The sequence below is a fragment of the Enterobacter sp. 4974935 genome, assembly GCF_058661735.1.
On record NZ_JBZWGT010000003.1, the window covers coordinates 338148 to 452516 of the forward strand.

General features: G+C 56.2%; 107 protein-coding genes, 3 tRNA genes, 1 other RNA gene and 1 pseudogene (1 of these 112 cut by a window edge). 54 read left to right on the forward strand and 58 right to left on the reverse strand.

All coding sequences use genetic code 11. The features are described 5' to 3' along the window. Positions 1–31: 31 nt before the first annotated feature. The 6 genes from rlmE (at position 32) to AC4OVS_RS02825 (ending at position 5623) form a co-directional block, all read left to right on the forward strand. On the forward strand, positions 32–658 hold the full coding sequence (rlmE, locus tag AC4OVS_RS02800) for a 23S rRNA (uridine(2552)-2'-O)-methyltransferase RlmE (protein WP_003861812.1): 627 nt from the start codon (positions 32–34) through the stop codon (positions 656–658). Between the two features lie 102 nt (positions 659–760). Further along, a complete protein-coding gene (gene ftsH / locus AC4OVS_RS02805) occupies positions 761–2695 on the forward strand; it encodes an ATP-dependent zinc metalloprotease FtsH (protein ID WP_003861810.1) in 1935 nt (644 codons plus the stop codon). Between the two features lie 98 nt (positions 2696–2793). Then, positions 2794–3642 (forward strand): dihydropteroate synthase, encoded by an 849-nt coding sequence (gene folP / locus AC4OVS_RS02810; RefSeq protein WP_252066308.1) that lies wholly within the window; start codon positions 2794–2796, stop codon positions 3640–3642. Beyond that, positions 3635–4972 carry a phosphoglucosamine mutase gene (gene glmM / locus AC4OVS_RS02815; RefSeq protein WP_003861804.1) on the forward strand — a complete coding sequence of 446 codons (1338 nt, stop codon included), beginning with the start codon at positions 3635–3637 and terminating at the stop codon, positions 4970–4972. The genes folP and glmM overlap by 8 nt, the downstream gene beginning before the upstream one ends. Positions 4973–5194: 222 nt before the next feature. After that, complete coding sequence (gene secG, locus AC4OVS_RS02820; protein WP_003861803.1) at positions 5195–5527, forward strand: preprotein translocase subunit SecG; 333 nt, start codon at positions 5195–5197, stop codon at positions 5525–5527. 9 nt (positions 5528–5536) lie between these two features. After that, positions 5537–5623: transfer RNA gene (locus tag AC4OVS_RS02825), tRNA-Leu, on the forward strand. A gap of 187 nt (positions 5624–5810) precedes the next feature. On the opposite strand, the gene argG is transcribed toward AC4OVS_RS02825, so the two are convergent. Beyond that, the gene (gene argG, locus AC4OVS_RS02830; protein WP_022649518.1) at positions 5811–7157 is read right to left on the reverse strand and encodes an argininosuccinate synthase; all 1347 of its coding nucleotides are present in this window, start codon (positions 7155–7157) and stop codon (positions 5811–5813) included. 287 nt (positions 7158–7444) lie between these two features. Between argG and AC4OVS_RS02835 the strand changes: the two genes are divergently transcribed. From AC4OVS_RS02835 to mtr, 12 genes are all read left to right on the forward strand, one after another. Continuing rightward, positions 7445–7521: transfer RNA gene (locus tag AC4OVS_RS02835), tRNA-Met, on the forward strand. Between the two features lie 207 nt (positions 7522–7728). After that, complete coding sequence (gene rimP / locus AC4OVS_RS02840) at positions 7729–8181, forward strand: ribosome maturation factor RimP (protein WP_014833432.1); 453 nt, start codon at positions 7729–7731, stop codon at positions 8179–8181. 28 nt (positions 8182–8209) lie between these two features. Beyond that, complete coding sequence (gene nusA, locus AC4OVS_RS02845) at positions 8210–9712, forward strand: transcription termination factor NusA (protein ID WP_003861798.1); 1503 nt, start codon at positions 8210–8212, stop codon at positions 9710–9712. A gap of 24 nt (positions 9713–9736) precedes the next feature. Next, positions 9737–12424 carry a translation initiation factor IF-2 gene (infB, locus tag AC4OVS_RS02850; protein WP_022649517.1) on the forward strand — a complete coding sequence of 896 codons (2688 nt, stop codon included), beginning with the start codon at positions 9737–9739 and terminating at the stop codon, positions 12422–12424. A 106-nt stretch (positions 12425–12530) separates the two neighbouring features. Continuing rightward, entirely contained in the window at positions 12531–12935 is a 405-nt protein-coding gene (gene rbfA, locus AC4OVS_RS02855) for a 30S ribosome-binding factor RbfA (RefSeq protein WP_003861793.1), read from the forward strand. Continuing rightward, positions 12935–13885 (forward strand): tRNA pseudouridine(55) synthase TruB, encoded by a 951-nt coding sequence (gene truB, locus AC4OVS_RS02860; protein ID WP_023298718.1) that lies wholly within the window; start codon positions 12935–12937, stop codon positions 13883–13885. Before rbfA ends, truB begins: the two co-directional genes overlap by 1 nt. 154 nt (positions 13886–14039) lie before the next feature. Then, positions 14040–14309, forward strand: coding sequence for a 30S ribosomal protein S15 (rpsO, locus tag AC4OVS_RS02865; RefSeq protein ID WP_003861789.1), 270 nt, complete (start codon positions 14040–14042; stop codon positions 14307–14309). Positions 14310–14551: 242 nt separating this feature from the next. Beyond that, positions 14552–16690: a polyribonucleotide nucleotidyltransferase gene (gene pnp / locus AC4OVS_RS02870; protein ID WP_022649515.1), complete on the forward strand. Its 2139-nt coding sequence runs from the start codon at positions 14552–14554 to the stop codon at positions 16688–16690. Positions 16691–16800: 110 nt separating this feature from the next. Continuing rightward, positions 16801–17685, forward strand: a complete 885-nt coding sequence (gene nlpI / locus AC4OVS_RS02875; RefSeq protein ID WP_003861782.1) for a lipoprotein NlpI — start codon at positions 16801–16803, stop codon at positions 17683–17685. Positions 17686–17792: 107 nt separating this feature from the next. Next, positions 17793–17873, forward strand: a complete 81-nt coding sequence (yrbN, locus tag AC4OVS_RS02880; protein WP_097397692.1) for a protein YrbN — start codon at positions 17793–17795, stop codon at positions 17871–17873. Further along, positions 17866–19761: a DEAD/DEAH family ATP-dependent RNA helicase gene (locus AC4OVS_RS02885; protein ID WP_022649514.1), complete on the forward strand. Its 1896-nt coding sequence runs from the start codon at positions 17866–17868 to the stop codon at positions 19759–19761. The genes yrbN and AC4OVS_RS02885 overlap by 8 nt, the downstream gene beginning before the upstream one ends. 142 nt (positions 19762–19903) lie before the next feature. Further along, positions 19904–21148, forward strand: coding sequence for a tryptophan permease (mtr, locus tag AC4OVS_RS02890; RefSeq protein ID WP_491922165.1), 1245 nt, complete (start codon positions 19904–19906; stop codon positions 21146–21148). Positions 21149–21232: 84 nt separating this feature from the next. On the opposite strand, the gene AC4OVS_RS02895 is transcribed toward mtr, so the two are convergent. The 3 genes from AC4OVS_RS02895 to ubiU form a co-directional block, all read right to left on the reverse strand. Then, positions 21233–22240: a luciferase-like monooxygenase gene (locus tag AC4OVS_RS02895; RefSeq protein ID WP_022649512.1), complete on the reverse strand. Its 1008-nt coding sequence runs from the start codon at positions 22238–22240 to the stop codon at positions 21233–21235. A gap of 77 nt (positions 22241–22317) precedes the next feature. Beyond that, entirely contained in the window at positions 22318–23196 is an 879-nt protein-coding gene (locus AC4OVS_RS02900) for a U32 family peptidase (protein ID WP_155025092.1), read from the reverse strand. Between the two features lie 7 nt (positions 23197–23203). Further along, a complete protein-coding gene (ubiU, locus tag AC4OVS_RS02905) occupies positions 23204–24199 on the reverse strand; it encodes a ubiquinone anaerobic biosynthesis protein UbiU (protein ID WP_003861773.1) in 996 nt (331 codons plus the stop codon). 221 nt (positions 24200–24420) lie between these two features. On the opposite strand from ubiU, the gene ubiT reads away from it, so the two are divergent. Continuing rightward, the gene (ubiT, locus tag AC4OVS_RS02910; RefSeq protein ID WP_003861771.1) at positions 24421–24945 is read left to right on the forward strand and encodes a ubiquinone anaerobic biosynthesis accessory factor UbiT; all 525 of its coding nucleotides are present in this window, start codon (positions 24421–24423) and stop codon (positions 24943–24945) included. Beyond that, positions 24939–25442, forward strand: coding sequence for a GNAT family N-acetyltransferase (locus AC4OVS_RS02915; RefSeq protein WP_022649509.1), 504 nt, complete (start codon positions 24939–24941; stop codon positions 25440–25442). Before ubiT ends, AC4OVS_RS02915 begins: the two co-directional genes overlap by 7 nt. On the opposite strand, the gene AC4OVS_RS02920 is transcribed toward AC4OVS_RS02915, so the two are convergent. After that, positions 25429–25758 (reverse strand): GIY-YIG nuclease family protein, encoded by a 330-nt coding sequence (locus AC4OVS_RS02920; RefSeq protein WP_003861768.1) that lies wholly within the window; start codon positions 25756–25758, stop codon positions 25429–25431. The genes AC4OVS_RS02915 and AC4OVS_RS02920 overlap by 14 nt on opposite strands. A gap of 14 nt (positions 25759–25772) precedes the next feature. On the opposite strand from AC4OVS_RS02920, the gene AC4OVS_RS02925 reads away from it, so the two are divergent. Then, complete coding sequence (locus tag AC4OVS_RS02925) at positions 25773–26207, forward strand: YhbP family protein (RefSeq protein WP_022649508.1); 435 nt, start codon at positions 25773–25775, stop codon at positions 26205–26207. On the opposite strand, the gene AC4OVS_RS02930 is transcribed toward AC4OVS_RS02925, so the two are convergent. Beyond that, positions 26187–26705, reverse strand: a complete 519-nt coding sequence (locus tag AC4OVS_RS02930) for a type 1 glutamine amidotransferase domain-containing protein (protein WP_015571965.1) — start codon at positions 26703–26705, stop codon at positions 26187–26189. The two genes, AC4OVS_RS02925 and AC4OVS_RS02930, sit on opposite strands and share 21 nt — an antisense overlap. 128 nt (positions 26706–26833) lie before the next feature. Between AC4OVS_RS02930 and AC4OVS_RS02935 the strand changes: the two genes are divergently transcribed. Both AC4OVS_RS02935 and AC4OVS_RS02940 read left to right on the forward strand, forming a co-directional pair. Beyond that, positions 26834–27478, forward strand: a complete 645-nt coding sequence (locus tag AC4OVS_RS02935) for an NAD(P)H-binding protein (RefSeq protein WP_022649507.1) — start codon at positions 26834–26836, stop codon at positions 27476–27478. A gap of 40 nt (positions 27479–27518) precedes the next feature. Beyond that, a complete protein-coding gene (locus AC4OVS_RS02940) occupies positions 27519–28556 on the forward strand; it encodes a permease (protein ID WP_023307055.1) in 1038 nt (345 codons plus the stop codon). Between the two features lie 50 nt (positions 28557–28606). On the opposite strand, the gene dolP is transcribed toward AC4OVS_RS02940, so the two are convergent. Genes dolP through AC4OVS_RS02960 form a run of 4 tightly spaced genes read right to left on the reverse strand, consistent with a single transcriptional unit; the run spans position 28607 to position 32295 of the window. Continuing rightward, entirely contained in the window at positions 28607–29182 is a 576-nt protein-coding gene (gene dolP / locus AC4OVS_RS02945) for a division/outer membrane stress-associated lipid-binding lipoprotein (protein WP_022649505.1), read from the reverse strand. Between the two features lie 9 nt (positions 29183–29191). After that, positions 29192–29782, reverse strand: a complete 591-nt coding sequence (diaA, locus tag AC4OVS_RS02950) for a DnaA initiator-associating protein DiaA (RefSeq protein ID WP_003861754.1) — start codon at positions 29780–29782, stop codon at positions 29192–29194. Positions 29783–29803: 21 nt separating this feature from the next. Beyond that, a complete protein-coding gene (locus tag AC4OVS_RS02955) occupies positions 29804–30199 on the reverse strand; it encodes a YraN family protein (RefSeq protein WP_022649504.1) in 396 nt (131 codons plus the stop codon). Next, on the reverse strand, positions 30157–32295 hold the full coding sequence (locus tag AC4OVS_RS02960) for a penicillin-binding protein activator (RefSeq protein ID WP_199160222.1): 2139 nt from the start codon (positions 32293–32295) through the stop codon (positions 30157–30159). The genes AC4OVS_RS02955 and AC4OVS_RS02960 overlap by 43 nt, the downstream gene beginning before the upstream one ends. 61 nt (positions 32296–32356) lie before the next feature. Here AC4OVS_RS02960 and rsmI point away from each other — a divergent pair, with 61 nt between their 5' ends. Further along, positions 32357–33220, forward strand: coding sequence for a 16S rRNA (cytidine(1402)-2'-O)-methyltransferase (gene rsmI, locus AC4OVS_RS02965; RefSeq protein ID WP_023307053.1), 864 nt, complete (start codon positions 32357–32359; stop codon positions 33218–33220). Positions 33221–33287: 67 nt separating this feature from the next. Here the strand turns inward: rsmI and AC4OVS_RS02970 are convergent, their stop codons facing one another. The 11 genes from AC4OVS_RS02970 to kbaZ all read right to left on the reverse strand — a co-directional run bounded on the left by AC4OVS_RS02970 (position 33288) and on the right by kbaZ (position 45384). After that, complete coding sequence (locus tag AC4OVS_RS02970) at positions 33288–35177, reverse strand: alpha-galactosidase (protein WP_491922166.1); 1890 nt, start codon at positions 35175–35177, stop codon at positions 33288–33290. Positions 35178–35193: 16 nt separating this feature from the next. Beyond that, on the reverse strand, positions 35194–36366 hold the full coding sequence (locus tag AC4OVS_RS02975; protein WP_023307051.1) for a MalY/PatB family protein: 1173 nt from the start codon (positions 36364–36366) through the stop codon (positions 35194–35196). 12 nt (positions 36367–36378) lie between these two features. Then, the gene (gene malX / locus AC4OVS_RS02980; protein WP_022649499.1) at positions 36379–37950 is read right to left on the reverse strand and encodes a maltose/glucose-specific PTS transporter subunit IIBC; all 1572 of its coding nucleotides are present in this window, start codon (positions 37948–37950) and stop codon (positions 36379–36381) included. A gap of 116 nt (positions 37951–38066) precedes the next feature. Beyond that, a complete protein-coding gene (kbaY, locus tag AC4OVS_RS02985; protein ID WP_048965968.1) occupies positions 38067–38939 on the reverse strand; it encodes a tagatose-bisphosphate aldolase subunit KbaY in 873 nt (290 codons plus the stop codon). A 12-nt stretch (positions 38940–38951) separates the two neighbouring features. Continuing rightward, positions 38952–40097: an SIS domain-containing protein gene (locus AC4OVS_RS02990; RefSeq protein WP_022649497.1), complete on the reverse strand. Its 1146-nt coding sequence runs from the start codon at positions 40095–40097 to the stop codon at positions 38952–38954. 246 nt (positions 40098–40343) lie between these two features. Next, positions 40344–41477: an N-acetylglucosamine-6-phosphate deacetylase gene (nagA, locus tag AC4OVS_RS02995; protein ID WP_491922167.1), complete on the reverse strand. Its 1134-nt coding sequence runs from the start codon at positions 41475–41477 to the stop codon at positions 40344–40346. Next, the gene (agaF, locus tag AC4OVS_RS03000; protein ID WP_032626392.1) at positions 41474–41908 is read right to left on the reverse strand and encodes a PTS galactosamine/N-acetylgalactosamine transporter subunit IIA; all 435 of its coding nucleotides are present in this window, start codon (positions 41906–41908) and stop codon (positions 41474–41476) included. Before agaF ends, nagA begins: the two co-directional genes overlap by 4 nt. A 16-nt stretch (positions 41909–41924) precedes the next feature. Then, positions 41925–42803 carry a PTS N-acetylgalactosamine transporter subunit IID gene (agaE, locus tag AC4OVS_RS03005; protein WP_022649494.1) on the reverse strand — a complete coding sequence of 293 codons (879 nt, stop codon included), beginning with the start codon at positions 42801–42803 and terminating at the stop codon, positions 41925–41927. Next, on the reverse strand, positions 42793–43572 hold the full coding sequence (agaW, locus tag AC4OVS_RS03010) for a PTS N-acetylgalactosamine transporter subunit IIC (protein ID WP_003861730.1): 780 nt from the start codon (positions 43570–43572) through the stop codon (positions 42793–42795). The genes agaE and agaW overlap by 11 nt, the downstream gene beginning before the upstream one ends. A 10-nt stretch (positions 43573–43582) precedes the next feature. Next, positions 43583–44056: a PTS N-acetylgalactosamine transporter subunit IIB gene (gene agaV / locus AC4OVS_RS03015; RefSeq protein WP_003861728.1), complete on the reverse strand. Its 474-nt coding sequence runs from the start codon at positions 44054–44056 to the stop codon at positions 43583–43585. 20 nt (positions 44057–44076) lie between these two features. Continuing rightward, the gene (kbaZ, locus tag AC4OVS_RS03020; protein WP_032621928.1) at positions 44077–45384 is read right to left on the reverse strand and encodes a tagatose-bisphosphate aldolase subunit KbaZ; all 1308 of its coding nucleotides are present in this window, start codon (positions 45382–45384) and stop codon (positions 44077–44079) included. A gap of 239 nt (positions 45385–45623) precedes the next feature. Between kbaZ and AC4OVS_RS03025 the strand changes: the two genes are divergently transcribed. Beyond that, entirely contained in the window at positions 45624–46427 is an 804-nt protein-coding gene (locus tag AC4OVS_RS03025) for a DeoR family transcriptional regulator (RefSeq protein WP_015571958.1), read from the forward strand. A gap of 107 nt (positions 46428–46534) precedes the next feature. Here AC4OVS_RS03025 and garD read toward each other — a convergent pair whose 3' ends face one another. After that, positions 46535–48106, reverse strand: a complete 1572-nt coding sequence (garD, locus tag AC4OVS_RS03030; protein ID WP_023298704.1) for a galactarate dehydratase — start codon at positions 48104–48106, stop codon at positions 46535–46537. Positions 48107–48473: 367 nt separating this feature from the next. Between garD and garL the strand changes: the two genes are divergently transcribed. The 11 genes from garL (at position 48474) to AC4OVS_RS03085 (ending at position 62264) form a co-directional block, all read left to right on the forward strand. Further along, entirely contained in the window at positions 48474–49244 is a 771-nt protein-coding gene (gene garL / locus AC4OVS_RS03035) for a 2-dehydro-3-deoxyglucarate aldolase (RefSeq protein ID WP_491922168.1), read from the forward strand. A 21-nt stretch (positions 49245–49265) separates the two neighbouring features. Beyond that, on the forward strand, positions 49266–50156 hold the full coding sequence (gene garR / locus AC4OVS_RS03040) for a 2-hydroxy-3-oxopropionate reductase (RefSeq protein WP_022649490.1): 891 nt from the start codon (positions 49266–49268) through the stop codon (positions 50154–50156). A gap of 56 nt (positions 50157–50212) precedes the next feature. Beyond that, positions 50213–51358 carry a glycerate 2-kinase gene (garK, locus tag AC4OVS_RS03045; RefSeq protein ID WP_193129816.1) on the forward strand — a complete coding sequence of 382 codons (1146 nt, stop codon included), beginning with the start codon at positions 50213–50215 and terminating at the stop codon, positions 51356–51358. A 32-nt stretch (positions 51359–51390) separates the two neighbouring features. Next, positions 51391–51767, forward strand: an RNA gene (gene rnpB, locus AC4OVS_RS03050) — RNase P RNA component class A. A gap of 672 nt (positions 51768–52439) precedes the next feature. Next, positions 52440–53360 carry a transcriptional regulator TdcA gene (gene tdcA / locus AC4OVS_RS03055; RefSeq protein WP_023298702.1) on the forward strand — a complete coding sequence of 307 codons (921 nt, stop codon included), beginning with the start codon at positions 52440–52442 and terminating at the stop codon, positions 53358–53360. 96 nt (positions 53361–53456) lie between these two features. Beyond that, the gene (tdcB, locus tag AC4OVS_RS03060; protein WP_023298701.1) at positions 53457–54446 is read left to right on the forward strand and encodes a bifunctional threonine ammonia-lyase/L-serine ammonia-lyase TdcB; all 990 of its coding nucleotides are present in this window, start codon (positions 53457–53459) and stop codon (positions 54444–54446) included. A 9-nt stretch (positions 54447–54455) separates the two neighbouring features. Next, complete coding sequence (tdcC, locus tag AC4OVS_RS03065; protein WP_022649486.1) at positions 54456–55787, forward strand: threonine/serine transporter TdcC; 1332 nt, start codon at positions 54456–54458, stop codon at positions 55785–55787. Positions 55788–55817: 30 nt separating this feature from the next. Next, entirely contained in the window at positions 55818–57026 is a 1209-nt protein-coding gene (gene tdcD / locus AC4OVS_RS03070; protein ID WP_069596978.1) for a propionate kinase, read from the forward strand. Between the two features lie 15 nt (positions 57027–57041). Next, positions 57042–59336 (forward strand): formate C-acetyltransferase, encoded by a 2295-nt coding sequence (gene pflB, locus AC4OVS_RS03075; protein ID WP_058646858.1) that lies wholly within the window; start codon positions 57042–57044, stop codon positions 59334–59336. Between the two features lie 274 nt (positions 59337–59610). Further along, positions 59611–60942, forward strand: a complete 1332-nt coding sequence (locus AC4OVS_RS03080; RefSeq protein ID WP_491922169.1) for an SLC5/6 family protein — start codon at positions 59611–59613, stop codon at positions 60940–60942. 20 nt (positions 60943–60962) lie between these two features. Continuing rightward, complete coding sequence (locus tag AC4OVS_RS03085; protein ID WP_150312434.1) at positions 60963–62264, forward strand: L-cysteine desulfidase family protein; 1302 nt, start codon at positions 60963–60965, stop codon at positions 62262–62264. A gap of 95 nt (positions 62265–62359) precedes the next feature. Here the strand turns inward: AC4OVS_RS03085 and AC4OVS_RS03090 are convergent, their stop codons facing one another. Continuing rightward, on the reverse strand, positions 62360–63061 hold the full coding sequence (locus AC4OVS_RS03090) for a pirin family protein (protein WP_491922170.1): 702 nt from the start codon (positions 63059–63061) through the stop codon (positions 62360–62362). Positions 63062–63165: 104 nt separating this feature from the next. Here AC4OVS_RS03090 and yhaJ point away from each other — a divergent pair, with 104 nt between their 5' ends. After that, positions 63166–64068, forward strand: a complete 903-nt coding sequence (yhaJ, locus tag AC4OVS_RS03095) for a DNA-binding transcriptional regulator YhaJ (RefSeq protein WP_022649480.1) — start codon at positions 63166–63168, stop codon at positions 64066–64068. 47 nt (positions 64069–64115) lie between these two features. Here yhaJ and AC4OVS_RS03100 read toward each other — a convergent pair whose 3' ends face one another. The 11 genes from AC4OVS_RS03100 to AC4OVS_RS03150 form a co-directional block, all read right to left on the reverse strand. Next, a complete protein-coding gene (locus tag AC4OVS_RS03100; protein WP_022649479.1) occupies positions 64116–64481 on the reverse strand; it encodes a DUF805 domain-containing protein in 366 nt (121 codons plus the stop codon). A gap of 106 nt (positions 64482–64587) precedes the next feature. Next, positions 64588–65574, reverse strand: coding sequence for a glutathione S-transferase family protein (locus AC4OVS_RS03105; RefSeq protein ID WP_491922171.1), 987 nt, complete (start codon positions 65572–65574; stop codon positions 64588–64590). A 72-nt stretch (positions 65575–65646) separates the two neighbouring features. Further along, positions 65647–66039: a DoxX family protein gene (locus AC4OVS_RS03110; RefSeq protein ID WP_032626373.1), complete on the reverse strand. Its 393-nt coding sequence runs from the start codon at positions 66037–66039 to the stop codon at positions 65647–65649. 254 nt (positions 66040–66293) lie between these two features. Then, the gene (locus AC4OVS_RS03115; RefSeq protein ID WP_022649477.1) at positions 66294–66590 is read right to left on the reverse strand and encodes a YqjK-like family protein; all 297 of its coding nucleotides are present in this window, start codon (positions 66588–66590) and stop codon (positions 66294–66296) included. Further along, positions 66587–66985 (reverse strand): phage holin family protein, encoded by a 399-nt coding sequence (locus tag AC4OVS_RS03120; protein ID WP_003862647.1) that lies wholly within the window; start codon positions 66983–66985, stop codon positions 66587–66589. The genes AC4OVS_RS03115 and AC4OVS_RS03120 overlap by 4 nt, the downstream gene beginning before the upstream one ends. A gap of 2 nt (positions 66986–66987) precedes the next feature. Continuing rightward, positions 66988–67293: an ElaB/YgaM/YqjD family protein gene (locus AC4OVS_RS03125; RefSeq protein WP_008503141.1), complete on the reverse strand. Its 306-nt coding sequence runs from the start codon at positions 67291–67293 to the stop codon at positions 66988–66990. Between the two features lie 29 nt (positions 67294–67322). After that, complete coding sequence (locus AC4OVS_RS03130) at positions 67323–67691, reverse strand: DUF1090 domain-containing protein (RefSeq protein ID WP_017382428.1); 369 nt, start codon at positions 67689–67691, stop codon at positions 67323–67325. Positions 67692–67834: 143 nt separating this feature from the next. Continuing rightward, on the reverse strand, positions 67835–68218 hold the full coding sequence (gene mzrA, locus AC4OVS_RS03135) for an EnvZ/OmpR regulon moderator MzrA (RefSeq protein ID WP_022649476.1): 384 nt from the start codon (positions 68216–68218) through the stop codon (positions 67835–67837). 2 nt (positions 68219–68220) lie between these two features. After that, positions 68221–68883, reverse strand: coding sequence for a DedA family general envelope maintenance protein YqjA (yqjA, locus tag AC4OVS_RS03140; RefSeq protein WP_022649475.1), 663 nt, complete (start codon positions 68881–68883; stop codon positions 68221–68223). A gap of 341 nt (positions 68884–69224) precedes the next feature. After that, the gene (gene exuR / locus AC4OVS_RS03145; RefSeq protein WP_023298695.1) at positions 69225–70001 is read right to left on the reverse strand and encodes a transcriptional regulator ExuR; all 777 of its coding nucleotides are present in this window, start codon (positions 69999–70001) and stop codon (positions 69225–69227) included. Positions 70002–70197: 196 nt separating this feature from the next. Further along, on the reverse strand, positions 70198–71496 hold the full coding sequence (locus tag AC4OVS_RS03150; RefSeq protein ID WP_491922172.1) for an MFS transporter: 1299 nt from the start codon (positions 71494–71496) through the stop codon (positions 70198–70200). Positions 71497–71971: 475 nt separating this feature from the next. Here AC4OVS_RS03150 and uxaC point away from each other — a divergent pair, with 475 nt between their 5' ends. Both uxaC and AC4OVS_RS03160 read left to right on the forward strand, forming a co-directional pair. Next, on the forward strand, positions 71972–73384 hold the full coding sequence (gene uxaC / locus AC4OVS_RS03155; RefSeq protein ID WP_023307034.1) for a glucuronate isomerase: 1413 nt from the start codon (positions 71972–71974) through the stop codon (positions 73382–73384). 17 nt (positions 73385–73401) lie between these two features. Beyond that, on the forward strand, positions 73402–74889 hold the full coding sequence (locus tag AC4OVS_RS03160; RefSeq protein ID WP_126315198.1) for a UxaA family hydrolase: 1488 nt from the start codon (positions 73402–73404) through the stop codon (positions 74887–74889). A 139-nt stretch (positions 74890–75028) separates the two neighbouring features. Here AC4OVS_RS03160 and sstT read toward each other — a convergent pair whose 3' ends face one another. The 4 genes from sstT to AC4OVS_RS03180 all read right to left on the reverse strand — a co-directional run bounded on the left by sstT (position 75029) and on the right by AC4OVS_RS03180 (position 79336). Further along, a complete protein-coding gene (gene sstT, locus AC4OVS_RS03165) occupies positions 75029–76270 on the reverse strand; it encodes a serine/threonine transporter SstT (RefSeq protein WP_023298692.1) in 1242 nt (413 codons plus the stop codon). Between the two features lie 275 nt (positions 76271–76545). Beyond that, a complete protein-coding gene (locus tag AC4OVS_RS03170) occupies positions 76546–77511 on the reverse strand; it encodes a TerC family protein (RefSeq protein WP_022649470.1) in 966 nt (321 codons plus the stop codon). A 252-nt stretch (positions 77512–77763) separates the two neighbouring features. Then, positions 77764–78762, reverse strand: coding sequence for a Gfo/Idh/MocA family protein (locus tag AC4OVS_RS03175; RefSeq protein WP_022649469.1), 999 nt, complete (start codon positions 78760–78762; stop codon positions 77764–77766). A 70-nt stretch (positions 78763–78832) separates the two neighbouring features. Next, a complete protein-coding gene (locus AC4OVS_RS03180; protein WP_023298690.1) occupies positions 78833–79336 on the reverse strand; it encodes a M48 family metallopeptidase in 504 nt (167 codons plus the stop codon). An 83-nt stretch (positions 79337–79419) separates the two neighbouring features. On the opposite strand from AC4OVS_RS03180, the gene rlmG reads away from it, so the two are divergent. After that, positions 79420–80556, forward strand: a complete 1137-nt coding sequence (gene rlmG / locus AC4OVS_RS03185; protein ID WP_491922173.1) for a 23S rRNA (guanine(1835)-N(2))-methyltransferase RlmG — start codon at positions 79420–79422, stop codon at positions 80554–80556. Positions 80557–80688: 132 nt separating this feature from the next. On the opposite strand, the gene AC4OVS_RS03190 is transcribed toward rlmG, so the two are convergent. From AC4OVS_RS03190 to lsrR, 3 genes are all read right to left on the reverse strand, one after another. After that, positions 80689–82710, reverse strand: a complete 2022-nt coding sequence (locus tag AC4OVS_RS03190) for an NADPH-dependent 2,4-dienoyl-CoA reductase (RefSeq protein WP_320684036.1) — start codon at positions 82708–82710, stop codon at positions 80689–80691. A 152-nt stretch (positions 82711–82862) separates the two neighbouring features. Next, a complete protein-coding gene (lsrK, locus tag AC4OVS_RS03195; protein WP_280004858.1) occupies positions 82863–84449 on the reverse strand; it encodes an autoinducer-2 kinase in 1587 nt (528 codons plus the stop codon). Between the two features lie 33 nt (positions 84450–84482). Then, positions 84483–85454 (reverse strand): transcriptional regulator LsrR, encoded by a 972-nt coding sequence (gene lsrR, locus AC4OVS_RS03200; RefSeq protein ID WP_022649464.1) that lies wholly within the window; start codon positions 85452–85454, stop codon positions 84483–84485. 215 nt (positions 85455–85669) lie between these two features. Between lsrR and lsrA the strand changes: the two genes are divergently transcribed. Genes lsrA through lsrG form a run of 6 tightly spaced genes read left to right on the forward strand, consistent with a single transcriptional unit; the run spans position 85670 to position 91355 of the window. Continuing rightward, on the forward strand, positions 85670–87157 hold the full coding sequence (gene lsrA / locus AC4OVS_RS03205) for an autoinducer 2 ABC transporter ATP-binding protein LsrA (protein ID WP_063150234.1): 1488 nt from the start codon (positions 85670–85672) through the stop codon (positions 87155–87157). Next, complete coding sequence (lsrC, locus tag AC4OVS_RS03210) at positions 87154–88185, forward strand: autoinducer 2 ABC transporter permease LsrC (protein ID WP_155025579.1); 1032 nt, start codon at positions 87154–87156, stop codon at positions 88183–88185. The genes lsrA and lsrC overlap by 4 nt, the downstream gene beginning before the upstream one ends. Beyond that, a complete protein-coding gene (gene lsrD / locus AC4OVS_RS03215) occupies positions 88186–89163 on the forward strand; it encodes an autoinducer 2 ABC transporter permease LsrD (protein ID WP_126490519.1) in 978 nt (325 codons plus the stop codon). A 1-nt stretch (position 89164) separates the two neighbouring features. Next, positions 89165–90166 carry an autoinducer 2 ABC transporter substrate-binding protein LsrB gene (gene lsrB / locus AC4OVS_RS03220; protein ID WP_491922174.1) on the forward strand — a complete coding sequence of 334 codons (1002 nt, stop codon included), beginning with the start codon at positions 89165–89167 and terminating at the stop codon, positions 90164–90166. An 11-nt stretch (positions 90167–90177) separates the two neighbouring features. After that, positions 90178–91065: a 3-hydroxy-5-phosphonooxypentane-2,4-dione thiolase gene (gene lsrF / locus AC4OVS_RS03225; protein WP_022649459.1), complete on the forward strand. Its 888-nt coding sequence runs from the start codon at positions 90178–90180 to the stop codon at positions 91063–91065. Further along, complete coding sequence (lsrG, locus tag AC4OVS_RS03230; RefSeq protein ID WP_022649458.1) at positions 91062–91355, forward strand: (4S)-4-hydroxy-5-phosphonooxypentane-2,3-dione isomerase; 294 nt, start codon at positions 91062–91064, stop codon at positions 91353–91355. The genes lsrF and lsrG overlap by 4 nt, the downstream gene beginning before the upstream one ends. Before the next feature lie 195 nt (positions 91356–91550). On the opposite strand, the gene AC4OVS_RS03235 is transcribed toward lsrG, so the two are convergent. Continuing rightward, positions 91551–92240 carry a B3/B4 domain-containing protein gene (locus AC4OVS_RS03235; RefSeq protein ID WP_023298680.1) on the reverse strand — a complete coding sequence of 230 codons (690 nt, stop codon included), beginning with the start codon at positions 92238–92240 and terminating at the stop codon, positions 91551–91553. Between the two features lie 63 nt (positions 92241–92303). Here AC4OVS_RS03235 and AC4OVS_RS03240 point away from each other — a divergent pair, with 63 nt between their 5' ends. After that, entirely contained in the window at positions 92304–92885 is a 582-nt protein-coding gene (locus tag AC4OVS_RS03240; RefSeq protein ID WP_491922751.1) for a helix-turn-helix domain-containing protein, read from the forward strand. Between the two features lie 85 nt (positions 92886–92970). Here the strand turns inward: AC4OVS_RS03240 and ygjG are convergent, their stop codons facing one another. Further along, positions 92971–94350 carry a putrescine aminotransferase gene (gene ygjG / locus AC4OVS_RS03245; RefSeq protein ID WP_022649457.1) on the reverse strand — a complete coding sequence of 460 codons (1380 nt, stop codon included), beginning with the start codon at positions 94348–94350 and terminating at the stop codon, positions 92971–92973. Between the two features lie 422 nt (positions 94351–94772). Here ygjG and AC4OVS_RS03250 point away from each other — a divergent pair, with 422 nt between their 5' ends. Together AC4OVS_RS03250 and AC4OVS_RS03255 are read left to right on the forward strand one after the other, a co-directional pair. After that, positions 94773–96293, forward strand: coding sequence for a methyl-accepting chemotaxis protein (locus AC4OVS_RS03250; RefSeq protein WP_063149079.1), 1521 nt, complete (start codon positions 94773–94775; stop codon positions 96291–96293). A gap of 239 nt (positions 96294–96532) precedes the next feature. Beyond that, positions 96533–98092 carry a methyl-accepting chemotaxis protein gene (locus AC4OVS_RS03255; protein ID WP_032626345.1) on the forward strand — a complete coding sequence of 520 codons (1560 nt, stop codon included), beginning with the start codon at positions 96533–96535 and terminating at the stop codon, positions 98090–98092. On the opposite strand, the gene AC4OVS_RS03260 is transcribed toward AC4OVS_RS03255, so the two are convergent. Beyond that, positions 98089–98583, reverse strand: coding sequence for a PadR family transcriptional regulator (locus AC4OVS_RS03260; protein ID WP_017382401.1), 495 nt, complete (start codon positions 98581–98583; stop codon positions 98089–98091). The genes AC4OVS_RS03255 and AC4OVS_RS03260 overlap by 4 nt on opposite strands. Before the next feature lie 145 nt (positions 98584–98728). Between AC4OVS_RS03260 and AC4OVS_RS03265 the strand changes: the two genes are divergently transcribed. Then, positions 98729–99493: a siderophore-interacting protein gene (locus AC4OVS_RS03265; protein ID WP_491922175.1), complete on the forward strand. Its 765-nt coding sequence runs from the start codon at positions 98729–98731 to the stop codon at positions 99491–99493. Here the strand turns inward: AC4OVS_RS03265 and AC4OVS_RS03270 are convergent, their stop codons facing one another. Next, the gene (locus tag AC4OVS_RS03270) at positions 99494–100663 is read right to left on the reverse strand and encodes a coiled-coil domain-containing protein (RefSeq protein WP_063841070.1); all 1170 of its coding nucleotides are present in this window, start codon (positions 100661–100663) and stop codon (positions 99494–99496) included. It abuts the gene before it with no gap. Between the two features lie 452 nt (positions 100664–101115). On the opposite strand from AC4OVS_RS03270, the pseudogene AC4OVS_RS03275 reads away from it, so the two are divergent. Beyond that, a pseudogene (locus AC4OVS_RS03275) lies at positions 101116–101270 on the forward strand (outer membrane protein); the annotation flags it as partial. Between the two features lie 275 nt (positions 101271–101545). On the opposite strand, the gene AC4OVS_RS03280 reads toward AC4OVS_RS03275, so the two are convergent. Next, entirely contained in the window at positions 101546–102256 is a 711-nt protein-coding gene (locus tag AC4OVS_RS03280; RefSeq protein WP_022649452.1) for a hypothetical protein, read from the reverse strand. A gap of 71 nt (positions 102257–102327) precedes the next feature. Between AC4OVS_RS03280 and AC4OVS_RS03285 the strand changes: the two genes are divergently transcribed. Continuing rightward, entirely contained in the window at positions 102328–102582 is a 255-nt protein-coding gene (locus tag AC4OVS_RS03285; RefSeq protein ID WP_022649451.1) for a hypothetical protein, read from the forward strand. Between the two features lie 192 nt (positions 102583–102774). Here the strand turns inward: AC4OVS_RS03285 and AC4OVS_RS03290 are convergent. Next, a tRNA-Ile gene (locus tag AC4OVS_RS03290) sits at positions 102775–102850 on the reverse strand. Between the two features lie 124 nt (positions 102851–102974). Here AC4OVS_RS03290 and mug point away from each other — a divergent pair. Then, positions 102975–103481: a G/U mismatch-specific DNA glycosylase gene (mug, locus tag AC4OVS_RS03295; RefSeq protein WP_023298636.1), complete on the forward strand. Its 507-nt coding sequence runs from the start codon at positions 102975–102977 to the stop codon at positions 103479–103481. A gap of 102 nt (positions 103482–103583) precedes the next feature. Here mug and rpoD read toward each other — a convergent pair whose 3' ends face one another. The 3 genes from rpoD to rpsU form a co-directional block, all read right to left on the reverse strand. Then, positions 103584–105428, reverse strand: a complete 1845-nt coding sequence (rpoD, locus tag AC4OVS_RS03300) for an RNA polymerase sigma factor RpoD (RefSeq protein ID WP_006812010.1) — start codon at positions 105426–105428, stop codon at positions 103584–103586. A gap of 153 nt (positions 105429–105581) precedes the next feature. Beyond that, entirely contained in the window at positions 105582–107327 is a 1746-nt protein-coding gene (gene dnaG / locus AC4OVS_RS03305) for a DNA primase (protein ID WP_003862574.1), read from the reverse strand. Positions 107328–107442: 115 nt separating this feature from the next. Beyond that, entirely contained in the window at positions 107443–107658 is a 216-nt protein-coding gene (gene rpsU / locus AC4OVS_RS03310) for a 30S ribosomal protein S21 (RefSeq protein WP_001144069.1), read from the reverse strand. Between the two features lie 236 nt (positions 107659–107894). Here rpsU and tsaD point away from each other — a divergent pair, with 236 nt between their 5' ends. Further along, on the forward strand, positions 107895–108908 hold the full coding sequence (gene tsaD, locus AC4OVS_RS03315; protein ID WP_022649449.1) for a tRNA (adenosine(37)-N6)-threonylcarbamoyltransferase complex transferase subunit TsaD: 1014 nt from the start codon (positions 107895–107897) through the stop codon (positions 108906–108908). A gap of 87 nt (positions 108909–108995) precedes the next feature. Here the strand turns inward: tsaD and ureG are convergent, their stop codons facing one another. The 8 genes in view from ureG to AC4OVS_RS03355 are tightly spaced (at most 10 nt apart) and all read right to left on the reverse strand, a layout consistent with a single transcriptional unit that may run on beyond the window. Next, positions 108996–109613 carry an urease accessory protein UreG gene (ureG, locus tag AC4OVS_RS03320; protein ID WP_023298635.1) on the reverse strand — a complete coding sequence of 206 codons (618 nt, stop codon included), beginning with the start codon at positions 109611–109613 and terminating at the stop codon, positions 108996–108998. Positions 109614–109622: 9 nt separating this feature from the next. After that, positions 109623–110297: an urease accessory protein UreF gene (locus tag AC4OVS_RS03325; protein ID WP_449506382.1), complete on the reverse strand. Its 675-nt coding sequence runs from the start codon at positions 110295–110297 to the stop codon at positions 109623–109625. Next, positions 110297–110836 (reverse strand): HupE/UreJ family protein, encoded by a 540-nt coding sequence (locus tag AC4OVS_RS03330; protein WP_193131720.1) that lies wholly within the window; start codon positions 110834–110836, stop codon positions 110297–110299. Before AC4OVS_RS03330 ends, AC4OVS_RS03325 begins: the two co-directional genes overlap by 1 nt. A gap of 9 nt (positions 110837–110845) precedes the next feature. Further along, positions 110846–111310: an urease accessory protein UreE gene (ureE, locus tag AC4OVS_RS03335; RefSeq protein ID WP_038416753.1), complete on the reverse strand. Its 465-nt coding sequence runs from the start codon at positions 111308–111310 to the stop codon at positions 110846–110848. A 9-nt stretch (positions 111311–111319) separates the two neighbouring features. Next, positions 111320–113023, reverse strand: a complete 1704-nt coding sequence (gene ureC, locus AC4OVS_RS03340; protein WP_023306978.1) for an urease subunit alpha — start codon at positions 113021–113023, stop codon at positions 111320–111322. Then, a complete protein-coding gene (locus tag AC4OVS_RS03345) occupies positions 113016–113330 on the reverse strand; it encodes an urease subunit beta (protein ID WP_022649443.1) in 315 nt (104 codons plus the stop codon). The genes ureC and AC4OVS_RS03345 overlap by 8 nt, the downstream gene beginning before the upstream one ends. Positions 113331–113340: 10 nt before the next feature. Beyond that, positions 113341–113643 carry an urease subunit gamma gene (locus AC4OVS_RS03350; RefSeq protein WP_003862556.1) on the reverse strand — a complete coding sequence of 101 codons (303 nt, stop codon included), beginning with the start codon at positions 113641–113643 and terminating at the stop codon, positions 113341–113343. Positions 113644–113653: 10 nt separating this feature from the next. Continuing rightward, positions 113654–114369 carry the 3' portion of an urease accessory protein UreD gene (locus AC4OVS_RS03355; RefSeq protein WP_491922176.1) on the reverse strand. Its footprint extends 112 nt past the window's final position, so the window shows 716 of its 828 coding nt (coding positions 113–828); the start codon falls outside the window, past its right edge; its stop codon occupies positions 113654–113656.

The window sequence follows — 114369 nt, forward strand, 5'->3', positions numbered from 1 at the left end:
AAGTAACGATGAACCAGGACGGAAATGTTAAATGACAGGTAAAAAGCGTTCTGCCAGCTCCAGCCGCTGGCTTCAGGAACACTTTAGCGATAAATATGTTCAACAGGCGCAGAAAAAGGGGTTACGTTCCCGCGCCTGGTTTAAACTTGATGAAATACAGCAAAGTGACAAACTTTTTAAACCGGGAATGACGGTGGTCGACCTCGGTGCGGCACCTGGCGGATGGTCCCAGTATGCGGTTACGCAGATCGGCGGAACGGGCCGAATCATCGCATGCGATCTTTTACCAATGGATCCCATCGTCGGTGTCGACTTCCTTCAGGGCGACTTTCGTGATGAATTAGTGCTTAAAGCATTACTTGATCGTGTAGGTGACAGTAAGGTCCAGGTTGTCATGTCGGATATGGCACCAAATATGTGTGGAACACCGGCGGTGGATATCCCCCGCGCCATGTATCTGGTGGAACTAGCGTTAGAAATGTGTCGTGATGTACTAGCGCCTGGTGGTAGTTTTGTTGTGAAGGTGTTTCAGGGCGAAGGTTTCGAGGAGTATCTTAAGGAAATTCGCTCCCTGTTTGCGAAGGTCAAAGTTCGTAAGCCGGACTCTTCCCGGGCCCGTTCCCGTGAAGTGTATATTGTAGCGACCGGGCGAAAATGATAACCGGTAGATTTCAGGCGAAAGTTTGAATGAAACTGGATATAGAGTATCCTGACGCTGTTTTTAACACAGTTGTAATATGAGGTTAATCCCTTGAGTGACATGGCGAAAAACCTAATACTCTGGCTGGTCATTGCCGTTGTGCTGATGTCAGTTTTCCAGAGCTTTGGGCCCAGCGAGTCGAATGGCCGCAAGGTGGATTATTCTACCTTCCTGCAAGAGGTCAATCAGGACCAGGTTCGCGAAGCGCGTATCAACGGACGTGAGATCAACGTTACCAAGAAAGATAGTAACCGTTACACGACTTACATCCCGGTGAACGATCCTAAGCTGCTTGATAACCTTCTGACCAAAAACGTCAAAGTGGTAGGCGAGCCGCCGGAAGAACCAAGCCTGTTGGCTTCTATCTTCATTTCCTGGTTCCCGATGCTGCTTCTTATCGGTGTCTGGATCTTCTTTATGCGCCAGATGCAGGGCGGTGGTGGCAAAGGTGCCATGTCGTTCGGTAAGAGCAAGGCGCGTATGCTGACGGAAGACCAGATCAAGACCACCTTTGCTGACGTAGCAGGTTGTGACGAAGCAAAAGAAGAGGTGGGTGAACTGGTTGAATACCTGCGCGAGCCGAGCCGTTTCCAGAAACTGGGCGGTAAGATCCCGAAAGGCGTCCTGATGGTCGGCCCTCCGGGTACCGGTAAAACCCTGCTGGCAAAAGCCATCGCGGGTGAAGCGAAGGTCCCGTTCTTTACTATTTCAGGTTCTGACTTCGTTGAAATGTTCGTGGGTGTCGGTGCATCTCGTGTGCGTGACATGTTCGAGCAGGCTAAGAAGGCAGCACCGTGCATCATCTTCATCGATGAAATCGACGCCGTTGGCCGCCAGCGTGGCGCAGGCCTGGGCGGTGGTCACGATGAACGTGAGCAGACCCTGAACCAGATGCTGGTTGAAATGGACGGCTTTGAAGGTAACGAAGGTATCATCGTTATCGCGGCAACTAACCGTCCAGACGTACTCGACCCTGCGCTGCTGCGTCCAGGCCGTTTCGACCGTCAGGTTGTGGTCGGTCTGCCGGATGTTCGTGGTCGTGAACAGATCCTGAAAGTGCATATGCGTCGCGTACCGCTGGCACCAGATATCGACGCGGCAATCATCGCGCGTGGTACTCCAGGCTTCTCCGGTGCGGATCTGGCTAACCTGGTCAACGAGGCAGCACTGTTTGCCGCTCGCGGTAACAAGCGTGTAGTGTCCATGGTGGAATTTGAGAAAGCGAAAGACAAAATCATGATGGGTGCGGAACGTCGCTCCATGGTGATGACGGAAGCGCAGAAAGAGTCCACGGCATATCACGAAGCGGGCCACGCGATTATCGGTCGTCTGGTGCCGGAACACGATCCGGTACACAAGGTGACGATCATTCCACGCGGTCGTGCGTTGGGTGTGACCTTCTTCCTGCCTGAAGGCGACGCGATCAGCGCCAGCCGTCAGAAGCTGGAAAGTCAGATTTCAACCCTGTACGGCGGTCGTCTGGCAGAAGAGATCATCTACGGTGCGGAACATGTTTCCACCGGTGCGTCGAACGATATTAAAGTGGCGACAAACCTGGCACGTAACATGGTGACCCAGTGGGGCTTCTCCGACAAACTCGGTCCGCTGCTCTATGCAGAAGAAGAGGGCGAAGTATTCCTGGGCCGCTCCGTGGCAAAAGCGAAACATATGTCCGATGAAACGGCTCGTATCATCGACCAGGAAGTGAAAGCGCTGATTGAGCGTAACTACGCTCGCGCCCGTCAGATCCTGAATGACAATATGGACATCCTGCATTCGATGAAAGATGCGCTCATGAAATATGAGACCATCGATGCGCCGCAGATTGACGACTTGATGGCTCGCCGCGAAGTGCGTCCGCCAGCAGGCTGGGAAGACCCCGGCGCGTCTAACAATTCTGACAACAATGGCACCCCGCGTGCACCGCGTCCGGTCGATGAACCGCGTACGCCAAACCCGGGCAACACCATGTCAGAGCAGTTGGGCGACAAGTAAGTCACTGCTGTTGAAGCGTTTGTCTGTACATCAAACCCTGGAGCGTGCTCCGGGGTTTTTCTTTTTTATATAAACATGCAAATAACAGGGATTTAGCCATGAAACTCTTCGCCCAGGACTCGCATCTCGACCTTTCACATCCGCATGTGATGGGGATCCTGAATGTCACGCCTGATTCCTTCTCTGACGGCGGCACGCATAACTCGCTTATCGACGCGGTTAAACACGCGAATTTAATGATCAACGCGGGTGCCACCATCATTGACGTTGGAGGGGAGTCAACGCGGCCTGGCGCGGCGGAGGTTTCGGTGGAAGAAGAGCTGGCGCGCGTGGTGCCGGTGGTGGAGGCTATCGCCCGGCGCTTTGAAGTGTGGATCTCTGTTGATACCTCCAAACCCGAAGTGATCCGTGAAGTGGCGAGAGTGGGTGCTCACATTATTAATGATATCCGCTCGCTGACCGAGCCGGGCGCAATTGAAGCCGCCGCTGAAACCGGGCTACCTGTGTGTCTGATGCATATGCAGGGCCAGCCTAAGACAATGCAGGAGGCGCCGAAATATGAAGATGTGTTTGACGACGTCACCCGCTTCTTTATTGAGCATATCGAACGCTGTGAACGTGCGGGTATCGCAAAAGAGAAATTGCTGCTCGACCCGGGCTTCGGTTTCGGTAAAAATCTCTCACACAATTACGCGTTGCTTGCGCGCTTATCAGAGTTTCATCAGTTCGGCCTGCCACTGCTGGTGGGAATGTCGAGAAAATCGATGATTGGTCAGTTGTTGAATGTCGGGCCGAACGAACGTCTGAGCGGCAGTCTGGCCTGCGCGGTGATTGCCGCGATGCAAGGTGCACACATCATTCGCGTCCATGACGTAAAAGAAACAGTAGAAGCCATGCGTGTGGTGGAAGCCACACTGGCAGCGAAGGAAAACAAACGCTATGAGTAATCGTAAATATTTTGGTACCGATGGCATCCGTGGGCGCGTAGGCGATGCGCCAATTACCCCTGACTTTGTCCTGAAGCTGGGCTGGGCGGCGGGTAAGGTACTGGCGCGTCATGGCTCCCGTAAGATCATTATTGGTAAAGATACCCGTATTTCGGGTTATATGCTTGAGTCCGCGCTGGAAGCCGGGCTGGCGGCGGCGGGGCTTTCAGCTTCCTTTACGGGGCCAATGCCGACCCCTGCTGTTGCCTATCTGACTCGTACCTTCCGTGCGGAAGCGGGCATCGTCATTTCAGCTTCTCATAATCCGTTCTATGACAACGGTATCAAATTCTTCTCCATCGACGGCACTAAACTGCCGGATGACGTGGAAGAGGCGATTGAAGCGGAAATGGAGAAAGAGATCACCTGTGTCGACTCCGCTGAGTTGGGTAAAGCCAACCGTATTGTCGATGCCGCAGGCCGCTACATTGAATTCTGCAAAGGCACGTTCCCGAATGAACTGAGCCTGGCACACCTCAAAATTGTGGTGGACTGTGCAAATGGTGCGACCTATCACATTGCGCCGAATGTTTTCCGCGAGCTGGGTGCGAAAGTGATCACCATCGGCTGCGAGCCGGACGGTCTGAACATCAATGAAGAAGTCGGCGCGACAGACGTGCGTGCCTTGCAGGCGCGTGTACTGGCTGAAAAAGCCGATCTGGGTATTGCCCTGGATGGCGATGGCGATCGTGTGATCATGGTTGACCACGAAGGTAACAAGGTCGACGGGGATCAGATCCTCTACATCATTGCGCGTGAAGGCCTGCGTCAGGGGCAACTGCGCGGTGGCGCGGTGGGCACGCTGATGAGCAATATGGGTCTGGAGCTGGCGCTGAAACAGCTGGGCATCCCGTTTGTTCGCGCGAAAGTGGGTGACCGCTACGTGCTGGAAAAACTTCAGGAAAAAGGCTGGCGCATTGGCGCGGAAAACTCCGGCCACGTGATCCTGCTCGATAAAACCACCACCGGTGACGGCATTGTGGCGGCGCTTCAGGTTGTTGCCGCGATGGCGCGTAACCATATGAGCCTGCACGATCTGTGCAGCGGCATGAAAATGTTCCCGCAGATCCTGGTGAACGTGCGTTTCACCGCTGGTAAAGGCGACCCGCTGGAAAATGATAACGTGAAAGCGGTGATGGCAGAGGTGGAAGCGACGCTTGGCAGCCGTGGACGCGTCCTGCTGCGTAAGTCGGGTACCGAGCCGCTGATCCGCGTGATGGTGGAAGGTGAAGACGAAGCGCAGGTAACTGAATTTGCGCACCGCATTGCGGATGCAGTGAAAGCTGCATAATCTTTCAGAATAAGTGTTTAAAAAGGCGGCGTTTGCCGCCTTTGTTTTAAGCAATTAATGGCTTTTTGCTGTTTTTTTCCGCAGTTGATACAATGCCTCGAAAATGCCCTTGCGAAGGTGATTCGCTTTGGTTAGTATTCACACCCGCTTCAGTGGGAAACAAAATCCTGCTAATTGGTCGAAGCATTGGTATGCGGCAAATCCGCAAGGAACAGGTTGATTATGTACGAAGCTCTTTTAGTTATTTTCCTTATTGTAGCCATCGCTCTCGTAGCGCTGATTATGCTGCAGCAAGGTAAAGGCGCTGATATGGGAGCCTCCTTCGGAGCAGGCGCTTCCGGTACGCTGTTCGGTTCAAGTGGTTCTGCGAACTTCATGACCCGTACGACGGCGATCCTGGCTACGCTGTTCTTCATCATCAGTCTGGTGCTGGGCAATATCAACAGCAACAAGACCAGTAAAGGAAGCGAGTGGGAAAATCTGAGCGCGCCAGCAAAAACTGAGCAAACTCAGCCAGCTGCACCGGCTAAGCCAACCAGCGATATCCCGCAGTAAGTATTCAGTACCGAGGTGGTGGAATTGGTAGACACGCTACCTTGAGGTGGTAGTGCCCTAACGGGCTTGTGGGTTCGAGTCCCATCCTCGGTACCAATATTCCAGAAGAAAGACGTCGCAAGACGTCTTTTTTTTCGTCTGTACATTCTGTGTTTCCGATCTATTGTAGGGCGGGTAAGCGCAGCGCCGCCCGCCGTTTTGCCCGATGGCGCTGCGCTTACCGGGCCTACGAAGACCACAAAAAAGGCGCCCATTAGGCGCCTTTTGCATGTCTTGCTGTCGATTACTTCTTATCGCTGTGTTCCAGGTTCTCAACCTGCGGCAGACCATTACCGGAATTCGCGGAGAGCAGGCCATTCTCAACATAGTTGAACAGCTTCTCACGGGTATCGGTGATGTCCAGGTTACGCATGGTCAGCTGGCCAATACGATCGTCCGGAGAGAATACTGACTCACCTTTCTCCATGGTCAGACGCTCTGCTTTATAGGTCAGGTTGTCAGACACGGTATTGAGGATGGAGTAATCATTGCCGCGACGCAGTTCCAGCGTCACTTCGCCGGTGATTGCGCTCGCCACCCAACGTTGCAGGGCGTCACGCAGCATCAGCGCCTGTGGATCAAACCAGCGACCCTGATACAGCAGTTTGCCCAGCTGACGGCCATGAGCGTGATACTGCTCAATGGTGTCTTCGTTGTGAATACCGGTCAGCAGACGCTCGTAAGCGATGTGCAGCAGCGCCATCCCCGGAGCTTCGTAAATGCCACGGCTTTTCGCTTCGATGATACGGTTTTCGATCTGATCGCTCATACCCAGACCGTGACGACCGCCGATGCGGTTTGCTTCCAGCATCAGTTCAACATCGTCTGAGAAGGTTTTACCGTTCAGGGCAACCGGATGACCGCGTTCGAAACGCACGGTCACTTCTTCCGCCGGGATCTTCACGTTCTCATCCCAGAATTTTACGCCCATGATCGGGTTAACAATTTTTACGCTGGAGTTCAGGAATTCCAGGTCTTTCGCTTCGTGCGTCGCACCCAGCATGTTGGAGTCGGTTGAGTAGGCTTTCTCAACGGACATCTTATAGTCAAAGCCGCAGGCAATCATAAACTCAGACATTTCATGACGGCCACCCAGTTCGTCGATGAAGTCGGTATCCAGCCACGGTTTGTAGATCTGCAACTCGGCGTTGGTCAGCAGACCGTAACGATAGAAACGTTCAATATCGTTGCCTTTATAGGTACTGCCATCACCCCAGATGTTCACGCCATCTTCTTTCATGGCGGCGACCAGCATGGTGCCGGTGACAGCACGACCCAGCGGAGTGGTATTAAAATAGGTCAGGCCGCCGGTAGTGTTATGAAAAGCACCGCACTGGATAGCGGCAATGCCTTCAGCGACCAGTTGCTTACGGCAGTCAATCAGACGTGCGTTCTCTGCGCCATACTCCATGGCACGACGAGGGATCGCGTCATAATCTTCCTCGTCCGGCTGACCCAGGTTCGCAGTATATGCATACGGAACCGCTCCCTTCTGGCGCATCCACAGCAGTGCAGCGCTGGTATCCAGGCCGCCTGAGAAAGCGATGCCAATACGTTGTCCTACCGGAAGATGCTTGAGAATCGTCGTCATAGAATAAAACCCTGCTTGATTGACTGATTAGAGACCGCTTTCGCTCTCTTGTGCATTTTTATGCAAAATAAGTGAGTATTCATTTAATCATCTTTTGTCGAAGACCGGAAGAGACTCGTGCGTTTTTTGTAAAAAAATTGGTCTGTTCTGTCTGGCAGAAGCTGGGTTGACAGGTGGGGTCAACTATCAATATACTAAACGCCGATTTTACGTCCCGTCTTCGGTACCAAATCCCAGCATTATTTGCAAATTCTGTCCAAAACGCGTAGAATTTGCCACGTTTCAGGCGCGGGGTGGAGCAGCCTGGTAGCTCGTCGGGCTCATAACCCGAAGGTCGTCGGTTCAAATCCGGCCCCCGCAACCACTTTCCTATAAAGTTCTTTTTCAAATATACTGTGAAGACTTAGAGCCTTCGTAGCTGGATTTGAAAAAATTCTTTCGGAAAGTGCTCCAGGCCACAGTTGTGGCTATAGGGTTCAGTTATCTAAAGCCCCGATTTATCGGGGTTTTTTGTTATCTGACTACAGAATAACTGGGCTTTACGCCCTTTTTTTATGTCTTGGGGGTGGGCTTGTCCACATTAGAGCAAAAATTAACAGAGATGATTACTGCACCGGTCGAAGCACTGGGCTACGAACTGGTCGGCATCGAATTCGTTCGCGGCCGCACATCGACGCTGCGCATCTATATTGATAGTGAAGATGGCATCAATGTTGATGATTGTGCTGATGTCAGCCACCAGGTGAGTGCGGTTCTTGATGTTGAAGATCCGATTACCGTTGCGTACAACCTGGAAGTTTCCTCACCTGGCCTCGATCGTCCGATGTTCACGGCCGAGCACTATGTGCGCTTTACCGGTGAAGAAGTGGCTCTCGTTCTGCGTATGGCCGTACAGAACCGCCGTAAATGGCAGGGAATTATCAAAGCCGTTGATGGTGAAATGATCACGGTGACAGTCGAAGGCAAAGATGAAGTGTTCGCGCTGAGTAATATCCAGAAGGCGAACCTGGTTCCCCACTTTTAACAGTCTGGATTGAGGTGAAAAGCCCGCGATGAACAAAGAAATTTTGGCTGTTGTTGAAGCCGTCTCCAACGAGAAATCACTGCCGCGTGAGAAGATTTTCGAAGCGCTGGAAAGTGCACTGGCTACAGCAACCAAGAAAAAATACGAACAAGAGATCGATGTTCGCGTAGAAATCGATCGTAAAAGCGGTGACTTCGATACATTCCGTCGTTGGGTAATCGTTGAAGAAGTGACCCAACCGACCAAAGAGATCACACTGGAAGCGGCACGTTTTGAAGACGAAAGTCTGAACGTGGGTGACTACGTTGAAGATCAGATTGAATCTGTCACCTTCGACCGTATCACCACCCAGACCGCGAAGCAGGTTATCGTGCAGAAAGTTCGCGAAGCCGAGCGCGCGCTGGTTGTCGATCAGTTCCGCGATCAGGAAGGCGAAATCATCACTGGCGTGGTGAAGAAAGTGAACCGCGATAACATCTCTCTGGAGATCAAATCCGAAGGGCTGCCGGGTAACGCTGAAGCCGTTATCCTGCGTGAAGACATGCTGCCGCGTGAAAACTTCCGCCCAGGCGACCGTATTCGTGGTGTGCTGTATGCCGTACGTCCTGAAGCACGTGGTGCACAGCTGTTCGTGACGCGTTCTAAACCAGAAATGCTGGTTGAACTGTTCCGTATCGAAGTGCCGGAAATCGGCGAAGAAGTTATCGAAATCAAAGCGGCGGCCCGCGATCCGGGCTCCCGTGCGAAAATTGCGGTGAAAACCAACGACAAGCGTATCGACCCGGTCGGTGCTTGCGTCGGTATGCGTGGCGCACGTGTTCAGGCGGTTTCTACCGAACTGGGCGGCGAGCGTATTGATATCGTTCTGTGGGACGACAATCCGGCGCAGTTCGTGATCAACGCAATGGCACCGGCTGATGTGGCGTCTATCGTTGTTGACGAAGACAAACACACCATGGATATCGCTGTAGAAGCGGGCAACCTGGCGCAGGCGATTGGCCGTAACGGTCAGAACGTACGTCTGGCGTCACAGCTGAGCGGCTGGGAACTCAACGTGATGACCGTTGATGACCTTCAGGCCAAGCATCAGGCTGAAGCCCACGCGGCGATCGATACCTTCACCAAATACCTGGACATTGACGAAGACTTCGCCACTGTGCTGGTTGAAGAAGGTTTCTCTACGCTGGAAGAACTGGCCTACGTGCCAATGAAAGAGCTGCTGGAAATTGACGGTCTGGATGAACCAACCGTTGAAGCCCTGCGTGAACGCGCTAAAAACGCACTGACCACCCTGGCGCTGGCTCAGGAAGAAAGCCTTGGCGATAAGAAGCCGGCTGATGACCTGCTGAATCTGGAAGGTCTTGATCGTGCGATTGCGTTCAAGCTGGCTGCCCGTGGTGTTTGTACGCTGGAAGATCTCGCTGAGCAAGGCGTTGATGACCTGGCTGATATCGAAGGTTTAACCGACGAGAAAGCCGGCGAACTCATCATGGCCGCACGTAATATTTGCTGGTTCGGCGACGAAGCGTAATAAACTGTAGCAGGAAGGAACAGCATGACTGATGTAACTGTAAAATCGCTGGCTGCTGAGATTCAGACCTCCGTGGACCGCCTGGTACAGCAATTTGCTGATGCAGGGATCCCGAAGGCCGCTGATGACTCGGTGACCGCGCAAGAAAAACAAACCTTGTTAGCGCACCTGAACCGTGAACACGGCTCTACGCCTGACAAGTTAACGCTGCAGCGCAAAACGCGTAGCACGTTGAACATCCCTGGTACCGGTGGCAAAAGCAAATCGGTACAAATTGAAGTCCGCAAGACGCGCACCTTTGTAAAACGTGATCCGCAAGAGGCAGAACGCCTTGCTGCGGAAGAGCAGGCACAGCGTGAAGCGGAAGAACAAGCTCAGCGTGAGGCAGAAGCCACTGCTAAACGCGAAGCAGAATTAAAAGCTGAACGTGAGGCCGCAGAAAAAGCGAAACGCGACGCCGGTGAAAAAGCGAAGCGTGACGCTGCGGAAAAAGACAAAGTGAGCAATCAACAGACCGACGAAATGACCAAAACTGCCCAGGCTGAAAAAGCCCGCCGTGAAAATGAAGCTGCCGAGCTGAAGCGTAAAGCGGAAGAAGAAGCCCGCCGCAAGCTTGAAGAAGAAGCTCGCCGCGTCGCCGAAGAAGCGCGTCGCATGGCAGAAGAAAACGAGAAGAACGGTGTGAATACCGCTGAACCAACTGAAGACAACAGCGATTATCACGTCACCACCTCTCAGCATGCACGTCAGGCAGAAGACGATAACGACCGTGAAGTTGAAGGTGGTCGTGGCCGTACTCGCAGTACAAAAGCGGCGCGTCCTGCGAAAAAAGGTAACAAGCACGCTGAATCTAAAGCTGACCGTGAAGAAGCACGTGCAGCGGTTCGCGGTGGTAAAGGCGGTAAGCGTAAAGGTTCCGCTCTGCAGCAGGGCTTCCAGAAGCCAGCTCAGGCCGTTAACCGTGACGTTGTGATCGGCGAAACCATCACCGTTGGCGAACTGGCTAACAAGATGGCGGTGAAAGGCTCTCAGGTCATCAAAGCGATGATGAAGCTGGGCGCAATGGCCACCATCAACCAGGTCATCGACCAGGAAACCGCACAGCTGGTTGCCGAGGAGATGGGCCACAAAGTTATCCTGCGTCGTGAAAACGAGCTGGAAGAAGCAGTAATGAGCGACCGTGATACGGGCGCAGCGGCTGAACCGCGCGCACCGGTTGTGACCATCATGGGTCACGTTGACCACGGTAAAACCTCTCTGCTTGACTACATTCGTTCTACTAAGGTTGCCTCCGGCGAAGCGGGTGGTATTACCCAGCATATCGGTGCTTACCACGTAGAAACCGAAAACGGCATGATCACCTTCCTGGATACCCCAGGCCACGCAGCGTTTACCTCAATGCGTGCTCGTGGTGCTCAGGCAACGGATATCGTTGTTCTGGTTGTTGCTGCCGATGATGGCGTGATGCCACAGACCATTGAAGCTATCCAGCACGCGAAAGCGGCGCAGGTGCCTTTGGTTGTTGCAGTCAACAAAATCGATAAGCCAGAAGCCGATATGGATCGCGTTAAGAACGAACTGTCACAGTACGGCGTTATGCCGGAAGAGTGGGGCGGTGAAGCGCAGTTTATCCCTGTATCTGCAAAAGCAGGTACCGGTATCGACGACCTGCTGAACGCTATCCTGCTTCAGGCTGAAGTTCTGGAGCTGAAAGCGGTTCGTAAAGGTATGGCGAGCGGCGCGGTAATCGAATCCTTCCTGGATAAAGGTCGTGGTCCGGTTGCAACCGTTCTGGTTCGCGAAGGTACTCTGCACAAGGGCGACATCGTTCTGTGTGGTTTCGAATACGGTCGCGTTCGTGCGATGCGTAACGAACTGGGTCAGGAAGTGCTGGAAGCGGGTCCGTCCATCCCAGTGGAAATCCTCGGCCTGTCCGGTGTTCCGGCTGCCGGTGACGAAGTAACCGTGGTACGTGACGAGAAGAAAGCACGTGAAGTGGCGCTGTATCGTCAGGGTAAATTCCGTGAGGTGAAACTGGCTCGCCAGCAGAAATCTAAACTCGAGAACATGTTCGCCAACATGACTGAAGGCGAAGTTCACGAAGTGAACATCGTTCTGAAAGCGGACGTACAGGGTTCTGTGGAAGCGATCTCCGACTCCTTGCTGAAACTGTCTACCGACGAAGTGAAAGTGAAGATCATCGGTTCTGGCGTAGGTGGTATCACCGAAACCGACGCAACCCTGGCAGCCGCGTCCAACGCTATCCTGGTTGGCTTCAACGTTCGTGCTGACGCATCTGCGCGTAAAGTTATCGATGCTGAAAGCCTGGATCTGCGTTACTACTCCGTCATCTATAACCTGATTGACGAAGTGAAAGCAGCGATGAGCGGCATGCTGTCTCCTGAGCTGAAACAGCAGATCATCGGTCTGGCTGAAGTACGTGACGTGTTCAAATCACCGAAATTCGGTGCGATCGCGGGCTGTATGGTTACCGAAGGGACCATTAAGCGTCACAACCCAATCCGCGTACTGCGCGACAACGTGGTTATCTACGAAGGTGAGCTGGAATCCCTGCGCCGCTTCAAAGATGACGTTAACGAAGTTCGTAACGGCATGGAATGTGGTATCGGTGTTAAGAACTACAACGACGTTCGCGTTGGCGATATGATCGAAGTGTTCGAGATCATCGAAATTCAGCGTACCATCGCGTAATCGTCGTCAACTGAAGATTAATTAGCGTAGGCCGGGTAAGCGAAGCGCCACCCGGCAGTAATTTTAAAAAGGGGCTTAAGCCCCTTTTTTGTCTGGAGAATTTATTATGGCGAAAGAATTTGGTCGCCCACAGCGCGTCGCGCAGGAGATGCAGAAAGAGATCGCTCTCATTCTGCAACGTGAAATCAAAGATCCACGCGTGGGGATGATGACCACCGTGTCTGGCGTGGAAATGTCCCGCGACCTGGCGTACGCCAAAGTGTTTGTGACATTCCTGAATGACCAGGATGAAGACGCCGTGAAGAACGGCATTAAAGCGCTGCAGGAAGCCTCTGGTTTCATCCGCTCTCTGCTTGGCAAAGCGATGCGTCTGCGTATTGTGCCGGAGCTGACCTTCTTCTACGACAACTCGCTGGTTGAGGGTATGCGTATGTCCAACCTGGTGACCAGCGTGGTGAAACATGACGATGAGCGTCGTGTTAACCCGGCGGACGACAGCAAGGAGGACTGATGAGTCGTCCTCGTCGTCGCGGTCGTGACGTGCATGGCGTGCTGTTGCTGGATAAACCACAGGGCGCATCCAGCAACGACGTGCTGCAAAAAGTAAAGCGTATTTATAACGCCAATCGCGCGGGGCACACCGGCGCGCTGGATCCGCTGGCAACCGGGATGCTCCCGATCTGCCTGGGTGAAGCGACAAAGTTTTCCCAGTATCTGCTGGATTCCGATAAGCGCTACCGCGTGATTGCCAAACTGGGCCAGCGTACGGACACTTCCGATGCGGATGGTCAGGTGGTTGAAGAGCGTCCGGTAACCTTCAGCGCAGAGCAACTTGATGCGGCGCTGGAGAGCTTCCGGGGCGACACAATGCAGGTGCCGTCGATGTATTCGGCGTTGAAATATCAGGGCAAGAAGCTTTACGAATATGCGCGTCAGGGCATTGACGTTCCGCGTGAAGCCCGTCCGATTACCGTGTATGAGCTGTTGTTCATTCGCCACGAAGGTGATGAGCTGGAGCTGGAAGTGCACTGCTCGAAAGGGACCTACATCCGCACCATCATTGACGACCTCGGTGAAAAGCTGGGCTGCGGCGCGCATGTGATTTATCTGCGTCGTCTGGCGGTCAGCAAGTATCCGGTCGAACGTATGGTAACGCTTGAGCATCTGCACGCCCTGGCTGAACAGGCGCAAGCGCAGGGAATTGCGCCGGCAGATCTGCTGGATCCGCTGCTGATGCCAATGGACAGTCCGGCAGCAGATTTCCCGGTTGTTAATCTTCCTTTAACATCGTCCGTTTATTTTAAGAACGGAAACCCGGTCCGCACAACGGGGGCGCCGCTTGAGGGCCTGGTCCGTGTGACGGAAGGGGAGGAAGGCAAGTTTATCGGGATGGGCGAAATGGACGGTGAAGGGCGCGTTGCCCCGCGTCGTCTGGTCGTCGAATACCCGGTCGAAGCGTGACGGTGATAACGCCTCACCTTGCGATAAGCAGGGGAGACGAGTAGAATATCGCCGCTTAACGCCTGGTAAATTGTTTAACAATCTGCGGGGCGTACATGGGATAGCTGAATTAGAGATCGGCATCCTTACATTCTTTATACTTTGGAGTTTGAAAATGTCTCTAAGCGTTGAAGCTAAAGCTAAAATCGTTTCTGAGTTTGGTCGTGGTACTAACGACAGCGGTTCTACCGAAGTTCAGGTTGCACTGCTGACTGCACAGATTAACCACCTGCAGGGTCACTTTGCAGAGCACAAAAAAGATCACCACAGCCGTCGTGGTCTGCTGCGTATGGTTTCTCAGCGTCGTAAACTGCTCGACTACCTGAAGCGTAAAGATGTTGCACGCTACACCGCGCTGATCGAGCGTCTGGGTCTGCGTCGCTAATTCTTGCGAGTTTCAGAAAAGGGGGCCTGATGGCCCCTTTTTTCAACCAGACGGCAGCAATTCAGGGGAAACTATTGTATTGTTGCTATAAATGATCTTCATTGCAGAGGTTCGCGCGGCTAATGAGAGGCTTCACCCATGGGGGTGTCGGTTGTCATTAGTCGCGAGGATGCGAAGAAGGTCGGGTTAAATCGTCAGCACACCTGAGGTGTGCTTTCAAACATTTAAGAAAGGACAGAATTTTGCTGAATCCGATCGTTCGTAAATTCCAGTATGGTCAGCATACCGTCACGCTGGAAACCGGCATGATGGCTCGTCAGGCTACTGCTGCCGTAATGGTAAGCATGGATGACACTGCTGTATTCGTTACCGTAGTTGGCCAGAAAAAAGCTAAACCAGGTCAGGACTTCTTCCCACTGACCGTGAACTACCAGGAGCGTACCTACGCTGCCGGTAAAATCCCGGGTGGCTTCTTCCGTCGTGAAGGCCGTCCAAGCGAAGGCGAAACCCTGATCGCGCGTCTGATTGACCGCCCGGTTCGTCCGCTGTTCCCGGAAGGTTTCGTCAATGAAGTGCAGGTTATCGCAACCGTTGTTTCCGTTAACCCACAGGTTAACCCGGACATCGTAGCGATGATCGGTGCGTCTGCTGCCCTGTCACTGTCTGGTATCCCATTCAATGGCCCAATCGGTGCCGCGCGCGTCGGTTACATCAACGACCAGTACGTGCTGAACCCAACTCAGGAAGAGCTGAAAGAGAGTAAGCTGGACCTGGTTGTTGCCGGTACTGAAGCAGCAGTTCTGATGGTTGAATCTGAAGCAGAACTGCTGAGTGAAGACCAGATGCTGGGCGCAGTGGTCTTCGGCCACGACCAGCAGCAGATTGTTATCCAGAACATCAACGACCTGGTGAAAGAAGCCGGTAAACCACGTTGGGACTGGCAGCCAGAAGCGGTAAACGACGCGCTGAACGCACGCGTAGCTGCACTGGCAGAATCTCGTCTGAGCGATGCATATCGCATTACAGACAAACAGGAGCGTTATGCTCAGGTTGACGTGATCAAAGATGAAACCATCGCAACCCTGATCGCGGAAGACGAAACGCTGGACGCTAACGAGCTGAGCGAAATCCTGCACGCTATTGAGAAAAACGTTGTTCGTAGTCGCGTACTGGCAGGCGAGCCGCGTATTGATGGCCGTGAAAAGGACATGATCCGTGGTCTGGATGTGCGTACTGGCGTGCTGCCACGTACTCACGGTTCCGCGCTGTTCACCCGTGGTGAAACCCAGGCGCTGGTTACCGCTACCCTGGGTACTGCACGTGACGCACAGAACATCGATGAACTGATGGGCGAGCGCACTGACAGCTTCCTGTTCCACTACAACTTCCCTCCGTACTCTGTGGGCGAGACCGGTATGGTTGGCTCACCGAAGCGTCGTGAAATTGGTCACGGTCGTCTGGCGAAGCGCGGCGTGCTGGCAGTAATGCCAGAAGCAGACAAATTCCCGTACACCGTACGTGTCGTGTCTGAAATCACTGAATCCAACGGTTCTTCTTCCATGGCTTCCGTGTGTGGTGCCTCTCTGGCGCTGATGGATGCAGGCGTGCCGATCAAAGCCGCCGTTGCGGGTATCGCAATGGGTCTGGTGAAAGAAGGCGACAACTTCGTTGTTCTGTCTGACATTCTGGGTGACGAAGATCACCTGGGTGATATGGACTTCAAAGTGGCGGGTTCCCGCGACGGTATCTCTGCCCTGCAGATGGATATCAAAATTGAAGGTATCACCAAAGAGATCATGCAGGTTGCTCTGAACCAGGCTAAAGGTGCGCGTCTGCACATCCTGGGCGTGATGGAACAGGCTATCAACGCACCACGCGGTGATATCTCTGAATTCGCTCCGCGTATTCACACCATCAAGATCAATCCAGACAAGATCAAAGATGTTATCGGTAAGGGCGGTTCTGTTATCCGTGCACTGACCGAAGAAACGGGCACCACCATCGAAATCGAAGATGACGGTACTGTGAAAATCGCAGCAACCGACGGTGAGAAAGCGAAATATGCTATCCGCCGTATCGAAGAGATTACAGCAGAAATCGAAGTGGGCCGTATCTACAATGGTAAAGTGACCCGTATCGTTGACTTTGGCGCATTCGTTGCCATCGGTGGCGGTAAAGAAGGTCTGGTACATATCTCTCAGATCGCTGACAAGCGCGTTGAGAAAGTGACCGATTACCTGCAAATGGGTCAGGAAGTACCGGTGAAAGTTCTGGAAGTTGACCGCCAGGGCCGTATCCGTCTGAGCATTAAAGAAGCAACCGAGCAGTCTCAGCCTGCTGCGGCGCCGGAAGCTCCGGCTGCTGAACAGCAGGGCGAGTAAGGTTGCCATTTGCCCTCCGCGCAGGCGGAGGGCTTATTATCAGGCAGGACGCCTTGTTAAGCCGCCGGGGGACAGGACGTTCATCCAATAGTTGTCTTCGGGAGTGGGAAATGAAGCCTTTTTTGCGCTGGTGTTTCGTTGCGACAGCTTTAACGCTGGCAGGATGCAGCAACTCTGCCTGGCGTAAGAGCGAAGTCCTCGCAGTGCCATTGCAACCGACTTTGCAGCAGGAAGTGATTCTGGCACGCATGGAACAAATACTTGCCAGTCGGGCTTTAACCGATGACGAACGCGCACAGCTTTTATATGAGCGCGGAGTGTTGTATGATAGTCTCGGTCTGAGGGCATTAGCGCGAAATGATTTTTCACAAGCGCTGGCAATTCGACCTGATATGCCTGAAGTATTCAATTACTTAGGCATTTATTTAACGCAGGCAGGCAATTTTGATGCTGCCTATGAAGCGTTTGATTCTGTACTTGAGCTTGATCCAACTTACAACTACGCGCACTTGAATCGCGGTATCGCATTGTATTACGGCGGTCGTGATAAGTTAGCGCAAGATGATCTGCTGGCGTTTTATCAAGACGATCCTAATGATCCTTTCCGCAGCCTGTGGCTTTACATCGTTGAGCAGAAGCTCGATGAGAAGCAGGCCAAAGAAGCACTGAAACAGCGCTTCGAGAAATCGGACAAGGAACAGTGGGGATGGAACATTGTCGAGTTCTACCTGGGCAACATTAGCGAAGCAACGCTGATGGAACGCCTCAAGGCGGACGCAACGGATAACACCTCGCTCGCTGAGCATCTCAGTGAAACCAACTTCTATTTAGGTAAGTACTACCTAAGTCTGGGGGATATGGACAGCGCTACGGCACTGTTCAAATTAGCGGTTGCTAACAACGTACATAACTTCGTTGAGCACCGTTATGCATTGTTGGAATTATCGCTCTTGGGCCAGGAGCAAGACGACCTGGCAGAATCGGACCAGCAATAGCTGACGACATAAACATCAGCCCGTAATCTTTTGATTGCCATCACCTTCACTGGTGAGGGCGTTGTTGTTCGTCAATACACCTAATTTGAGCCGGTTCACACTTTTCAATGAAAATTGCTAATCATTTTCACGATGAGCTAAGTAGACTGGCCGCCATTAATATCGAGGCACTTGTACTACATGGCTGAATTCGAAACCACTTTTGCAGATCTGGGCCTGAAGGCTCCTATCCTTGAAGCCCTTAACGATCTGGGTTACGAAAAACCATCTCCGATCCAGGCTGAGTGTATCCCACACCTGCTTTCTGGTCGTGACGTGCTGGGCATGGCCCAGACCGGTAGCGGTAAAACCGCAGCATTCTCGCTGCCGCTGCTGAACAACATTGATCCGGACCTGCGTGCACCGCAGATCCTCGTCCTGGCTCCAACCCGTGAACTGGCTGTTCAGGTTGCTGAAGCAATGACGGAATTCTCTAAACATATGCGCGGCGTAAACGTGGTAGCCCTGTACGGCGGCCAGCGTTATGACGTGCAGTTACGCGCCCTGCGCCAGGGCCCACAGATTGTTGTCGGTACGCCGGGCCGTCTGCTGGATCACCTGAAGCGCGGTACCCTGGACCTCTCTAAGCTGAGCGGCCTGGTACTGGATGAAGCAGATGAAATGCTGCGTATGGGCTTCATCGAAGACGTTGAAACCATCATGGCGCAGATCCCGGAAGGTCATCAGACCGCTCTGTTCTCTGCAACCATGCCAGAAGCGATCCGTCGCATTACCCGCCGCTTCATGAAAGAGCCGCAGGAAGTGCGTATTCAGTCTAGCGTGACCACTCGCCCGGACATCAGCCAGAGCTACTGGTCTGTATACGGCATGCGCAAAAACGAAGCGCTGGTCCGTTTCCTGGAAGCGGAAGATTTTGATGCGGCGATTATCTTCGTACGTACCAAAAACGCGACCCTGGAAGTGGCTGAAGCGCTGGAGCGTAGCGGCTATAACAGCGCAGCGCTGAACGGCGACATGAACCAGGCGCTGCGTGAGCAGACTCTGGAGCGTCTGAAAGACGGTCGTCTGGATATCCTGATTGCAACCGACGTGGCAGCACGTGGTCTGGACGTTGAGCGTATCAGCCTGGTTGTAAACTACGATATCCCAATGGACTCCGAGTCTTACGTTCACCGTATCGGCCGTACCGGTCGTGCGGGTCGTGCGGGCCGTGCGCTGCTGTTCGTTGAGAACCGCGAGCGTCGTCTGCTGCGTAACATTGAACGCACCATGAAGCTGACCATTCCAGAAGCGGAACTGCCAAACGCAGAACTGCTGGGCAAACGCCGTCTGGAAAAATTCGCCGCGAAAGTACAGCAGCAGCTGGAAAGCAGCGATCTGGATCAGTACCGTGCGCTGCTGTCCCAGATCCAGCCTGTCGCTGAAGGCGAAGAGCTGGATATGGAAACTCTGGCCGCAGCACTGCTGAAAATGGCGCAGGGCGAACGTAGCCTGATCGTGCCACCTGATGCACCGATGCGTCCTAAGCGTGAGTTCCGTGACCGTGACGATCGTTTCGAACGTCGTGGCGACCGTAACGACCGTGGTCCACGCGGTGACCGTCCAGAGCGTGGTGGTGAAGACCGTCCACGTCGCGAGCGTCGTGACGCTGGCGAAATGGAACTGTATCGCATTGAAGTGGGCCGTGATGATGGTGTTGAAGTTCGTCACATCGTTGGCGCGATCGCTAATGAAGGCGACATCAGCAGCCGTTACATCGGTAACATCAAGCTGTTCGGTTCACACTCAACGATCGAGCTGCCAAAAGGCATGCCGGGCGAAGTACTGCAGCACTTTACTCGCACCCGCATTCTGAACAAGCCAATGAACATGCAACTGATGGGTGATGCACAGCCTCGCTCTGACCGCGGTGGCGAACGCCGTGGCGGTGGTCGCAGCTTCGGTGGCGAGCGTCGTGAAGGCGGTCGTAGCGAAGGTCGCACTGGCGAACCTCGTCGTTTCTCCGGCGAGCGCCGTGAAAATCGTGGCCCACGCCGCGAAGAAGGCACCAGCCGTCGTCGTTTCGGTGACGCGTAAGCCTTTTCGCTTTTGACGTAAAGTAAAATATACAGCCCCGATAGTTGTTATCGGGGCTTTTTTTATTCCTTTTGTACTCTTGTACTGGTACAGTGCATCACATTAAAATGCACACCACATTTTTGACTGGAGATAAGGCCGCATGGCAACACTAACCACCACCCAAACGTCACCTTCGCTGCTTGGCGGCGTGGTGATCATCGGCGGAACCATTATTGGTGCCGGGATGTTCTCCCTGCCAGTGGTTATGTCCGGTGCGTGGTTCTTCTGGTCGCTGGCGGCGCTGGTTTTCACCTGGTTCTGCATGCTCCATTCCGGGCTGATGATCCTTGAAGCAAACCTGAACTACCGCATTGGCTCCAGCTTCGACACCATCACCCGAGATCTGCTGGGCAAAGGCTGGAACCTGGTGAACGGGTTGTCCATCGCGTTTGTACTCTATATCCTGATCTACGCGTACATTTCAGCGAGCGGGTCGATTCTGCATCACACCTTCTCCGAGATGTCGCTGAACGTTCCGGCGCGTCTGGCGGGTCTCTGCTTCGCGCTGGGCGTGGCGTTTATCGTCTGGATGAGCACCAAAGCGGTCAGCCGCATGACGGCGATCGTGTTGGGCGCCAAGGTCATCACCTTCTTCCTGACCTTCGGCAGCCTGCTGGGGCACGTCACGCCGGCCACGCTGTTTAACGTTGCGGAAGTGAACACCTCCTACACGCCATACCTGCTTATGACGTTGCCATTCTGTCTGGCGTCGTTCGGCTACCACGGCAACGTACCGAGCCTGATGAAGTACTACGGCAAGGATCCGCGCACCATCGTGAAATGCCTGATTTACGGCACGCTGCTGGCGCTGGGGCTGTATGTGATCTGGCTGCTGGGGACGATGGGTAACATCCCGCGTCCGGAATTTATCGGCATTGCGCAGAAGGGCGGTAACATTGATGTGCTGGTACAGGCGCTGAGTGGCGTGCTGAACAGCCGCAGTCTGGATCTGCTTCTGGTGGTCTTCTCTAACTTTGCGGTGGCGAGCTCATTTCTCGGCGTGACGCTGGGCCTGTTTGACTACCTGGCAGATCTGTTTGGTTTTGATGACTCTGCGATGGGGCGCTTCAAAACGGCGCTGTTAACCTTCCTGCCACCGATTGTGGGCGGCCTGCTGTGGCCGAACGGTTTCCTGTACGCCATCGGCTATGCAGGACTGGCGGCTACCATTTGGGCGGCGATTGTACCGGCGCTGCTGGCGCGTAAATCACGTAAGCGCTTCGGCAGCCCGAAATTCCGCGTCTGGGGCGGAAAACCGATGATTGCGCTGATCCTGGTATTTGGTCTCGGCAATGCGGTGGTGCACATGCTGTCGAGTTTTAATCTGTTGCCTGTGTATCAGTAAACAGAAAGCCCGGTGGCGCTACGCTTACCGGGCCTACAGGGATCGCGTAGGCCGGATAAGGCGAAGCCGCCATCCGGCAAAAAACTACCCCACCAACTCCTCTTTCACCTGCATCGCCAGATCAAATGAATGCAAACGCGCCTGATGATCGAAAATCTGTCCGTTGACCATAATTTCATCCGCCTGCGTTTCTCGTAGCACTGCCTCCAGACCGTGACGCACCTTCGCCTTATCACCCACCAGCGACATGCTCAGGGCCTGCTGCACGCCATACTGCTCGGAGGCCGACCACAGCTGATGCATATTTTCAACCGGTGGCGGCAACTGGCCCGTCTCGCCGCGACGCAGCTTCACAAACGCCTGCTGCATGGAGGTAAACAGGAATTCCGCGTCGCGGTTGCTGTCGGCGGCAATGATATTGATGCACACCATCGCATACGGCTTCTCAAGACGCTCGGAAGGCTTGAAGTTTGTGCGGTAGAGATGCAGAGCCTGATGCAGCATATCCGGTGCGAAGTGGGAAGCGAACGCGAACGGCAGCCCCAGCTGTGCGGCAAGCTGTGCGCTGTACAGACTTGAGCCTAACAGCCACACCGGGATTTTCTCGCCGTAGCCCGGCACCGGGCGCACGTGCGGGTTAGGATCGCTCGCATCGAACCAGTCTACCAGCTCCGCTACATCACGCGGGAAGTTGTCGATATCGCCGCTCATATGGCGACGCAGTGCGCGCATGGTCGGCTGGTCGCTGCCCGGCGCGCGGCCAAGACCCAAATCAATGCGACCGGGGTAGAGTGTATTCAGGGTGCCAAACTGCTCGGCAATCACCAGCGGGGCATGGTTCGGCAGCATCACGCCACCGGAGCCAAGGTGCAAAGTAGTGGTATTCGCCGCCAGATAGCCAATCAGTACTGAGGTGGCGGCGCTGGCGATGCCCACCATGTTATGGTGCTCCGCCAGCCAGTAGCGGTGATAGCCACGTTTTTCGGCAAGCTGAGCCAGATCCAGAGAGTGCGAAAAGGCTTCTCTTGCCGAGGAGCCTTGTGGAATCGGTGCCAGATCCAGCACCGAAAACGGAATGGTTTTGTCAGTCATAACAGCTCACTTTGTCGACGGTCAATCTTTAATACTGCATTAAAAAATGATAACCGTTGTTAACAAAGTGAGCTTTTTTACCCCTGCAATTCCAGCCCGGCGAGACGTTTCCAGTAACCGTTGCAGTCGCTGTTTGCCGTCAGCGGCAGCGGCGAGGCGCCGTTTTCGTTGGCACGGAAGGCGTCCAGCATGGTGAACACGCCGGTATCGAGCGGCGAAAGACGCACCATATCCACCAGCCCATGCATTGACGCCAGCTCGTTGCCGAGGTTATAGACGTAACCGCTCATAGTCTGAATGCCGTTGAGGACAAACACCTGCTGATTCTCCTGCGACAGCATGCTGCGTCCGTTCGGGTACTTAATGCAGCAGGTTTCACACTCGTCTTTCGGGCGATCTTCGGAACGCGCGGTGAAGCAGCGGGCAGAGTAGGCCAGCGGTAGATGGCCGTAGCTCAGCACTTCGACTTCAAACTGATTGCGAATGCCCAGCTCGTCACACTGATTTAGCAGGTTGACCAGCCAGTCGCGGGAGAGCTCAACCGGCATGCACCAGCGTGTCATCCCCTGTTTGAGCAGCAGGCGCAAGGTCACCGCGTTATAGCAGTTCAGCGCATGTCCGGCGACAAACGGCAGCTTACGCTCGGCGCACATGTTCACCACGCCCAGGTCGCTCGCCTCCAGCAGGAACTCACCGTTTTCGACGTAGCGCTTCAGTTCGCCCAGTTCAGAGGACGCCTGCACCAGCGCCAGCGTCGAGAGCACCACCTGCTTGCCGCTGCCGGCCAGGCTTTTCGCCATATCCAGCCAGTCGCCCACTTTGGTGGCACGGCGCTTGCTGCACACCGCTTCGCCGAGGTAAATCACATCGGCGCTGCTGTTAGCCGCCTGCTGGTAAAAATCTTCCAGCGTCTCTTTTGGCCAGTAGTAAAGCACCGGCCCTAATGAATATTTCATGATTATCTCACTGCCATTTACGGTGATACGCGCCGAGCGTGGTTTGCGTGCCTTCGGACATCGCGCCGAGCGTCTCCATCCAGGCCGCCTGCGGGGCGTAGTTTTGCGGGTCCGCCATGCAGCGGTCGATGGCCTGACGCCACACCTTCGCCACCTGGCTCACGTAGGCCGGGCTACGCTGGCGGCCTTCGATTTTCACCGAGGCAATGTTGGCGGCCAGCAGTTCCGGCAGCAGCTCCAGCGTGTTGAGGCTGGTGGGCTCCTCCAGCGCGTGGTAGCGCTCGCCGTCCACCAGATAGCGGCCTTTGCACAGCGTCGGGTAGCCCGCGTTTTCACCGTCCTGATAGCGGTCGATTAACACATCATTCAGGCGCGACTCCAGCCCCTGCGGCGTTTGCTGCCAGCGAACGAAGCGGGCAGGCGAGCAGGCACCGACGGTGTTTGGCGATTCCCCGGTAAGATAGGAAGAAAGATAGCAGCGGCCTTCTGCCATGATGCACAGGCTGCCGAAGGCAAAAACCTCCAGCGGCACTGGCGTGACGCGCGCCAGTTGCTTAACCTGATGAATAGAGAGCACGCGCGGAAGCACCACGCGGGCTACGTCAAAGTGTCGATGATAAAAACGCACGGCCTCTTCATTGGTGGCCGATGCCTGAACAGAGACGTGGCGCTCAATATGCGGATAACGTTCTGCCGCATACTCAAGCATAGCGAGGTCGGCCAGGATCAACGCATCGGCACCCAGCTGGGCCGCCATATCCACGGCGCGCTGCCAGCGGGCGTAGCCATCAGGATGGGCAAAGGTATTGATGGCGATGTGCAGTTTGCGCCGGTGCTGGTGAACGAAGTTAACGGCTTCCTGAAGCTTTTTCTCCGTAAAGTTAAGACCCGCAAAATGGCGGGCATTGGTATCATCTTTCAGCCCGATATAGACCGCATCGGCCCCATTTTCGATGGCCGCCTTAAGCGCCGGAAGGTTTCCGGCAGGGCAGAGCAGCTCCATAATTTATCCCGATGTTGTCGATCGCAGGGATCGTAAAAAATGTTAACGAGCTGGGATTTTAATTAACCCATACGCGACAATTTTTGATTTAAGGCAGCTAATGGCGTATTGATGGCACCAATAATGAGGTATACCGGACAACGGTTTGTTGATTTACGCCGCTATCTTCTTGTCGGGATATGGCAAAATAGCAGGACTATAGCTATCAGGGAGTAAAGCTCGTGCTGGATAAACTGCGTTCACGTCTCGTACAATTCGGTCCATCAATGCTGAGCGTGCCGGTAAAACTGGCGCCGTTCGCGCTTAAACGCCAGGTGCTGGAACAGGTACTGAGCTGGCAGTTCCGCCAGGCGCTACAGGACGGTGAGCTTGAGTTTCTGGAAGGCCGCTGGTTAAAGATTGAAGTACGCGATATCGGGTTGCGCTGGTTTACTTCCGTAGAGAACGATCGGCTTATCGTCCGTGAAACCGCCGAGGCGGATGTCAGCTTTAGCGCGGATGCCAGCGATCTGCTGATGATCGCCGCGCGCAAACAGGATCCGGACACCCTTTTCTTCCAGCGTCGTCTGGTGATTGAAGGCGACACGGAGCTCGGTCTGTACGTCAAAAATTTAATGGATGCCATTGAGCTGGAGCAGATGCCGAAAGCGCTGCGTATGATGTTGATGCAAATGGCAGATTTCGTTGAGGCCGGGCTAAAAACCCCGCCGGACAGTAAACACACTTCAGTAGGTGAACCATGCTGATTCGAGTCGAAATTGGGATTGATGCGCCGGGTATCGATGCGTTGTTACGCCGCTCTTTTGCAGGCGACGCCGAAGCTCAACTGGTTCACGATCTTCGCGAAGATGGCCTGATTACGCTGGGCCTGGTTGCCACCGACGATGAAGGGCAGGTGGTCGGCTACGTGGCGTTCAGTCCGGTGATTGTGCAGGGCGAAGAGTTACAGTGGGTCGGCATGGCGCCGCTGGCGGTGGATGAAAACTACCGTGGACAGGGCCTGGCACGCCAGTTGGTCTATGAAGGGCTGGATTCCCTGAATGAATTTGGCTATGCCGCTGTCGTCGTTCTGGGCGATCCGGCGTTCTACGAGCGTTTAGGCTTTGAGCCAGCGTCCAGATACGATCTGCGCTGCCACTGGCCAGGCACGGAAACATCTTTCCTGGTACATCCTCTGGCGGACGATTCGCTCGACGGCGTTACCGGTCTGGTGGAGTACCACGATCATTTCAATCGTTTTTAAGCAGGCTTTCGCGTAGCGCCTCGAAAGAGCCGTCCCCGTTGACGAGACGCTCTTTCTGGCGCTTCGTCAGCTGCTTGATGCGGTATTCCAGCCTGAGCGCCAGGGATCTGTCGCCCACGGCGGCTGAAAACGCCAGCTGAAGTTCACCTTTCCCCCGCAGTGCTTTCGCCCCTTTTCCCGTTTGATGTTGTAAAAAACGCCGTGCCACATCGGTAGTGATCCCGGTGTAGAGTGCGTTATCAGCGGTTCGGACAAGATAGAGAAACCAGCACACGGTAAACAGATTCAGTATGTTAAGGTGAACGCACCATAGCATGAGAGAGAGCGAAAATGGAAACACTGGCCGCCATTAACCGCTGGCTGGCAAAGCAGCATGTTGTGACCTGGTGCGTCTGTAAAGACGAGGAGATGTGGTGCGCAAATGCCTTTTATTACTACGATCCCGAGCGCGTGGCCTTTTACGTGATGAGCGAAGACAAAACGCGGCATGCGCAGATGACGGGCCAACAGGCAAAAGTGGCGGGCACGGTAAATGGACAGCCTAAAACCGTTGCGCTGATCCGCGGGGTCCAGTTCAAAGGCGAAATTCGTCGCCTGGAAGGTGAGGAAAGCGACGCCCAGCGTAAACGCTATACGCGCCGCTTCCCGGTGGCCGCAGCGCTAAAAGCCCCGGTGTGGGAAATCCGCCTCGATGAGCTGAAATTTACCGACAACACCCTGGGCTTTGGCAAGAAGCTGCACTGGTTACGCACCGAGCAGGCGTAGCGCTTCGCGGTTAAACGCTGGAAGATCGTCCGGCGTACGGCTGGTGATCAGCTGATCGTTATCGTTCACCACTTCCTGATCGTAGAACTCGGCACCGGCGTTTTTCAGATCGATAACGATCGGTTTCACCGCGGTGAGCTTACGCCCGCGTACCACCTCGGCGCTGATCAGCAGCTGCGGACCGTGGCAAATGGCAAACACCGGTTTACCGGTGCCGACGAAGTCACGGGTAAAGGTGACGAAACGCTCGTCCCCGCGCAGGGAATCCGGTGAATGGCCGCCCGGTAACAGCAGGGCGTCGAAATCCGACGGGCTGACGTTATCAATGGATTCGTCAATGGTCACGCTGGCTTCACCCTTGTGGCCCTTCACGGTTTTACCCGCTTCTTTTTCGATGGTGACCACCTCGTGGCCCGCCTTGCGGAATGCCTCTGCTGGCGACGTAAATTCTGAATCTTCAAACTCGTCGGTAATCAAGACTGCGATTTTTTTACCCATGCTTCCTCCGTTGTTTTCGCTTCAGACTGTTTTTTTCCCGTTTGTGGTAAATACTTACCGGTAACAGACTTTTAAGTGTGGTAGAGCAGGCCCAGATCGCAAACGGACAATTCTGTAAAGGGGACAAGATGAGTCAGGTACTGATTACCGGCGCAACCGGGCTGGTGGGTGGACATCTGCTGCGGCTGTTGATCCAGGATCGGCATATCAACTATATCGCCGCCCCGACGCGTCGCCCGCTGTTGGATATCACCGGCGTCTATAATCCGCACGATCCCCAGCTTACCGACGCGCTGGCGCAGGTGCAGGATCCCATTGATATCGCCTTTTGCTGCCTTGGCACCACCCGACGGGAAGCGGGCAGTAAGGAAGCCTTTGTCCATGCAGATTACACGCTGGTGGTAGATACCGCCCTGACGGCCAAAAAGCTGGGTGCTAAGCATTTCCTGGTGGTCAGCGCGCACGGCGCGAACGCAGGCTCGCCGTTTTTTTACAACCAGGTGAAGGGCAAAATGGAAGAGGCGTTAATCGCGCAGCAATGGGAGCGCCTGACCATCGTACGGCCTTCCATGCTGATGGGCCACCGCGACGAACGGCGTTTTAACGAGTCTTTTTTCGCTCCGCTGTTTCGCATCCTGCCCGGTAACTGGAAGTCCATCGAGGCGCGGGATGTCGCGCAGGCGATGCTGAAAGAGGCACTGGCTCCGTCGCAAGAGGGGGTTAATATTATCCCTTCGGCAAAACTGCGTGAAATCGCGCAGGGCGAGGCGTAAACTTCCCCGGCTTATTAAATAACACCTTCCGGGGAATGGTATGACTGGTCAGTCTTCATCTCAGGCGGCAACACCTGTTCAGTGGTGGAAGCCCGCACTCTTCTTTCTCGTGGTCATCATTGGCCTCTGGTATGTGAAATGGCAGCCGTACTACGGTAAAGCCTTCACCGCCGCCGACACCCACAGCATCGGTAAATCGATTCTCGCGCAGGCCGATTCCAGCCCGCTTCGCGCGGCGTGGGATTACGCAATGGTCTATTTTCTTGCCGTCTGGAAAGCGGCGGTATTGGGCGTATTGCTGGGCTCGCTGATTCAGGTACTTATCCCCCGTAACTGGCTGATAAAAACCCTGGGACAACCGCGCCTGCAGGGCACGCTGCTGGGAACGATTTTCTCCCTGCCGGGCATGATGTGCTCCTGCTGCGCTGCACCGGTGGCGGCGGGTATGCGCCGACAGCGCGTGTCGATGGGCGGTGCGCTTGCCTTCTGGATGGGTAACCCCCTGCTGAACCCGGCAACGCTGGTGTTTATGGGCTTCGTTCTCGGCTGGCATTTCGCGTTTATCCGTCTGGCGGCTGGCCTGCTGACGGTGGTGCTTGTCGCTACGCTGGTGCAGCACCTGGTGAAAGACAACGAGGCCGGGCCTGCCTCCGTTGAGCTGGACCTCAGCGATCCGCAGGGCAGTTTCTTAGCTCGCTGGGGCAAAGCGCTGTGGCAGCTTTTCTGGAGCACAATCCCGGTCTATATCCTGGCCGTACTGGTGCTGGGGGCGGCGCGCGTCTGGCTGTTCCCGCATGCGGATGGCGCTATCGACAACACGCTGATGTGGGTGATTGCGATGGCGGTGGCCGGTTGCCTGTTTGTGATCCCAACCGCGGCGGAGATCCCGATTATTCAGACCATGATGATGGCTGGCATGGGTACCGCACCGGCGCTGGCGCTGCTCATCACGCTGCCGGCGGTGAGCCTGCCGTCGCTGATCATGCTGCGTAAGTCATTCCCGGCGAAAGCGCTGTGGCTGACGGCGGGGCTGGTGGCGTTGAGCGGAGTGATTGTGGGGAGTATGGCGCTTGTGTGAAAGAAAGCCCGGTGGCGCTGGCGCTTACCGGGCTTACAGTCAGGTGTGAATTACTTGATATAAGTAAACGCGGTGGTGACGTGCTTCACGCCGCTCACCCGGCTGGCGATATCCGCCGCCGCTTTCCCTTCACGTTCTGTCACTAGGCCCAGCAGGAACACTTCGCCGTTCTCCGTGGTTACTTTCACGTTTGAGGATTTCACCTGGTCGGTACCCAGCAGCTGGGAACGCACTTTGGTGGTGATCCAGGTATCAGATGACGCGGTGCCGAGACCAATCGGCTGGCCCTGGCGGATCTCGTTAAACACTTCCGCCGTACCTTCTACGCCCATCGCGATCTGTTTGGCGCGCGAGGCGAGTTCAGGGGTTGGCGCCTGGCCTGCCAGCAGAACTTTGCCCTGATAAGCCGTCACGTTAATGCGTGCTTCCTTCTTGATCTGTTCGTCTTTCGACAGCGCACTGTTTACGCGCAGCTCAAGCGTACCGTCATCCACCTGCGTCCCAACGGTACGCGGATCGGTCGCTGCTTTGGTGCCGACCGCTGCGGTACCGACTACAGCGGCAGCGATGCATCCCTGAAGCAGTAATGCAGACATCACGACTGCAAGGGCCGATAAAACCTTCATGAGAACTCCTTAATCATCCTGGTGAGGGAAAAGCGTGTTATCGATCAGATCGCATAAGCAGTTCACCGTGAGCATATGCATCTCCTGGATGCGGGCGCTACGGTGCGAAGGAATGCGGATCTCCACATCCTGCGGCCCCAGCAGGCCAGCCAGCTCACCGCCGTCGTAACCGGTCAGGGCGACAATCGTCATGTCTCGGGTTACTGCCGCTTCAACCGCCTTAACGATATCCCGGCTGTTACCGCGCGTGGAGATCGCCAGCAACACGTCTCCGGCATGGCCTAAGGCGCGCACCTGCTTGGCGTAAATTTCGTCATGCAGACGATCGTTGGCAATCGCAGTTAAGACCACGTTATCGGTGTTTAGTGCAATGGCAGGTAAACTCGGTCGCTCGGTTTCGAAGCGATTGATCATGCTGGCAGCAAAATGCTGTGCGTTGGCGGCGGACGTGCCATTGCCACAACAGAGGATTTTGTTGCCGTTGAGCAGCGACTGAACCAGCGTCATCGCTGCACGCGAGATCGCGTCCGGAAGGGCTTCCGCTGCGGCAATCTGCGTTTGAATGCTTTCTGTGAAGCACACTTTTATTCGTTCGAGCACGGTATCCCTTTAAAATCTTATTTATGCGTCTTCGCCAAACGCGTTTTTAAGCCAGTCGATTGCATTTCCGGTGAAGGCTACCACATCGAAACGGCAATCCACAGTATCAAAACTCCCATTATGGCGGGCAAGCCACAAGTGGGCAGTCTGTAATAATTTTTGTTGTTTGGCGAGCGTCACGCTGGCGGCAGCACCGCCAAAACGGGACGACTGTCGGTAGCGTACTTCAACAAACACGATGGTTTGACCGTCTTTCATAATCAGGTCAATCTCGCCGCCGCGCCCGCGAACGTTGGCGGCGACAAAGCGCAGTCCTTTGCCTTCAAGCCAGCGGCGCGCTTTTAGCTCCCACGCGTCGCCGGTCTCTTTGCGGCTTAACTGGCCGGGACGATCTGCCCCTGCTGGTATTTGAGCCATGATAACTTCCTGTTAATCACACAATCCTGATCGGCGGTCAGATCGCCGGTATTCCCGTTAAGCTCAAAGCCCGGTACCTGGCGCATCTGGGTAAAGTGGTTTGCCAGCGCCCAGGCATCGACGCCCATCGCGTACAGACGCGCCAGGGAATAATCATTGCGCACCGCGCCCAGCGCCTGCTGCATCAACTGCGGGTTGCTGCCTGCCAGCATAGGGATCTCGCTGTATTGCAGTCCTTCCATTTCCAGACGGAAATCCGGGCCTGCAGTACCCTGTGCGCTGCGTGAGCTGGCGTAGAGCGTTGCGCCGCTCTGGCTGCCGTTACGCATGGCGATCATTGGTTTGATAAAGGCGATCTCTTCCGGCGTAGCGACGATGTACGCCGAATCCACTTTACCGCCGCCGCTGATTTGCGCGTCGGTAGGGGGGGCCGGGATCGTCAGACCGCCGATGGTGACGCTCTGCTGCTGCGGCAGGCTGGCGGATACCGGGCTACCGTTGAGGGCAATACCTGCCCCGCCGTTCACGCCCGCTCTCAGTTCGGAAGCTGAGCCAAATTTCTGCTGCAACACCACGCCACCGCCAAGGGTCTGCCACTCTTGCGCAAAGGCGTTGGCAACGCGGTCGCCCAGCGTGCTGCGTGGGATCAGCAGCAGCGGCGCCTGCTTGCCCTGCTCGTGAATATGACGGGCCGCATCGCGGGCTTCATCCTCCGGAGAGAGGGCGAAGTAACAGATATTGGCGCGGTTCTGAACCTGCTCAGGCTGGTTAAGCGCCAGCACGTTCAGCGCGGTGTTGCTCTTCATCAGCGCTTCCACGTTGTTTTTCAACAGCGGGCCGACAACGATGCTGGCCCCGTCCTGCTGAACCTGCGCCAGCACCTGGTCAAGCGGCTGGGCGCTGGTGTCGTAGATTTTCAACTCTGCACCAGGGTTAGCGCTGGTGGTGGCCACAGCCTGCGGCTGGGCTACTGGCTGCTGTTCCGGCTGCGCGGTTTGCGGCTGAGGTTGTTCTGCCGTCGCGGGCGCCGGAGTTTCAGCCGGGGCCTGTGTTGCCGCAGGCGCTGAGGTAGCGGGTTGCGTCGTTGGGGCGGTAACCGGATTCTGCATGGTGCCCTGGGCAGGGGTTTGCGCGGTGGTCAGGTCGCTGGTTTCGGCGGCTGACGGACTGACGACGTCATTCACATTCGCCGCCTGTGCTGCCTGCGCCGGAACGGCGCTGCCGGTGACGGCGGTAGTGCCGTTTTTCGCGGCTTCAAAACCTTGCTGAATGGCGCGGCCAAACACCGCTGCCTGGCCGTTTAACGGCAGCAGCAGGGCGATTTTGCTGGTGGAGGCGGGCTTAAAGTTTTGCACGTTCACCAGCTGCGTTGGCAGCATTTTTGCTCCCGGGTTTTGCGGGTAGCGCTTTTGCCAGTCGGTAATGCCGGCTTTCAGCATGTTCGGATCGCTGCGGTTGTTGAACCACATCTGTTGCAGATCCAGCCAGCCTTGCAGGACATTTTCATCGGCGTTGATCACCAGCGCTCTGGCCTGATCCTGGGTCATGGAGGCGAGTGCCTGCCAGGTTGCGTCAATATTTTTCTGCTTGTCCGCACCCGCGAGCAGAGGCTCCTGGGCAATCAGCGCGCGGAGAAGCGTCAGGGAGGGGCGACCCTGCTCAGCGGTGATACCGGCCTGCCAGAAACGGGCCTGCTGATTCTTATCCAGCGCGCTCAGTTCGATAGTGCCGAGGATCTTCTTCGCGCCGTCGAAATCTTTCTGCGCGACCTTCAGTTCTGCCGACAGCAGCGTCTGCTCATGGCGCTGATCGTCGTTAAGATCCTGCGGCAGCTGGCTGAACAGCTCGGCGGCCTGCTGGGTTTTTCCTTCCTTCAGCAGTGCACGAATGGCGAGTAATTGCCAGTTGATCCTGGTATCATTTGAACTCTGCGACATTTGTTGCAGATAAAAGCCAGAATCAGCCTGAGCGGATCCCTGCATATGAGCAGTGCTCTGGTCAGGTGCCTGGGTGCCGCAGCCGGTAAAGATCAGGGCTGCCAGCAGGAGGGGCACGCTGTGCGCGGCTTTTTTTCGAAGAAACGTTAACGGTACCATACTGTATCCAGTGATTTTTTTACGCAATGCTCAATATTAAATCGGCAATACGGACGAAACAATGAAACAACACGAAACGGCAGATAATTCTCAAGGCCAGCTTTATATTGTACCTACTCCTATCGGGAATTTGTCTGATATTACCCAACGTGCACTCACTGTATTGCAAGCTGTTGATTTAATTGCTGCTGAAGACACCCGTCATACCGGTTTACTGCTGCAGCACTTTGCCATTAACGCCCGTTTGTTTGCCCTGCACGATCACAATGAGCAACAAAAAGCCGAAACGCTGGTGGCGAAGCTGAAAGAAGGGCAGAACATCGCGCTGGTCTCCGATGCGGGTACGCCGCTTATCAACGATCCGGGTTACCATCTGGTGCGCACCTGCCGTGAAGCAGGGATCCGCGTTGTGCCGCTGCCGGGGCCGTGTGCTGCTATTGCCGCATTAAGTGCGGCGGGCCTGCCGTCCGATCGTTTCTGCTACGAAGGTTTCCTGCCTGCTAAATCCAAAGGCCGTCGCGACGTGTTAAAGGATCTGGAAGCAGAGCCGCGTACCCTGATTTTTTACGAATCAACCCACCGCCTGCTGGAAAGCCTGGAGGATATGGTTACCGTCTGGGGCGAATCCCGCTACGTGGTGCTGGCGCGCGAGCTGACCAAAACCTGGGAAACCATTCACGGCGCGCCGGTTGGCGAACTGCTGGCGTGGGTGAAAGAGGATGAGAACCGCCGCAAGGGCGAAATGGTGCTGATTGTCGAAGGGCATAAAGCGCAGGAAGACGCCCTGCCTGCCGATGCGCTGCGTACGCTGACCCTGCTACAGGCTGAACTGCCCCTGAAAAAAGCGGCGGCGCTGGCGGCGGAGATCCACGGCGTGAAGAAAAATGCGCTGTATAAATATGCGCTGGAGCAGCAGGGGGAGTAAGCCCCTGCCGCCTGTTTTGCCGGGTGGCGGCTTCGCCTTACCCGGCCTACACCGTGTCAAAGCCTTACTATTTTCCCGGAATCGCCTCAAACACCAGCGTTTCCAGCGGTTGCAGCGTAATCACCACAGCGTTTTTATATTCCTCTGGTACGGTCGAATTACTGCCGTACACGGCTTTCAGGGTAAACTGCGAGCGCTCTCCTGCCGGGATCTCAAAATCTTTGGTTAAATCCAGGTAGTAACGTTGCGGCTTATCCGACGGGTTGCGTAAACCAAAAATCGCTTTGTCTTTACTCCATGAGGCCCAGCCGTAAACCTCAAGCGAAGTTGGGTCACCGCCAATCCAGTGCGTATCCACCAGCACGCTGGCATTCTCACGCGACCACTTCGCCGCCTGTGCCAGGGTGTCCCACTTCGCCTTGTTAAGCATGGACGGCGTGATGTACAGCTCCTGAAGTTGAGTTCCGGTCGCGAAGTAGCTCCAGACCTGATCGGCAAAATCACCGTCCGTTTGTACTTTCTCCAGTCCATAGTAAGCGTTCTCTGCACTGACGATCCCGTGGTACATCAGGGAGTTCAGCGGGAACAGCGGGCCTTTGCGTACGATGGAGCGATAAGTTTCGGCATCCCGGTAGGTCATCCACTGCTGCACTGGCGTGCCGGGACCGTACAGGTTGATATCATCGCCCTGACGCCAGATTGAATCAGCATAGAGCAGCCAGGACGGGCTCGCGTCGGTCCCGGTGGTCAGGTTGATAAACAGGTTCGGGTTTGCGCTGCGCATGTTGTGCAGCAGGGCAATGGACGCGTCAAAATCCGATGCAAATGGGCTGCCCTTGATATGCGAATTGGCGTTACCCATTCCGTCGAGCTTGAACGAGGTAATGTGCTCGTTTTTGATCAGCTTAATGATCTGATCGTTAAAGTTTTTAAAGTAGTTCGGCCCCGACAGCGCCAGCTTGCCGTCTACGGTTTCGAAACCATACTCTTTTGCATGCGAGACGCGAATATCGCGCGGCTTGTTGTAACCGCCCCACGGTGAAAGCCACAGCCCAACCGAGCTATGCAGGCTATCGGCTTTTTCCCTGACTTTGCCAAAACCGTTGCTGAATGCCGGGCCAAACAGCCAGCGTCCGGTGCGATCGTCCCAGCCATCGTCCAGCAGGAACGCGTCCAGCGCCACCCCGCGTCCGGCAATAAATTCTTTATTCCATTCGTCCATTCGTCCAATGACATCCTGCTCGGAGTAAGGAGTAAAGAAGCCGATGTCCATCCAGCTGTTGTAGTGCAGATAAGGCTTATAAGGCCGCGGGCGCACGGCATCGATAAACTGGTTTACGCTGCGCCGCAGCTGATTAGTTTCCGGGAAAGTGCCGAACCAGGTGGTAAAACTGACCGGTGTCTCAGGCAGAATTGGCGTTTTCAGCTCCACGTTGAGGTTCGTGGTGGCTTCATAAGCGTAAGTATTCACAATCGGTTTGTCTGGCAGGATGAAGAACGAGTCGGCCACGATTGGCGAGCTGTTAATCGCCCCGTCAACGTAAGGTGCCTGAGACTGCTTCTTCGTCGGGAAGAAGGTCATTTTCGCTACGTCCCGCGGCTGCCCGACGGCGGCGATGGTGTAGCCGATGCTGGCGTATTTTCCCTTCACCAGGTTCAGTTTCACCGTTACGTTAAAATCCGGATGCGTAAAGTCGATGACTATCGCGTTGTCCTGCTTTTCGACGTGCTTGATTTTGAAATCAGCGGTGTGGATTTTTGTTTCATCCGGCAGTGTCAGAAAGAACAACTCCTGTGGCGTGAGCGGATGGTTAGCCTTGCTGTCCGTTACTACTACCGTTGCATTTGCATCATCAAACGAAAGGGCAATATTGTTGTTACTGAGCGCGTAGTTTGCTGCCGCCGCGCCATGAGAAACACAGAGAGCCAGCAGCGAGAGAGTGAGCCTTGTTTTCATCGGGGTAAGATCCTTATCAGTAATGCTTCAGCATTCGGTTGATGGACTGTTCCAGCCAGTAGCGCTGGGTGCCGAAGTTAATACGCAGGTAGTTTTCGCCGTTTTGTACGTAGTGGCTGCCATCTTCGATGACCACGCCAGCCTGTTTGGCGAAATGTTGGGTTAGCGCCGTCGCACTGCGATCGTCCGCACTGACGTCTATCCAGGCGAGATACGACGACTCCGGGTTCATCATCTTCCATGCAGGGAAGTGGGTCTGGATGGCATCCGCAAGGTAGCGGGCATTGCCGCGCAGATAACCATTCAGCGCGTCGAGCCATGGCAGACCTTGCTGATAGGCCAGAATAATCCCCCACACGCCGAAGATATTCGGCGAGGTAATGGAGTTCTTCTCCAACTGCTGGCGGAAACGCTGGCGCAGCGAATCGTCTGGAATCATTGAGTAAGATGTTTTTAGCCCGCCAAGGTTGAAGGCTTTATTGGGGGAGGTCAGCACAATCAGGTTGTCCTGGGCGGCACAGCCCGAAGTCAGACAGCTGACGAATGTACCGTCCAGAATGTGCTCGGCGTGAACCTCATCAACCACCAGAATCGTGCCGTAGCGCTTACAGAGATCGGACACCTGGCGTATCTCATCCGCGCGCCAGATGCGGCCCGAGGGGTTATGCGGCGAGCAGAAGAACCACAGTTTTGGACGGTGAGTTTTGAGCTGAACTTCAATCAGATTAAAATCCAGCTGATAGCGGTTTTCCTTCACGCTCAGCGGATTTGCAAGCACCCGCACGCCCTGTCGCTGTGTCGCCATCGCAAACGGGTCATACACCGGGGTGTTCATCATCACGCAGTCGCCGGGATTGCAGAACGCCTGAACCGTATAGTGCAGCGTAGAAACGGTGCCGTAGGTCAGGGTGATCCATGACTTATGCACCTCAACCTGATGACGGGTGCGCTGGAAGGCGATGACCGCATCGTAGAATTCGTCGAAGCACCAGGTGTAACCGAAGGTGCCATGCTCCACGATGCGCTGAAAGCCTTCAATCACGGCGGGTGGCGAGGTGAAATCCATGTCTGCTATCCACAGCGGGATAAATCCCTCCGGGACATCACCGAAACGCGAACACACAAACGCATGATCCCATTTACGGCATTTATCGCTTTTACGCTCAATGATTCTGTCGAAATCAAACACAACGACCCCCTGTTAAATTAAGGCTTCAATGCCGGATTTGACGCTCTGCACCTGCGGGCCGATGATCACCTGAACGCTGTGGGCATCAAGCACCACGACTGACAAGGCGCCAGCGGCCTTCAGCGCCTGCTGGTCGATAAGCCCCATATCTTTCACCACCAGACGTAAGCGGGTAATACAGTTGTCGAGCGACTCAATATTCTCTTTACCGCCAAGCGCGCGAAGAATAAGCCCATGATCGTATTTTGATTTTCCACGTGCCCGGGTATTGGCTTCCACCGCCTGGAGCGCACCCTGCGCGTCAACCTCACGGCCTGGCGTTTTTATATCGTGCTTGAGGATGTACCAGCGGAAGACGAAGAAGTAGATAGCAAACCAGGCAATACCCACCGGGAACAGCAGATACCATTTGGTCGACATCCCCTGCATGACGCCGAAGATCAGCAGATCCAGAATACCGCCGTCAGTGTTGCCGATGGTGACGCCGAGCAGCGCCATCACCATTAGCGCCAGGCCAGACATAACGATATGAAACGCGTAAAGCACAGGGGCAATAAACAGGAACAGGAACTCAATCGGCTCTGAAATACCCGTGACAACTGAAACCAGCACGCCTGAAAGCAGCAGCCCTTTAATCACCGGACGGTTTTCCGGGCGCGCGGTGCGGTAGATAGCGTAAGCCACGGCAGGCAGGCCGAAGATAAAGGTCGGCATAAACCCTTGCGATAAAAATGCCGTAACGTGCGGGCTAAACGGCAGACCCGCTTTCAGCTCGGCGTAGAAAATGTTCAGCGCACCGGCCACTTCCTGGCCGTTAACCATCTCAATGCCGCCCGCCGGGGTGAAGCGCACCATCGCCAGCAGAATGTGATGCAGGCCAAAAGGTTTGAGTAGCAGCACGCCCACGCCATACAGGAACGGTCCAAAGACGCTGGTGCTCTGGATGATATGACCAATCCCGGCAATGCCCATTGCCACATATTCCCACAGCAGGGGGATGACCAGGCCGACCAGCGACAGGGTGAGGGCGGTAACAATCGGAACAAAACGAATGCCGCTAAAGAAGGCAAATGCGTCGTGCAGCACCGTGTCCTGGAAGCGTTCGTGCAGGAAGTAGGTGATCACCCCTACCACAATGCCGCCGAGCACGCCCATCTCCAGCGTTTGAATGCCAAGCACGATGGATTGTCCCACCTGTCTCATGGTGGCGGCATCCGCAAGCTGGTGGGTGGCGGTCAGGTAGTAGTTGATGCTCATGTTCATCAGCATGTAGCCAACGAATCCGGCAAAAGCGCCCACCGCTTTATTACGCCTGGCAAGGCCCATTGGGATCGCCATGGCAAACATCAGCGGCAGATAGGTAAAAGCAAAGCCACCGACCATGGCGATAAAACCAAAGGTGAGCTGCGTTAACTCGCCGCCCAGAAAGGGAAAACTTTTGATGGTGGAAGGGCTGGTGACAGAACTACCGATACCTAACAACAACCCCATAAAGGCCAATAGCGAAACCGGGAACATAAACGTCTTTCCCAGGCTCTGGAAAAACTCCCACGCTTTCGATTTAAACGACTTTTCCTGTGTCATGTAGGGACTCCTCGGATTTTTAGGATAATGGAAGGCGCTGTCCGGCTTAAGGACGCGCCTTCATATTTGCGAGGCTTATAGTTATTTTTTAGGTACTAACGTTATGCGCGATGGGTTCAGGCTTCAGCCGGAAGCAGCAGCCGGTTCGCCGAGCCGCAAACGGTGATTTTGCTTCTGACCACCTCTTTCATGGCATCCATGCCGACGCGCATGTAGAAGCGCGGATCGTTGCCCTGTGGGTTCTCGGCAAACCAGGCTTTGACTGCGTCAGAGAAGGCGATTTTCAGCTCTGTTGCGACGTTAACTTTGCAGACGCCCAGCTCAATGGTGCGGCGCACATCCTCATCCGGAACATCGCTCGCACCGTGCAGTACCAGCGGCACTGTCACTACCTCGCGGATCTCGGCCAGCCGCTGGAAGTCGATTTTTGGGCGTTTGGTATAGAGGCCGTGCGCGGTTCCGATGGCAACGGCGAGGCTGTCCACGCCTGTCAGTTCGACAAAGCGTTTTGCTTCCTGCGGGTCGGTCAGGAACGCGCTTTCGGCGTCGACGCTCATGTCATCTTCCACTCCACCCAGTCGGCCCAGTTCGGCCTCGACGCTACAGTCGTTGAGGTGACAGAAATCGACGACCGATTTCACCAGCTTGACGTTTTGTTCGAAGGGGTAATGGCTACCGTCGATCATTGCGCTACGTACGCCGGCATGGACTTTGCGGCGAATGTCATCCAGCGATTCGTGGTGATCGAGGTGTAGCGCCAGCGGCATGTCATAAGTAAGGGAATATGCGCTGCACAAGGCGTAGATCTCTTCCAGCGCAATATGTTTAAACGTCCCCGGCGTACCCGCGAGGATCACCGGGGATCGCATTTCGCTACAGACTTCGAGGATCGCCTGGATCGTCTCGGCGTTATGAATGTTAAAGGCCGGAACGGCATAGCCCTTCACCTGTGCGTCCTGCAAAAGATATTTGGTAGAAATAATACTCATGAGCCTGTCCTCTTAAGCCTGCCACGGATGAATAACGACGCCCTGGACCACACGGTTAACCGTACCGCTGGCGGATGGCGTATCTGGCGTATTGCCAACGTGCAGAGACTGGGTCAGTGCGAAGACCTGGGCGTACATCAGGAAGCAGAACGCCTGCTCCATATCGTTAAATGAACGAGAAGGCGGCAGCAGGATATGCGGGCCAGCTTCAATGACCGGATCCGTTTCGGCTGCAATGGCTACCACGCGCATAGCCTGACGATCGCGACGCAGCTCGGCGAGCAGATCCAGATCGTACTGACGCGTGTACGGATGGCTGGAGACAAACACGACGACCAGCGTTTCGTTGTCCACCAGCGACTTAGGCCCGTGACGGAAACCCGTTGGCGAATCGTAGAATGCCGCCAGCTTGCCGGCGGTCAGCTCCAGCACTTTCAGCGCAGACTCCCGTGCGGCGCCCTGTAATCCACCGCTGCCCAGATAAACAATGCGTTTCCACGGTTCGTTACCAAAGACGCCGGGGCTGAAATCGCCAAGCGATGTGAGGATCGCCTGACAGCGATCGGACACGTCGCGGAACGTTTTGCTGTTGATCGTTTCCGGTGCGAATACCGCCAGGCAGCTCGCCATCATGGTGGTGATGCTGCTTGTCATCGCGAACCCGCGATCGTGCGTTTCGGCTGGCATGAGCAGAGCGCAGGCGTTATCGCTGTCGACGGCATTCTGGTACAGGCTGCCCGCTTCATTACAGGTGATCGACAGGTGGTAGCACTCCGGTACGAACTGATTCGCCAGCTCAACGGCGGCGACGCTCTCCGGGCTATTGCCAGAACGGGCGAAAGAGACCAGAAGCAGCGGGTGCGCAGGGCTGAAATAATCCATCGGGTTGGTGACCAGATCGGTCGTAGGTATCGCGGTGATGTTTTTCCCCGTGTGGCTGGCAAGCCATGGCGCAATGATGTCGCCGATAAAAGCGGACGTACCCGCGCCGGTCAGAACGATCCGCAGATCGGGCTTGCGCAACAGTGGCGTCAGAAAACTGTCGATCGACGCGCGCAGATTATCAATATTGTTGAGCGAGCGAAGCCAGCTGGCTGGCTGCTGGCGGATCTCTTTTTCGGTCCAGGTGCCGGTGGTGGCGGTAGTGGTTTGTGGCATAACTCAGTCCTTAGTCGTGTGAATTCCACATCAGACGCTGGCAAACGTGTCGCTATCTTTCGTTTCGTTTCACTTGTTCACTTTAGCAGTTAAATAAAATCTATAGAAAAGAAATCGAAAGTTCAATGACGTAAAAGAAATAAAACGAAAAGTGTGATCGCGAAAGGAAAGGAGAAAATCAAGGAAAGGAAAAGAAAGGCCTTACGATCGTCTTCCGTAAGGCCAACAGGGCACACTGTGAAAGGGCTACAGGGAAAGAGCCTGACCCTGGATCCAAATCTGCCGGAGGTGTAAACCCGCATCCAGCGCAATAATATTGGCGCGTTTGCCAGGCGCTAACGATCCCAGCAAGTGATCCATACCGAGCAGACGGGCGGGATGCAGTGAAGCCATATGGATAGCTTGCTCTGGGGCGACCCCCGTATGCTCCACCATATTTCGCACGGCGGCATCCAGCGCGAGCGTGCTGCCCGCAAGCCCGCCTGAGGCCGTGCGGACAACGCCGCCCTGCATCTCGACATTTCCACCACACAACGTATAGCGTCCATCAGGCATACCCGCCGCCTGCATGGCATCGGTAATCAGCACCGTACGATCCTTCGCGCAGCAACAACACAGCCGCATGGCTCCAGGATGAACGTGATGCCCGTCGGCAATAAGCTCCAGCCACGCGCGTGGGTCCGTAAGGCCAGCGCCAACCATGCCGGGCTCCCGGTGGTGTAACCCCGTCATGCCGTTGTAGCAGTGCACCAGCCCGGCTGCGCCTGCATCAAATGCGGCCAGGGTTTGCGCGTATGTAGCGGCGCTGTGACCCAGCATGACGCGTATCCCTTTTTGCTTGAGGTGATGGATCGCCTTCAGGGCTTCCGCTTTTTCCGGAGCAAGCGCCACTATCCGCAGCGTGTTCTGCGAAACCGCAATCAGATCATCAAGTTCCGCGAGATCCAGTTCGCGAAACAGTTCTTGCGGATGTGCCCCTTTGTTCTGCGGCGTAAAGTACGGGCCTTCCAGATAGCTGCCCAGGACCTGCGCACCGGGGCCACCGACATGACAGCGTCGGGCAATGCGCCGTAACGCGCCATGGATCGCCTCCAGCGGAGCGGTGACGGTGGTAGGCAGAAACGCCCCCACGCCTTCACGCGCTTTATGCATGGCTAACCGGTCCAGCACGTCGGGGGCATCATCCATCACATCCACACCCGCGCCGCCGTGGACGTGAATATCAATGTATGCCGGGCAAAGCAGGTCTGCCTCGCGGGTGTTAACCCCTGCCGGAATCGGCTCGATGGCGGTGATGACGCCTCTATCCATGCGCAACTGATGGTCATCCAGCCAGCCCTGCCCGGTAAGCAGACGACGCGCGCGCAGCAGCTGGCTCATATCCCTTCCTCGGCTGGCGCTTCCTCGCGACAGCGTGCAAGCTCATCCACCAGGCTGGTCAGGCCGCGATGGCCGCACTCCAGCGCCTGCAAACGAAATGCTTCACTGCTTAACCCGTCGCGCTCCAGAACCATCTCCAGCAAAAGCTGGAGATTGGTGCCGGTGATCACTTCGCTGCCGGGGTGTTGCATCGCGAGGGTAGAGGCCACACGAAACGGCGTACCGCCGAGAAGATCGGTGAGAAACACGATATCGTGTTCTGCATCCAAATCATTCACTGCCTGCTCAAGCTGCGCGGTCAGCCGCGCAGTGGTGGAGCTTTCCGGAAAATCGATGGCGATAAACTGCGGCTGTTCGCCGAGGATTTGCTTCATCGCCTGTTCCAGCCCGCTGGCAAAACCGCCATGACCCGTCAAAATAATGCCTAACATCGCAACCTCTTTGCTTTTACAGGAAGTGACAGAATTTACCGACAACGCCCAGCACCACGGTGATACCAATCAGGCGCAGCGGGCTCCAGCCACGGCGTACCAGCCAGAACATGGTCAGGGTGTAGACCAGCGGCAGAAAGGCGGGCATCAGTTTGTCGATCACGTCGGTTTGCAGTTTGACGACCGCATCCCCGGCTTTAATCTCGAGTGTGGTATTCAGGCGCACATAGGTTGCCACCAGCGCACCAATCACCGTCATCCCGACAATGGACGCAGCATGACCAACCTTTTTGGTGTTGGCCTTGATCAGCGGGATCGCGGCGACACCCATCCGGTAGGCATAGTGCGCCAGACCAAAACGCAGGCCGAGATGCACCACGTTAAACAGCACGATAAAGACCACGGCGCCAAGAATGGATCCCTGTAGCGCCAGGCTGGCGCCAATCCCCCCACAAATAGGCAGCAGGGTTAGCCAGAACATGGCGTCACCAATGCCACCGAGCGGTGCACCGACGGCAATTTTAGTGCTCTGGATGCTGTTCACATCCTGCTTGGAACGCTCCATTGCCAGAATAATGCCGATGACGAAGGTCACCAGGAACGGGTGGGTGTTAAAGAAGCCCATATGGCCTTTCATGGCGCGCGCCAGGTCCCGCTTATTGGTGTGGATCTTTTTCAGCGCGGGCAGTAGCCCATACAGCCAGCCGGAGGCCTGCATTCGCTCGTAGTTGAACGAGGCCTGTAGCAGCATGGAACGCCAGGCGACACGGTTAATATCCTTTTTCGTTAGCTCAGCGCCAATACTCTGGTCTTCGTAGACGTTTTCATTCACGCCGGTCAGCAGCGTCTCTTCACTTTCAGACACGCCCGGCAGGGTGGTTGGATTAGATGCCATCTTCAAATTCCTCTTTCTGGGCCGCAGGCGCCGTCGGTTCAGGCGATTTGCGCAGCAGGTCGATCAGCGCCATCGCCAGCGCAGCCGCGGCAATCGCCAGCACCGGCAGTTTCAGCCAGGCCGCGGCGACAAAGCCGATAATGAAGTAAGGGATGTAGACGTTTTTCATCATGATCTTCAGCAGCACGGCGAAGCCGATCGCTGGCATGATGCCGCCCGCGACGCCCAGACCGTCGATCAGACGTTCCGGCAGGACATCAATGGCGGTTTTCGCGTGTTCAGCCCCGAAGTAGATGGGCAGAAACGCACACAGGAAGTAGAAGACGCCGAGCGCCAGCAGTGCCAGATAGTTGACCCGTTCAATACCACGGGTGTCTGCGTTAGCCGCCATGCGATCGCAGCGGGACATCACGCCGGACATCACCGAGAAGAGGAAAGTGATCCCCATCTGAACCGCCACGGCAAACGGCACGGCGACTCCAACCGCGACATCCGGTTTCACGCCTGTGGTAATGGCAAATGTGGTGCCAACGATGGTGCCGATAATCACGTTTGGCGGCTGCGCGCCCGCCAGCGGCGCGAGACCCATCCAGACCAGTTCTAACGTACCGCCGGTCAGAATTCCGGTGTGCAGATCGCCCAGAATCAGGCCAACCAGTGGCCCGAGCACCACCGGACGGTGCATGTGTGTTAAGCCGTTAAACATATCCAGGCCCGCGATAAAGGCGAGAAGCCCCAGCGCGAAAGCCTGCAACAGACTGATTTCCATTGTGAATCCCTCAGAGCAGTTTAAAGAGATCCAAAGCAGTCTCTGTTGGAACGCCCTGAACGAAGCATTCCACTCCGGCCGCCTTCAGGCCGTTAAACGCGGCGATATCGTTCGCGTCTACAGATACCGTTTTGGCAATTTGCTGTTTGCCACTGGCATAATGCATATTTCCGACGTTGATACGGGTGATAGGCACGCCGCCCTCGACCAGCGTTAAAAAATCAGCCGGTGTTTTACAGACCAGCAGAATTTTCTGCCGATCGGCGGCGCGATGAATGTTGTCGATCACTTTTTGCAGGGACCAGAAACGCACGGCGATGCCTTCCGCAAGCACCATCTCCATCAGGTTTTGCTGAACCGGATCGTCTGCAACCTCGTCATTTGCCACCAGCACCAGGTTCGCCCCCGCAAACCCCACCCACTGTACGCCCACCTGACCGTGGATCAGGCGTTCATCAATGCGGCATAAGACAATGTTTGGCATAGCGTTTTCCTCTTTTTTAATTATGCGTGTTGAGTCGTTACGCCTTCGCAGGCGGTATGGTACTGCTGGAGTATGTCCTGAATGTGGTCGAGAATGAGCTCCCGTGGTATGGACCTGAGAGCACCCTCGCGAACTTTGCTGTACTGCAACGGTAGATACTGGCTGATCAGCGGCAGTGGGATCGGTTCATCCGCCAGGTTGCGTACCAGTCGCTCAAAAGCCTCGTCAATCTGGCTGTCTGGCCAGTAATAGCGCACGCGGTCGGAATAGCTGTAACCGCGGGCCAGGCGACGGGCATTGCCGTCGCCGTGATAGTGGCTTTGCCAGTATTCCGGGCGATCGAGCATCACGTTTTCCAGGACGTGACGCAGTCCTGAGCAGGCTTTTGCCGGTAAAAGCTCTTCTTCAATTGCAGCCAGGGAGAACAGCGCTTCGCGCAGCGCGAAGGTTAGCGCAGGGCCGACTTTCAGAATGGCGAAGTGATCTTTCACCAACTGGCGCAGCGCCTGCGGCGTCTGGTAATCGGTAGAGTGTGCTTCAAATACGAGCGTGTCGTAGGCTTCAACCATCTTGCTCAGTGCGACGGCTTTATGCGGTTGATAGTCACAAACGTGCGCATGGTCGAACTCAACGCCAGGCTGAACCACCAGGCCAATAATGCGCGGCCAGATGTCGCTTAACCCTTCCTTCTCGAATGCGTGGCGGTGTGCCTCAAGCGTGGCACGTGCCGCCTCTGGTGTGGTGACCTCAAGCTCGGTCAGCGTTTCGTGTGCCCCACCGGGAACCGGAACTTCCGTGCCGATAACGTAGACCAGATCCGCTACGCCAAATTGCTCGAGACAGGTGGTTTCGGCAATTTTAGCCAGCCGAGCGGCACGCCCGGCAACGATTGCATCGGTTAAAGGAACCGGATCGTCTTCGCAGGACATGCTGCAATCGAGGTGAATTTTTTTAAATCCGGCCGCCACGTAGCTTCTGATCAGATCGTCGGCGTTCGCCATCGCCTGCAAAGCTGGCAGGTTTTGCCAGCGGTTTGGACCTAAATGATCGCCGCCAAGGATCAGCTGTGAGGTGGGGAAACCGAGGGATCCCGCCAGATTGCAGACAAACCCATAAAAATCGGCGGGCGTCATACCGGTATAGCCGCCAAACTGATCCACCTGGTTTGAGGTGGCTTCAATCAGCAGAGGCGTCTGTTGTGAATGGGCGTAACGAATTGCAGCTTCAAGTACCAATGGATGTGCGGAACAGACGGCGTAAATCCCGTTTGTATTCCCCCGTTTATGTTGTTCCACCATTTCTGTCAGATGTTTCACTTTCCTCTCCATTTCGGATGGTGTTGGTATTCATCTTTCGTTTTGTTTCATTTGATACTGCATTATGGTGGGGTAAAAATAAAACGAAAGATAATAGTTTTCCGATCTGTTTCACAAAAGAAACATAATGAAAGGTTTCAGCGGCGGTTAAGCTTGCGTCTGCTCACCATACAGGGCTTGCATTCCCTCAAAAGAAAGGCGTTAATAAGCAAAACGAAATGAAACGAAAGTTTATTTACTAAGGAGCTCGTATGAGCAGCACCGATTCATCCGCAGAGAAGCGCATCACCGGCACCAGTGAAAGGCGAGAGCAGATCATTCAGCGGTTGCGGGCGCAGGGAAGCGTGCAGGTTAACGATCTTTCTCTTTTATACGGCGTGTCGACGGTGACGATCCGTAACGATCTGGCCTTTCTGGAAAAGCAGGGGATTGCCGTTCGCGCTTACGGCGGCGCGCTGATTTGCGAAGGTAATGCCCCCGGCGTGGAGCCGTCCGTTGAGGACAAAAGTTCCCTTAATACGGCTGTGAAGCGCAGCATCGCGCAGGCGGCGGCTGAACTGGTGAAGCCGGGTCACCGCATTATTCTGGACTCCGGCACCACGACCTTTGAAATTGCTCGCATGCTGCGCCAGCACACCGATGTTATTGCCATGACCAACGGGATGAACGTGGCAAACGCGCTGCTGGAAGCGGAGGGCGTAGAGCTGCTGATGACCGGCGGGCACTTGCGCCGTCAGTCGCAGTCCTTCTATGGTGACCAGGCGGAGCAGTCCTTACAGAATTACCATTTTGACCTGCTGTTCCTGGGCGTCGATGCCATCGATCTCGATCGGGGGGTGAGTACGCACAACGAGGATGAAGCCCGTCTGAACCGGAAAATGTGCGAGGTGGCGGAGCGTATTATCGTTGTCACTGATTCCAGCAAGTTTAACCGTTCAAGCCTGCATAAAATCATTGATACTCAGCGGATCGACATGATTATCGTTGATGAAGGTATTCCGGCGGAAAGCCTGGAAGGGTTACGCAAAAGCGGGATCGATGTGGTGCTGGTCTAAAGAGGCTTTTCCCCTCACCCTAACCCTCTCCCCATAGGGGAGAGGGGACTGCTCGGTGCGGTTTTTTTACCCTCTCCCCGGTGGGGAGAGGACAGGGTGAGGGGCCATCACGTCACCGGCGCCGGGTTAAACACCGCCAGCGAGTTATGCAATCCCCATTGATCGGAGAAGGTTTTCTTCCGCCCGCTTGCCACATCCAGAATGAAGTGGAACAGCTTCCAGCCCACCTCTTCAATACTCTCTTCCCCGGTGGCGATGGTGCCCGCGTTGATATCCATTAAGTCATACCAGCGGTTTGCCAGCTCGGTGCGGGTCGCCATTTTGATCACCGGTACCGCCATCAGGCCGTACGGCGTGCCGCGTCCGGTGGTAAAGACCTGTACCGTAATGCCGGATGCTACCTGCTGGGTGCCGCACACGAAATCACTGGCAGGCGTTGCCGCGTAGATCAGACCGCGTTTGGTTGGTCGCTGGCCAGGTGAGAGCACTTCCACAATCGCGCTCTGGCCGGATTTGGCAATCGACCCGAGGGCCTTTTCCACCACGTTCGCCAGGCCGCCTTTCTTGTTACCCGGAGACGGGTTGGCGCTGCGGTCGGTTTTGCCCATGTCGAGATAGTTATCGTACCAGGCCATCTCCTCCAGCAGGCGTTTGCCCACCTCTTCGTTGACGGCGCGCGGCGTGAGCAGGTGGATAGCATCACGCACTTCGGTGACTTCGGAGAACATCACCGTGGCGCCGCAGCGCACGAACAGATCGGAGGCATAACCTACCGCCGGGTTAGCGGTGACGCCGGAAAACGCATCGCTGCCGCCACACTGTGTCCCAACCACCAGTTCAGAGGCCGGGCAGGTTTCACGCTGGCGTTTGTTCAGCTTCTCCAGATGGCGCTCTGCCACCTGTAAAATGTCGTCGACCATCGATCTGAAGCCGACATGGTGTTCATCCTGAAGACGCACAATACTGGCCTCGTCAACCGGAATGGCTTTCACATCCTCAGTACCCTGCAACAGGCGTTCTGGCTGCAATTTTTCACAGCCGAGGCCAATCACCATCACCTCGCCGCCAAAGTTTGGGTTAAGGGCGATATTGTGGATCGTGCGGATCGGCACGACCGCTGCGGGCGCGTTGATCGCCACGCCGCAGCCGTACAGGTGGTTAAGCCCCACCACGCCGTCAACGTTGGGGTATTTCGGCAGCAGATCGCGCTCAATAATTTTCACCACGTAATCCACGACACCCGCCACGCAATGCACGCTGGTGGTGATGCCAAGCAGGTTTTTGGTTCCCACGCTGCCATCCGCGTTGCGGTAACCTTCGAAGGTATAACCCTCCAGCGGAGGTAACGGCTCAGGGACGCGGGTAGCCAGCGGCAACGTCTCCAGCGGCGGGGCGGTGGGCAGCTCAACCAGCGACTCCTCAATCCAGCTACCCTGCGGGATAGCGCGCACCGCATAGCCGATGACTTCGCCGTAGCGCACGATTTCGCCCTGCGCCGGGATATCGACCAGTGCGACTTTATGCCCCTGCGGAATGTGCTCAATCAGCTCCAGCCCGTCCGGAAAGCGGGTACCCGCTTTTAAGCCATTGTCGTTGACAATAATCGCCACGTTATCGGTATCGTGCACTTTTATATAGAACGCCGTCGGCGCCGCCTGTCGAATTTCAATATCGGCCATTGTTCACTCATCTCCAGCAAAATATCTGATACTAAATATAGCCAGATGGTTAATCGTTTCTTATTGAGGAAATAAAGAATGTCAGGAGAGGAAAAGTGAGAATGTGATCGCGATCGCTCCCGAAACACTAATCGTTGATTCTGTGCATCAGCGCCCACTGCATTGGGCATATGCTCAAAATAGCGTGCTAACCCCGTTGGATAATTGAGCATTGAGACAATGTGCTGCCGGGTGGTGACGATTATACTGAATGACGATTTTATAAAGCCAAAATTCAGTCAGGAAAATAAATATAACGCTGACGCTGAGTCGGAATAAATAAGAAAAGCTACTGGCTAAAACTGCGGAATTAAAAAAGGTATACGTAATGAGTAACGACATCTTCCCGAATAAATTTAAAGCGGCCCTTGCGGCGCATCAGATTCAGATTGGCTGCTGGTCTGCGCTGGCCAACCCCATCAGCACCGAAGCGCTGGGCCTGGCCGGATTCGACTGGCTGGTGCTGGACGGCGAACATGCGCCAAACGATATCAACACGTTTATTCCGCAGCTGATGGCGCTGAAAGGCAGCCACAGCGCGCCGGTGGTGCGTGTACCTACCAACGAGCCGGTGATCATCAAGCGTCTGCTGGATATCGGCTTCTACAACTTCCTGATCCCGTTTGTTGAAACGGAAGAAGAAGCGGTGCTGGCCGTAGCTGCCACCCGCTATCCGCCGGAAGGGATCCGCGGCGTGTCTGTCTCGCACCGCGCCAACATGTTTGGCACCGTGCCGGACTATTTCGCCCAGTCCAACAAGAACATCACCATTCTGGTTCAGATCGAGAGCCAGCAGGGGGTCGATAACGTCGACGCCATTGCCGCGACCGAAGGTGTCGACGGTATTTTCGTCGGCCCGAGCGATCTGGCGGCCGCCTTTGGTCATCTGGGCAACGCCAGCCACCCGGACGTGCAGCGGGCAATCCAGCACATTTTTGCCCGTGCCAAAGCGCACGGTAAACCGTGCGGCATTCTGGCGCCGGTGGAAGCTGATGCCCGCCGCTACCTGGAGTGGGGCGCAACGTTTGTCGCCGTCGGCAGCGACCTCGGCGTATTCCGCGCCGCCACGCAGAAATTAGCAGACGCTTTTAAAAAATAACCATCATTGAGGAAACAGATTATGACGCTGAAAGTGGGTTTTATTGGCCTGGGTATCATGGGCAAACCAATGAGCAAAAACCTCATCAAAGCAGGTTACTCACTGGTGGTTTTAGATCGTAATTCAGACGCGGTGGCAGAAGTGATTGCGGCTGGCGCAGAAACGGCGACAACTGCAAAAGCGATCGCCGAGCAGTGCGATGTCATTATCACCATGCTGCCAAACTCCCCGCACGTGAAAGAGGTGGCGCTGGGTGAGAACGGCATTATCGACGGCGCGAAGCCGGGTCTGGTGGTGATCGACATGAGTTCTATCGCGCCGCTGGCGAGCCGCGAAATCAGTGAGGCGCTGAAAGCGAAAGGCGTGGAGATGCTGGATGCGCCGGTCAGCGGCGGCGAACCGAAAGCCATCGACGGTACTCTGTCGGTGATGGTGGGGGGCGATAAAGCCGTGTTCGACAAATACTACGACCTGATGAAAGCCATGGCTGGCTCCGTGGTGCATACCGGTGAAATTGGCGCAGGCAACGTCACCAAGCTGGCAAACCAGGTGATTGTGGCGTTGAACATCGCGGCCATGTCCGAAGCACTGACGCTGGCCACCAAAGCGGGCGTTAATCCGGATCTGGTCTATCAGGCCATTCGCGGTGGTCTTGCGGGCAGCACCGTGCTGGATGCCAAGGCACCGATGGTGATGGATCGTAACTTCAAGCCGGGCTTCCGCATCGATCTGCACATTAAAGATCTGGCGAATGCGCTGGATACCTCCCACGGCGTGGGCGCGCAGTTGCCGCTGACTGCCGCCGTCATGGAGATGATGCAGGCGCTGCGTGCGGACGGTCTGGGCACCGCCGATCACAGCGCGTTAGCGTGCTATTACGAAAAGCTGGCGAAGGTTGAAATTGCTCGCTAATGACGTCCCGCCCGGTGGCGTTACGCTTACCGGGCCTACGGCTCAGGCATACAACTATGAAAATCGTAATCGCGCCAGACTCTTATAAAGAAAGCCTGTCTGCCACTGAGGTGGCGCAGGCGATAGAAAAAGGATTTCGGGAAATTTTCCCCGACGCTCATTACGTGTCTGTTCCCGTTGCTGACGGCGGAGAAGGTACGGTTGAAGCGATGATCGCCGCGACGCAGGGCACCTGGCAGCAGGCTGTCGTCACCGGCCCGTTAGGGGAAAAGGTGAAGGCCAGCTGGGGGATCTCGGGCGACGGTACCACCGCGTTTATCGAGATGGCCGCCGCCAGCGGCCTGGTACTTGTTCCTCCCGCGCAGCGTAACCCGCTGGTCACGACGTCGCGCGGGACGGGGGAGCTGATCCTCCGCGCGCTGGATAAAGGCGCGCGCAACATCATTATCGGTATCGGCGGGAGCGCAACCAACGATGGGGGCGCGGGTATGATGCAGGCGCTGGGCGCGAGGTTTACGGATGCGAACGGGACGGAGATCGGCTACGGCGGCGGCAGCCTGATGGCGCTGAACCGTATTGATATTTCGGTTCTTGATCCGCGTCTTCAGGGGTGCGCAATCCGCGTCGCCTGTGACGTGACGAATCCGCTGGTCGGTGAAAGCGGCGCGTCGCGTATTTTTGGCCCGCAAAAAGGCGCCACGGAGGAGATGATCCTCGAACTCGACGCCAGTCTTAGCCACTACGCCAACGTGATCAAAGAATCCCTGCGCATTGATGTCAACCGGGTTCCGGGGGCTGGAGCGGCGGGCGGCATGGGCGCGGCACTGATGGCCTTTTTGGGCGCTGAGCTGAAAAGCGGCATTGAGATTGTCACTCAGGCGCTCAATCTTGAAGAACATATTCACGACTGCACGTGGGTGCTGACGGGAGAAGGGCGCATCGACAGCCAGAGCATTAATGGCAAAGTGCCCGTCGGCGTGGCGAGCGTCGCCAAAAAATACCATAAGCCGGTGATAGGGATTGCCGGAAGTCTGACGCAGGATGTGGGTGTGGTGCATCAGTACGGCATCGACGCGGTGTTCAGCGTATTGACCCGCATCGGTTCACTGGAAGAGGCGTTCCAGGGAGCGTACGACAACATTTACCGCGCCTCGCGCAATATCGCGGCCACATTGCAGGTAGGCATGCGTAGCCAGGGGTGACAGCGGCGCGCAAACCCTCTATACTGCGCGCCGAAGCTGACCAGACAGTCGCCGCTTCGTCGTCGTCCCTTTCGGGGGAGACGGGCGGAGGGGAGGAAAGTCCGGGCTCCACAGGGCAGGGTGCCAGGTAACGCCTGGGGGGGAAACCCACGACCAGTGCAACAGAGAGCAAACCGCCGATGGCCCGCGTAAGCGGGATCAGGTAAGGGTGAAAGGGTGCGGTAAGAGCGCACCGCGCGGCTGGTAACAGTCCGTGGCACGGTAAACTCCACCCGGAGCAAGGCCAAATAGGGGTTCACATGGTACGGCCCGTACTGAACCCGGGTAGGCTGCTTGAGCCAGTGAGCGATTGCTGGCCTAGATGAATGACTGTCCACGACAGAACCCGGCTTATCGGTCAGCTTCAACTTCTTACGAAACCCCGCTTCGGCGGGGTTTTTGTTTTCTGAAGGTTGCAGGCCGGGTCAGCGAAGCGCCAAACGACATCAATTCTCAGTTTTGCGACGCTAAGCACATTTCACTGTTTTACCGACTATGCGTTCCTTTCATCTGCTGCGCATGATCGTAATCACAAAATTTAACGCTATAAAATTAGAAAATTTTAGTGTTGAGCAGATGTTGTGAATGTTGACTCAGTGATGCTGAATGTTATTCATTTGATAATTTAATATTGAATCTAAAAACATTCTTCTGGTGAATGTGTGATATATCCCACTCTTTAACCGGAAGCTGAGAAAATATTCCTGATAAAGTTGATAAACCACAAAAATGTTTTAAAAAAATAATGATGGTTTATTAACCTTTAATTGCCTGAAAGATAGTCTTTATTAATATTGTTAAGGCAAAAAAATTCATGCTGGTTATTGCCATAAAATAAATTTATTACCGCGGATTTTGTTGATCAATATCAGCGTAATTGCGTATTTTTAGCTATCTAACTGTTTGAATAATAAGATTATAAATCGATTTTAAATGTGGTTGTAAAAAGGGCATCCTGGCAAATTGTGAGTAACAGCACATACCCCCTGAAACAATATTGGGTAGAATCCGCTGCGTCATAGGGAAATAAGCGCAGAATATTATGAATACTATTATTCTACCGAAAACACAGCACCTCGTGGTATTTCAGGAAGTCATCAAAAGTGGCTCTATAGGTTCTGCTGCAAGACAACTGGGGCTGACGCAACCTGCCGTCAGCAAAATCATCAGCGACATCGAATCTTACTTTGGGGTGGAAGTGATGGTGCGTAAAAACACCGGCGTAAAACTCACTGCCGCCGGTCAGGTGCTGCTGTCCTACGCTGAGTCGATCACCCGCGAAATGAAAAACATGGTGAGCGAGATCAACAGCCTCAGTTTCAGTACCGTCATGGACGTCTCCTTCGGCTATCCGTCGCTGATTGGTTTCACCTTCCTGTCCGGGATGATCAAAAAATTCAAGGAAGTGTTTCCGAAGGCGCGCGTCTCAATGTATGAAGCGCAGCTCTCTTCATTCCTGCCCGCCATTCGCGATGGCCGGCTGGATTTCGCCATCGGCACGCTGAGCGACGGGATGTTGCTCCAGGATCTTCACGTTGAGCCACTCTTTGAATCTGAGTTTGTGCTGGTGGCGAGTAAATCACGAACGTGCACCGGCCCGACCAGACTGGCATCGCTCACGCACGAGCAGTGGGTGATGCCGCAAACCGATATGGGCTACTACAACGAACTCCTGACCACCCTGCAAGATAACCACATCAGCATTGAAAACATCGTCCAGACCGATTCCGTCGTCACCATCTATAACCTTGTTCTCAATGCCGATTACCTGACGGTGATCCCCCGTGACATGATTGCGCCATTCGGCTCGGACCAGTTTATTGTCCTGCCGGTGGAAGATGCATTACCTGTGGCGCGTTATGCTGCCGTGTGGTCAAAAAATTACAGTATTAAAAAATCGGCGTCAGTATTAGTTGAACTGGCAAAACAATATTCGTCGATGAATATCGAAAAACGACGATAGAAATAATGATGATTTAAAATGCCCGGAGCGACGCTTTTTAACGCTCTGATACCCTGACTTTGCCTGAAAACAATGAATTATTATAACGAGGATATTATGCACATTACTTACGATCTCCCGGTGACCATTGACGATATTCAGGACGCCAGAAAAAGACTGGCGGGAAAGATCTATAAAACCGGTATGCCGCGCTCAAATTATCTGAGCGAACGGTGTAAGGGTGAGATATTCCTGAAATTTGAAAATATGCAGCGTACCGGTTCGTTTAAAATACGTGGGGCGTTTAATAAATTAAGCTCGCTGACCGATGCGGAAAAACGCAAGGGCGTGGTTGCCTGTTCCGCAGGGAACCACGCGCAGGGGGTGTCGCTCTCCTGCGCCATGCTCGGCATCGACGGCAAAGTGGTAATGCCTATGGGCGCGCCGAAATCCAAGGTGGCCGCCACGCGCGACTACTCCGCCGAAGTGGTGCTGCACGGCGAGAACTTTAACGACACTATCGCCAAAGTGAGCGAAATCGTCGAGATGGAAGGGCGCATATTTATCCCGCCTTACGACGATCCGAAAGTGATCGCCGGTCAGGGCACCATCGGACTGGAAATCCTCGAAGATTTATACGACGTGGATAACGTGATTGTTCCCATCGGCGGTGGTGGTTTAATTGCCGGTATTGCGACAGCAATTAAATCCATCAACCCAACTATCAATATTATCGGCGTGCAGTCTGAAAACGTGCACGGAATGGCGGCGTCGTATCAGACCGGTGAAATAACGAACCACCGCATTACCGGCACATTAGCGGACGGCTGCGACGTGTCTCGCCCGGGTAATTTAACCTTCGAAATCGTTCGTGAACTGGTTGACGACATTGTGCTGGTCAGCGAAGACGAGATTCGCAACAGCATGATCGCGCTTATTCAGCGAAATAAAGTGGTTACGGAAGGTGCTGGCGCGCTGGCGTGCGCGGCGTTATTAAGCGGCAAGCTGGACCATTATATTCAGGGCCGTAAAACCGTCTGCATTATTTCCGGTGGCAATATTGATCTCTCCCGTGTTTCCCAAATTACCGGCTTCGTTGACGCATAAAGGTGACCTATGAGCAACACAGAAAGCATTATCGTTGGCCAGACAAAAACGTCCTCCTGGCGTAAATCGGATACCACCTGGACGCTCGGCCTGTTTGGTACCGCCATTGGCGCTGGCGTGCTGTTCTTCCCCATCCGCGCAGGCTTTGGGGGGTTGATCCCTATTCTGCTGATGCTGGTTCTGGCGTTCCCCATTGCCTTTTACTGCCACCGCGCGCTGGCGCGTCTGTGTTTGTCCGGCAGTAACGTCTCCGGCAACATCACCGAAACGGTGGAGGAGCATTTTGGTAAGACCGGCGGGGTGGTGATCACCTTCCTCTACTTCTTTGCCATTTGCCCGCTGCTGTGGATTTACGGCGTCACCATTACCAACACCTTTATGACCTTCTGGGAAAACCAGCTCCAGATGCCTGCCCTGAACCGCGGCGTGGTAGCGCTGTTCCTGCTGCTGCTGATGGCCTTTGTGATCTGGTTCGGTAAAGACCTGATGGTGAAGGTGATGAGCTACCTGGTGTTCCCGTTCATCGCCAGCCTGGTGCTGATTTCTCTCTCGCTGATCCCGTACTGGAACTCAGCGGTGATCGACCAGGTTAACCTGAGCGATATCGCCTTCACCGGTCATGACGGCATTCTTGTCACGGTGTGGCTGGGGATTTCCATTATGGTCTTCTCCTTCAACTTCTCGCCTATCGTCTCCTCGTTTGTGGTCTCCAAGCGCGAAGAGTACGAGCCGGAGTTTGGTAAAGAATTCACCGAGCAGAAATGTTCCAAAATCATCGGTCGCGCCAGCCTGCTGATGGTGGCGGTGGTGATGTTCTTCGCCTTTAGCTGCCTGTTTACGCTCTCTCCGCAGAACATGGCGGACGCCAAAGCGCAGAACATTCCGGTGCTCTCTTACCTGGCGAACCACTTTGCGTCGATGTCAGGCAGTAAATCCACGTTCGCCACGGTGCTGGAGTACGGCGCGTCCATCATCGCGCTGGTCGCTATCTTTAAATCCTTCTTCGGTCACTACCTGGGCACGCTGGAGGGGCTGAACGGCCTGATCGTTAAGTTCGGCTACAAGGGCGACAAGAAGAACGTCTCCGTGGGCAAGCTGAACACCATCAGCATGGTCTTCATCATGGGCTCCACCTGGATTGTGGCCTATGCCAACCCGAACATTCTGGACCTTATTGAAGCCATGGGCGCGCCAATTATCGCCTCTCTGCTGTGCCTGCTGCCGATGTACGCCATCCGCAAAGCGCCGGCGCTGGCGAAATACAAAGGCCGGACCGAGAACATCTTCGTCACCGTGGTCGGCCTGCTGACCATTCTGAACATCGTGTACAAACTGTTTTAAACCAAAGCTCAGGAAGAGCGGAGCCATACCATGATTGAGTTTCCGGTAGTACTGGTCATTAACTGCGGATCGTCCTCTGTTAAGTTTTCGGTGCTGGACGCCGCAGGCTGCGATGCCCTGCTGACGGGCATTGCGGACGGCATCAACACAGAAAAAGCCTTTATTTCCGTGAATGGGGGTGAGCCAGTCAGACTGGCTCATCAGGACTACGAAGGGGCGCTGGCCGCCATCGCCCTGGAGCTGGAGAAGCGCGACCTGATGGGCAGCGTGGCTTTGATTGGCCATCGCATTGCCCACGGCGGCGATCTCTTCAGCGAGTCAACCCTGATCACGGAAGAGGTGATGACGCAGATCCGCCAGGTCTCCCCGCTGGCGCCGCTGCATAACTACGCCAACCTGAGCGGCGTGGAAGCCGCCGGGCGCCTGTTCCCCGGCGTGCAGCAGGTGGCGGTATTTGATACCAGCTTCCACCAGACCATGGCGCCGCAGGCGTATCTGTACGGCTTGCCGTACCGCTATTTTGAAGAGCTGGGCGTGCGCCGCTACGGCTTCCACGGCACCTCTCACCGCTACGTGGCGGCGCAGGCGCACGCGCTTCTCGGGCTCTCCGCCGAAGACAGCGGCCTGGTGATTGCCCATCTCGGCAACGGGGCGTCCATTTGCGCGGTGCGTAACGGCGTAAGCGTGGACACGTCCATGGGGATGACGCCGCTTGAAGGACTGGTGATGGGCACGCGCTGTGGCGACGTAGATTTTGGCGCGATGGCGTGGATTGCCCGGCAGACCGGCCAGTCGTTCGAGGATCTGGAGCGCGTGGTCAACAAAGAGTCCGGGCTGCTGGGGATCTCCGGCATCTCCTCCGATTTGCGCGTGCTGGAGAAAGCCTGGCATGACGGCAACGAGCGGGCGCGGCTGGCGATAAAGACCTTTGTCCACCGCATAGCGCGGCATATCGCCGGTCATGCCGCATCCCTGCACCGTCTGGATGGCGTGGTGTTTACCGGCGGGATCGGTGAGAACTCCGTGCTCATACGCGCGCTGGTGGTGGAGCACCTGAAGGTGTTTGGCATCATCCTCGATGAGTCCAAAAATGCCCTGCCGGGCAGCGCGGGTGAGCGCGTGATCTCCACCGAGTCGTCCCGCGCGGCCTGCGCGGTGATCCCTACCAATGAAGAAAAAATGATCGCGCTGGACGCCCTCCGTCTTGGGAAGGTCACCCCGGCTGCGGCTTACGCCTGATAAAGCGAGAATCTGATGAAAGTAACAATCGATACGGGCGTCGCGCCTTACAGCGACGCATGGGCCGGGTTTCGCGGTGAAGAATGGAAAAACGCCGTTAACGTGCGCGATTTTATTCAGCATAACTACACCCCTTATGAAGGCGATGAAGCTTTCCTCGCGCAGGCGACGCCAGCAACGACGGCGCTGTGGCAGAAGGTGATGGTCGGCATTCGCCAGGAGAATGCTACTCACGCTCCGGTGGATTTTGACACCAACATCGCCACCACCATTACCGCGCACGGGCCGGGCTATATTGACCAGGAGCTGGAGACGATCGTCGGCCTGCAAACCGACAAGCCGCTCAAGCGGGCCCTGCATCCGTACGGCGGGATCAATATGATCCGCAGCTCGTTCGAAGCCTACGGTCGCGAGATGGATCCGCAGTTTGAATATCTCTTCACCGACCTGCGCAAAACCCACAACCAGGGCGTGTTTGACGTTTACTCCCCGGAGATGATGCGCTGCCGAAAATCCGGCGTGCTCACCGGTCTGCCGGACGGCTACGGGCGCGGACGCATCATCGGCGACTACCGCCGCGTGGCGCTATACGGCATCAGCTATCTGGTGCGCGAGCGGGAACTTCAGTTCGCCGATCTCCAGGGGAAACTGGAGCGCGGAGACGATCTGGAGTCCACGATCCGCCTGCGCGAGGAGCTGGCGGAGCATAAGCGTGCGTTGCTCCAGATCCAGCAGATGGCGGCGAACTATGGCTTTGATATTTCACGTCCGGCGATGAATGCGCAGGAAGCGGTGCAGTGGGTCTACTTTGCCTACCTTGCCGCAGTGAAATCCCAAAACGGCGGGGCGATGTCGCTGGGGCGCACGGCCTCGTTCCTCGATATCTACATTGAACGCGACATGCAGGCAGGAAGGCTGAACGAGGTGCAGGCCCAGGAGCTGATCGACCACTTCATCATGAAGATCCGCATGGTGCGCTTCCTGCGCACGCCGGAGTTCGACACGCTCTTCTCCGGCGATCCGATCTGGGCCACGGAAGTGATCGGCGGCATGGGGCTGGATGGCCGTACGCTGGTGACCAAAAACAGCTTCCGCTATCTGCATACCCTGCACACCATGGGGCCTGCGCCGGAGCCAAACCTGACGATCCTCTGGTCCGAACAGCTGCCGATCGCTTTCAAGAAATACGCCGCGCAGGTCTCGATCGTCACCTCCTCGCTGCAATACGAGAACGACGATCTGATGCGTGCCGACTTCAACAGCGACGACTACGCCATTGCCTGCTGCGTCAGTCCGATGGTGATCGGCAAGCAGATGCAGTTCTTCGGCGCACGCGCCAACCTGGCGAAAACGCTGCTGTACGCGATTAACGGCGGGGTGGATGAGAAGCTGAAGATCCAGGTGGGGCCGAAAACCGAGCCGCTGCTGGATGAGGTACTGGATTACGACACCGTAATGGCGAGCCTCGATCACTTCATGGACTGGCTGGCAGTGCAGTACATCAGTGCGCTGAATCTCATTCACTACATGCATGATAAATACAGCTACGAAGCCTCGCTGATGGCGCTGCACGACCGGGACGTTTACCGCACCATGGCCTGTGGCATTGCCGGACTGTCGGTGGCGGCGGATTCCCTGTCAGCCATCAAATACGCCACGGTAAAACCGGTGCGCGACCACACCGGTCTGGCGGTCGATTTCGTCATCGAAGGCGACTATCCGCAATACGGCAACAACGACGATCGCGTGGACAGTATCGCCTGCGATCTGGTTGAGCGCTTTATGAAGAAAATCCAGGCGCTGCCGACGTACCGCAACGCCGTGCCGACGCAGTCGATCTTGACCATCACCTCCAATGTGGTTTACGGGCAGAAGACCGGCAACACGCCGGACGGACGTCGCGGCGGTACACCGTTTGCGCCTGGCGCCAACCCGATGCACGGGCGCGACAGAAAAGGGGCGGTGGCCTCGTTAACGTCGGTCGCCAAGCTGCCGTTCACCTATGCCAAAGACGGGATCTCCTACACCTTCTCCATCGTGCCGCAGGCACTGGGCAAGGACGAGCTGGTGCGCAAAACCAACCTTGTCGGGCTGCTGGACGGGTACTTCCACCACGAAGCGACCATCGAGGGCGGGCAGCACCTGAACGTCAACGTGATGAACCGGGAGATGCTGCTGGATGCCATCGCCCATCCGGAGAACTATCCGAACCTGACGATCCGCGTTTCAGGCTATGCGGTGCGGTTTAACGCTCTGACGCGCGAGCAGCAGCAGGACGTGATTTCGAGGACGTTTACGCAGGCGATCTAACACAGGCTCCATCTTCAGCCTCCTCAGATGAGGAGGCTTTTAATTTTGTGAACACCGTCAATTTTAGAAAACTCGCTCTCTTTTCTGCTATCCCGAAGTAATATTTTCCTCTTGCATTAGTAAATCCCTATAAAAGTTGTGACTTTTTTCTCCCGCGCTCCGGATATGATCTCCCCATACCAATAACTCACACCTGCACCCTCTGACTCGCAATCGCTGGCGATCGGAACCTTATAAAAACAAATCGTTACCCTACAAAATAAGCGAGTGCCCAATGAATATGGCAACAAACAGCAGTGTGATTGTGAGTGATTCCCCTGCGGCAAGGCGGGCGGGAATGAGCGAAAGCGAATGGCGAGAGGCGATTAAATTCGACAGCACCGATACGGGCTGGGTCATCATGAGTATTGGGATGGCTATCGGCGCGGGCATTGTTTTTCTTCCGGTGCAGGTTGGATTAATGGGGCTATGGGTATTTTTACTCTCGTCGATAATTGGTTATCCGGCCATGTACCTGTTCCAGCGCCTGTTTATTAATACGCTGGCGGAATCACCGGAATGTAAAGACTATCCGAGCGTTATTAGCGGATATTTAGGCAAAAACTGGGGCATCTTATTGGGTGCACTTTATTTCGTGATGCTGGTGATCTGGATGTTTGTCTATTCGACGGCCATTACCAACGACAGCGCATCCTATTTACACACCTTCGGCGTAACCGACGGTTTGCTCTCGGAAAATCCGTTCTACGGCTTATTCCTGATCTGCATTCTGGTCGCCATTTCGTCGCGCGGTGAAAAGCTGCTGTTTAAAGTCTCCAGCCTGATGGTGCTGACCAAATTATTTGTGGTGGCGGCGCTGGGGCTTTCGATGATTGGCCTCTGGCATTTAGCCAACGTCGGCATGCTGCCGCCAATGGGGCTGCTGATTAAAAACGCCATTATTACGCTGCCTTTCACCTTAACCTCCATTCTGTTTATTCAGACATTAAGCCCGATGGTGATTTCCTATCGTTCAAGGGAAAAATCCGTTGAGGTGGCGCGTCATAAAGCGCTGCGGGCAATGAATATCGCCTTTGGCGTGCTGTTTGTGACGGTCTTTTTCTACGCTGTCTCCTTCACCCTGGCGATGGGGCACGACGAGGCGGTAAAAGCCTACGAGCAGAATATTTCCGCCCTGGCAATCGCAGCACAGTTTATCAGCGATGACGGCGCGGGCTGGGTCAAAATTGTCAGCGTAATCCTCAATATTTTCGCTGTGATGACCGCGTTCTTTGGCGTCTATCTCGGCTTTCGTGAGGCGACGCAGGGCATTGTGATGAACATCCTGCGCCGCAAAATGCCGGCGGAGAAAATCAATGAAAATGCCGTCCAGCGCGGGATTATGCTGTTTGCCATCCTGCTGGCCTGGAGCGCGATTGTGTTAAACGCGCCGGTGCTGAGCTTCACTTCCATCTGTAGCCCTATTTTCGGGATGGTGGGCTGCTTAATTCCGGCGTGGCTGGTCTACAAAGTGCCCGCACTTCATAAATATAAAGGCGTATCGCTGGTGATTATTGTGATTACCGGGCTGCTGCTTTGTGTTTCTCCTTTCCTCGCCTTCTCATGAGGTTAAATAAGGTCGTAACGATGTCTGAGCAAATTAATCCTTTATGGAACCATTTTATTCGCGCGGTGCAGGAAGAGGTAAAGCCTGCGCTGGGCTGTACCGAACCCGTCTCGCTGGCGCTGGCGTGCGCGATGGCTGCCGGACAGCTTGACGGTGAGGTGACGCGTATCGAGGCGTGGGTATCGCCGAACCTGATGAAAAACGGGCTTGGCGTAACGGTGCCCGGTACCGGTATGGTCGGTTTACCCATCGCGGCCGCGCTGGGGGCGACAGGCGGTAACGCACATGCCGGACTGGAGGTGTTGAAAGACGCGTCGTCCGAGGCGCTAACGCGCGCCAAAGCACTGCTGAACGCGGGTCTGGTGCAGGTAAAATTGCAGGAGCCGTGCGATGAGATCCTCTATTCACGTGCCTGCGTTTACGTCGGTGAATCCTCGGCGATGGTGACCATCGCCGGCGGGCACACCCGTGTGGTGGAGATGGTGTGTCAGGGCGAAACGCGCTTCAGGCTTGACGATAATCAGAGCCAGAACAGCGACGATCCGCTGGAGGTGCTCTCGACCACCACGCTGTCGCAGATCCTTGAGTTTGTGGAACAGGTGCCGTTCGACGCGATCCGCTTTATCCTCGATGCGGGACGGCTGAACGATGCGCTCTCCCGGGAAGGTTTACGTGGCAACTGGGGGTTGCATATTGGTGCGACGCTCAATAAACAGCGCACACGCGGATGGATGGCGCAGGATCTGGGGTCAGACATTGTTATCCGCACCAGCGCAGCCTCGGATGCCCGCATGGGGGGCGCGACGCTGCCGGCGATGAGCAACTCGGGTTCCGGGAATCAGGGCATCACCGCCACCATGCCGGTGGTGGTGGTGGCTGAGCACGTTCAGGCCGATGACGAACGGCTGGCGCGGGCGCTGATGCTCTCGCACCTGTCGGCGATCTATATCCATTACCAGCTTCCGCGCTTGTCCGCGCTGTGTGCGGCGACAACAGCCGGAATGGGGGCTGCGGCGGGGATGGCGTGGCTGATGGGCGGTTCTTACCAGACAATTTCCATGGCGATCGGCAGTATGATCGGCGACGTCAGCGGGATGATCTGTGACGGGGCGTCTAACAGTTGCGCAATGAAGGTCTCGACCAGCGTCACCAGCGCCTGGAAAGCCGTGATGATGGCGTTGGATGATACTGCCGTGACGGGTAATGAGGGGATTGTGGCGCACGACGTGGAACAGTCGATCGCGAACCTGTGCGCGCTGGCGTGCCGCTCGATGCAGGCAACGGACCGGCAGATTATTGAGATTATGGCGAGTAAGGTGTAAAAATTTCCCCTCACCCCAACCCCTCTCCCCATAGGGGCGAGGGGCTCGATCGTTCCCTCTCCCCTTTGGGGAGAGGGCTAGGGTGAGGGGGGGGGTTAAACCGGCAAATCAATCAGCAGCGCGCGCAGCGGCGTATCCGCCACCAGGGTGATATTCGCTTCATCACGAATAAACGCACCGTCTCCGCAGGTGAGCGCCTCTTTCTCTTCCGCGTGCGTCACCGCATGCACCGTTCCGTGAATGGACTGCAGATAGGCGCGCGGGCCATGAAGCTGGAAGCTTGCCTGTTCACCTTTTTTCAGTTCGATATGGTGCAGCCACACCTGCTGGCGTAACTGCAGGCTGCCTTTGCTGCCGTCTGGCGAGGCAATCAGCTGCTGTTTATTGCCCTTCAGATCGATTTTTTGCACCAGCGGATTTTCCCGCTCCGGACAGGCATCCAGCCACAGCTGCATGCGGGTCAGCGTTTTGTCTTTGCTGAGGTTATGCTCGCTATAGCTAATACCCGGCTGCGTGGAAATTAACAGCGCCTCGCCAGCCTTCGCCTGGACATGATTGCCCTCGCTATCGCGGTATTCTGCCTCGCCTTCCAGGATCAGGTTCAGGATATCGACTTTCGGGTACGTGCGCGGCTGGAAGGACGCGCCCGGGGCGAGCACTTCCTGGTTCAATACGCGCAGTGAAGCGTAACCGAGAAGTTTAGGGTCAAAGTAGTGTCCAAAGGAAAAGGTGTAGCGGGCCTGCAACCAACCGAAATCGGCTTGTCCGCACTGTTTCGCTGTTCTTGTCGTAATCATAAACTTGACCTCACTTTACACTAAATCAATGGTAAAGGTATGGACGCTGCATTGTTAGCCAGATATTCTGCCCGGTATGTTCAAATTTCCTGAATGAGAACGAGATGGCTAAAGAGAGAGCATTGACGCTTGAGGCGCTTCGCGTCATGGACGCGATTGACAGGCGCGGCAGTTTTGCCGCGGCGGCAGATGAACTGGGGCGCGTTCCGTCTGCGCTGAGCTATACCATGCAAAAGCTGGAGGAGGAGCTGGATGTTGTGCTCTTCGATCGCTCCGGTCATCGAACAAAATTCACCAACGTTGGGCGGATGCTGCTGGAGCGCGGCCGCGTATTGCTGGAAGCGGCGGATAAACTGACGACCGATGCCGAAGCGCTGGCCCGCGGCTGGGAAACCCATCTGACGTTAGTGACCGAAGCGCTGGTGCCCACCGAGGCGCTGTTCCCGCTGGTGGACAGACTGGCCGCGAAAGCCAATACCCAGCTGTCGATCATCACCGAGGTACTGGCCGGGGCGTGGGAGCGTCTTGAGACGGGCAGGGCGGATATCGTCATTGCGCCGGATATGCATTTCCGCTCATCGTCAGAAATTAACTCGCGCAAACTGTACAGCGTGATGAACGTCTACGTCGCTGCGCCGGGTCACCCGATCCATCAGGAGCCGGAACCGCTCTCTGAGGTCACGCGCGTGAAATACCGCGGCGTGGCGGTGGCGGATACCGCGCGCGAGCGCCCGGTGTTAACGGTGCAGTTGCTGGATAAACAGCCGCGTCTGACGGTGACGTCGCTGGAAGATAAGCGTCAGGCGCTGCTGGCGGGGCTGGGCGTGGCGACCATGCCGTATCCGTTCGTCGAAAAGGACATTGCAGAGGGACGGCTGCGCGTTGTCAGCCCGGAATACACCAGCGAAGTGGATATTATTATGGCGTGGCGTCGTGACAGCATGGGCGAAGCCAAATCGTGGTGTTTACGCGAAATTCCGAAGCTTTTCACGCAATATAATAAATAAAATCGTAATTTGTAGGCCCGGTAAGCGAAGCGCCACCGGGCTTTTTTTTATGCGCAGATCTTCGGATCCGGACCAAAGCGGTTTTCTCCCGGCGTTCCGCTCTGACAGTTGAAAATCAAAATGACGATCCAGCCGATAAGCGGGATCAACAGCAACAGCAGCCACCACGCCGAACGATCGGTGTCGTGGAGACGACGAAACAGTACGGCCCATGAAGGCAGCAGAACCAACACACCATAAATGGTGGTGAGAATGCCTTCGCCCCCCTCGCGTTCCCAGCCGAGGATTTTGTCCACAATACCCAGCACCATAATCAGGACGAAGTTCACCAGAACGAACATCCAGTACTCTTTACGGCGGGCACGGCCACCAAATCCAACGTAGTTGCGCAGTACTTTTAAATACCAGTCCATTTTTCCTTGCCTCTTAGTCAGTCAATCACTTGTTTTCTAAGCGATCGAGGTAAGGATAGATGTATGCCGTGAATTAAAAAAGGGAATCAATTGATTCCCTAAATAATTATCCGAAACGCACGTCGCGCCCGTGTGGTTCATCCAGATCCTGCCACGGACCAATGGAGATAATGCCCGTTGGGTTGATGGTCTTATGACTGCGGAAATAATGGGTGCGAATATGGTCAAAATTGACCGTCTCCGCAATACCCGGCATCTGATAGATGTCGCGCAGGAAACCGTGCAGGTTCAGATAATCGCTAATGCGATGCTTGTCGCACTTGAAGTGGGTGACATACACCGGATCGAAGCGGATCAGCGTCGTCCACAGGCGGATGTCTGCTTCGGTGAGGCGATCGCCCGTTAAATAACGATGCTGGCCGAGGATCTGCTCCAGACGTTCCAGGGATCCAAACACGTTGCCGACCGCTTCGTCGTACGCTTCCTGACTGGTGGCAAAACCGGCTTTATAGACGCCGTTGTTGACGTTGTCGTAGATCCAGCCGTTCAGCTCGTCAATTTTCTCGCGCAGCTCAACCGAATAGTAATCCCCGGCGCGGGCGCCGTGCGCGTCAAACGCGGTATTGAACATGCGAATGATTTCAGCGGATTCATTGCTGACGATCGTCTGGTTTTTCTTGTCCCACAGCACAGGCACCGTTACGCGTCCGGTGTAGTGCGGATCGGCGCGCAGATAGAGCTGATACAGGAAATCGTGATGATAAAGCTCATCACCCGTCGCGGCCGGGAAGTCACTGTCGAACGTCCAGCCGTTTTCCAGCATCAGCGGGTTGACCACCGAAACCGGAATTAGCGATTCGAGACCTTTAAGTTTGCGCACAATCAGCGTGCGGTGCGCCCACGGACAGGCGAGAGAAACATACAGATGATAACGATCTTTCTCCGCCGCAAAGCCCCCTTCGCCACTCGGGCCGGGTGCGCCGTCGGCGGTCAGCCAGTTACGGAAGGCCGAAACAGAGCGCTTAAAGCGTCCACCGGTGGATTTGGTGTCATACCAGACATCCTGCCAGACGCCGTCTACGAGTTGTCCCATTTTTTACTCCTCCGTCAGATAGCAAAAGCGAGGAGATGTCTCCTCGCTTTGAATTTAATCAGTATAGCGTGCTTACCACTTCTTATTCAGAAGACGGTCGATGCTGTAGGCGCCCGGACCCGTGATAGCCAGCAGCAGGAAGCCACCCGCGATGGTCAGGTTTTTCATGAACATCAGAGAGTTCACGCCTTCCGCAAAGTTGCTGTGGAAGATGAACGCGGTCAGCAGGGTAAAGCCTGCGGTGAACAGCGCCGTGGTGCGGGTCAGGAAACCGAACAGCACTGCCAGGCCGCCGCCGAACTCAAGCAGGATGGTCAGTGGCAGCAGGAAACCCGGTACGCCCATCGCTTCCATATACTGCTGAGTGCCCGCATAGCCGGTAATTTTGCCCCAGCCTGCGGTGATGAACAGCACAGGCATCAGAATACGCGCTACCAATACACCAACATCATCTAATTTTTTCATTTTACTCTCCAGGAAACCACATCAGCGGCTAAACGTTATTTGCGTGCAAATTCGGGTAGATACCGCGTCTTTGCTGTCGATGGAGAGGAGTGTAAACGGGGCGGATGGCAATTGTTAGCAAGGAAAACTGTCAATCTTTTTCAAAGATATTGAGTAAGAGAGCATGAAGAGATTTTGCCTGGTGACGGCTACGCCTTACCCGGCCTACTTTTTTACCGTAGGCCGGGTAAGCGCAGTGCCACCCGGCGAGAAGGCTAGCGCAGCTGCTGCTGACGAATCGTTGCTTTCACCAGACGCCATGCGCTCCAGACACCAAAGCCACGGCGTGCCCAGCGAATCAGCATGTTTGGATGACGAATCGTCCAGATCGCCATCACGCTGCTACCCACCAGCGCCCACGAACGCAGGCTCAGAAGAGTATTCCAGCCGCGATCGTAACGCTGGGTCAGCTCCAGCCAGTCGCGACGGCTGGCGGACAGGTCCAGCCGCTGCTGCTGGATCTGGCTCAGCAGATACGCTTTCCGCTTTTGACGTTCGGCTTTGTCGCTCACGACTTATCATCCTCCAGCAGGGCGCGGTCGTTGGCCAGCTCCTGGCGAGTATGGCGCAGGAAGGTCGACGTGCGCGCTTTATGCAGGGTCCAGATACCGCCTATCAGCGCCGCCACCAGCAGAACCACGGTAGTCGCAATCATCGCGTTCAGCCGATACTGTGGATCGATAGCCCAGATGATTAACACCATCAGGCTCATCAGACCAAACGCGGCAAAGAGCATCGTAAGCCCAAGCATGAGCAGCATCTGGAAGAGATTGGCTTTCTCCTCTTCCAGTTCCACTACCGCAAGCCGGACGCGCGTTTCGGCAATCCCGACCAGCGTCGTAAGAATACGCTGGCCGATGCCGAGGACGTTTTTAGCAGGCCCTTGTGCGTGACGTGGATCTTCCATAATCAACGACGCGTCAGCAGGACACCCAGCACCACACCCACTGCGGCACCAATACCAACGCCTGTCCATGGATTGTCACGTACATATTCGTCTGCGCGCGCAGCCGCTTCGCGGGTCTGTTTCGCCAGTGCATCACCGGTTTCACCCAGACGGTAACGGCTCTCTTTCAGTGCCTGCTCCGCTTTGCTGCGCAGTTTGCTGACTTCTTCTTTCGATTTATCGGCAGAAGAGTTTAGCACCTCTTCCAGGGTGTCCGCCAGGGATTTCAGCTCAGCGCGCAGATGTTCTGAAGTTGTATCTTTTGACATGATTCTCTCCTGTTGAGATTTCCGTTAACTCAATAATCGCGAGCTTCCAGCGCTTTCAGTTCGTCCTGCGCCTCTTGCAACTTCCTCTCGCGCTTGGCAATTTTTTCCGCATCACCTTTCTCTTTCGCTTCTTGCAGGTCTTGACGGCGCTCGGCTATCTCGTCCTTCTGTTCAGCGATTTTTTCCTGATGATCGGCACGCAGCTTGCTGTCCGTACAATTGTCTTTCACTTCGCTCAACGCTTTTTTCAGTCCGTCGATCCGGTGCTGATTGTTATGCTTTTCGGCATAACTGATTTCGCGTTGAATATCCTGTTCTTTCTCCTGACAAAGAGACATAGCGAAGGAAGCTGTGCTTAAAGAAAAAAGGGCCAGAGCCAGGGTGATGCGGTATTTCATTATAGAAACCTTCCATTGTGTTACGGCGTAAGCCGTGTTCCAGAACTATGCGGAGAACATCTGAGGGGTGCTCCGCGTACTTAAGCATAGTAAGTAAACGGGAGTTTCACCAAAGTGGGTGAAAATATTCGGAATATTAGTCGTTAGCCAAATCGATGCGACGTGTCGCGTAACCGTGACATCCAGGAGGCTACGTGGCTGTCATCATCCTGTTGCGCGATGATGTAACCCTGCGGCAACGTGCGGTCCAGCACCGCTTTCGCCGCGGCGCTTTGCGCACTGGAGTCAAATTTTATCAGCAGCACATCGTCTTGCGGCGTGATGCTCTTAAAGCGGATCCCGTTAGCATCCAGATGATGCCAGATGGAAAAACCATCCGGCACGCTGGTTCCTTGACTCACAGGACGGATAGTCAGCGTCGACTCCTGGTGCTGTAGGGCAGACCATAGCAGGATGAGAGCGCTGAACATCATTAGCGCGACGATGGCGTAAGAGAAGCGGCGCAGCGCGAGCGGGGAGATAACCATCGTTAACCCCTGGCTCCGTATTTCTTTTTCCACAGTACGACCAGTGAACCGACCAGGCCAAACACCAGCAGGACGACGGGCAGCAGCATCAGGCAAGACATCAGCTGGTCTTCATATTTCATAAAGACCGGCGTTTTACCGAGCGCGTAGCCGAGCGTGGTCAGGATCAGAACCCACAGCAGGCCGCTCATCCAGTTAAAGAACTGGAAGCGCGCGCTGCTCAGGCCGGACAAGCCCGCAATGGTCGGCAGCAGGGTGCGTACGAATGCGATAAAGCGACCAATCAGCAAGGCGGAGAGCCCGTGCTTATGGAAAAGGTGGTGCGCTCGCTGGTGATAATGTGCCGGAAGATGCGAAAGCCAGTTCTGAACGATTCGCGTGTTGCCCAGCCATCGCCCCTGAATATAACTCACCCAGCAACCCAGGCTGGCGGCAATGGTCAACAGCAGAACCGTTTGTGGGAAAGCCATCGCCCCTTTTGCACAGAGCACCCCAACCAGCACCAGCAGGCTGTCGCCCGGTAAAAAGGCAGCAGGCAGCAGGCCGTTCTCAAGGAACAGGATCATAAATAACACAAAGTAGAGCATGCCAATCATGGACGGGTTGGCCAGCGTTTCGAAATCCTGAGCCCAGAGGGCGTTCAGTAGTTGGGTCAAAAGTTCCATTCAGTGTTCCTGGAAATCGGTTAACGTCACGCCTGTCATTCGGGAAAACAGCACGGCGACATTGTTATGATTTCATTATGGTCGCTCGCGGACACAATGATGTGTGGCCAACACTGTTCCCTGTTAATTGGCTGGTTAGCAAGCACTAACTTACAAAATAACGAAGTGAATCCAATTGTAACAAAGCCCGACGTTCTGCGTCACAGAATTTGAGGGGAAACACGATTTTGGCGTAAGCCACGGAGGGGAGCGAGAGATTTTACAAAGGCTGACACTATAGAGGTTTTCTTACCCTGTCTGGCCGGAAGGCGCGGCGGTGCGCCTGCCAGCAGTTCAGGAGGTTATTTTGCGACATTGGTCGCGGTATCGAGGTGAACCACCGGATTATCAGCAAAAAGATAGCGGTCAGCGTTAAATTCAAAGTCATCACTCGTTTCATTAAAAAGCATCTGTTTAGTGTTCTCCAGATGCTGCCACATTGCCAGTTTCGCCGCATGCGGATCTTTACGAATCAGGGCCTTAAGAATCTGGTCGTGGTCGTCACACCAGTTATCTACCGTGCGGGAATCAATGTGATCGTGCAGTTTCTTCCAGTACGGGTTGTGAACGCGCTGAGTCCACATTTTTTCAACGATTGCCGCCAGCGCTGTGTTCTGAGTCGCAAGGGCGACCTGGACGTGGAATTGCAGGTCCCATTCGGAATCGCGGAAACATTTTTCTTTACGCGCATGATCCTGGATTTCCATCAGCTTCATGATGTCCTGCTTGGTGACCTGCGTCGCTGCGAATTCTGCGATATTGCTTTCAATCAGCTGGCGAGCCTGGAGAAGCTCAAACGGACCGTAGCTGGCAAATTCCAGACTTTCGTCCGGCGTGGGGGAGTGTTTCGCCTGGCTGGAAATCACGTGAATACCGGAACCTTTGCGTACCTCAACATACCCTTCAACTTCCAGCATGATGATGGCTTCGCGGACCACCGTACGGCTGACGCTTTTTTCATCCGCAATAAAACGCTCAGCGGGAAGTTTATCACCGACAAGATAGACCCCTTGCTCGATGCGATCTTTCAGCTCGGCGGCAAGTTGTTGATATAAACGACGTGATTCGGTGATTTCCATATGCGCTCCAGGCAGGGTACGGCGAATGATTTGTTATACCACTTTTGCTTGCCAGTCTCCAGATTTCGCCATTAAAAAAGCCGCCCGGAGGCGGCTTTTGCGACGTTTTTGCCGGGTGGCGCTACGCTTACCCGGCCTACGGTTTTATCGGGTGTTGTAGGCCGGGTAAGGCGGAGCCGCCACCCGGCACAACAAGCTAACTCTGCGTCGCCGGTCCCCCAAGGGACTCTTTCGCCAGTTCCTCGGCGGATTTACTCTTCAGCACCGTCCAGATAACCACTGCACCCAGCAGGTCGAAGATGGCCAGTACCGCGAACAGCGGGCTGAAACCGATGGTGTCTGCCAGCGCGCCTACCACCAGCGCAAACAGGGTACTTGCGGTCCAGGCGGCCATCCCGGTCAGACCGTTGGCGGTGGCAACTTCGTTACGACCAAACACGTCGGACGAGAGCGTAATCAGCGCGCCAGACAGAGACTGGTGAGCAAAGCCCCCGATACACAGCAGGGCGATAGCCACGTAAGGACTGGTGAACAGGCCAATCATGCCAGGGCCAATCATCAGCAGGGCGCCCATGGTGACCACCATCTTACGGGACACAATCAGGTTCACGCCAAACCAGCGCTGGAACAGCGGTGGCAGGTAGCCGCCGACGATACAGCCCAGGTCTGCAAACAGCATTGGCATCCAGGCGAACATCGCGATCTCTTTCAGGTTAAAGCCGTAGACTTTGAACATGAACAGCGGGATCCAGGCGTTGAACGTACCCCAGGCCGGTTCCGCCAGGAAGCGTGGCAGGGCGATACCCCAGAACTGACGGGTACCCAGGATCTGCCAGACGGACATTTTTTTACCGTTGTCGGTCTGATGATGAGATTCCTGACCATTGATAATGTAGTCACGTTCTTCGGTAGACAGCTTTTTCTGATCGCGCGGGTGTTTATAGAAGATCAGCCACGCCACGGCCCAGGCAAAACTCAGCACACCGGAGATGATGAACGCCATTTGCCAGCTGTGCATCACAATCGCCCACACCACCAGTGGCGGAGCGATCATCGCCCCGATGGAGGAACCCACGTTGAAGTAACCGACAGCGATTGAACGTTCTTTTGCCGGGAACCATTCAGAGCTGGCTTTCAGACCCGCAGGGATCATCGCCGCTTCGGCAGCACCTACCGCACCACGCGCCAGCGCCAGCCCGCCCCAGCTGCCAGCCAGCGCCGTCGCCCCGCAGAAGACGGCCCATGCTACAGCGAAGAAGGCATAACCAATTTTTGTACCCAGAATATCAAGAACATAACCTGCAACAGGCTGCATTACGGTGTAAGCGGCAGAATACGCCGCAATGATGTAAGAGTATTGTTGTGTGGAGATATGTAACTCTTCCATCAACGTTGGCGCCGCTGCTGCCACGGTGTTACGTGTCAGGTAGCCCAGCACGGTGCCGAGCGTCACCAGTGCGATCATGTACCAACGTAACCCTTTAATTTTACGCATGTAAAACCTCATCGTTATGTTATTTCCGTGTCGGGACACGGCAACAACTCAACCGTTGCCGGGAGCTGTTCTGTAACGGGAGGGGCGTAACCGGGAACCTGTCCCGGAACGGCCCGAACCTTGCCATAAGTCATCGTGCTAAGTCGGCTTCCGTACCGTTAAATCCGATGTAACAAACACCGGTAATGCATTCCGTCGGCTTATAGTTTGCGACGGCGAAAAGATAACTTGTCATACAACTTTAAAAGGTGAGTGACATCACAAAAGAGTGAATCTTTGTAGGGATATTATGAGGCGTGCGCAAAGCCAGATCTGGCGCGGTCTGCAAGAAGGTTTACCCCTTTGAGGGTAATTTATTTGTCGACGTTTATTGATCTAACTCACGAAAAAAACGTCGGACTCTGGAAATTGGTGTGATAACTTTGCAGCATCTGAACATAAGCTTTCTGACGCTCCCGTAATGAGGAAGACGATAATGACACCGTTTATGACCGAAGATTTCCTGTTAGATACCGAATTTGCTCGCCGCCTGTACCACGACTACGCAAAAGATCAGCCGATTTTCGACTACCACTGCCATTTACCGCCGCAACAGGTTGCCGAAAATTACCGTTTCAAAAACCTGTATGATATCTGGCTGAAGGGTGACCATTATAAATGGCGCGCGATGCGCACCAACGGCGTGGCCGAGCGCCTGTGTACCGGCGACGCGACCGATCGCGAGAAGTTTGACGCCTGGGCCGCTACCGTTCCCCACACCATCGGTAACCCGTTATACCACTGGACGCACCTCGAACTGCGTCGTCCTTTTGGTATCACCGGCAAGCTGCTCTCTCCCGCCACGGCGGATGAGATCTGGGATCAGTGCAACGAACTGCTGGCGCAGGATAGCTTCTCGGCGCGCGGCATCATGCAGCAGATGAACGTGAAGATGGTGGGCACAACCGACGATCCGATCGACTCCCTGGAGCACCACGCGGTTGTCGCGAAGGACAGCACCTTTGACATCAAAGTGCTGCCAAGCTGGCGCCCGGATAAAGCCTTCAACATTGAGCTGCCGACCTTTAATGACTACATGACGAAGCTGGCGGAAGTATCGGATACCGATATCCGTCGTTTCGCCGATCTGCAATCCGCGCTGACCAAACGTCTGGATCACTTTGCCGCACACGGCTGTAAAGTGTCTGACCACGCGCTGGACGTGGTGCTGTTCGCGGATTCCAGCGAAGCCGAGCTGGACAGCATCCTGGCGCGTCGTCTCTCCGGCGAAGCCCTGAGCGAGCATGAAGTCGCCCAGTTCAAAACCGCGGTGCTGGTGTTCCTCGGTGCGGAATATGCCCGTCGCGGCTGGGTTCAGCAGTACCATATCGGCGCGCTGCGTAATAACAACCAGCGTCAGTTTAAACTGCTGGGCGCGGACGTAGGCTTTGACTCCATCAATGACCGCCCTCTGGCGGAAGAGCTGTCAAAACTGCTGAGCAAACAGAACGAGCAAAACCTGCTGCCAAAAACCATTCTCTACTGCCTGAATCCGCGCGATAACGAAGTACTGGGCACCATGATCGGCAACTTCCAGGGCGAAGGGATGCCGGGCAAGATGCAGTTCGGTTCCGGCTGGTGGTTTAACGATCAAAAAGACGGCATGGAGCGTCAGATGACGCAGCTGGCGCAGCTCGGCCTGTTGAGCCGCTTCGTTGGCATGCTGACTGACAGCCGCAGTTTCCTCTCCTATACCCGCCATGAATATTTCCGCCGCATTCTGTGCCAGATGATTGGCCGCTGGGTGCACGCGGGTGAAGCGCCAGCGGATATCCAGCTGCTGGGCGAAATGGTGAGAAACATCTGCTTTAACAATGCGCGTGACTACTTCGCCATTGAACTGAACTAAGGCCGTTTGAGGTTGATATGCAATACATCAAAATCCATTCGCTGGATAACGTTGCCGTCGCGCTGGCCGATTTAGCCGAAGGGACGGAAGTGACCTTCGACAACCAGTCGGTGACGTTACGCCAGGCCATTGGACGTGGACATAAGTTTGCCCTGATCCCCATCGCGAAAGGGGAGAACGTGGTGAAGTACGGTTTGCCCATCGGTCATGCGCTGGCGGATATTGCGCCGGGTGAATACATTCATTCCCACAATACCCGCACCAATCTCAGCGATCTGGACGAGTACAGCTATCAACCTGACTTCCAGCCAGAAGAAGGACAGGCGGCCGATCGTGAGGTACAGATTTACCGCCGCGCCAGCGGCGAGGTGGGGATCCGCAATGAGCTGTGGATCCTCCCGACTGTCGGCTGCGTGAACGGGATCGCGCGTCAAATTCAGACGCGTTTCCTGAAAGAGACTAATGATGCTGAAGGCACCGACGGTGTGCATCTGTTCAGTCACACCTATGGGTGCTCCCAGCTGGGTGACGACCACATCAATACCCGTACCATGCTGCAAAACATGGTGCGCCACCCGAACGCGGGCGCGGTGCTGGTGATCGGCCTCGGCTGCGAGAACAATCAGGTCGACGCCTTCCGCGACACGCTGGGCGAATTTGACCCTGAGCGCGTGCACTTTATGGTGTGTCAGCACCAGGACGACGAAGTGGAAGCGGGCGTTGAACAGCTGCATCAGCTGTACGAGGTGATGCGTCACGACAAGCGCGAGCCGGGCAAGCTGAGTGAACTGAAGTTTGGCCTGGAGTGCGGCGGATCTGATGGCCTTTCCGGCATTACCGCTAACCCAATGCTGGGTCGCTTCTCGGATTACATGATTGCCAACGGCGGCACTACGGTGCTGACCGAAGTGCCGGAGATGTTCGGCGCAGAGCGCATTCTGATGAGCCACTGCCGCGACGAAGAGACCTTTGAGAAGACCGTCACCATGGTCAACGACTTCAAACAGTACTTCATCGCCCATAACCAGCCGATATACGAGAACCCCTCGCCGGGTAACAAAGCGGGCGGGATCACCACGCTTGAAGAGAAATCCCTGGGCTGCACTCAAAAAGCGGGCGCCAGCCAGGTGGTGGACGTGCTGCGTTATGGTGAACGGCTGAAAACGCACGGCCTGAACCTGCTCAGCGCACCGGGCAACGATGCGGTCGCCACCAGCGCGCTAGCGGGAGCGGGCTGTCATATGGTGCTGTTCAGTACCGGGCGCGGTACGCCGTACGGCGGGTTTGTGCCGACGGTGAAAATCGCCACTAACAGCGAACTGGCGGCGAAGAAAAAGCACTGGATCGACTTTGACGCGGGCCAGCTGATCCACGGCAAAGCGATGCCGCAGCTGCTGAGCGAATTCGTGGACACGATTGTGGAATTTGCCAGCGGCAGGCAGACCTGCAACGAGAAGAACGACTTCCGCGAGCTGGCGATCTTTAAGAGTGGTGTGACGCTATAAGTCGGGTGCGGGCTGGTGCCCTCACCCCGGCCCTCTCCCACAGGGAGAGGGTGCAAACACTAAAAACGGCAACACATGTTGCCGTTTTGCATTTACCTTGTAGGCCCGGTAAGGCGTAGCCGCCACCGGGCTTTTCTTTTTAACTGCGCAGGGCGTTCTTCGCTAAACGCGCATCTTCCGCCTGACAGGCTGCGGCGGTAAACAGCACGTCGGTAGAGGAGTTCAGCGCGGTTTCGCAGGAATCCTGCAATACGCCGATAATGAAACCGACCGCGACAACCTGCATGGCAATCTCGTTCGGGATACCGAACATGTTACAGGCCAGCGGGATCAGCAGCAGAGAGCCGCCCGCCACGCCGGATGCGCCACAGGCACACAGTGATGCAACGACGCTCAGCAGCAGCGCGGTTGGCAGATCTACCGGAATACCCAGCGTATGCACCGCCGCCAGCGTCAGCACGGTGATGGTAATCGCCGCACCGGCCATGTTCACGGTTGCACCCAGGGGAATCGACACCGAATAGGTATCGCGGTCCAGGTTCAGCTTCTCCGCCAGCGCCATGTTCACCGGTATGTTCGCCGCTGAGCTGCGGGTGAAGAAGGCATACACGCCGCTCTCGCGCAGGCAGGTCAGCACCAGCGGATACGGGTTGCGGCGGATCTGCCAGAACACCAGCAGCGGGTTGATCACCAGCGCCACCAGCAGCATACAGCCGACCAGGACGACCAGCAGCTGCGCGTAGCCCCACAGTGCGTCGAAACCGGTGGTGGCCAGCGTCGAAGAAACCAGACCAAAGATACCGACTGGTGCAAAGCGAATCACCAGCTTCACCATGAAGGTCACTGCATTGGACAAATCGTTAACCAGGTTTTTCGTGGTCTCGTTGCCATGACGCAGCGCGAAGCCCAGACCAATCGCCCAGACCAGGATGCCAATGTAGTTTCCGTTCATCAGTGCGGTGATGGGGTTAGAGACCATGCTCATCAGCAGGCCGCGAAGGACTTCCACAATCCCGGACGGCGGGGTGATATCACCGGCCGCGCTGGTCAGGTGCAGCGTGGACGGGAACAGGAAGCTAAACACAACGGCCGTTAAGGCAGCAGAGAAGGTTCCCAGCAGATACAGGAACAGAATAGGGCGAATGTTGGTTTTTTGTCCGTGCTGGTGGTTGGCAATCGACGCCATCACCAGCATCAGCACCAGTACCGGGGCGACGGCCTTCAGTGCGCCAACGAAAAGGGTGCCGAGCAGTCCCGTCGCTTCCGCCGCAGGTTTTGACACCATCGCCAGCAGAATACCCAGTACCAACCCGACCAGAATTTGTTTTACAAGACTGCCCTGCGCCAGGCGCGCAAGCAGGCCCTTAGATTGTGTGCTCATACGTTATTCCTGAGTGAAATTGCGTTCCATCCTGGATGTGCTCTAAGTCACATTTGTATCCGGATGTAAGTATTTGTTTGCCTGGTTGAGTATCAGGGAAAGCAGCGAAAGGCGGAAGCGTAAAATGCTGGATTTTACGTGTTGCGTCATGTTTTTTAACTATTGGTTAACGAAAGTGCCGGGTGGCGCTGCGCTTACCCGGCCTGCATTGCATTTCCCCCTCTCCCCGTGGGAGAGGGGTGGGGTGAGGGCATCAGCCCGCACCGAACGTTGCACTAAGCCTGCTGCTTCTTATCGTGCTGGCGGTTAACCCAGGTATTGATAATCAGCGTCACCAGCAGAATGCCAAACACCACGCCGAGCGAAATGGCGATCGGGATATGGTAGAAATCAACAATCAGCATCTTGATACCGATAAAGACCAGAATCACCGACAGACCGTACTTCAGCATTGAGAAGCGCTCTGCCGCGCCCGCCAGCAGGAAGTACATCGCACGCAGGCCGAGGATGGCGAACAGGTTCGAGGTCAGGACGATGAACGGGTCGGTAGTGACCGCGAAGATAGCCGGGATACTGTCCACGGCGAAAATCACGTCGCTCAGCTCGACCAGAATCAGCACCAGCAGCAGCGGGGTGGCGAACAGCAGGCCGTTCTTACGCACGAAGAAATGCTCGCTCTCGATCTTGTCCGTCATGCGCAGATGACCCCGGATCCACTTCACCAGCGGCTTATCACCGATACCGGTATCGTCTTCTTTCGCCAGCGCCATTTTGACCCCGGTGAACAGCAGGAACGCACCAAACACGTACAGCAGCCATTCGAACTGGGTAATCAGCCAGCTACCGGCGAAGATCATGATGGTACGCAGGATGATGGCGCCTAGCACGCCGTATACCAGCACGCGGCGTTGCAGGGCCGCAGGCACGGCGAAGTAACTGAACAGCATCAGCCAGACGAAGACGTTATCAACCGCCAGCGCTTTTTCAATCAGATAGCCGGTGAGGAAGGCGAGTGCCTGAGGATCGGCCACCGCGCGACCTTCGGTTGAGGCCAGATACCACCAGAAGGCGGCGCAGAAAAGAAGTGAGAGGGTAACCCATACCAGCGACCAGACGGCGGCTTGCTTAACGCTCATGCCGTGTTCGCCGCGACGACCCTGCAAAAAGAGGTCGATCGCCAGCATGATGAGCACGACAACCGCGAATCCGCCCCACAGCATTGGAGTGCCGACAGAATGCATACTATTTTCCTTACACATAAAAAAACAAAAACGGCTATGGTCAGAAGACGATAGCCGTTAGCTTTTTATGCATAGACCTCGCCTTCCGGCAAGGTCTCACTTACAACCACGAAGGTTGCCCGGCGACCGGATGCGGTTTTGCACGCATCGTAATGACGATCCACCGGCGAAGAAGTTACTCCCCTTTGCAGGTAACAAATTATGTCAGACCATCGATTTCGTCAATGGTCTGCACGATTTCATTACACAGCTTTACGCGACGGCTTCCACATTCACGCCGTCTGCGGGGAAGATTACGCCGGTCTGTCGGCGGATCTCCGTTTGCAGCTTCGCCGTGGTGCGGCTGATCGCCAGTCCCGGGTGGTTCACTTCGTTGTCTTCTACCAGACGGGCGAAGACCTCTGCCTCATAAAGCATAGTGTTAATATGCTGAGGCTGCGTCAGCTCCTGCGCTTTTCCGCCGCGCGGAACGATGCTGAGCTTCTGGCATTCGGAGATTTTTTCGATCACCAGCGAGCCGTCTTCGCCCTGAATTTCGCTTGGCAGCACGGAGTCGCTGACCTTCGAGTGCTGCAACGTCACGCTGAAATCACCGTAGTCCAGCACCACAACGCCGTGTGCATCCACGCCGCTCTCCAGCAGGCTGGCGGTGGCCGTCACGCCGTGTGGTTCCCCCCACAGCGCAACCGCAGAGGCCAGGCAGTAAAAACCGATATCCATAATCGAGCCATTCGAGAAGGCCGGGTTAAAGGTGTTCGGGTTTTCGCCGTCCAGATAGCGCTGGTAGCGCGAGGAATACTGGCAGTAGTTGATAAAGGCTTTACGCACTTTGCCAATTTTCGGCAGGGACTGCTGCAACAGCAGGAAGTTGGGCAGGCTGGCGGTTTTGAACGCTTCAAACAGCACCACCTGGTTTTCGCGGGCAAGCGCAATGGCGGCTTCCACTTCGTGGATATTCGACGCCAGCGGCTTCTCGCAGATCACATGCTTTTTATGGCTGAGGAACAGCTTCGTTTGCGGGAAGTGCAGAGCATTCGGGCTGGCGATATAGACCGCGTCAATGGCGTCGCTTTGCGCCATCTCATCGAGTGAGGTGAACAGATGTTCAACCAGGTAGTCATTCGCAAAACTTTGCGCCTGCTCAAGGCTGCGGGAATAGACTGCGGTGAGCTTATATTTGCCGGTTTCGTGGGCGGCGTCGACGAACTGGCGCGTGATCCAGTTCGTACCGATGACTGCGAAACGTATCATAAACGTTTACGTACTCCGTAGCAGGGAACCTAAAGCCACTGTAGCACGTCCTCATGACATTTCGCGTGCGCTACTGCGCATTACTCTTTAACGATAAATGCGTCAGCCACAAACGGGTATCAAACTCCAGCTGGTGGTACTGCGGCTCCATATGGCAGCACAGGGAATAGAACGCTTTGTCGTGATCTTTCTCTTTCAGGTGCGCCAGCTCGTGCACCACGATCATCCGCAGAAAGGCTTCCGGTGCATTGCGAAAGACGGTCGCGACGCGGATCTCCGCCTTAGCCTTCAGCTTGCCGCCCTGCACGCGGGAGATGGCGGTATGCAGGCCGAGCGCGTTTTTCAGCACGTGGATCTTGTTGTCGTACATCACCTTGTTGATCGGCGGGGCGCTCTTCAGATACTGGCTTTTCAGATCCTGCGTATACTGCCAGAGGGCTTTGTCAGTCGCGAAATCATGCGTGCCCGGGTAGCGTTTTTCCAGCACCGCGCCGAGCTTTCCCGCGGCGATCAGGTCGCGAACCTGGGATAGTAATTGCTCCGGGTAGCCCTGGAGATAAGTCAGCTGGTTCATCAAAACCCCAAAATAGTGTGAAAACGGGTATACTCACGCACCCTTTTCAGGGATACGCCAAATTTTACCATTCAGGAGGGCCGATGAGCCACTTAGACAACGGTTTCCGTTCACTCAACCTTAAACGTTTCCCGGAAACGGACGACGTGAACCCGCTTCAGGCGTGGGAAGCGGCGGATGAATATCTGCTGCAGCAGTTGGATGAGACTGAAATCCGCGGCCCGGTACTGATCCTGAATGACGCGTTTGGCGCGCTGGGCTGTGCGCTCGCGGAACATGCGCCTTACAGTATCGGCGATTCTTACTTAAGCGAGCTGGCGACGCGTGAAAACCTGCGTCACAACGATATCGACGAATCCAGCGTGAAGTTCCTCGACAGCACCGCGGACTACCCGCAGGCGCCAGGCGTGGTTCTGATTAAAGTGCCCAAAACCATGGCGCTGCTGGAGCAGCAACTGCGCGCGCTGCGCAAAGTCGTGACGCCAGAAACGCGCATCATCGCGGGCGCCAAGGCGCGTGATATTCACACCTCGACGCTGGAACTGTTCGAGAAAGTGCTCGGCCCGACCACTACGACGCTGGCCTGGAAAAAAGCGCGCCTGATCAACTGTACCTTCAGCGCGCCGGAACTGGCCGACGCGCCAGAGACCCTGAGCTGGAAGCTGGAAGGGACCGACTGGACCATCCACAACCACGCGAACGTCTTCTCCCGTACCGGTCTGGATATCGGCGCACGCTTCTTTATGGAACATCTGCCGGAAAACCTGGAAGGGGAGATTGTCGATCTCGGCTGCGGTAACGGCGTGATTGGCCTGACGCTGCTGGTGAAGAACCCGGAGGCCAGCGTGGTGTTCAGCGACGAATCGCCAATGGCGGTGGCTTCAAGCCGTCTGAACGTGGAAACCAATCTGCCGGAGGCGCTGGATCGCTGCGAGTTTATGATCAATAACGCGCTGTCCGGCGTAGAGCCTTTCCGCTTCAACGCGGTGTTTTGCAATCCTCCGTTCCACCAGAAGCACGCCCTGACGGATAACGTCGCGTGGGAGATGTTCCACCACGCGCGCCGCTGCCTGAAAATCAACGGCGAGCTGTACATCGTGGCGAACCGCCATCTGGACTACTTCCACAAGCTGAAGAAGATTTTCGGTAACTGCGTCACCATTGCGACAAACAACAAGTTTGTGGTGCTGAAGTCGGTGAAGCTGGGGCGTCGTCGATAAGATCGTTTTGCCTGGCGGCGTTTCGCTTGCCCAGGCCTACGGTTTCAAATGCCCGGTGGCGCTTCGCTTACCGGGCCTACAATGGCCTCGGACCCGTAGGCCCGGTAAGCGAAGCGCCACCGGGCGATGCCGTTAAATACTCAGCGCCAGTTTTGTCCCCTGCGCAATCGCCCGCCGCGCATCCAGTTCCATCGCCACGTCGCACCCGCCGATCAAATGCACCGTTTTACCCGCTTCGCGCAGCGGATCGGCCAGATCGCGCTTTGGCTCCTGTCCGGCGCACAAAATCACATGATCCACGCGCAGCAGCTGCGGTTCACCACCGATCAGCACATGCAGCCCGTCGTCGTCGATCTTCTGGTAGCTCACCGCCGGGATCATCTTCACCCCGCGCGAGAGCAGGGTGGCGCGGTGGATCCAGCCAGTGGTTTTGCCCAGCCCTTCACCCGGCTTGCTGGCCTTACGCTGGAGCATCACGATCTGACGCGGGCTTTTCGGCAGCTGCGGCCCTTCCGGGCGTAAACCGCCGGACTGACTGAGACTGGTATCAATGCCCCATTCCACGCAGAACTCAGCGATGTTCTGGCTGGTGGCTTCGCCCGGCTGGCTTAAATACATCGCGGTATCAAAACCGATCCCGCCGCAGCCGATGATCGCCACCTTCTCGCCAACCGGCGCTTTGTCGCGCAGCACGTCCAGATAGCTCAATACCTTCGGATGATCGATGCCTTCGATCGCAGGGGTGCGCGGGGCGATCCCACTCGCGAGGATCACCTCGTCGAAACCGATCAGATCCGCCGCGCTGACAACCTGATTGAGCCGCAGATCGACGCCCGTCACCTCGATCATCCGGCGGTAATAGCGCAGCGTTTCATAGAACTCCTCTTTGCCGGGGATCTGTCTGGCGATAGTAAACTGCCCGCCGATTTCCGCCAGCGCATCAAACAGCGTCACGCTGTGCCCACGCGAGGCGGCATTGACCGCAAACGCCAGGCCAGCGGGTCCTGCGCCCACCACGGCCAGACGCTTCTTGTTGGTCGCAGGAACGATCGGCATTTTGGTTTCATGGCAGGCGCGGGGATTCACCAGGCAGGAGGTGACCTTGCCGACGAAGATCTGATCCAGACACGCCTGGTTACAGCCGATACAGGTGTTGATCTCATCCGCACGGCCGCTTTGCGCTTTGGAGAGCAGTTCGGCATCCGCGAGGAACGGACGCGCCATCGACACCATATCGGCGTCGCCGCGGGAGATCACATCGTCCGCCACCTGCGGATCGTTAATGCGGTTAGTGGTCACCAGCGGAACGGAGACTTTGCCTTTCAGCTTGCGCGTTACCCAGCTGAACGCCGCACGCGGCACCGGCGTGGCGATGGTGGGGATGCGCGCTTCGTGCCAGCCAATCCCGGTGTTGATAATGGTGGCACCGGCGGCTTCAATCGCCTGCGCCAGCTGCACGGTTTCGTCGAAGGTGCCGCCGCCTTCCACCAGGTCGAGCATCGACAGGCGGAAGATGATAATAAAATCCGCACCGGCACGTTCACGCACCGCGCGCACCACCTCCACGGCAAAACGCATGCGGCGGGCATAGTCACCACCCCATTCATCGTCGCGCTGGTTGGTGCGTGCGGCGAGGAATTCGTTGATCAGGTAGCCTTCTGAGCCCATCACCTCCACGCCGTCGTAGCCCGCTTCCCGCGCCAGCGCGGCGCAGCGGGCGAAGTCCTCTATCAGCGCCAGGATCTCGTCATGGCTGAGGGCATGGGGAGTAAAGCGGTTAATCGGCGCCTGAATAGCCGAGGGGGCAACCAGGTTCGGCTGATAGCTGTAGCGCCCGGTATGCAGAATTTGCAGGGCGATTTTGCCGCCCTCGTTGTGAACCGCGTCGGTCACAATGCGGTGGTGCGGCAGCTGTGTCGCATCGTTCAACACCGCGCCGCCCTCCATCGTCACCCCGGAAGGGGCAGGGGCTACGCCGCCGGTGACAATCAGCGCCACCCCGTGGCGCGCGCGCTCGGCATAGAAGGCTGCCAGACGTTCAGCCCCGTCCGGACGCTCCTCCAGCCCGGTGTGCATTGAGCCCATTAACACGCGGTTTTTGAGGGTAGTGAACCCCAGATCGAGAGGGGCGAATAACGACGGGTAGCGGCTCATAGTCTCTTCCAGTGTAAAATTATTGTTATGTGGTCGGATGAGTTACTAATTTAGCCAGCGGCGGCAGAAAGGTAAAAGCGGGATCGAATGATTGTGATAGATCTCAAAGAACTTCACCCCTCACCCCGGCCCTCTCCCCTCTGGGGAGAGGGTTAGGGTGAGGGGCGTGTGTCGCGCATCAGGCCCGGCGCCTGCCACATCGAGGTTGTCAGCCCGCTGTCCACCAGCCCGAGCTGGTCCGCGTATACCGCCTGCCATTTCTGCATCATGCCGTCGTACAGCTCCCGGTGCGCCGGGTTTGGCGTGAACTCGCGGCTCCACTTCACCAGCCGCTCGCCCGTCGAGGCCATATCCGCGAACAGCCCCGCGCCAGCTCCTGCGGCAATGGCGCAGCCGAGCGCCGTTGCCTCTTTGACTTCTGGCACGCGCACCGGCAGGCCGGTGACGTCGCTTAAAATCTGGCTCCACAGGGCGCCCTTTGCGCCGCCGCCGGCAAACACCAGGCTCTCAAACGTCACGCCGGAGAAGCGCGAAATCTGCGCCAGGTTGCAGGCCGAGACGATCGCCGCGTTCTCTTCCAGCGCGCGGAACAGCGTCGCTTTGTTGCACTTTTCCGGGTCGATGGAGAGGTTAATAAACGACGGCGCGGCGTGGTACCACTGTTTGAAATGCATCGCGTCGGAGAAGATCGGCATCACCCCGTGGGAGCCCGGCGGGACGCGGCTCGCCATCTCTTCGAGCAGGGAGTAGGGGTCCATTCCCATGCGTTCGGCAATCAGCTTCTCTTCGGCGCAGAAGGCGTCGCGGAACCAGCGCATGGTCAGCCCGGTAAAGAAGCTGATCGACTCTGCCTGCGCCATGCCGGTGATAACGTGCGGGTTTACGCGGATGTTCATCTCAGGGTCGGTGCGCACCTGCGGCAGGTTCACCACCTGTTGCCAGAAGGTGCCGCCCAGCACCGCCGTTTGTCCGGCGCGCACCACGCCCAGCCCCAGACAGCCCAGCTGCACGTCGCCGCCGCCCATCACCACCGGGGTGCCCTCGCGCAGACCGCTCTGTTGTGCGGCTGCTTTGGTGATGGCCCCCAACACGGTGCCGGTCTCTTTTACCGGGGAGAGGATATCGGCGCGTAGCCCGGCCATGTCGAGCAGCGCCGGACGCCAGTCGCGGGAGAAGAGATCCAGCATGCCCGTCGTGCCCGCATTGGACGGGTCCACCGCCAGCTCGCCGGAGAGCTTCGCCGCCAGCCAGTCGCTGATCATGGTGATGGTGGCGGCTTTACGATAAATATCCGGACGATGGTGCGCCAGCCACAGCAGGCGCGGCATGGCGCTGAGGGCAAGCGTCTGGCCGGAAACGTCATACACTTCGGATTCAAACCGGTAGTCGTGGATCTCTTTGAGTTCAGCTACCTCGCGGCTGGCGCGGGCGTCGACGTTGGCGCAGGCCCAGATAGCCTCGCCGTTGCGGTCGTACAGCACAATCCCTTCGCGCATCGAACAGCAGGCGACGGACTGAATATCCGCCGCGCTCAGGCGCGCGCGCTCCAGCGCCTTATGAATACACCGGCAGGCCAGCTGCCAGTTGGTGTCGAGGTCGAACTCCATCGAGCCCGGCACGTTCTCGACGCTCAGGTGTTTCCACTCGGCCTGGCCAACGGCAATCTGGTTGCCCTGCAAATCGAAAATAACGGCGCGAACGCTGCCTGTCCCTGCATCTAACGCTAAAAGGTAACTCATGAGCATGCCTCATTGTTAGCGCAGGGAGGGCTCTTAAATGGCCAGAGCCAGCACCGCGCGGGCTGTCGTCTCTTCCGTCACCAGGCCATTAATACGGCGGCCCTTCAGTGCGGCATAAATCGCATCGGCTTTCTCTTCCCCCCCGGCCACGCCTACGATGGTGGGCAGCTGTGCCAGTTCATCGAGCGTGACGCCCAGTAGTTCTTTGTGGATCTCCAGCTCCTCGACGCATTCCCCTTCGGCATTGAGGAAATAGCCAAGGATATCGCCGACCGCGCCCTTGCGGGCGTACATCAACTGTTCACCTTCGCTGATATAGCCGGAGCGCAGTATCGTCGCGTCACGGCGCTGGTTCACCGAGCCAATGCCGACCACCGCCACGTCAGCGGCGGTGGCGGCGAGGATCACGTCCCGCACGCTGGTTTCGCGCTTTAAGATCCCGGCGACTTCAGCGGATGACACGCGAAGCGGGGCAGGGATCATGCTGACGCTACAGGCCGCATCCAGCTGGCCGATACCGGTCATATACGGCCCCACGCCGCCGGAGAGCGTCACCAGGCGGATCTGCTGTGAGCTGATAAAGCCGCTCAGGTGTTGCAGGCTGCTCATGGTGGTTTCACCGAAGCCCACCGCTAACAGCTGGCCGGGCTCCAGCACGCCCATCAGCGACTGGGCCGCGCCAATGCCTAACCGCACGTTCATCGGCGGCGTATTCAGGGCGGGCATCACGCGCACCAGCTTCAGGCCAAATCGTTGTTGCAACTCGGTTTCCAGCGCCAGGCAGCCCTCGTAGCGGGAGTTTATCTGCACGCGGATCACCCCGGACTGACGGCCTTTCTCCAGCAGGCGGGAGATCTTCAGGCGCGGCAGCCCGAGCCGCTCGCCGATGTCGTTCTGGGTCAGCCCGTCGTGGTAGTAGCACCAGGCCACGCGCGCCACCAGCTCCTCTTCCGCCAGTGCCAGCCCGGCAAACCGTCCTTCTTCCGCAGTGCGTTTATCGCTCATAGTTGAACTCTTATAAAAATTTAGATCATATGTTCGTGATGGTGCGGCGTGAAAATGTGAGCCACGCGACAAAACGGATCTTTTCGATCCTTTCCGGTTTATCTGAATCTCAATCGATAAAACTGTGATCCCTGCACGGTTGTAAATATAGTTCACCGTCTACGCTTTTGAACATTATTAAATCTAAAAATCATTTGTTCAATAGCGGAGCGATGATGACACCACTTCTCGAGGCACGTGACATCTGCAAACAGTTCTCTGGCGTGCCTGTGTTAAAAGGCATTGATTTCACGCTGCTTGCTGGGCAGGTGCATGCGCTGATGGGCGGTAACGGCGCGGGAAAATCGACGTTGATGAAAATCATCGCCGGGGTTGAAACGCCGGATCGCGGTGAGCTTTCGGTTGCGGGCGAGTCTTTTGCACGGCTTACCCCGTCGCAGGCGCACCGGTTAGGCATTTATCTGGTGCCACAGGAGCCGCTGCTTTTCCCCAACCTGACGGTGCGGGAAAACATCCTGTTTCGTCTGCCGCGCGAACGAGATCGGGAAAAGCGGCTGGCGGAGAAACTCCAGCAGCTGCAATGTCAGCTTAATCTTGATGCCGCTGCCAGCACTCTGGAAGTCGCGGATCAGCAGATGGTGGAGATCCTGCGCGGGCTGATGCGCAACGCCAGAATTCTGATCCTCGACGAACCCACGGCATCGCTCACGCCGGGCGAGACCGAACGCCTGTTTCGCCAGATCCGCGCGCTGCAGGATCTCGGCGTTGGCATTGTTTTTATCTCGCACAAGCTGCCGGAAATTCGCATGCTTTCGAGCCACGTCTCGGTGATGCGCGACGGCGCGGTGGTGCTGAGCGGCGAAACCGCGCACTTTGACGATAACGCCCTGATCGCCGCGATGACGCCGGTCAGCCGGGAAAAGTCGCTAAGCGATACGCAAAAGCTGTGGCTGGCGCTGCCGGGCAACCGCCGAACCCAGGCGCAGGATTTCCCGGTGCTGCGGGTGGAGGATCTCACCGGGGAAGGGTTTATCGATCTCAGCCTTGAGATTTACGCCGGGGAGATCGTCGGTCTGGCCGGGCTGGTGGGGTCCGGGCGTACCGAGTTTGCCGAAACGCTTTACGGCCTGCGTCCGGTACGCGGCGGGCGGGTGTGGCTGGAGAACCAGGAGATCACCGCCGATCCGGTCAGTTCCCGTCTGGAAAAAGGGCTGGTTTATCTGCCGGAAGACAGGCAGGTGTCCGGCCTGTTTCTCGACGCGCCTGTCCGCTGGAACACCGTGACGCTGAACGAGCCGTCGCTCTGGCAGCAGCGAAAGCGGGAGTCTGCGGTAGTGGAGCGTTACCACCGGGCGCTGGGGATCAAGCTCAACCATGCGGATCAAACCGTGCGCACGCTCTCCGGTGGTAATCAGCAGAAGGTGCTGCTGGCGCGCTGCCTGGAGGCTAATCCTTTATTGCTGATCGTCGATGAACCGACGCGCGGCGTGGACGTATCGGCGCGCGCCGATATCTACCAGCTGCTGAAAAGCGTGGCGGCGCAGAACGTGGCAGTGCTGATGATCTCAAGCGATCTCGATGAATTTCCCGGCCTCGCGGATCGGGTGCTGGTAATGCATCAGGGCGTGCTCAGCGGCGAACTGCCGCGCCAGGCCGTCAGCCTCGATCGGATGATGGCGCTGGCGTTTGGAGGGCAATCATGAAGATCTTACTGAAAAACCGCGAGCTGAGCGCGTTTCTCGCCATTCTGGCCCTGTTCGCCGTGCTGGTGGCGCTGAACCCGTCCTACCTTAGCTTACAGACGCTGGGGATGATCTTCGCCAGCTCGCAGATCCTGATTTTGCTGGCCATCGGCGCGGCGCTGGTGATGCTGACCCGCAATATCGACGTCTCCGTCGGCTCCACCGTCGGGCTGTCCGCCATTGCCGTCGGCGTGGCGCTCAACAGCGGCTACAGTCTGCCCGTTTCCATTCTCTTCGCGCTGTCGATTGGCGCGCTGGCGGGGGCGTTCAACGGTTTTCTGGTGGTGGGGCTGCGCATTCCAGCGATTGTCGCCACCCTCGGCACGCTGGGGCTGTACCGCGGAGCGATGCTGCTGTGGACCGGCGGCAAGTGGATTGAAGGGCTGCCGCCGGGGCTGAAATCCCTCTCTGAGCCTGCCGCCGTCGGCATTTCTCCGCTCGGCATTGTGGTGTTGATAATCGTGGTTACAGGCGCGTGGACATTGTCGCGCACCGCCTTTGGCCGTGATTTCTACGCCGTGGGGGATAACCTCGCCGCCGCACGTCAGCTGGGCGTGGCGGTGAACCGCACCCGCATGATCGCCTTTACCCTCAACGGCATACTCGCGGCCTGCGCCGGGATCGTCTTTGCCGCGCAGATTGGCTTTGTGCCCAACCAGACCGGCAGCGGGCTGGAGATGAAGGCCATCGCCGCCTGCGTGCTCGGCGGCATCTCGCTGCTGGGCGGCACCGGCACGCTGATCGGCGCCTTCCTCGGCGCGTTCTTCCTCACCCAAATCGACACCGTGCTGGTGCTGTTCAGGCTGCCGGCCTGGTGGAATGACTTTATCGCCGGGCTGGTGCTGCTGGGCGTGCTGGTGCTCGACGGGCGGCTGCGTCAGGCGCTCTCACGGCATCAGCGGGCGCTGAAATACAGCCGTTTCCAGCCGGGTAACAGAGGGGGAAAGCACGTCACCCCGCTTCCCAAACGCAACAAAGAGGTGGCGTAAATGAGGCTTAACTGGGAAAGCGCGCTGCTGATTTTACTGGTGCTGGAGATCCTGCTCTTCGGCGCCATCAACCCGCGCATGCTCGACATCAATATGCTGCTGTTCAGCACCAGCGACTTTATCTGCATTGGTATCGTGGCGCTACCGCTCACGCTGGTGATTATCAGCGGCGGGATCGACATCTCCCTCGGCTCAACCATCGGCCTGTGCGCTATCGCGCTGGGGGTGATGATGCAGGCGGGGTGGCCGATGGCGGTCGCCATCCCGCTGACGCTGCTGCTCGGCCTGCTGTGCGGACTGTTGAATGCGGCGCTGATCCACTACACCGGTATCAGCCCTTTAGTGATCACCCTCGGCACGCTCTACCTCTACGGCGGCGGGGCGCTGCTGCTCTCCGGCATGGCGGGCGCGACGGGCTACGAGGGGATCGGCGGCTTTCCGGACAGCTTCACGGCGTTCGCTAACCTGACGGTGTTGGGCCTGCCGATCCCGCTGGTGCTGTTCGCGGTGATTACCGCTTTCTTCTGGCTGATTACCCATCGCGGGCGCTTTGGTCGGCATCTGTTTTTAATTGGCCAGAATCCGCGCGCGGCGCGCTATGCGGCGCTGTCGGTGAACGGTATGCCGTATGCGCTGTACGGCCTGGTGGGCGTGGCCTCGGCGGTTGCCGCGCTGGTGATGGTCTCCTATTTCGGCTCCGCGCGTTCGGATCTGGGGCGCGATTTACTGATGCCTGCGCTCACCGCCGCCGTGCTCGGCGGAGCGAATATCTACGGCGGCTCAGGTTCGGTTGTCGGTACGGCGCTGGCGGCGCTGCTGGTGGGGTACCTGCAACAGGGTTTACAGATGGTTGGCATCCCCAACCAGGTGTCGAGCGCGCTGTCAGGGGCGCTGCTGGTTGTGGTGGTGATGGGGCGTTCGCTGAGTCTGCACCGTGAATGGGTGCGTTCTCTCTTCAGAAAACTATCCGGAGCGTAAGATGAAAACAAAACTGCTCGTCCTGGCAATGGCCCTCAGCTTCGCTTCGGCGCAGGCGGCGGACCGCATTGCCTTTATCCCGAAACTGGTGGGTGTGGGATTCTTCACCAGCGGCGGCAACGGCGCGAAAGAGGCGGGGAAAGATCTTGGCGTGGACGTGACTTACGACGGCCCGACCGAGCCGAGCGTCTCCGGCCAGGTGCAGCTGATCAATAACTTCGTCAACCAGGGCTATAACGCCATCATCGTCTCTGCCGTGTCGCCGGACGGTCTCTGCCCGGCGCTGAAGCGCGCGATGCAGCGCGGCGTGAAGGTCCTGACCTGGGATTCCGACACCAAACCGGAGTGCCGCAGCATTTACATCAACCAGGGCACGCCGGAACAGCTGGGCGGCCTGCTGGTGGAGATGGCAGGCAAACAGGTCACCAAACCGAACGCTAAAGTGGCGTTCTTCTACTCCAGCCCCACCGTCACCGACCAGAACCAGTGGGTGAAAGAGGCGAAGGCCAAAATCGAGAAAGACCATCCCCAGTGGCAGGTCGTCACCACGCAGTTTGGCTATAACGACGCCACTAAATCCCTGCAAACCGCCGAGGGGATCTTAAAAGCCTATCCGGATCTGGATGCGATCATCGCCCCGGACGCCAACGCCCTGCCGGCGGCGGCACAGGCGGCGGAAAACCTGAAGCGGGAAGGGGTGGCGATTGTCGGCTTCAGCACGCCAAACGTGATGCGTCCGTACGTTGAGCGCGGCACGGTGAAAGCCTTCGGCCTGTGGGACGTGGTGCAGCAGGGCAAAATTGCAGTCAATGTCGCCGATCGTTTGCTGAAAAAGGGCGATCTTAACCCTGGCGACATCGTGGAGGTGAAAGATATCGGGACGCTGAAGGTCGAGCCGAACAGCGTGCAGGGCTACCAGTATGAGGCGAAGGGCAACGGCATCGTGCTGCTGCCGGAGCGGGTGGTGTTCACCAAAGAGAACATCAGCAAATACGATTTCTGACGGGGGAGCAAATGGCTGATTTAGACGACATCAAAGACGGCAAGGATTTTGGCATCGGTACGCCGCAGCAGAATGTGCCGTACACCCTGAAGGGCTGCGGTTCGCTCGACTGGGGCATGCAGTCCCGTCTTTCGCGCATTTTCAACCCGCAGAGCAACCGCACGGTGATGCTGGCCTTTGACCACGGTTACTTTCAGGGACCGACCACCGGCCTTGAGCGTATCGATCTCTCCATCGCGCCGCTGTTTGGCGAAACCGACGTGCTGATGTGTACCCGCGGCATCCTCAGGAGCCAGGTACCTGCCGCGACGAACAAACCGGTGGTGCTGCGCGCCTCCGGCGGTAACTCGATTCTGGGCGAGCTGTCTAACGAGTGCGTGGCGGTTGCGATGGAAGACGCGCTGCGCCTGAACGTCTGCGCGGTGGCGGCGCAGGTCTATATCGGAAGCCCGTTTGAACATCAGTCGATCAACAACATCATCAAGCTGGTGGATGCGGGGGCGCGTTACGGCATGCCGACGCTGGCGGTGACGGGCGTGGGTAAAGAGATGGCGCGCGACGCGCGCTATTTCTCGCTCGCCAGCCGCATCGCTGCCGAAATGGGGGCCCAGTTCGTCAAAACCTACTACGTGGACGAGGGCTTTGAAAAAGTGACCGCCAGCTGCCCGGTGCCGATTGTTATCGCGGGCGGCAAAAAGCTGCCGGAGCATGAGGCGCTTGAGATGTGCTGGCGGGCGATTGACCAGGGCGCGTCCGGCGTGGATATGGGGCGCAACATCTTCCAGTCCAGCGCGCCGCTCGCCATGCTGAAGGCGGTGAAGAAAGTGGTTCACGAGAACATGAGCGCCCGTGAGGCGTTCCAGTTCTGGCAGGAAGAGAAACAGGGAGAAGCAAAATGAACGTGACGCTGGTGGAAATCAACATCAAACCCGAGCGGGTGGATGAGTTTCTGGAGGTATTTCGCGCCAACCACGAGGGGGCGATCCAGGAGCCGGGAAACCTGCGCTTTGACGTCTTGCAGGACCCGAGGGTGAAAACCCGGTTCTTTATCTATGAGGCCTATAAAGACGAAGAGGCGGTGTTGGCGCATAAGCAAACGCCACACTATCTGGCGTGCGTGGACAAGCTTGAAGAGTTGATGTCAGAGCCGCGCAAAAAACGCTGCTTTGTGGGGTTGTTGCCGGAGTAGCGTTTTGCCCGGTGGCGCTGCGCTTACCGGGCCTACGGGGGCGAGAGGGGGCGGTGTTTGCCCGGTGGCGCTACGCTTACCGGGCCTACGGGAGGATGGTGCGGTGTTTGCCCGGTGGCGCTGCACTTACCGGGCCTACGGGTACGGGGGGGTTGATTTTGTAGGCCGGGTAAGCGAAGCGCCACCCGGCGTTGTTCACGCCAGCTCCAGCAACTGAACACGCGCCGTCGCGCCCGGCATCAGCTTTTGTAGATTGCTCACCAGCTCATCGCCAGCTTCCTGTAATGCCGCTAGCGGCATCGACGGCAGGCTTTCGAGAATAAACCACATGGACTGCGCCTGGCTGTCCAGACGTGTGCGTATCCCCTGTCGCCAGTTCCAGCGGCGGCAGGTGACGCCAAGATCGTCACGCCAGATAACTTCGCCTGGTTCCGGGTTTTCGACTACCGGCTCACCCTCTTTAAAGGTATCAAACGGCTCGCTGCCGTCGGCCAGCGTCAGGCGCGGCGCACCCGCGTAAGCCGCCAGATTTTCTCCCCCCACCGGAATAGCGTAGCGGATGCTGATGGCATTATAGATATCCACCACCGGGTCGAGCGGCGGCAGCGAACCGTCTCTCATCACGCGCTTACGCAGAGCCGAGGCCGAGCAGGGCGTACGTTTGGGTTTTGCACCAAAGGCTTTAAACACCTCATCCCAGGCGGCGAGATGATTTTCTGCCCAGGGCACATCATCATTGAGCATCTGCTGGCAGACCTGCGCCAGCGCGGCGGGAGCAACCTCCGGTTGGGTGATCGGGGCGGCTTCAACCTGAATGCTCAACGCCCGAAAGCCGGGCGCGATCCCGACAAGTCGCGAATCTATTGACGGTGCTACAAGAGACATAAATAATCCTGTATTGACTGTTTTATACCATGGTAGTGACCAGTGACTGATAAAGTCAATATAATGACCGACGCGGGCGCCGATGTTGCCCAGGTAAGCCTGGCCGTCGCGAACCGTATCCGCAGCTGGCGGAAAGAGAAAAAACTGTCGCTGGACGAGCTTTCTCGCCGCGCCAGCGTCAGCAAAGGCATGCTGGTGGAGATCGAAAAAGGGGCTGCCAACCCCAGCATTGCCATTCTGTGTAAACTGGCCGCCGCGCTTGGCGTTTCGGTGGCAGATATCGTTAATGTCTCCAGCGAGCCGCAGGTACACATTATTCAGGAAGAGGCGATCCCAGTTCTGTGGCAGGGCGCACAGGGCGGTTACGCCAGATTGCTGGCAGGCACCGCAGGCCCGGACATGATTGAGCTGTGGCAGTGGGAGATGCATCCGGGAGAAACGTTCACCTCTCCGGGACATCCGGCGGGAACGTTTGAACTGCTGCACGTGAACGAAGGCGTATTAACCCTGACGGTGGACGAGACGGTGGCACAGGTTAATGCTGGCGCGTCGGCGGTGGCGAAAACGGAAGCGGCGCACGGCTATGCCAATGAAAGCGATACCGTGCTTCGCTTCACCATGACGGTGGCAGAGTTTCACCGATAAAAAGCAGCCCGGTGGCGCTGCGCTTACCGGGCCGACATCTGCAGTATGTTGTAGGCCGGGTAAGCGTAGCGCCACCCGGCGTTTTTTACGCCTCTTCCACGCTCACCCGCAGCGCCGCCAGCGCCTTACGCGCCGCCTTCAGCACCTGCTCACACTGCTCAATGGTGAGCGTCAACGGTGGCTCAATGCGGATGGTTTTCGAGTTGTTGAGCGTTCCCGCCACCAGTACCCGCTGGCGGAACATCTCGCTTGCGAAGCTATAACCGGTTTCGTTATCAACGAACTCAATCGCCATCAGCATCCCTTTCCCGCGTGCATCCTGTACCAAATCCGGGTATTCCCGGCCCAGCTGACGGAAGCCGTCCAGCAGCATGTCGCCTTTCTGCTCCGCCTGCGCAGGCAGGTTTTGCTCCAGCAGCACGTTGATGGTGGCCAGCGCTGCCGCACAGGCCAGCGGGTTACCGCCAAAGGTGGTGGTATGTAAGAACGGGTTGTCGAATAGCACCGAGAAGACCTCCTCAGTGGCGACCGTTGCGCCAATCGGCATCACGCCGCCGCCGAGCGCTTTCGCCAGGCATAAAATGTCTGGCTGAACGTTCTCATGCTCGCAGGCGAACATCCTGCCGGTGCGCCCCATCCCGGTCTGCACTTCGTCGAAGATCAGCAGCGCGCCAAACTCATCGCACAGCTGACGCACGGCGGGCAGATAGCCCTGCGGCGGGAGGATCACCCCGCCTTCGCCCTGAATCGGCTCCAGGATCACCGCCGCCACGTCGTCGCCGGTTTTACGGCATTCACTCAGCATGGTGCGCATGGCGTTGATGTCGCCGAACGGTACGTGGCGGAAGCCCGGCAGCAGCGGCATAAACGGTTTGCGGAAGGTGGATTTGGCGGTCGCCGACAGTGCGCCCAGGGATTTCCCGTGGAACGCGCCGCTGGTGGCGATAAAGGTGAATTTCCCGCGCGGCGACTGGTACGCTTTGGCGAGTTTAATCGCCGCTTCGACCGATTCGGTGCCGCTGTTGCTGAAGAAGCTGTATTTCAGCTTACCGGGCGTTAAGGCTGCCAGCGTTTTCGCGAGCATGGCGCGAAGCGGATCGAGCAGTTCCTGGCTATGGAGAGGTTGTTTCGCAAGTTGATTCTGTACGGCGGAAACCACAACTGGATTACGGTGCCCCACGTTGAAAATACCAAAACCACCCAGGCAATCGATAAACTCCTGTCCCTGGGTGTCGACAAGCGTATTCAGACTCCCCGCTTGCCACTCTACGGCTCCGTAATCCCCGCCGGCGGTAACAGATTTGCGATACTCCAGAAAACCAGGATTCACATGCTCTTTAAAGTAATCAATGACCTCACGGTTAAGTTGTTTCATCTCCTCATGATCAAGCGTTCGCTTTTCAATGAGATTCAGTGCGTGCGCGGTACAGGCAAGAGCCGAGGCGCTGGAAGGTAACCTGTTCAAAATATGCTCCCGGGGATCGCGTATCACATGATACTGAGTTAAGTATTGCAGGGATTACGCCACCTCAGATGCCTTAACAAAAATCGGGATAAACGCCAGGTGAAATCAAAGTTGCACAATATTTAATCATGCCATCGCGCGCCGCACGGGATAAGGGATAACGAGCCGGGGATGGGGTTTCGTCAATTGCACTGCTCCAGGGCAGGAAATGTGCCTTAAGTGTGCGCCGGGGGATCATGCTTTGTAGGTAGTTTCGTGTCGAAAGTATTTTAAATCAATTAATTAGAAAAGCGTACGAAAAGTGCGGTTTAACCGAGATTTGCGATCTCAATCATATTTAACAACTAAAGATAAATTTTTTATCGCCGAAAAAACATAAGCCACAAAATTAACATTCAAATAACCTGCAAGGGATGCTCACTATGTCCTCTCCTGACTATGTCACCCAGAATGAATATCCGCTGGACGATGACACCACGCTTATGTCGACCACCGACCTCCACAGCTACATGACCCACACTAACGACACCTTTGTGCAAGTGAGTGGCTTTACGCTTCAGGAGTTGCTCGGGCAGCCGCACAACATTGTGCGCCACCCCGATATGCCGAAAGCGGCTTTTGCCGACATGTGGTACACGCTGCAAAAGGGCGAGCCCTGGAGCGGGATTGTCAAAAACCGACGTAAAAATGGCGATCACTATTGGGTACGCGCCAATGCGGTACCAATGGTGCGTAACGGTCAGATGACGGGCTATATGTCCATTCGTACCCGCGCCACCGAGGACGAGGTCGCCGCGGTGGAGCCGCTTTATAAGGCGCTCAATGAAGGACGTAGCAAAAAACGCATTCATAAAGGGCTGGTGGTACGCAAAGGCTGGCTCGGCAAATTACCGGCGATGCCGCTGCGCTGGCGCGTGCGTAGCGTAATGGCGGTACTTTTCGCGGTGATGGCCGCAACGCTGGTTGCCAGTGCCGCGGGCTGGGCTTCGCTGGCGGCGGCAGCCGTGGTGATGCTGCTTGGCACCCTGGTGTTTGAGCAACAGATTGTCCGCCCGGTGGAAAACGTCGCACGGCAGGCGCTCAGGGTCGCTACCGGCGAGCGTAACAGCGTGCAGCATCTTAACCGCAGCGATGAACTGGGGCTGACGCTGCGGGCCGTCGGACAACTGGGGCTGATGTGCCGCTGGCTTATCAACGACGTCTCCAGCCAGGTGGTGAGCGTGCGCGACGGCAGCGACAGGCTGGCGCAGGGCAATGAAGATCTCAACGACCGCACGCGCCAGACCGTGGCTAACGTGCAGCAGACTGTGGCAACAATGAACCAGATGGCGGCGTCGGTACAAAGTAACTCCGAGACCGCAGCCGAAGTCGACAAGCTGTCGATGGCTGCCAGCAGCGCGGCCACGCAGGGCGGCACCGTGATGCAGACCGTGGTGAAAACCATGGATGACATTGCCGACAGTACCCAGCGCATTGGCTCTATTACCTCGCTTATCAATGACATCGCCTTCCAGACCAATATTCTGGCGCTGAACGCCGCGGTTGAGGCGGCACGCGCGGGCGAACAGGGGAAAGGCTTTGCGGTGGTGGCGGGCGAAGTGCGTCATCTTGCCAGCCGCAGCGCGAACGCGGCTAACGATATTCGCAAGCTGATCGACGCCAGCGCCAGCAAAGTGCAGTCGGGCGCCGATCAGGTCCACGCCGCGGGACGTACCATGGATGATATTGTCGAGCAGGTGAAAAACGTCACGCAGCTTATCGCGCAGATCAGCCACTCCACCTCCGAGCAGGCGACAGGCCTGACAGAGCTGACCCGTGCCGTGGCAGAACTGGACAGCATTACGCAGAAAAATGCTGACCTGGTCGAAGAGAGCGCGCAGATTTCCGCGATGGTTAAGCACCGGGCCGGACGTCTTGAAGATGCGGTTACCGTGCTGCATTAAGAAATGCATGCTTCGATAAAGCCGTTTATTCCTCCGGGGTAAACGGCTTTTTTGTTTTTCAGAATAAGTTATGTTGTTAATGAAATATTAAGTAACTAAAAAAAGTACCCGATTTTTAATTGCTATGCCCCGGATTCATTGAAAGTGAGAAATAAAAAAACGATCAAAGTCATAAAGTTAGCGAGTTTCCTACCGATAACAGCGATCGTCTGAGAAATAATCACATCGATGGGGTAAATATGTTCATACATGACGTAAAGATCGGCACGAAATTATTTCTGGCGTTTGGATTATTTATTGTCCTGATGGTCGTCAGCGCAAGCTTGTCTCTGATGAGCCTGAATCGGGCAAACAATGGAATGCAAACCATTCTTACCAGCGACTATCCAACTACGGTAAAAGCGAACCAGTTAATCGACAACTTCCAGGAATTTATCAGCACGCAGCAGCTCATGCTGCTGGACGAACAGGGAACGTACACGACGCAATCAGAACAGCGTCTGAAGGCGATAAGCGAGCGCATCACCGCAATCCTGAGCGAGCTGGACAACGCTCTCAAGGATAAAAAATCCCAACAGGTGCTGGCGGACATCCACGGCGTACGCCAGCAATATCTTGACTCGCGCTACCGCATTTTGCAGGCCGTGCAGAATAACGACCGTGCGGGCGCGATAAACGAGATGATGACCAACACCCTGGACCTGCAACAGTCTTATAAAGCGAAAGTGCAGGCGCTGATTGCGATCCAGGATCATGAAATGCAGAGTGCGGGCGAGCAGGTGGAAGGCGATTTCCGCACTAATCGTCTGCTGCTGATCCTGATTACGCTTTTCAGCGTCGCGGCAGCCAGCCTGACTGGCTGGTTCATTGTGCGATCCATTACCCGCCCGCTGAACGACGCGGTGAATTTTGCGGAGGCCATCGCCGATGGCGATCTCACCGGCAGTATTACCTCGCACGGTAAAGATGAAACCGGACTGCTCCTCACCGCATTGATGGAGATGAAAACGCGCCTGCTGGAGATTGTGCAGCAGGTGCAAACCGGATCGGAAAACATCTCCAGCGCCGCCGCGCAGATTGTCGCAGGCAACCAGGATCTGGCTGCCCGCACGGAGGAGCAGGCCAGTTCCGTTGAGCAGACGGCCGCGTCGATGGAGCAGATTACCGCCACGGTGAAGAACACCGCGTCCCACACCGGAGAAGCGACGAACCTGTCTGCCGATGCGGCTGCCGTGGTAAAAAACAACGGCGAGATGATGAAGCAGGTCACCAGCAAAATGCGCCTGATTAACGAAACATCGAACAGGATGTCCGACATTATCGACCTGATCGACGCCATTGCCTTCCAGACCAACATTCTGGCGCTGAACGCGGCGGTCGAAGCGGCGCGCGCAGGTGAGCATGGTCGCGGCTTTGCGGTGGTGGCGGGCGAGGTACGCCAGCTCGCGCAGAAAAGTGCAACATCAGCGAGTGAGATCCGCCAGCTGATTGAAAGCTCCACAAGCCAGACGCAGGACGGCATGAACCTTGTGGAGAAAGCCAGCGGGCTTATCAACGGCATGGTCGGCAACGTGGAAGAGATGGACGTCATCCTGCGTGAAATTCGCCAGGCCAGCCATGAACAGACGGAAGGTATCTCGCAGATCAACAGCGCGATTGGCCTGATAGACGCCACCACCCAGCAGAACTCCGCGCTGGTGGAGGAGTCCGTTGCGGCGGCGGCATCCCTTAACGAACAGGCGATGCACCTGAAAGAGCTGGTCCGCGTGTTCCGCGTGAGCGACGGCGTGCTGGCTTAATCCAGCTGGGAGATCTCCAGTGCCGCGCGGTCAATCACGCCGATAATCTGTTTTAACTGCGCGTCGCTGAGTTCTCCCTGATTAACCTTCAGATCCAGAACCGCTTTGAAGTTATCCAGCGCCCGCTTCATCTGTGGGTTTTTGCGCAGCTGGAACCCGACGGAGCGCGCCTTGATACGCGTCTGGATCTGCTCCAGCTGTTCCCGATTGTCATCCAGCCATTGCTGCCCGGCGGCGTTAATCGCAATCCGCTTACGGCCGTTCTCTTCTTCGGTAATGGTGATCAGCGCCTGATCCTGCAAGTAATCCAGCGTCGGGTAGATCACGCCAGGGCTTGGCGTGTAATGTCCCTGCGTCAGGTTCTCGATCTCTTTAATCAGCTCATAACCATGGCTCGCGTTGCGGGTCAGGATATCCAGGATCACCAGCCGCAAATCACCATGGCCAAAAAATCGTGGCCGGCGTCCGCCGCCGTCGTGTTCGTGTCGCATGTTTCTTCCTCAATTTGATATATCTAAACTATATCTAAGATATATTCAGATGCAATCTAAAAGATCTTGATTTCTGAGTTAATAGCAATCATTATCATTAAAAATTCATTCCGATATATCGTATTCACCTGAGAAGGGCATCAACATGGCATCTACCCGTTACCCTCAACGTGTCCGCAATGACCTGCGTTTTCGTGAGCTGAACGTGATGCGCACTGAGCGAGTCAGCGCAGGATTTCAGCGCATTGTACTAGGCGGCGAGGCGCTGGAGGGCTTTAGCTCTCGCGGCTTTGACGACCATACCAAAGTCTTTTTCCCGGCACCGGGCACCCCTTTCGCGCCGCCTGTGGTGACCGATGAAGGCATCGACTGGGGCGACGGGGTGCGTCCGCAGGCGCGTGACTACACCCCGCTGTACGATGACGAAAAACACGAGCTGGCGCTCGATTTTTTCGTGCATGATGGCGGCATTGCCAGCAACTGGGCGGTAGAGGCGAAGGTGGGCGACAAGCTGACCATCGGCGGTCCGCGTGGTTCGCTGGTGGTGCCGGAAGATTACGCCTGGCAGTTGTACGTGTGCGACGAGTCGGGTATGCCCGCGCTGCGTCGCCGTTTAGAAAGCATCGCAAAACTGCCTGTTCCCCCGGCGATCCACGCCATCGTCACCGTGGGCGATGCGGCGTACCAGGACTATCTGGCGCACCTGAGCGGGTTCAACATCACCTGGGTTATCGGCCACAACGAGCAGGCGGTAGCCGACCATCTTGCAGCGCTGGCCGTGCCGGAAGAGGATTACTTTATCTGGCTGACCGGAGAGGGGAAGGTGGTGAAACGCCTGAGCCGTCAGTTTGAAACCGACGCAATTGACCCACAGCTGGTACGTGCCAGTGCGTACTGGCACGCCAAATAATCAGGCTGCGGGATCCAGCTGCGCTTCGCTCACCTGATGTTCGAGCGAGGCGCATACCTCTCTCAGCGCTTTCTCCTGCTGGGCAAAGTAGGCTTCCATATTGCTGAGCGACGAGACGAGCAGCCAGGACTCTTCCTTCTCCAGCTCTGCCAGCTCGTTCACCAGGGTGTCGATTTGCTCACGCACCTGCGCCATTTTTTTGCGAATACGTTCCAGGTCGTTCAGCCTGTCGCTCGCCATCATCGGTTCAAACCCTTGTTGCAGACGGGCGACCAGCGAGCGAATGGCCTTCACGTCGCCGCGCTGTTTGGCCTGGTTGAGTTGCACCATCATCCTGTTGGCTTCCTCTTTTAAATCATCGGCAACCAGATCCGGGTGGCATAGCTTGCTCGCCTGACGCCAGAGCCGCTTCAGCTCGTTCCGATCCTCTTCAGAGAGAGCCTTGCCTTTACCCAGGCGCACTTCGGCATCATGATGCTGTTCGCGATACTTTTTGTACTCTTCGTTGGCCTCATCGCGCGCCTGACGTGCTGGCTCTTCTTCACGCGTTAAACCGTTCTCCAGCTCCATCGCTTCGGCCAGCAGGTTGGCAATCAGATTACTTTGCTGCTGAAGATGCTTGCGCGCCTCTGCCGCCTGAACGGAATCCGCAGGCAGATCTCGCCAGCGCCGGGTGAGCGTTGTCAGAACCTCTACGGCCTGCGCCATATAGCCCTGGCAGCGGCGGTAATCCTCTTCCCGACGACGCGTCTCCGCCTGCTGACGACGCAGGTTAAGCTCCGCCAGCGTTTTACGCAGGGCGAGGATCTGCTGCATCAACGGCCCGAGGCGGGAGAAATAGAGATCGTTGAACTCATCAAGCTGCTGTACCCGGGCGTTACGGCGATCAATCAGATCGCGCAAGCGCTCTTCCAGAGCTTTCAGCTCCAGCTTGCTGGCCGCCAGCTGCGGGTCACGCCACGGGGTAACGGCGCGCTGGCTTTGCAGCCAGGCGGTGATAGCGCGAAGGGCTGCGGTGTAATTTTTCTGCTCAAGCGCCGCGACGATGGACAGGAGATTATCGTCAAAGGCTTCCTCTTTGAGACGTTTCAACTGGCTCCGGATGATGTCGTCATCTTCCAGCTCAATGGCATTTTTAATGATTTCTAGCCGTTTGATCGGTGTGCTCATGATGCCTTTCGCTCTGGCGCTTAAGTATTTGAGTTAAGGTTAGTTGTTGTAAAAGCTACTGGAAATAATACACACGGATGATGATCGGCGCGATGGGGGATTTCTTTAGAATTGCAGAATGTGAAGATGGGCGCGTAAAAGATGAAATGAGCAGGTTGCTTTTGATGATAAGCGCTAATCCGTTGAAATAACTAGCAATCGCTTTAAAACCAAGACCAGTCCCTACTTAAAATTACCAGGTAAAACGCGTATTCCCCCGAATAGTTTGCCCTTTCGGGAGTGCTTACGCTTCGTGTCACTGACTTTTCCTGACACCGGCAGACGATGGTTCGCCGTGCGGAATGCTTTTCCAAAGGAGTGTTGATGAAGATGAAAGCTATTGTAGTCGCCCTGCCGATCGCGATGATCCCGGCTACCGTTCTGGCGGCAAACAGAAAGAGCACTTAGGCGGTGAGCGTCTGTATGTCGACCGGGGCACTATTTCGATATGGGTAAGATCGACAGTGGATATAACAACTATGCGAACATGCGTGGCTTAAAGGATGAGCAGATGAAGGCGCATATTGTCTCTAACGAATTTACGCTGGGCATGTGTTACGTGTTTTAACCTGTTGTGAATATCACTGCTTTAAAGCAAGGCCAACACCGTGGGAGTGTGGGGCTGGCTTTTTTCTTGTGCGCATGTGGCATGTGGGGTTCCTGATTTCCATCAAAACCAACGATTATGTTTTACATAAAAATAGGTAACGATGATGATCCATGTCAGGGTAAGAATACCAAAATAGTCAGGGATGAAACGCGCAAAAAGATAAGCACCAGCAACGATGAGCGCTATAGGGATATAATAAATATATGATTGCAAAAACCATAATATTGCTCGTTTCATCTTCTTAATAACTCATATAAAGCATCGCCGATTATTTCCTCATTGTTGCCACCTGATTCAATTTGATAAATTATTTTTGTCATTTGCGGTTCAATAAGAAAGTAAAGCATCTCCAGATTCTGTTGGTACAATGCCTGGTAATATGCAGAGTCCTGAAATTTGAGCTTATTAGCTGCTAGCGCCGCCACCTGTGCTTTCGAATAGATTATAGCACCGTTAACATACATTGATGATAAAGAATTAACCATTCTGATATGCGACTCGTGAAAATCGCCGCTACTGATTATCAGCTTTGCAATAGTTAAGGACAGCGCTAGTTTGCTAGATTTCTCAGCGTACTCATAAGCCTTATCGCCTAATTCCTTTTTAAGAAATGCAGCGAGATTGTTACTTTTTTGCTCTCCCAGTCTTTTGAGAGTTTTCTGAAAGTAAATCTCAACCATATCAAGAGCAACATCGTTTCGGTTATAGATTTCGGCAAGTGCTAATGTGAGACGGCGGTCTTCATTTATTAGCTCGCGACAGGTATTGCGGTAGTAATCGTCTGGTATCAGGCACGAACCATAGTTAATTATACGTTGTGTACCAAGCTTTAGATTTTCGATAGCACTCATATTGGTAGCTTGTATTTCTCGCAATGCTTTGGTTAGCGCCAGGGCTAGATTCCTTTCTGATTGCAACTTCATTTTTGCATAGCCGTCTGCCATTGTAATTTCCCTTGTTGTAACATTACCCTGTCAATAATTGATCATCATTGTCATAGGGGGCAAGGAAGAAAATGAAAAAAAGCGGTAGAGTGGCAATTTATGTTCTAGTGGTGATTATTTTCTTTCTAACTATTCCAGAGATCGTCGTTCGTGTACTCACTCCGGAGCAGTTTGCTCGATTGGGTGATTTTACAAGCTTTGGTGGCTTGTTTAGTCATATCCTTTCTTTATTGATTTTCCTTGGCTTAGCTTCAATTCTGCTGGGCATACTCGCCATTTTTGTAACGAAAAAAATTTACCGCCATGTCACTCGATACAAAAGCTAATCTTCAAAACTGATCCACAAGGCGGCAGGTGAGGGGGGAGTTAAGTGTGTTCTGATCTGCGTCATACAATTGGGGTCTGGATCGAGATCGGGTTCAGTTAAGATGCCATGTAACGATAATGGAACACTGTCAGTTACATAGAAAAAGCCACTCGTTAGAGTGGCTTAATTATATGATTCTAAAGCTAAAATTTGGTGGCCCCTGCTGGACTTGAACCAGCGACCAAGCGATTATGAGTCGCCTGCTCTAACCACTGAGCTAAGGGGCCGTGGCGGTGAATTATAAAGTAACTCCCCTCATCAATCCAGCCATTCACACCTGCCTGCTGTTTTTATAAACAACGCATAATCAATCCTTTATACTTATCTTAAGATGCATAGACAGGAGTAGAGATGATCAATGATATTCTGGCCCCTGGCCTGCGGGTGGTGTTCTGCGGAATCAACCCGGGCAAGTCCTCGGCGCACACCGGTTTTCACTTTGCTCATCCGGGAAATCGCTTCTGGAAGGTGATCCACCAGGCCGGTTTTACCGACAAACAGCTTAAGCCGGAAGAAGAGCAGCAGCTGCTGGATACGCGCTGTGGCATCACCATGCTGGTCGAGCGTCCAACGGTGCAGGCGAGCGAAGTAAATCTGCATGAGCTGCGTACTGGCGGGCGGGAACTGGTGAAGAAGATTGAAGACTACCAGCCCGCGGCGCTGGCGATCCTCGGCAAGCAGGCCTACGAGCAGGCGTTCAGCCAGCGCGGTGCGAAGTGGGGTAAGCAGAACATTACCATTGGCGTAACGCAGGTGTGGGTGTTGCCGAATCCGAGCGGGCTGAACAGGGCGACGCTGGACAAGCTGGTGGAGGCGTATCGGGAACTTGATGAGGCGCTGGTGGTGAGGGGGCTTTAGCTCCTCTGCGGCCTGATGCCCTCACCCTGGTCCTCTCCTACAGGAAGAGGGAATAAACAAAAAAAAAGCTCCCGATTGGGAGCTTTTTCATTTCAGGACCGATTAATCGTCCAGGAAGCTACGCAGCACTTCAGAGCGGCTCGGATGGCGCAGCTTACGCAGCGCCTTCGCTTCGATCTGACGGATACGTTCGCGGGTCACGTCAAACTGTTTACCCACTTCTTCCAGCGTGTGGTCGGTGTTCATATCGATACCGAAACGCATACGCAGCACTTTCGCTTCACGGGCGGTCAGGCCAGCCAGCACGTCGTGCGTAGCGGCACGCAGGCTCTCGGTGGTGGCAGAGTCCAGCGGCAGCTCGAGGGTAGTATCCTCGATGAAATCACCCAGATGCGAATCTTCATCATCACCAATTGGTGTTTCCATGGAGATTGGCTCTTTAGCGATTTTCAGCACTTTACGGATCTTGTCTTCCGGCATCAGCATGCGTTCAGCCAGCTCTTCCGGCGTCGGCTCGCGACCCATCTCCTGCAACATCTGGCGAGAAATACGGTTGAGCTTGTTGATGGTCTCAATCATATGCACCGGAATACGGATGGTGCGCGCCTGGTCTGCGATAGAGCGGGTGATCGCCTGACGGATCCACCAGGTAGCATAGGTGGAGAACTTGTAACCACGACGGTATTCAAACTTATCTACCGCTTTCATCAGACCGATGTTGCCTTCCTGAATCAGATCCAGGAACTGCAGGCCACGGTTGGTGTATTTCTTGGCGATAGAGATAACCAGACGTAAGTTCGCTTCAACCATCTCTTTCTTAGCACGGCGGGCTTTCGCTTCACCGATAGACATACGACGGTTGATGTCTTTCACCTGCTCGATGGTCAGGCCGGTCTCTTCTTCAATCTGATGCAGCTTTTGCAGGCCGCGCTGTACGTCTTCTTTCACGTCGTGCAGCTTTTCAGACCACGGCTTGTTCATCGCGATAGCGGCGTTGAACCAGGTTTCGCTGGTTTCATTGCCGGTGAAGAGGGTGATGAAATTCTTCTTCGGCATTTTGCACTGTTCAACACACAGCTTCATGATGATACGTTCCTGGGTACGTACGCGATCCATCATCACGCGCATGCTGTTCACCAGGTAGTCGAACTGTTTTGGCACCAGGCGGAACTGTTTGAACACTTCCGACAGCTTCAGGATCTCTTCCTGAGCGGCAGCATGGCTGCGGCCTTTCGCTTTGATGGTGTCACGCGTCACTTCGTACTGAGTACGCAGCTCGGCAAACTTCTCGCGCGCCAGTTCAGGGTCGATGCTGTTGTCGTCGTCGCTGCTGTCGTCGTCTTCTTCTTCATCTTCGTCTTCGTCGTCATCCATCTCTTCCTGAGACAGCTCAGAACCGACGTGAGTGGCGGTTGGCGCCATATCTTCTTCAGCGTTCGGGTCGACAAAGCCAGTGATCAGATCGGACAGACGCGCTTCTTCCGCTTCAACGCGATCGTACTGCTCCAGCAGATAGGTAATCGCTTCCGGGTATTCGGCAACAGAGCACTGAACCTGGTTGATCCCGTCTTCGATGCGTTTTGCGATGTCAATTTCGCCTTCGCGGGTCAACAGTTCAACGGTACCCATTTCACGCATGTACATGCGGACCGGGTCAGTGGTACGCCCGATTTCAGATTCCACGCTGGACAGTACCTGTGCAGCAGCTTCTTCCGCATCTTCGTCAGTGTTGTTGGAGGTTTCAGCCAGCAACAGATCATCGGCATCCGGTGCTTCTTCCATCACCTGAATGCCCATGTCATTGATCATTTGGATGATATCTTCGATCTGATCTGAATCGACGATATCTTCCGGCAGATGGTCATTGACCTCGGCATAGGTCAGATAGCCTTGCTCCTTACCGCGTTGGACAAGAAGTTTCAGCTGTGACTGCGGGTTTTGCTCCATAAGACGGTATCCACACTTAATTCGTTTGATTGGTGTCGGCGATAGGGCTGCCAACCTTTAAAGCGAGGGCGTACTTATATTTTTGCCGCTGCCTCTCAGTGCGGCTGCCGGGGGCTTCCCGATCGATATTCGGCACTTAAGCCGTTAAATTTTTTATTTCTTCGCCAGTTCCTGGTTAATCATCCAGAGCTCCCGGCGTTCTTCGCTGCTTAAGCCATGGGTGCGCTCGCGAGCTATCAACTCTTCCTGGCGCAACTCAAGCATCGAATCAAACATATGGTTGAGTGAGTCGGTGAACGTTTTTTCTGCGATATCCTTATCTGCTATATCGTCCCACATCGACAGTTTTTCAAGGGTAGCGGCCTCTTTTGTGCCGCGATAATGCTCTAAAAGTTGTCCGGTGGTCAGACCTGGCTGCGACAAACAAGTGTTGACCAATTCTGAAAATAAGCCAAGTCCGGGCAATTTTTCGTGGTTCAAACCCGCCAGTGACGGCACTTGCGGAGCAAGTTCGGGGTTTTGCACCAGCAACCCTATCAGTATACGCATGGTTGTGCGTTTTAGCTGAGGCGCGGGGCGTACCGTGCCGTTTTCAGCCTGTTTAGGCATTAAACGTTCAAGCTGGCTGTCATCCAGAATGCCGAGCTTGTTGCCTAACTCCTGACGCAGATAGATGCGCAGCGTTTCGCCGGGCACCTGGCTGATTAACGGCAACGCCAGCGTGCTGAGCTGCGCGCGCCCGTCAGGGGTACTCAAATCCACCTGCGGCATCAGGCTGTTAAACAGAAACGTGGAGAGCGGCTGAGCCTGCTCCATCCGCGCTTCAAATGCCGCTTTGCCCTCTTTACGCACCAGCGTATCCGGGTCTTCACCGTCGGGCAGGAACATAAAGCGTAGCTGACGCCCGTCGGTCATATACGGCAACGCGGTTTCCAGCGCTCGCCAGGCGGCGTCGCGTCCTGCGCGGTCACCGTCGTAACAGCAAATCACGTTGTTGGTGACGCGGAACAGCAACTGGATATGGTCCGCCGTGGTGGACGTTCCCAGCGACGCAACGGCATAGTTAATGTCGTACTGCGCCAGCGCAACAACATCCATATAGCCTTCGACGACCAGAAGACGCGGAGGTTCCGCATTATCCTGCTGTGCCTCATAAAGACCGTAAAGCTGGCGGCCCTTATGGAAAATATCGGTTTCCGGGGAGTTAAGGTATTTCGGCAGGGCATCACCCAGCACGCGACCACCAAAACCTATCACCCGGCCACGCTTGTCGCGGATCGGGAACATCACCCGTTCACGGAAGCGGTCGTAGCTTCGTCCCTGGTCGTTGGTGACCAGCATGCCTGCGTCGATGAGGGATTTACGATCTTCGCTATTGCCGCCAAAACGCTTTAACACGTTGTCCCAGCCGGGCGGGGCGTAACCAATAGCGAAACGCGCAATCACATCGTCGCTCAGTCCGCGCTTGTTCAGATACTGACGCGCAGGCTCAGCCGCAGAGTGCTTAAGAGACTGTTGGTAAAACGAATTCAGGCCATCCATCAACTGATATAGCGTTTGCCGCTGATGGCGCTCGATCTGACTTGGCCCACTGCCTGCTTCATACGGCACTTCAAGGTTATGCATCGCCGCCAGCTCTTCGACGGTTTCAACGAACTCGAGCTTATCGTAGTTCATCAAAAAATCGACGGCATTACCGTGTGCGCCACAGCCGAAGCAATGGTAGAACTGCTTTTCACCGTTTACGGTGAAAGAGGGGGTTTTTTCGTTATGGAACGGACAGCACGCATGGTAGTTCTTGCCCTGCTTTTTTAGCTTCACCCGCGCGTCGATGAGATCGACGATGTCGGTTCTGGCAAGCAGGTCATTGATGAAAACGCGTGGGATTCTTCCGGCCATATGCCCCAAAAATTTAAGCGACTTATAAACGAAAACAAGCCGCGCATTCCTTCCGGAAGCACGGCCTTACGACTACAACTCTGTCTGTCAATTGAGGGCTGTGGCCCTCAACAGATTAGTACAGACGAGTACGGCGTGCGTTTTCGCGAGCCAGTTTCTTCGCGTGACGTTTCACAGCGGAAGCTTTAGCGCGCTTACGTTCGGTCGTTGGTTTTTCATAAAACTCACGACGACGAACTTCAGCCAGAACACCTGCTTTCTCGCATGAACGTTTGAAGCGACGCAGTGCTACGTCGAACGGCTCGTTTTCACGTACTTTAATTACCGGCATGTAACTCTCACCTTTAATAAATTCGGTTTGCCGCTGGCATCAACGCCAGCTTATTTCAAAATGGTGCGGAATTTTACTGCAAATGCTGCTGCTTTGTAAAGCACCGATGCGATTTTGAAAGGGACTTTTATAAGGGGGAAGAGTATACACGAGGCTTCTTCCTGGGGCGAACAAAGTTTTACATCAACCCGCCCAGGCTCTACACTGCGCGGTATTGAAACGAGGTAAAACAAGTCATGCGTGTACTGGGTATTGAAACATCCTGCGATGAAACCGGCATCGCGATTTACGACGACGAAAAAGGGCTTCTGGCCAACCAACTGTATAGTCAGGTGAAATTGCACGCTGACTACGGCGGCGTCGTGCCTGAACTGGCCTCTCGTGACCACGTGCGTAAAACGGTTCCCCTGATTCAGGCGGCACTGAAAGAGGCCGGGTTAAGTGCAAAAGATATTGATGCCGTGGCCTATACTGCAGGACCGGGCCTGGTTGGCGCGCTGCTGGTCGGCGCAACGGTAGGGCGTTCGCTGGCCTTCGCGTGGGACGTTCCGGCCATTCCGGTTCACCATATGGAAGGACATCTTCTGGCTCCGATGCTGGAAGCCAATCCGCCAGCGTTCCCGTTTGTGGCGCTGCTGGTCTCCGGCGGTCATACGCAGCTGATTAGCGTAACGGGCATTGGCAAGTATGAACTGCTGGGCGAATCGATCGACGACGCGGCCGGTGAAGCCTTCGACAAAACCGCCAAGTTGCTGGGCCTGGATTATCCTGGCGGCCCAATGCTGTCGAAAATGGCCGCGCAGGGAACGGAAGGGCGCTTTGTCTTCCCGCGTCCGATGACCGATCGTCCGGGGCTGGATTTTAGTTTCTCCGGTCTGAAAACCTTCGCGGCGAACACCATTCGCAATAACGACGACAGCGAGCAGACGCGTGCCGACATCGCCCGCGCGTTCGAAGATGCGGTGGTGGATACGCTGATGATCAAGTGCAAGCGTGCGCTGGATCAGACGGGCTTTAAGCGCCTGGTGATGGCCGGTGGCGTGAGCGCCAACCGTACGCTGCGCGCGAAGCTTGCCGAAATGATGCAAAAGCGTCGTGGGGAAGTGTTCTACGCGCGTCCGGAATTTTGTACCGATAACGGGGCGATGATCGCCTACGCCGGGATGGTGCGCCTGAACGCTGGCGCCACGGCTGACCTGAGCGTGTCCGTGCGTCCGCGCTGGCCGCTGGCGGAGCTGCCTGAGGCGTAAGTCTTTTGCCCGGTGGCGCTGCGCTTACCGGGTCTGCAAAAATCGTAGGCCGGGTCAGGCGAAGCCGCCACCCGGCAATAAACCGCACTACATCCGCAGCATCCCTTTCTCTTCCAGAAACGCAATAATCGTCGCCAGCCCGTCACCCGCCTTCAGGTTGGTAAAGGTCCACGGACGCTCGCCGCGCATGCGATTAGTGTCGCGCTCCATTACCTCCAGCGACGCCCCCACGTACGGCGCGAGGTCGGTTTTATTGATCACCAGAAAATCGGATTTGGTGATCCCCGGCCCGCCCTTGCGCGGGATTTTTTCCCCTTCGGCCACGTCGATCACGTAGATGGTGAGGTCCGCCAGCTCCGGGCTGAAGGTCGCGCTCAGGTTATCCCCGCCGCTTTCGACGAAGATCAGATCCAGATTGCCGAACTTCTCGCTCAAGGCTTCCACCGCCGCCAGGTTCATTGAGGCATCTTCGCGGATGGCGGTGTGCGGACAGCCGCCCGTTTCCACCCCTACGATGCGCTCTGGCTCAAGCGCACCCGCCTCGGTCAGGATGCGCTGATCCTCTTTGGTGTAGATATCGTTAGTCACCACCGCAAGATGATAGGTGTCGCGCATCGCCTTGCAGAGCGCTTCCAGCAGGGCGGTTTTGCCCGACCCTACCGGGCCGCCCACGCCAACGCGCAGGGGATGTTTGTAATCAGCCATATTGACTCCTCAGGAACGGAATAGTCGTGAATATTGGGTTTCGTGGCGTGCGGAGGCGATGGCGGACAGCGGCGTAGCTGCCCCCAGCGCGTCGTCGCCACGTAAAAATGCCTGTTCAAACCCGGCGGCAAAATGGTCGCTCAGGTCGATAATCAGCTGTTGTGCGGCCTGCTGCCCAAACGGCACCAGCTTGACGCCCGCCATCACCGCGCTCTCAATCCAGCTGTAGCCGAGGCTCAGCGCCAGCTCGCGCGCGCTAATGCCCCAGCGCACGCCGAGCCACGCCATACCGCCGAGCTGGCTCTGCATCAACAGCGGCAGCCATTCTGGCGGGCAGGCGGGTTCCCAGCTTTTAACCAGGCGCGTAAAGGCTGCGCCGCGGTTGCGTTCTTCCTCGCGCAGTTCGCGCGTTTCCCGACAGGCGAGGAGGTATGCCGTCCAGCGTTTTGCTGCCGCGACGTCCTGCTGCTCGCAGGCACAGTACAGGCGGATAAACAGCGGCAGGTCGACGCAGAAAAAGCTCTGCTCCATCTGCTGGATCTGCCAGCGCCTGAAGGCCTCAGCGTCCGTGATCCACCCGGCCTCGACAGCCCACTCCAGCCCCTGTGACCAGGTATACGATCCGACCGGCAGGCTACTGCTGGAGAGCTGCATCAGGCGCAGCCGCTGGCGGGCGTGCTCCATCAGCTCATCAGCGCCAGCAGGGCAGAGACGATCAGCCCGCCGCCGAAGGTTTTACGCAGGCCGTCGTGACGGCGCAGCAGCAGCCCTGCCGCGAAGCTGGCGCACAGCACCGTGGCACTGGCTAACATAAATCCGCTGGTAAAGAGCCAGAAGCTGTGGCCGGACATCTCCACGCCGTGCGCCCAGCCGTGGAACATCGCCAGGGCTGGCACTGCCAGCAGCAGGCGATTTTCAGTCTTAAACATCATCACGCCGCAGACCGCCAGTGAGGCGATAATCAGCATCTCCATGCCGCTAAAGCCGCCGAGCAGGCTGCCCGCAATGGCGCCAGCCAGCATCATGCCGAGCGTTGCTAACGGCAGCAGCAGCTTGCGGCCGCTCAGGGCGGACAGCACGCCAGCCCCCGTCAGCATCAGCAGGTGATCCAGCCCGGTCAGCGGATGGAGAAAACCTGCCTGAAAGCTGTCGGTCCCGTGACCGGGATGGGCAAGCGCCGGAACGGAAAAGGCCAGCAGAAACAACGGCAAATACTTACGCATGATGAGTCCTTAATGTGAATGAGCGTGGGAGTGGCCATGGCTGTGGGCATCGCTGGTGTAAGCGCCCGCTTCCGGTTCAAAGGGCAGGCTGGCGAAGGTCACCTCCAGCCCGAACTGACGTAGCATGTCGTCGAGAACGTGATCGTGGTGGTAGCGCAGTTCGCCGGGCATGATTTGCAGCGGTACGTGGCGGTTGCCTAGGTGATAACAGGCGCGGGCGAGCAGGAAAGGGTCGGCGCAGCGCACCACGGAAACCGACTCCGGGGCGGCGATCACTTCGATCACTTCGCTGCCGTCGTCGGTAGTCAGCAGGTCGCCCCCGCGCAGCAGCAGGCCGCGCGGCAGCATTAGCCCGGCTTCGCGACCGTCGTTCAGCGCCACGCGGGCGCGGCTTTTCACCCGCACGTCAATCGGCAGCGTGACGCTGGAGGTAATCGGGTGCGCGTGGTCCAGGCGTTGGGTTAAATAAATCATCATCACTCCTCAAAACAGAAAATAGCGTTGCGCCATCGGCAAAACTTCTGCCGGTTCGCTGGTGATCAATTCGCCGTCGACGCGAACCTCATAGGTTTGCGAGTCAACGGTGATATTCGGCTGTAAATCGTTGTGGATCATGTCGGCCTTTTTCACCGTCCGGCAGCCTTTCACCACCGCAGTGGCGCTTTGCAATCCGAGCCGCTGCGGAATGCCGCTGGCATCAGCGGCCTGCGAGACAAACGTCAGCCGCGTGGCGTGGCGTGCGGCACCAAGTGCACCAAACATCGGGCGGTAATGCACCGGCTGCGGCGTGGGGATCGAGGCGTTGATGTCGCCCATCGGCGCGCAGGCGATCATCCCGCCTTTGACGATGGTGGCCGGTTTGACGCCAAAGAAAGCGGGGGACCAGACCACCAGATCCGCCAGCTTGCCCGCCTCAATAGAACCGACCTCATGGGCGATGCCGTGGGTAAGAGCCGGATTAATGGTGTATTTGGCGACATAGCGCTTCACGCGGAAGTTGTCGTTCTCGCCTGTCTCTTCCGGCAGTGCGCCGCGCTGCACCTTCATGCGGTGCGCCACCTGCCAGGTGCGGATAATCACTTCCCCCACGCGGCCCATGGCCTGTGAATCTGACGAGGTGAGCGAGAACGCGCCGATATCGTGCAGCACGTCTTCGGCGGCGATGGTTTCCCGACGAATACGGGATTCCGCAAATGCCACGTCCTCGGCGATATCCGGGTCGAGATGGTGACAGACCATCAGCATGTCCAGGTGCTCGTCGATGGTATTCACCGTGTAGGGCAGCGTCGGGTTGGTGGAGGAGGGCAAAATATTCGGGTGCGCGCAGGCGGTGATGATATCCGGCGCATGGCCGCCGCCCGCCCCTTCGGTGTGGAAGGTGTGGATGGTGCGCCCGGCGATGGCAGCCAGCGTGTCTTCGACAAAACCGGACTCGTTCAGCGTGTCGCTGTGCAGCGCCACCTGAATATCCATCTCTTCAGCGACCTCCAGCGAGCAGTTGATTGCCGCAGGCGTCGCGCCCCAGTCTTCGTGGATCTTAAGCCCGATGGCGCCAGCCGCGATCTGCTCGCGCAGCGCGTCCGGGTTTGAACCGTTCCCTTTGCCCAGCAGGCCAATATTCACCGGCAGCGTATCGGCGGCCTGCAACATGCGGGCGATATACCACGGCCCCGGCGTGCAGGTGGTGGCGTTTGTACCTGCCGCAGGGCCGGTGCCGCCGCCGATCATGGTGGTGACGCCGGAGACCAGCGCCTCTTCCGCCTGCTGCGGACAGATCCAGTGGATATGGGTGTCGATCCCGCCAGGGGTGACGATCTTCCCTTCGGCGGCGATCACTTCCGTTGCCGCGCCAATCGGGATCGTCACGCCGGGCTGAATGTCCGGGTTTCCGGCTTTGCCGACGGCGAAGATCCGCCCATCTTTTATGCCGATATCCGCTTTCACAATCCCCCAGTGATCGACAATCAGCGCGTTGGTGAGCACCAGATCCACGCAGTCGTCGGCGGTCATCTGCCCCTGTCCCATGCCGTCGCGGATCACTTTTCCGCCGCCGAATTTAACCTCTTCGCCGTAGATCGTGAGATCGTCTTCCACTTCGATCCACAGCTCGCTGTCGGCCAGCCGCACTTTATCCCCGGTAGTGGGGCCGAACATATCGGCATACGCCTGGCGTGAAATCTCAGCCATGTTTCACCTCGCCCATGACCTCGCCGCGAAAACCAAAAATGCGCTGCGCTCCCGTCACCTGCACCAGCGCCACTTCCCGCTTCTGGCCGGGCTCGAAGCGCACGGCAGTACCGGCCGGGATGTTGAGTCGGTAGCCTCGGGTGGCTTCGCGATCGAATTTCAACGCCGGGTTGACCTCGTAAAAGTGGTAATGCGAGCCGACCTGGATCGGCCTGTCGCCGTGGTTTTCCACGATCACACTTCGGGTTTCGCGCCCGACGTTGAGCGCAATGTTGCCGGACTGGATCCGGTATTCGCCTGGGATCATCACGCGCTCCTTACACGATCGGATTGTGGACGGTGACGAGCTTGGATCCGTCCGGGAAGGTGGCTTCCACCTGGATATCCGGGATCATCTCCGGCACGCCCTCCATCACCTGATCGCGCGTCAGGACGTGGCGGCCGGCTTCCATCAGCGAGGCGACGGTTTCGCCATCGCGCGCGCCTTCCATAATAAAGGCGCTGATCAGCGCGACCGATTCCGGGTAGTTGAGCTTTACCCCGCGCGCGAGGCGGCGTTCGGCAACCAGCGCGGCGGTGAACAGCAACAGCTTGTCTTTTTCTCTGGGAGTCAGTTCCATAGCGTTTCTCTTATGTCTGCCAGATACGCGGCGAACAGGCGGTTTTGGGGGTTAAAAGCGGGCGAAGCGACTGCCAGATATCGCGCATCACCCGCTGGCAAATGAGGTTGTCGTGGGAGAGAAAACGCACCGACAGCAGGTCGTCGGTGAGCGTCGCCCCGCCAAAGTTTTCCAGCGGGGCGAGCCGCTCGCGCACTGTATCAAGATGTGCTTCCCGGGCCGGGTAGAACAGCAGCGTGCCGACCCACGGATGGCCTGCGACGGGCGACAGATCGCCATCGTTAAGATGCAGTCGCTCAATCAGACGCGGCTCGCCATCCACCCACACCTCAAGGCGGCTCTCCAGCGTGCCGTGGCTGAAGGATTCGTTTATCACCGGACGGCCCAGACAGTACAGCTCCCACGCCAGCAGCGTGCTGGTGGCCTTAAGGTGGAAGACGGAACGCAGCGCGGCGTTAGCGCCGGGGAAAATTATGGTGTCCTGCGGCAGCCACTCCAGCGTGGCCTCTTCGTCGAGGTAAAATTGCTGATTCAGACAGGCCTGCGGGCCGCTGCTGCGATAGAACTTGCTGGCGCCGGGCATGGTGATGAGGGCATGGCTTTTGGCGTCGAGCCGCACGGAAATATCCAGCGTATCCCCGCCCACAATCCCGCCTGGCGGATGCAGCAGGTAAAGATGGCAGGTCTCGCCTTCAGGGTAAAACGGGCGCTGAACGGTGAGCGGCC

Bases quoted from the DNA above. Each gene is read 5' to 3' on its own strand.
- rlmE (WP_003861812.1), top strand. From the start codon at position 32: ATGACAGGTAAAAAGCGTTCTGCCAGCTCCAGCCGCTGGCTTCAGGAA.
- ftsH (WP_003861810.1), top strand. From the start codon at position 761: ATGGCGAAAAACCTAATACTCTGGCTGGTCATTGCCGTTGTGCTGATG.
- folP (WP_252066308.1), top strand. From the start codon at position 2,794: ATGAAACTCTTCGCCCAGGACTCGCATCTCGACCTTTCACATCCGCAT.
- glmM (WP_003861804.1), top strand. From the start codon at position 3,635: ATGAGTAATCGTAAATATTTTGGTACCGATGGCATCCGTGGGCGCGTA.
- secG (WP_003861803.1), top strand. From the start codon at position 5,195: ATGTACGAAGCTCTTTTAGTTATTTTCCTTATTGTAGCCATCGCTCTC.
- argG (WP_022649518.1), bottom strand. From the start codon at position 7,157: ATGACGACGATTCTCAAGCATCTTCCGGTAGGACAACGTATTGGCATC.
- nusA (WP_003861798.1), top strand. From the start codon at position 8,210: ATGAACAAAGAAATTTTGGCTGTTGTTGAAGCCGTCTCCAACGAGAAA.
- infB (WP_022649517.1), top strand. From the start codon at position 9,737: ATGACTGATGTAACTGTAAAATCGCTGGCTGCTGAGATTCAGACCTCC.
- rbfA (WP_003861793.1), top strand. From the start codon at position 12,531: ATGGCGAAAGAATTTGGTCGCCCACAGCGCGTCGCGCAGGAGATGCAG.
- truB (WP_023298718.1), top strand. From the start codon at position 12,935: ATGAGTCGTCCTCGTCGTCGCGGTCGTGACGTGCATGGCGTGCTGTTG.
- rpsO (WP_003861789.1), top strand. From the start codon at position 14,040: ATGTCTCTAAGCGTTGAAGCTAAAGCTAAAATCGTTTCTGAGTTTGGT.
- nlpI (WP_003861782.1), top strand. From the start codon at position 16,801: ATGAAGCCTTTTTTGCGCTGGTGTTTCGTTGCGACAGCTTTAACGCTG.
- yrbN (WP_097397692.1), top strand. From the start codon at position 17,793: ATGAAAATTGCTAATCATTTTCACGATGAGCTAAGTAGACTGGCCGCC.
- AC4OVS_RS02885 (WP_022649514.1), top strand. From the start codon at position 17,866: ATGGCTGAATTCGAAACCACTTTTGCAGATCTGGGCCTGAAGGCTCCT.
- mtr (WP_491922165.1), top strand. From the start codon at position 19,904: ATGGCAACACTAACCACCACCCAAACGTCACCTTCGCTGCTTGGCGGC.
- AC4OVS_RS02895 (WP_022649512.1), bottom strand. From the start codon at position 22,240: ATGACTGACAAAACCATTCCGTTTTCGGTGCTGGATCTGGCACCGATT.
- AC4OVS_RS02900 (WP_155025092.1), bottom strand. From the start codon at position 23,196: ATGAAATATTCATTAGGGCCGGTGCTTTACTACTGGCCAAAAGAGACG.
- ubiU (WP_003861773.1), bottom strand. From the start codon at position 24,199: ATGGAGCTGCTCTGCCCTGCCGGAAACCTTCCGGCGCTTAAGGCGGCC.
- AC4OVS_RS02915 (WP_022649509.1), top strand. From the start codon at position 24,939: ATGCTGATTCGAGTCGAAATTGGGATTGATGCGCCGGGTATCGATGCG.
- AC4OVS_RS02920 (WP_003861768.1), bottom strand. From the start codon at position 25,758: ATGCTATGGTGCGTTCACCTTAACATACTGAATCTGTTTACCGTGTGC.
- AC4OVS_RS02925 (WP_022649508.1), top strand. From the start codon at position 25,773: ATGGAAACACTGGCCGCCATTAACCGCTGGCTGGCAAAGCAGCATGTT.
- AC4OVS_RS02930 (WP_015571965.1), bottom strand. From the start codon at position 26,705: ATGGGTAAAAAAATCGCAGTCTTGATTACCGACGAGTTTGAAGATTCA.
- AC4OVS_RS02935 (WP_022649507.1), top strand. From the start codon at position 26,834: ATGAGTCAGGTACTGATTACCGGCGCAACCGGGCTGGTGGGTGGACAT.
- AC4OVS_RS02940 (WP_023307055.1), top strand. From the start codon at position 27,519: ATGACTGGTCAGTCTTCATCTCAGGCGGCAACACCTGTTCAGTGGTGG.
- dolP (WP_022649505.1), bottom strand. From the start codon at position 29,182: ATGAAGGTTTTATCGGCCCTTGCAGTCGTGATGTCTGCATTACTGCTT.
- AC4OVS_RS02955 (WP_022649504.1), bottom strand. From the start codon at position 30,199: ATGGCTCAAATACCAGCAGGGGCAGATCGTCCCGGCCAGTTAAGCCGC.
- AC4OVS_RS02960 (WP_199160222.1), bottom strand. From the start codon at position 32,295: ATGGTACCGTTAACGTTTCTTCGAAAAAAAGCCGCGCACAGCGTGCCC.
- rsmI (WP_023307053.1), top strand. From the start codon at position 32,357: ATGAAACAACACGAAACGGCAGATAATTCTCAAGGCCAGCTTTATATT.
- AC4OVS_RS02970 (WP_491922166.1), bottom strand. From the start codon at position 35,177: ATGAAAACAAGGCTCACTCTCTCGCTGCTGGCTCTCTGTGTTTCTCAT.
- malX (WP_022649499.1), bottom strand. From the start codon at position 37,950: ATGACACAGGAAAAGTCGTTTAAATCGAAAGCGTGGGAGTTTTTCCAG.
- kbaY (WP_048965968.1), bottom strand. From the start codon at position 38,939: ATGAGTATTATTTCTACCAAATATCTTTTGCAGGACGCACAGGTGAAG.
- AC4OVS_RS02990 (WP_022649497.1), bottom strand. From the start codon at position 40,097: ATGCCACAAACCACTACCGCCACCACCGGCACCTGGACCGAAAAAGAG.
- nagA (WP_491922167.1), bottom strand. From the start codon at position 41,477: ATGAGCCAGCTGCTGCGCGCGCGTCGTCTGCTTACCGGGCAGGGCTGG.
- agaF (WP_032626392.1), bottom strand. From the start codon at position 41,908: ATGTTAGGCATTATTTTGACGGGTCATGGCGGTTTTGCCAGCGGGCTG.
- agaE (WP_022649494.1), bottom strand. From the start codon at position 42,803: ATGGCATCTAATCCAACCACCCTGCCGGGCGTGTCTGAAAGTGAAGAG.
- agaW (WP_003861730.1), bottom strand. From the start codon at position 43,572: ATGGAAATCAGTCTGTTGCAGGCTTTCGCGCTGGGGCTTCTCGCCTTT.
- agaV (WP_003861728.1), bottom strand. From the start codon at position 44,056: ATGCCAAACATTGTCTTATGCCGCATTGATGAACGCCTGATCCACGGT.
- kbaZ (WP_032621928.1), bottom strand. From the start codon at position 45,384: ATGGAGAGGAAAGTGAAACATCTGACAGAAATGGTGGAACAACATAAA.
- AC4OVS_RS03025 (WP_015571958.1), top strand. From the start codon at position 45,624: ATGAGCAGCACCGATTCATCCGCAGAGAAGCGCATCACCGGCACCAGT.
- garD (WP_023298704.1), bottom strand. From the start codon at position 48,106: ATGGCCGATATTGAAATTCGACAGGCGGCGCCGACGGCGTTCTATATA.
- garL (WP_491922168.1), top strand. From the start codon at position 48,474: ATGAGTAACGACATCTTCCCGAATAAATTTAAAGCGGCCCTTGCGGCG.
- garR (WP_022649490.1), top strand. From the start codon at position 49,266: ATGACGCTGAAAGTGGGTTTTATTGGCCTGGGTATCATGGGCAAACCA.
- garK (WP_193129816.1), top strand. From the start codon at position 50,213: ATGAAAATCGTAATCGCGCCAGACTCTTATAAAGAAAGCCTGTCTGCC.
- tdcA (WP_023298702.1), top strand. From the start codon at position 52,440: ATGAATACTATTATTCTACCGAAAACACAGCACCTCGTGGTATTTCAG.
- tdcB (WP_023298701.1), top strand. From the start codon at position 53,457: ATGCACATTACTTACGATCTCCCGGTGACCATTGACGATATTCAGGAC.
- tdcC (WP_022649486.1), top strand. From the start codon at position 54,456: ATGAGCAACACAGAAAGCATTATCGTTGGCCAGACAAAAACGTCCTCC.
- tdcD (WP_069596978.1), top strand. From the start codon at position 55,818: ATGATTGAGTTTCCGGTAGTACTGGTCATTAACTGCGGATCGTCCTCT.
- pflB (WP_058646858.1), top strand. From the start codon at position 57,042: ATGAAAGTAACAATCGATACGGGCGTCGCGCCTTACAGCGACGCATGG.
- AC4OVS_RS03080 (WP_491922169.1), top strand. From the start codon at position 59,611: ATGAATATGGCAACAAACAGCAGTGTGATTGTGAGTGATTCCCCTGCG.
- AC4OVS_RS03085 (WP_150312434.1), top strand. From the start codon at position 60,963: ATGTCTGAGCAAATTAATCCTTTATGGAACCATTTTATTCGCGCGGTG.
- AC4OVS_RS03090 (WP_491922170.1), bottom strand. From the start codon at position 63,061: ATGATTACGACAAGAACAGCGAAACAGTGCGGACAAGCCGATTTCGGT.
- yhaJ (WP_022649480.1), top strand. From the start codon at position 63,166: ATGGCTAAAGAGAGAGCATTGACGCTTGAGGCGCTTCGCGTCATGGAC.
- AC4OVS_RS03100 (WP_022649479.1), bottom strand. From the start codon at position 64,481: ATGGACTGGTATTTAAAAGTACTGCGCAACTACGTTGGATTTGGTGGC.
- AC4OVS_RS03105 (WP_491922171.1), bottom strand. From the start codon at position 65,574: ATGGGACAACTCGTAGACGGCGTCTGGCAGGATGTCTGGTATGACACC.
- AC4OVS_RS03110 (WP_032626373.1), bottom strand. From the start codon at position 66,039: ATGAAAAAATTAGATGATGTTGGTGTATTGGTAGCGCGTATTCTGATG.
- AC4OVS_RS03120 (WP_003862647.1), bottom strand. From the start codon at position 66,985: ATGGAAGATCCACGTCACGCACAAGGGCCTGCTAAAAACGTCCTCGGC.
- AC4OVS_RS03125 (WP_008503141.1), bottom strand. From the start codon at position 67,293: ATGTCAAAAGATACAACTTCAGAACATCTGCGCGCTGAGCTGAAATCC.
- AC4OVS_RS03130 (WP_017382428.1), bottom strand. From the start codon at position 67,691: ATGAAATACCGCATCACCCTGGCTCTGGCCCTTTTTTCTTTAAGCACA.
- mzrA (WP_022649476.1), bottom strand. From the start codon at position 68,218: ATGGTTATCTCCCCGCTCGCGCTGCGCCGCTTCTCTTACGCCATCGTC.
- yqjA (WP_022649475.1), bottom strand. From the start codon at position 68,883: ATGGAACTTTTGACCCAACTACTGAACGCCCTCTGGGCTCAGGATTTC.
- exuR (WP_023298695.1), bottom strand. From the start codon at position 70,001: ATGGAAATCACCGAATCACGTCGTTTATATCAACAACTTGCCGCCGAG.
- AC4OVS_RS03150 (WP_491922172.1), bottom strand. From the start codon at position 71,496: ATGCGTAAAATTAAAGGGTTACGTTGGTACATGATCGCACTGGTGACG.
- uxaC (WP_023307034.1), top strand. From the start codon at position 71,972: ATGACACCGTTTATGACCGAAGATTTCCTGTTAGATACCGAATTTGCT.
- AC4OVS_RS03160 (WP_126315198.1), top strand. From the start codon at position 73,402: ATGCAATACATCAAAATCCATTCGCTGGATAACGTTGCCGTCGCGCTG.
- sstT (WP_023298692.1), bottom strand. From the start codon at position 76,270: ATGAGCACACAATCTAAGGGCCTGCTTGCGCGCCTGGCGCAGGGCAGT.
- AC4OVS_RS03170 (WP_022649470.1), bottom strand. From the start codon at position 77,511: ATGCATTCTGTCGGCACTCCAATGCTGTGGGGCGGATTCGCGGTTGTC.
- AC4OVS_RS03175 (WP_022649469.1), bottom strand. From the start codon at position 78,762: ATGATACGTTTCGCAGTCATCGGTACGAACTGGATCACGCGCCAGTTC.
- AC4OVS_RS03180 (WP_023298690.1), bottom strand. From the start codon at position 79,336: ATGAACCAGCTGACTTATCTCCAGGGCTACCCGGAGCAATTACTATCC.
- rlmG (WP_491922173.1), top strand. From the start codon at position 79,420: ATGAGCCACTTAGACAACGGTTTCCGTTCACTCAACCTTAAACGTTTC.
- AC4OVS_RS03190 (WP_320684036.1), bottom strand. From the start codon at position 82,710: ATGAGCCGCTACCCGTCGTTATTCGCCCCTCTCGATCTGGGGTTCACT.
- lsrK (WP_280004858.1), bottom strand. From the start codon at position 84,449: ATGAGTTACCTTTTAGCGTTAGATGCAGGGACAGGCAGCGTTCGCGCC.
- lsrR (WP_022649464.1), bottom strand. From the start codon at position 85,454: ATGAGCGATAAACGCACTGCGGAAGAAGGACGGTTTGCCGGGCTGGCA.
- lsrA (WP_063150234.1), top strand. From the start codon at position 85,670: ATGACACCACTTCTCGAGGCACGTGACATCTGCAAACAGTTCTCTGGC.
- lsrC (WP_155025579.1), top strand. From the start codon at position 87,154: ATGAAGATCTTACTGAAAAACCGCGAGCTGAGCGCGTTTCTCGCCATT.
- lsrD (WP_126490519.1), top strand. From the start codon at position 88,186: ATGAGGCTTAACTGGGAAAGCGCGCTGCTGATTTTACTGGTGCTGGAG.
- lsrB (WP_491922174.1), top strand. From the start codon at position 89,165: ATGAAAACAAAACTGCTCGTCCTGGCAATGGCCCTCAGCTTCGCTTCG.
- lsrF (WP_022649459.1), top strand. From the start codon at position 90,178: ATGGCTGATTTAGACGACATCAAAGACGGCAAGGATTTTGGCATCGGT.
- lsrG (WP_022649458.1), top strand. From the start codon at position 91,062: ATGAACGTGACGCTGGTGGAAATCAACATCAAACCCGAGCGGGTGGAT.
- AC4OVS_RS03235 (WP_023298680.1), bottom strand. From the start codon at position 92,240: ATGTCTCTTGTAGCACCGTCAATAGATTCGCGACTTGTCGGGATCGCG.
- AC4OVS_RS03240 (WP_491922751.1), top strand. From the start codon at position 92,304: ATGACCGACGCGGGCGCCGATGTTGCCCAGGTAAGCCTGGCCGTCGCG.
- AC4OVS_RS03250 (WP_063149079.1), top strand. From the start codon at position 94,773: ATGTCCTCTCCTGACTATGTCACCCAGAATGAATATCCGCTGGACGAT.
- AC4OVS_RS03255 (WP_032626345.1), top strand. From the start codon at position 96,533: ATGTTCATACATGACGTAAAGATCGGCACGAAATTATTTCTGGCGTTT.
- AC4OVS_RS03260 (WP_017382401.1), bottom strand. From the start codon at position 98,583: ATGCGACACGAACACGACGGCGGCGGACGCCGGCCACGATTTTTTGGC.
- AC4OVS_RS03265 (WP_491922175.1), top strand. From the start codon at position 98,729: ATGGCATCTACCCGTTACCCTCAACGTGTCCGCAATGACCTGCGTTTT.
- AC4OVS_RS03270 (WP_063841070.1), bottom strand. From the start codon at position 100,663: ATGAGCACACCGATCAAACGGCTAGAAATCATTAAAAATGCCATTGAG.
- AC4OVS_RS03280 (WP_022649452.1), bottom strand. From the start codon at position 102,256: ATGGCAGACGGCTATGCAAAAATGAAGTTGCAATCAGAAAGGAATCTA.
- AC4OVS_RS03285 (WP_022649451.1), top strand. From the start codon at position 102,328: ATGAAAAAAAGCGGTAGAGTGGCAATTTATGTTCTAGTGGTGATTATT.
- mug (WP_023298636.1), top strand. From the start codon at position 102,975: ATGATCAATGATATTCTGGCCCCTGGCCTGCGGGTGGTGTTCTGCGGA.
- rpoD (WP_006812010.1), bottom strand. From the start codon at position 105,428: ATGGAGCAAAACCCGCAGTCACAGCTGAAACTTCTTGTCCAACGCGGT.
- dnaG (WP_003862574.1), bottom strand. From the start codon at position 107,327: ATGGCCGGAAGAATCCCACGCGTTTTCATCAATGACCTGCTTGCCAGA.
- rpsU (WP_001144069.1), bottom strand. From the start codon at position 107,658: ATGCCGGTAATTAAAGTACGTGAAAACGAGCCGTTCGACGTAGCACTG.
- tsaD (WP_022649449.1), top strand. From the start codon at position 107,895: ATGCGTGTACTGGGTATTGAAACATCCTGCGATGAAACCGGCATCGCG.
- ureG (WP_023298635.1), bottom strand. From the start codon at position 109,613: ATGGCTGATTACAAACATCCCCTGCGCGTTGGCGTGGGCGGCCCGGTA.
- AC4OVS_RS03325 (WP_449506382.1), bottom strand. From the start codon at position 110,297: ATGGAGCACGCCCGCCAGCGGCTGCGCCTGATGCAGCTCTCCAGCAGT.
- AC4OVS_RS03330 (WP_193131720.1), bottom strand. From the start codon at position 110,836: ATGCGTAAGTATTTGCCGTTGTTTCTGCTGGCCTTTTCCGTTCCGGCG.
- ureE (WP_038416753.1), bottom strand. From the start codon at position 111,310: ATGATTTATTTAACCCAACGCCTGGACCACGCGCACCCGATTACCTCC.
- ureC (WP_023306978.1), bottom strand. From the start codon at position 113,023: ATGGCTGAGATTTCACGCCAGGCGTATGCCGATATGTTCGGCCCCACT.
- AC4OVS_RS03345 (WP_022649443.1), bottom strand. From the start codon at position 113,330: ATGATCCCAGGCGAATACCGGATCCAGTCCGGCAACATTGCGCTCAAC.
- AC4OVS_RS03350 (WP_003862556.1), bottom strand. From the start codon at position 113,643: ATGGAACTGACTCCCAGAGAAAAAGACAAGCTGTTGCTGTTCACCGCC.